Below are 115,343 nucleotides of genomic sequence, written 5' to 3' on the forward strand. Positions count from 1 at the left end.
GTTTTCCGGCAAGACCTGTTTTCAGATCAAAAAAATCCGGCGGTAAGTTACCTGCAAAAAGAAGCAACCCGGTTTTTTCACTCATACCGCATTCCCCAATCAAATCGAGAATGTCTTGCTCAGAGTGAATCAATCCACCTTCCGGCATGCATTCCAGGATTGTACGGTTGTTTCGCTCAACTATTTGATAGTCCATTTTTCTTACTTTCGGATACTACCATGTGTCATGATGAATTCGTTCAGATGGATTGATTGTCACCTGCCGGGTACGGACCGCACCATCTTTGGGATATCCTAATGCCAGCCAGCAGGGAATATCGTACGCCAAAGGGATATGGCAGTAATCTTTAATCGCCTGACGTTCCCTGTCCATCGGGATACGGGTCACCCCAAATATACCCTCTGCAGCGGCTGCCAGCAGAATATTTTCAATGACCAGCCAGATGGATGCCAATCCGTTCAGGTCAGAAAGACTCTTAGGTTTTAAAATATTGATTTCCTGCCGGTAACAGGGAATGACAAGACAGCCGCAAGTCAGCAGCATGGAAGTCTGTTTGGGGATGGCATCGATATACATATCACGCTGAGATTCGTCTTTCATCTGCCAGCGGTTCACTATGTTAATGGCACTTTTCCTGGAAACCGGTTTTATTGTTTGGGTTAATAACTCCTCTCGTTTGTTCCGGTCATTCAAAAAAATGAAATGCCAGTCGCGCATATGATTGTTTGTTGGGGCGAGAAAACCGGCCGAGATGATCTTTTGCATGATTTCTTCTGGTACAGGGCGGTCGGCAAAATCGCGGATTGTCATTCTTTTTTGAATGGCTTCGTAAACATCCATTTCCATCCCTCGGAAAAATAGAATATTAGACCTATATTATACAGACGCCTGGCCAAATAAACAAGAACAAAGATACTATACTTTGGTTTAGCGAATTGACTTTTAAATATATTAGTAATATATTAGTAATATATCAGAATCATGAACGAAAATAATCCTTCTCATTTGCTTTCATCCCAGGCATATCGGTCCATAAAGGATGATATTGTTGCCTGCATATTGACTCCCGGCCAATTTATTGCGCAGATTGATCTTGTCGAAAAATATGGAATGGGGTTAACACCCATCAGAGAGGCACTGCGTCAACTCACGCAGGAGGGATTTGTTCAACCCGTACCCCGGCTTGGGTATATTGTCAGTCCGATAACCGCCAGAGATGTTCAGGAGATTTACGAAATGCGCAGTATTCTGGAAACCTCATCTGTTCGACTGGCGGCAATGCGTGGATCTGACGAGGAATTTCAGACTTTATTGGATTCGGCAGATTTTTCTTATACGTATAAAGATCATCCCAGTTATTCCCGGTTTCTGGCACAAAACAAGGAATTTCATGTATCTATTGCCATCTTGTCTCGGAATCATCGGCTTGAACAACAAATTGCCCGCACCATGGATGAACTGACCCGTGTATTTCACCTGGGGTTAGATATCCGCGACAGCGCCGAAAAAATGCGGGATGATCATCTGGCACTATGCCGGGCTTTGATGGAGCGCGATGCCAACCAGGCTGAACGATTGATACGTCAGGAGATCTTATTATCACGTGAACGAGTGATGGAAGCCCTGAAGTCTTATTCTGGTCAGGCTATAACCCCGGAAAATTTACTCAGTTTGACAATGCTGCATACATAATTCATGAGTTTCTTTTACGGTTTGGATGAAGATAAAGGAGATGTTATGAATATCTTTAAAAATAACCCGAAACAGAATTATTCTGATGAAACCAGTAAAGCCATGAAAAACATAGATTCGGAATTTATCTCTAAATTTCCAGAGTATTTAACCACCGGAAAATTGGATTTTATCCGTGAAAAGGACTATTCCAGAATTGACACACACGGGCATGTTTATCTTGATTACACAGGGGGAGGACTCTACAGCGAAAAACAAGTTGAAACACATATGAGATTGCTGTTAGAGAATGTGTTTGGAAATCCGCATTCCACCAATCCAACTTCACTGGCAGCCACCCAATTGGTGGAGAGTGCCCGCGCCAGCGTTCTGGAATTCTTTCATGCCTCACCTGAGGAATATGTTTGCATCTTCACTCAGAATGCCAGCGGTGCTCTGAAACTGGTAGGTGAGTCGTATCCCTTTGGCTCTGGAGATACCTACCTTTTGACTTTTGATAATCACAACTCAGTTAATGGAATACGGGAATTTGCCCGGGCAAAAGGAGCCGTTATCCATTATTCACCGGTACTTCCACCTGAGATGCGTATAGATGAAGAGAAACTGGAAAATTACCTGGATTTTAAAAAGAGCGGTGGAAATAATCTGTTTGCCTATCCGGCTCAATCGAACTTTTCAGGGGTCCAGCACTCACTGGATTGGATTGAACGTGCTCATGCGAAAGGATGGGATGTACTTCTGGATGGGGCGGCATTTGTTCCGACAAACACATTGGATTTAAGCAAGGTCCATCCTGATTTTGTGAGTCTCTCTTTTTACAAAATTTTCGGTTATCCAACTGGAGTAGGCGCATTAATTGCCAGCAAGAAAGTGATGGCCAAACTTCATCGTCCCTGGTTTGCCGGTGGAACCATCACAGTGGCTTCGGTGCAGGGAGATACATACTATCTGCATAAGGGTGCCGAGGGTTTCGAAGACGGTACATTGAATTATCTCAGCCTTCCGGCAGTCGAGATTGGATTGAAACACATTGAGCAAATTGGATATGACGTAATTCATACCCGGGTGGCATGTTTAACAGCCTGGCTTTTAGAAAAACTCGATCAATTGCATCACAGTAACGGAAATCCGGTTGTAAAAATCTACGGTCCAATTGAAAATGAAAATCGTGGGGGAACCATTGCCTTAAACTTTTTTGATCAACAAGGTCATTTCATTGACCATTTACTTGTGGAATCACGTGCCAATCAACGCAACATATCCATTCGTACCGGATGTTTCTGCAATCCGGGTGGGGGAGAATTGGCACTGGGCATTTCGGCCAGCGAGCTGACGTCTTGTTTTGCTCTTCGACCGAACATGGAATATCAAGATTTCCGCCGTTGCATTGATGACAAAAGCAATGGCGCAGTAAGAATTTCAATGGGTCTTGTTTCTAATTTTCAGGATGTACAACAGTTTTATGAATTTGCCCGCGAATTTGTAGATAAAAACAGCGAGGAAATTTAGTTCATTTTACAGTTCTTTCTTATTCTGGCATCCCGGACAGATTCCATAGAGGATCAGGTGATTTGTAATGATCTGAAAATGACTTTCCTGTTCAATTTTTGAAAACAACGGATTGATCTCGTCTGCAGGAATAGTAATGATCTGATGGCAATGCTGGCAGACGAGGTGATGATGCATTCCATTACCCACAAGTTCATACACCAGAGATCCAGTTCCAATATCAGAGATAGAGACTTTTCCCTGAGAGACCAACCGATCCAATGATCGATATACCGTTGACCGATTGACAGCAGGCAAACGGGTTCTAATCTGCTCGAATATTTGTTGTGATGTGTAATGATATTGTTTTTGACCCAGTAAATCTGCAATAATTTGATCAACCGATGACGTCTTCATTTATCCTCTCTGTCCATAATTATATCCTGCATATATTCGCAAATGCAACAAATCGCGTTATAATTTGACTGCCGGCAAAACAGCGTGTTACATGAATAAATAGGAGGAAAAACAATGCTCTTCTCTGTCGTACATCCAATGCACATACCGGACGGTTTCCTTTCGGTAGCTGTATCCATCATCATGTGGATTATTTCCATTGCCATGATCGCCATTGCACTACGTAAAGTCAAGAATGAACTGGGTGATCGTGAAGTTCCATTAATGGGTGTTCTGGCAGCAGCCATCTTTGCCGGGCAGATGTTAAACTTCAGCGTTTCAGGCGGAACTTCCGGACATTTATTGGGAGCTGCCATTGCTACCATACTCCTCGGCCCGTGGACGGCCGTACTGGTGATGACATCTGTTGTTTCGGTTCAGGCTCTGTTATTCCAGGATGGTGGCGTGTTGGCTTTAGGTGCCAACATTTTTAATATGGGCGTGGTTGGTGTATTTGTTTCTTATGCTGTTTTCCAATTGTTGCAAAAAGCTTTTGGGAAACAAAAGTGGGGACTATTTGTTTCTGGAAGTCTGGCAGCCTGGACATCCATTTTTATCGCCTCTTTAGCCTGTGCTCTGGAACTTGCCATTTCTGGCACCTCACCAGCGAATATCGCTGTTCCTGCAATGGGTGCCATTCATGCCATTATTGGAATTGGTGAAGCGCTGATCACACTTGGTGCCCTGGCTTTCCTCTATGCCACTCGTAAAGATTTGTTTGAGAAATCCAGCAAGAAATTAAATGGAAATAAAGGTATTCTGATCGGTGGTGGAATCATCGCCGTGGTTCTGGCTATTCTATCTCCACTGGCTTCCAGTCATCCTGATGGATTGGAATGGGTGGCAGAACAGAAGGGATTCCTTGAAATGGCCCGGGCTGCCTTCTACAACATCATGCCTGATTATGCCTTCCCGGGGATTTCTGATCCAAATATTTCCACAATTGTTGCTGGTATACTTGGTGCAGTGATTGTTTTTGGTGTGGCATTCGGAATTGCCCGGTTGGAGAAACATTCTGCCACTCAGGAATAACCAGAGGGAATAATTTGCTGGAACAGTACCGCGATAGGAATAGTCTCATCCATACAGTTCATGCAAGGGTGAAGATCATCTTCACCCTTGTTTTCATTTTGGCTGTCAATCTCACTCCGGCTGGAACCTGGACTGGCTTCATTCTGTATTTCTCGATTCTCATATCTATCATTATGTTATCCAGGCTTGGTATCAGGTATGTTCTTAAACGATCGCTTTTTGCTCTTCCATTCATTCTTTCCGCCATTCCGCTAATATTCTGGGGGCCGGAACCTGTTAACCATATCTGGCTTCTAAATAGGGTGCAAGTCCCATTTAGCCTGGTTGGATTGGAGCGTTGTATCAGTATTACCCTGAAGGCGTGGCTGTCGGTTCAAGCTGCCATTGTGTTGACAGGAACGACACCCTTTTCCAGCATTATTGAAGGTTTCAGGCAAATCCACGTTCCATTGATACTTATTTCCATTATCGAGTTGATGTGGCGGTATCTATTTGTCATTGTAGATGAGGTTACCCGCATGATGAGAGCAAGAACCAGCCGTAGTACACAAATAGGAAAACCATATCACAGCGGCGGCTCTGTACTCTGGCGTGCGCAAGTGACTGGTAATATGGCCGGAAGTCTATTCCTTCGATCCATTGAAAGAAGCGAGCGTGTGTATGCCGCCATGCTTTCCCGGGGATATACCGGAGAACCGCTATCAGTAAGTTCGACGAATCTGTCTAAAAAAGACCAATGGATTACTGTTTTCTCCTGTATGATGATTCTGGCTGTGTTTATTTTTAGTCTATTTACTGGCAGGTAATTCTTGTGGAACCTCTGATCAAAATACAACAATTATCCTTTTCCTATCCAGATGGGAAGAATGCACTGACAGATATCAATTTATCTGTATATCCTGGTGAGAAAATTGGTATTGTCGGCGCGAATGGGGCCGGTAAGTCAACACTGCTGATGCATATCAATGGAATTTTCACCGGTGAAGGTTCCGTCATTATTGATGGTATGGAATGTGATCGCAAGCATCTTGAAAAGATACGGGCCAGGGTGGGTGTTGTCTTCCAGAATCCAGATGACCAGTTGTTTTCTATTACAGTTTATGATGACGTTGCTTATGGCCCCCGGTATCAGGGATTACCAAAAGAGGAAATTCATTCACGGGTGGAAAAAGCCCTGGCGGCTGTTCAGATGGAGGGATATGCTGATCGAAATCCATATCATCTGTCAGGCGGTGAGAAGAAAAGGATAGCCATTGCCACGGTCCTATCCATGAATCCAGACATACTTGTATTTGATGAACCGACGGCGGGATTGGACCCGAGAGCCAGACGTGAATTGTTGGAATTGCTTGGACGATTGCCGCAAACACTGCTTATCGCCACTCATGATCTTGAATTGGTGGACCAATTGACAACCCGGATGATCGTCATGAACGCCGGAAAAATTGTGGCTGATGGACCAGGGAAAGAATTATTACAGGATCAGCAACTGTTATTCAACAATGGATTAATATAGGTAATACAACCGGTGCTATTCTCTTGGAATGTCATGTAAAATCATGATCAAGAGTGTATTCATTTGTCCAAGGAATATAACGGAGGAACCATGAGTTTTACATACCACATCCCCACGAGAATTCTTTTCGGGGCCGGAACATTGAATGCATTGGAAACTGAAAACCTTCCCGGCAAAAAAGCTCTGATTGTTATTTCTGCCGGGAAATCCATGCGAAAGAATGGTTACCTCGACCGGGTCACGTCTCTACTGACGAAACAGGGTGTCAGCTATGTGGTTTTCGATAAAATCCTGCCGAATCCGATCAAGGCTCATGTGATGGAAGCTGCTGATCTGGCCAGGAAAGAAGGCTGCGATTTCATTATTGGATTGGGAGGCGGGAGCAGCATTGATTCAGCCAAGAGCATTGCTGTGATGGTCAAGAATCCGGGAGATTACTGGGATTATGTTGGTGGCGGAACCGGAAAAGGACTTCCGACCACGAATGGAGCTCTGCCCGTAGTAGCCATCACCACCACGGCCGGAACAGGAACAGAAGCTGACCCATGGACGGTCATCACTCAAGAGGAAACCCATGAAAAAATCGGCTTCGGCAATATCCATACATTTCCGGTGCTCTCTATAGTAGATCCAGAATTAATGTTGACAGTTCCACCAGAATTGACGGCGTATCAGGGGTTTGATGCCTTCTTTCATTCCGTTGAAGGCTATCTGGCCACGATTGCTACACCGGTCAGTGATGTTATGGCGTTGAAGAGTATTGAACTGGTGGCAAAATACCTGCCTGATGCCGTAAAAGATGGGAGTAATGTCGAAGCCCGAACCCAGGTCGCCCTGGCCAACACACTGGCTGGCATGGTTGAATCTATTTCCAGTTGTACGTCTGAACATTCCATGGAACATGCCTTGAGTGCATACCATCCCGAAATTGCCCACGGCGCGGGACTGATCATGCTTTCAGAGGCTTACCATAGTTTCTTTTTGGATAAAGCCCCAGAGCGTTATTTCGACATGGCGCGTGCTATGGGTGAAACGGTTGACGGCTTAAAACCAGCTGATGGTGCAAAAGCCTTTGTGAAAGGATTACTGAAACTCCAGAAGGCCTGTAATGTAGATAACCTCAAAATGTCTGCCTTTGGAGTAAAGTTGGATGAAATTCCTACTCTGGCAGAGAATACGCGGCATGCCATGGCAGGATTGTTCAAAATGGATCCGTACACATTATCTCTGGACGAAACTGAACAGATTATCAAAGCCGCATATAAATAGACTGAAGCCAAATTCCACTACAATAATAGTGCAAAATCATCCAGACCGGTGTTACGACACCGATCTGGATGATTAATTTTCTATAAAATTGATAAATAAAAACCAGATATGAAGTTAGTTAATGGTTTAATGAAATCATCTATCGGTAGATGTCGAAAGAATATGACTGAAAAGACACGATTCCGGCCATTTATACTTACCTGTCTGATCATCTTCTTAGTGATCATCTTTCATATCATCTTTATCCAATTGTCATTGGATAAAGATGTTCGAATGGTAGTCTCTGATGTAGAAGCACCTTTGGTTGGATTGGGCAGCCTGATAGCTCTTTTTCTGGCCACGAATCGCACAAAACAATATTCAAAAAAGCTTGCCAGGGCATGGTTTTTTCTGGCATTAGCTCAGTTATGCACAGTTCTTGGTGATACGATCTGGGCGGTTCTTCAATTGGGATTTCATATTTATCCCTATCCTTCTATCGCTGATCTCTTCTATCTTCTATATTACCCACTCTTTTTTGTTGCTGTTGTCCTTTTCCCTGTTCAAAAACATGGATCCAGTTATTGGATCAAGCGGACAATCGATTTTTCTGCCATTTCCATAGGATTGTTGGCAGTTTTTTGGAATTACCTGCTTGGTCCTTCGATCATAACTCATGCTGATGTCTCATTTCAGGATTGTTTCCTGGCGTATGCATACCCTATTGGCGATCTGTTGATTCTGTGGGGAATGTTGATTCTGACGTATAACCGTTTGCATGAAAGGGCTGGTGGACCACTTGTACTGATTTCAATTGGTGCAATCGTGATGGTCATAACAGATAGTGCGTTTGTTGTCCAATCCATAATTGGAACATATAAAGCAGGAGATATTCTTGATTCAGGTTGGTTACTTCAAAATATCTTGATTTGGATCGCGGCTGTCTGGCAAATTATGATCGCCCGGAAGATTACCGAAACAGATAAGATCTCATCCACTCTTTCGGATGCCGCCAATACATTATTTTCTTATTATCCGGTTATCTGGTTGCTGGTTGTAATAGGGATGATGTATCAAAGCAGCACAAAATCACTTCCAATGTCCTATCACCAACTGACTCTGGTAGCTTTATTAATCTGGGTACTGGTTGTTTTGCGGCAAATTATCTCGAATATTGAAATCCGGCGTTTGTTTAACCAGGTGGACCAATCTATACGGATGGTAAAAAAACAATCTGTCGAATTGGAGACAGCCAACCAGGTTCTTGGATTTGAGATTGCAGAAAGAAAAAAAGCCGAAGAACGCCTGGCATTTGATGCTCTTCATGATTTCCTGACCCATCTGCCCAACCGAGGGCTTTTTTTGGATCGCCTCGATATGGCGATCAACCATACGAAGAGGTATGAAAAAGATGCATTCTCTGTTCTTTTTCTCGATCTGGATCAATTTAAGCAAATTAATGATACAAAAGGGCATTCAGTCGGTGATGAATTATTAATCCAGGTCGCCCAGCGGTTGCGTGATTGTGTTCGCGTGAGTGATACTGTTGCAAGATTGGGTGGCGATGAATTTATTATCCTGTTGGAAAATGTTGATGAAAAAGAAAACGCTTTGCTCACTGCAGATCGGATCCTTCGGGAATTTCGACCAGCTTTTGAAATTTGTGGTGAAAAGATTTATATATCCGTAAGTATTGGTGTTGTGATCAGTCTGGCAGGATATGAAAATTCGAGTGATATCCTGCGAGATGCTGATATTGCCATGTATCATGCAAAAGAAGCCGGTAAATCACGCTTTGAAGTGTTCAATCCAGAAATGCGAACGCAGGCGATTCATAAGGTAATGATAGAGAATGAATTGCGTTATGCCATTGAATATAACGAATTCTATTTACAATACCAACCAATTTATTCATTAAAAACAGAAAATATCACAGGATTTGAGGCATTAATCCGCTGGAATAATCCAAGGCTGGGTGTGCTTTCACCGGGTGTATTCATTCCGGTTGCAGAAGAGACCGGTTTAATAATTGAAATTGGTTATTGGGTATTAGAAGAAGCATGTACACAATTAAAGAAATGGTTTGATCTTTTCCCGGAGTTAGGTGAACTCACCATGAATGTAAATATATCCGGACGACAATTCGCACAACCCGATTTTATACGTAGACTGATGGAAATTTTAAAAAAATCTGGCTTGAAGCCTGAATTATTGAAGCTGGAGATTACAGAAAGCGTTTTATTAGGTGAACAGCAAACTGACTCGAATACATTTGAAGAACTAAAAAAAATTGGTATTCATTTGCAGATTGATGATTTCGGAACAGGATATTCTTCGCTAAGCTATATCCAGCATATTCCTGTAGATACTATTAAGATTGACAGATCTTTCATTGCTGAAGTAGGCCATGGTCAGAAATATCTCGAATTAATACATGCCATAATTCGGATGGCTCACAGCCTGGGTATGGATACAAATGCCGAGGGAATCGAGACATTGGAACAAAAAGAAGTTTTACGATCATTTGGTTGTAATTACGGTCAGGGTTATTTATTTTCAAAACCATTAGACCGGAAACAAATTGAAAAAGATCTTCTGCCTGTTCAAGGGCAAATATTGTGAAAAAAAAAGAACTTTCAAATGAAAAAACGGGAGAGCTGGTGTGTGTGGCTCTCCCGTTTTTTTTGAGACTTATGAGTTTACCTGGGGAATCTTGCGTGTTCTATATGATTCATAATCCGGCACGAGCCGGTCGTATTCACCATCCATTAATGGAGATGAGATCATAAAATCTGCCGACGACCGGTTGCAGGCGGTAGGGATATTCCAGACCATTGCCATGCGTAACAGGGCTTTCACGTCAGGATCATGGGGAACAGGCTCGAGCGGATCCCAGAAAAAAATGAGAAAATCGATTTTGTTTTCGGTGATCTTGGCTCCAATTTGTTGGTCTCCACCGAGAGGGCCGCTCTGTAATTTATTGATTTTGAACCCGAGTTCTTTTTCGAGTAATTCTCCCGTGGTGCCCGTAGCATATACTTTATGGTGCGCCAGCAGATCGCGGTTGAATTTTGCCCATTCGAGCAAATCTTTTTTCTTGTTATCATGAGCAACAAGGGCGATCTTTTTATCGTGCTCCATGGCAACTTTTCGATAGTTCATAATGATCATCTCCCTTCTAAATCGTCAGAATTTTCAAAAAAAATTTTTTACAAATTATAAAATTTTATGAATTGAATCTTAATTAACCAACGGTTAAAACTATTGATAGCCAATTCAATTTCTTTATACTATTTATACTCTATTCTTTATTTGTTTCAGGTATTCTACTGTTAATGAAACATTCACTTTTTTCCATTACCAATTCCAGTATCACTCCAGATAGTTCACTTTCCAGAGGGAAACTATCAGAATTCTCCGGTCAGGTGGATAGGCTGCTGGATACCGGTTTCAAACGACTCCATTTTTCTGAAGAATTGGAAAACCTTTTTTTGCGGGAAACCAGTCCTTACCGACAGCAACAGGTGGCCATTTGTCTGTTGATCGCTGTGTTTATGTATGATTTTTTCCTGATTACAGACAGGACGATGTTATCTGATATTTTTACCATTGTTGCCAGCATTCGTCTCTTTGTTATTACCCCCGTTCTCTTGCTGTTGGTTTTGTTGATTTATGGTGGTGTGCAGGAAAAATTTCGGGAAATGTCTCTCCCAGTACTCACTTTTTTTATAGGAATTTCATTAATCTACTTTATGTCAATCAGCCAGAATCCGAACAAGATTTTCTATCATCCGGGTTTTCTGCTTATCGTCATCTTCGCAAACGTTGTTTTACGATGTCAATTCACCTATGCAGTGGCTTCATCTCTGGCTCTTTTCATTTCTTATACGTTTTTTTACCCATCACTGGAAGCAATGCCCCCCGAAATCAGGATGGTGGATACAACCATGCTCTTTTCATGTATTGTTCTTACACTGTATACCAATTACACACTGGAATACGAGCAGCGGATGAGTTATCTGTTTTCACTGCGGGAGCGGATCAGACAGGAAGCAGTACTTGCTCAGAACCGTCGGTTGACACGCATGGTATCCACGGATCCATTGACACGACTGGCAAATCGGCGGGAAGTTGACGATTTCATTGACAGATTGGCGGAAGAACCCCATCCCAGCCAATTGTCTGCTATTGTTTTGGATATTGACCATTTTAAGAAATATAACGATTTTTACGGTCATCTCGCCGGTGATGAATGTCTGCGGCATGTAGCTCATGAAATGCGCAGAGTAGTTCAACGGAAAGGAGATTTGATAGGACGAATTGGTGGAGAAGAATTCGTCGCTTTATTGCCCGATGCAGATTTATCGGCCGGGATGGAAATAGCAGAGAAAATCCGATCCAGTATCTATTCGAAACAAATTCCACATGCGGGTTCGGAAAATGATACATGTGTCACCATCAGTGCTGGTGTGTCTTCAGGAATTGTCTCGGGGAAGACCGATATACATACATTAATGGAAGAAGCAGATGCCGCCTTGTACAGGGCAAAAGCAGGCGGCCGAAATCGGGTTGTATCAGCTTAGAGGTGGATGATTGGACAAATTCTTTCCTTTTCCTAACAGGAAGAAAACGAAACAGGCTGATATTCTGGATGGCAATTCGTTTCAAACGAATTGTCTTCTGGCAGAAACTGTTGATGCAGAATTAAGGTCTGAGCGGAAGCATATTCAATTTCCCCCGGTTCTCGAGCAGATTTTTTATAAAGAAGTAATTGAACGTACTCGTTTATTTCTTCTAGTGGGAGGAATGATTGGTCTTTTGATTTATGACCTTTTTATCTTTTTAGATAGAAGAGTCTTGCGTGATGTTTATGATCTTGCACTCATTATTCGACTGGGAATTGTGACACCGATAGCCATTACCCTGACAATCTTGATGTTTCAAAAGATCCCCGGATGGGTACGAGAAATACTCAAATCAATCATAACAATTGGAGTATGCGTCAGTATTGTCTTTCTTGTATACACGAGTAATACACGTGAAGCTGATCTTTATTTTCCAGGAATTATGCTGATCGTGGTATTTGGCAATATCTTTATCAAGCTACAATTCTGGTACGCCTGTGCCACATCGTTAATCGTATTTATCTTGTATATCTTTTTTTATCCTGTTGATCCATTTTTCCCTCCACAGGTTCATTTCACAAATGCTTCATTTTTATTTGCCTGCATTTTTATGACATTATTGGCGAATTATCAGCTGGAACAGCGTCAAAGAAGAAGTTTTCTGATATCTTTACAGGAAAGACTGCAACGCCGTTTGTTGGCCGAGAAAAATACTCAACTATCTGAATTGTCTTCGCTGGATGCCCTGACAGGTCTGGCAAACCGCCGAGAAATTGATAAATACCTGTCGAACCTGAACCAGATCCGTCCGGATATGCTGGCGATTATCATGCTTGATATTGATTATTTTAAGCAGTTCAATGATACATATGGCCATAGTGCCGGGGATGAATGCCTAAAAGAAGTGGCCAAAATACTGGCTGCTTCAGTTCATCGAAAACGTGATCTGGCAGGCCGATATGGAGGTGAAGAATTCATCGTAATTTTGCCGGATACTTCTTTACAGGATGCCGAACGGATTGCCAAAAACATTTTGGAAGACACTTATTCAGCTGCTATTCCGCATGCAACATCGTCTACGGCACCGGTTGTTACATTAAGTGCAGGGGTGGGGTGGGGCGAATTTACTGCCAGTGTCACCACAACGGTGCTCGTCAAGGCAGCCGATGAAGCTTTATACATGGCAAAAGCATCCGGCCGGAATAATATCCAAAGCCTGCCGATCATCCCATATACGCCGGAATGATCAGGCCTTTCAACTCAGTTCTTTTTGCAACTGATCCAGACCATTCTGGATGGTTTCTCTAAGACGGCTCTTTTCATTTTCTGGCAGCAGGCAAACATCCACAGCATTCAATAGCAATTTCCGGATTTGTTTTTCATCCAATCCAAACGTTTCATTAACGTGTAGGTATTCATCCGTAAGTGTTGTATTAAACATGGCCGGATCATCCGAATTGAGGGTGATGATCAGTCCCTCTTCGAGAAGTCGGGGCAATGGATGAGCTGCCATATTGGGGACTACCTTCAGGCACACGTTGCTGGAAGGACATACCTCCAGAGGAATTTTATGCTCTCGCAAATAGACAACGAGAGAGGGATCTTCGAGGCAGCGGACTCCGTGACCAATCCGCACAGCCCGCAGGGATTTGATGGCTCCCCAGATACTTAGTGGTCCTTCTGTCTCGCCTGCATGTGGAGTGGCTGGCAGACCAGATGCCACGATGCGGTTGAATGTGGATGTGAAGACTTCCGGCGGATTGCCTACTTCGGGTCCACCCAGACCCAGTGAGACAATTCCATTATTATGGTTTCTGGCTGCCCAATCAGCCACCAGAAAGCTATTTTCAACAGGCCTCATCTCACGGGATATATCAGGCGCCATATTGATCTTAACACCGTATTTCTCTTCGCCCATGCGGCGGGCACGATTGATGGCGGCAAGTTGGTCATCCATCGAAATATGAGTCAGATGAGTATAAGGTGTAAAAATGACTTCGCTGTATTTAATATTCTGATCTGCCCGATCTTTGATAAATTCACTGGTGATCAGTTCCATATCATCGGCATTTCGAATACAGTTACAAATAGACAGATAGACTTCAACAAAATGATCAAATCCTGTAAATTGATACCAATCTTTTAGACCATCGAGGGTTTGAACAGGCAGTGTCACATTATTCCGTTCCGCCAGTTTCAATAACGTTTGAGGATGGATGGAACCTTCTAAATGTACGTGGAGTTCCACTTTTGGCATTCGGCGTATAAATTCTTTTATGTCCATGATGGGATTTCGCTTTCTTTGAAAAAATATAGTGAGGAATATCAAAAAGTAAATTCGAGGAGACGATAACGGGGAATAAAGCCGGCTTTTTCAAGGCAATGTCTCGAGGCTGTGTTTTCAATATCACATCCGGCCTGAGGCGGCCATTGATTTTGTCGACAATATTGGATCAAATGTTGAAGAATTGCACAACCATACCCCTTGTTACGAAATGCCGGAACAACCAGCATGCCAATATCTCTGGCAGGACGGCCTTCAATAATTTGCGAATAGATGCCAAAACCGATCAGATCATTTTCCTTTTCATACAGGAAAATTTGACTGGATTCTATATATTCCATCACTTCTTTCGCGGAATCAAAAACATTTTCATTAATCGAAACAATCATTGGTTCATCTGCTGGAACGGCATGTCTGATGCTGAAAGGGAATTGTGAGACTGCCTGCCGGGGTGATTGAATTTCAGGAAAGAGAATTCCGATAGCCCGGGATTTTTTTTGATATTGATAACAAGATGAAAGTAGAAATGCATCATAGCTTTTACACAGGGCTTTCCTGATGGAATATTTCTCTATCAGGTTTCCAAGTAGAACATCCTCCTGATTTGCCCATTCGGGAAGCATGAAGTATTCCAGCAAGCAGCCATCATTCGATAGGATAAAGTAACCTGTTCGTGTAGAACCAGATTTGATCAGGTACCATCGGGCTTGTTTAACCTGTAATTCAACAAAATAATCTTGTGAATGTGGTAAACCATTCAGATATAGATTCCGAAGATCTAAAAGTGACCTGGGATTGTCTACGCACTCAAATTGATAATCACTCATCCCTTTTCCGTGAAAAATGGGTTTTGTAGTACATCCAACACTATTCTTTCAAACCCGTAATTTATTGAGATTATTGTAACAGGTGGATATGGGTTTCATAAAGGCGAATAGTTGTTTATATTTTTTAAAGTTTTCGTATTGGATACTTACAGGAACTTCACAGGTTCTTCACATCTGAAAACTACCATAAGCTCAATGAAACAATATTCAGGAGCTTATATGAATACGCAAAAAGTAAATTGGTGGATTGATGCAGCAGCATTCCTCGGATTTATGGTCTCTTTTTTTACGGATATTACCGGTGTTGAGATACACCAGTGGATGGGGATTATTGTTGGTTTATTTATACTGATTCATTTCTTCCGTCATCTGGAATGGATTTCTACCGTAGTCAGCAAATTCTTCGGGAAAACCAGCCTGATTGCGAAGGTGAATTTGATTTTGGATGCATTGATTGGGCTTGGCTTTTTCAATATCCTTTTTACAGGATTGATCATCTCAACCTGGTTGAATCTGACATTTATTGATTATTCCTTCTGGAAAAACTTACATGTTGCCTTATCGGTTATCACATTATTTGCCCTGTTGTTCAAATTGATTTTGCATAGAAAATGGATCATCAGTGTAGCAGACAAGTATATCTTTCGTCGAACCAATGATGCCAGTCCGGTGGTTGTCGCTGGAACAATGTCAAAATCGACAGCACAGTCATCACGGCGTGAATTTCTCAAGTTGAGTGCTGTATTAGGTGCTGGTGCTGTGGTTGGTGTGGTGAATATTCATAAGCTGATTAGTGATGTTCTTACAGAACAAACATCCCAAAACGTATCTTCAGGAAAGCTCATAACTACAGCAGAAGGGCAGAGTGTCATTGCTTCACCATCTTCAGCAACATTTGAAATTACAGAGACTCCTGTGCCGGTAGTTCAGAAACCCAGTCCAACCGAAATTACCGAAAATAGTCAGACCTCATCTGCATGTTCAATTCTTTGTCATAAAAGTTGTTCATACCCCGGCCGATGCCGCAGATATGTAGATACCAACGGAAATGGAAAATGCGATCGCGGTGAGTGTCTGTAGTAAAAAGAGGATTGGTCAAGCAAAGCAGACCAATCCTCTTTCAATTTGTTCGCCTGAGAGATATTAATCAGAGATTCATATGGAATAAATCCGGCAGAGAACCAGCCCAGGCTTGAATTTCCTTCCAATCGCGGGCATCGCTGCTTTGCATTTTGTTCTGCGGAGTCGAGCGGTAAAGTTTTATCAATGAGTCCGGGAAACGGAGCTTTTTTAAATCAAGGGCTCCAGAGAAAATCTTTATGACTGTTGGCTTAAACCAGGGGAATTTTCCCAGATTGGTTGATAATTGTGCCTTAACCCCGCGCATCTCCTGGGGAGAATTTCCGAGAGGCCCGAGAATAAATAAAACGGTTGGAATAATTTCTATGGATTCTTTGAATTGTGTTAGAAATTTCCTGGTTTCCGAAAGAAAAGAGCCAGCGTAAATCGGTGTACCCAAAATGATCGCATCGTAACCATTCAAATTCGAGACTTCTTTTACCTTCATAAAATCAATCGTAAAATACTTTTCCTTCAGAATTCGGGCTATTGTTTCTGCCACTTCTTCTGTGGAACCATATTTTGTAGAATAGGTAACTAGAATCTTTCCTGGCATCACATTTTCTCCCTGATCGTGATCTTGATACTATTAAGTCGATTTTACCGGAAATTTGCGATTACCGAATCATTTCCATATCATGGAAGGCAATGCCAGGAAGAATAATTTGCTATCCTGTTCTGTTTATTTATACGGGTTGCTTTTCAAAAATCTTCGGAAGAGAATCAGCCCAGGCTCTTATGGCTTCCCAATCACGACCGTCGTAGGTTTTAAACAGCGGATTATCTTTACCGACAGGCATGATTTTTAACAGAGAATCGGGAAACCGGAATTTTTCAATATCCATAGCACCGGTGAAAATCTCCACAATCATGGGCTTGAACCAGGAAATACGGTTCATGATATTGTCTAATTGAACCTGGACTTCCACCATGTCTCTGGGATTCTTTTCCAGTGGTCCCAGAACGAACAGGGCGCAGGGAATTCGTTCCAGATCAGATTTGAACCGAGAGAGAAACCTGCTGGCATCGCTCAGGAATGATCCAATATATAAAGGCGATCCCAGTACAACGGCATCGTATCCGGACAACGATTTAACCTCACGGGCAGGGTAAAAGTCAATGAGAAAACCCTTTGATTGCAGTTCATCTGCAATTGCCTTCGCGACTCCCTGGGTGGAACCATATTTTGTGGCATAGGTTACTAAAATCTTTTCAGACATGAGAATTCTCCTGTGAATCGTTCGATCATCTCTTTTATGCTATATACGCAATTTGACCGGGTATCGATGCAAATACCTGTGAATAGATTATTCCCATTGACATTATTCTGAAAATGTATATAATGACTATACAGTCAATGACTACAGAGTCAATATAATGAAAAGGTCAATTCGACAAATACAAAAAGATGAAACCCGCGAAAAACTGCTGTCAGCAGCACATATTGTATTTGGACAAAAAGGAATTATGGCTGCCCGAATGTCTGACATTGCCGAAGCTGCAGGGGTATCCCATGGGACTGTTTTTGTCCATTTCAAAACCCAGGAAACATTAGTGGCAGCCGTAATCGATGATTTCGGTATTCGAATGGGGCAGCGGACGCATGATATGGCTCGAAATTCTGGATCTCTTCGAGATGTTTTGAAAGCACATCTGGAAGGAATCAGGGAAGACGAGGCATTCTACACACAACTTGTAATCGAAACTCGGTCTCTTCCACCGATTGCCCGTGAAACGATGATTTCCATTCAATCTGCGGTCTCATTTCATATCAATCAGGCAGCTCAACGAGAAATGGATGCCGGTGTGATCAAACCTATGTCGATGGCACTTCTTTTCAATACGTGGATTGGTCTGGTCCATTATTACCTGACCAACCGTGATCTGTTTTCACCGGAAAAATCCGTTATTGAAACCTGTGGTTCCATGTTGATTGATCATTTCATGCATATGATTTCTTCTGCCAATTAATGACAGAGAAGGAAAGAGGAGAAAAACGATGAGTGATACAGTAAATCCGATGGTTTATTTTAAGAACGAAGCTCCGGAAGTTGCACGGGCTTTTGACGGATTGATCCAGGCTATATCTGCACAACCTGGTATGGATGCCAAAACACGACAGATGATCTATATCGGGATTAAGGCATCGCAGGGAGATGTAGATGCCGTTGTTGCCCATGTGCCTATGTTGAAATCGGCCGGGGGCACTCGTGATGAGCTGCGAGATACTATTTTATTATCACTGACGGTCAGTGGGATAAAAGGTGTTGTTTCGTGCCTCCCTCGCGCCTTGGAGATGTTTGACAGGATTTAAAAAATGGAGCGTATCATGAAGGTGTGTATTTCTTGCGGAATGCCCATGAACTCACCCGAAGACTTTCCGCTGGGTGATGTATCAAAAGATTATTGTATACATTGTGCCCGGCCGGATGGTTCCATGCAATCCTTTGATGAAAAATTGCAAGGCACGACTGAGTTTATCATCCGCACTCAAGGATTTGATGCAAAGGTCGCAAGGGAATCTGCCCGGGCCATGTTGTCCAGACAACCAGCATGGAAATCTGTATCTCAATAAACAGAGGAAGATGATTTGCTCTTTATGGTTTTTTCTACTGGAGCAATTGTGGTTTCAAGCCGAAGAAAAGCTGCAAAGGTGAAAGCTGGCATTCAATTATAGAATACCAGCTTTTTGCAATCTTCTTGAAAATGATTATCAGATTTCCTTCTCAACTAATCAATTGACGGATAATCACCCAGATTGTAATCACAAGAGACACAAGACCCAGAATCAGTGAGATCACTGTTATAGATATCAAACCACCCTGAGATTGAATATTTTTTTCCAGCACTGATTCTGATGGCTTGCGGCGGTCATAATACGCTGTGACGATTTTCCCTACAGGATAGCGTTTGATAAATCGTTCTGCATATCCTTTTGTGCCTGAAATAGAGCCACCAGCTGTAAAGCCAATCCGTTTCCCTTCGTAATCCACACCGTTGACAGAATATTTGTAATGGATGATTGGTTCATAGGTGGTCGATCTGTCTTGATCTTCAAAACGCGATGGTGTATGTTCACCAATTTCTGAGAAGGTGATCTCTGCCGCAATTTCAGGCCAGCCCTGGCTTTCATCCACTTCCTGTTGAGCTTTCCGGTATTGGGATAGGAGGAAAAAACCTATACCACCGAAGACCAGGGTAAACATCCCCCCAAAGACCAAAGCCAGTACAATATTTTGGACCATTGTGTCCTCCTGGTTAACTATCATAATTATACGGACTGAAAGAATGAATGGATACAGTGATTTTTGAGTTAATTTGAGTTAACTGGTTTTTCGCCAGGAAAGAAATATTTTTGCAGACTGTCTGATGAAATGAACGTCCATTCCTTTTTTTATAAAAAAGGGTAATTCTTTGAGAGATAATGAATGACTACCTGATGAATCAGGTTATCATTGAAATTAATTTACAAGATCATCAGGATTGCATCGGAGAAAAAATGAAATATCATCATTTGGGAATTCCGGTAAAGACAGCTCTAAAAGATGAAAAATACCTTCCGAACCTGAAAATTGCTGTTAGCGGCTATGGTCGGAACCCTTATGGCGTGGAATGGATGCGCTATGATGATGATGCTCCCTATCCTGAACTTGTAAAAACAGTGGCGCATGTGGCATTTGAAGTGGATGACCTGGCAGAAGCGATCAGGGGGAAACATGTGATCATCGAGCCGAACAGTCCCAGTGCTGGAGTGATGGTGGCATTTATTGAAGATAATGGTGCACCCATTGAACTGTTGCAAATTGATCACAGTATTGCAGAAGAAGGGGTGTAATCAACCTTTCACCTGAAAGGATGCGACTTACCCCCAACAGGTTGAAGACCAGCTTATTGATGAACGAAGTTGACGAGGATTCAGTATGCCTCGTGAAATGAGACGCAAGAAACAATTGCGTACTGATTATAAAAAATATTTTCTAATAACATTGACATACTAAAAAATTTCCTCTACACTGAACAGGCTGGCCGGCAAATTCTTTGGAGGGATAACCATGCTGAATCCTCGTTTTGTTGATAGAGAGTCATTTGTTCTTGCAGGGGTGACATCCTGCGGACAACTGGGTGAGATTGATTATGCTGGAGTGTGGAATAAGCAATTCATGCCAGTGGCTTCCCGGCTGCATGCAATAAGCTCAGATGCAGGCAGTTATGGTGCCTCATTTGGAGAGAAGGGGAAGACAGTTTATCTGGCAGGTGTGGCTGTAACCGGCGATACGGAACTCCCGGCTGGATTCGTGAAACGAACCCTGCCAGCCGCTCATTATGCCGTTTTTGATTGCACATTGGCGACCCTGAACCTGACAGGGGAGGAAGTTTATAGTCAGTGGTTTACTGATGCCGGTATGGAATTGGATGCAGAGGCGGTGGGTTTTGAATATTACCTTCCATATAACGAGGTAGGTGATATGCTTGTTCAACTTTACATACCGGTGAAACCGAAGCAGTCTACATCGGCGGAAAAACATGGAGGAATCATGTCAGTTTTTGATGTTATTTCTGAACGGCGGAGCATCCGTAAATACAAAAATGATCCTGTTCCCGGGGAAACGTTACGGCGTATTCTTCAGGCCGGTCTGCTCGCCCCTTCAGGAGCGAACCGCCAGACCTGGAAGTTTTATGTTGTACAGGGGAAAAAGCGGGATGAGATGGTTGACGTATTGAAAAAGGCATTGGACAACCGGGAAAAGGAAGGAGAAAATGTAGCCGGTGCCCGCCATTCTTTTGAAATCATGGCACAGGCACCGGTTAATGTGTTTGTTTTCCGCCCCAACCGGAAGGCACCCTGGCTGGCGTCAACCATCAGCCAGAATTTTTCTGATATAGTGGATATCCAGTCTGTCGGAGCTGCTATTGAAAATATGCTGTTGGAAGCTCACGAATTGGGAATCGGTTCACTATGGGTCTGTGACGTATTCTCTGCCTGCAATGAAATCAGCGCATGGCTGGGTGAAGAAACCGAACTGATCGCCTCCGTCTGTCTGGGAATTGCCAATGAACATCCGGCCGCCCGCAAGCGGAAGACTTTGGATGAAGCAGTTGAATGGTTGAGTTAAGGGATTCACAATTTTAGCAACTGTAATCTCTGCCAGTCTAACAAACTGGCAGAGAAAAATAAGATGGGAAACTATTCAAGATAAATTCTTCATAAATTGTGCTTAATTTATCTTAAATAATCACATGATTCACTCTTGATATGTGCATAATTAATTCATTGCTTTTCAGGATGGAAATACCGGAATAACAAAAAAATCTGGCCAGGTAGGACAATTCAAGAATTAATGGAATTGTTGAACTCCATTTATCTGCAATACAGTTTACCGGTTATCGTGCTGTTACTGGTTACTATCCTCAATATAGTGTTGTCTGTTTATATCTGGCTGCATAAAACGCCTGAAAGAGATGCTCTGGATAAAGAGCGCCGCCTTCTGCGTACTGTTATTGATAATATCCCCGACCAGATTTTTGCCCGCGATCGTGAGTGTCGTTTCACATTGAGCAACCTGCGCGATGCGCAGATGATGGGTGTTACAGATCCAGACGAATTACTGGGTAAAAATGACCTGGACTTTTTTCCCCGCGAATTGGCCTTGCGATACATGGCCGATGATAAACGGGTAATTGAGAGCGGTGAACCGTTGATTAATATTGTTGAACCCATGATCGATGCAGCCGGAAATGCTCGTTGGATCATGACCACCAAAGTCCCTTTGCGTGATAATCAGAATCAGGTAATCGGACTGGTGGGTATTGCCCGTGATATCACTCAGCAGAGAAATGATGCCCGGGCTCTTGAAGAAGCTAAGAAACAGGCAGAAGAAGCCAACCTGGCAAAGAGTAAGTTCCTGGCGAATATGTCGCATGAGATCCGCACACCGCTGAATGCCATTCTGGGATTCTCTCAGCTCTTATTACGCGACACTGGTTTATCTCCCCAGCAGCATCACCAGTTGACCACCATTCAACACAGCGGTGAACATTTACTGGAACTCATCAATGACATTCTGGAAATATCCAAAATTGAAGCTGGACGGGCAACCGTCAACATATCGACTTTTGATATTTACCACCTGATGCATGATTTGCAGGCTATGTTTCAGGTGCGCATGGATGAAAAACAACTCGAATTTGAGGTGAGGATCGACGATGACGTTCCTCAATACATCATATCTGATGAAAGCAAACTCAGGCAGATCTTAATAAACCTGATCGGGAACGCCGTAAAGTTCACCAGGCAGGGAAAAATCGGGTGCCGGCTTTATGCAAATTCTTACGGTAATAACGAATGGCATCTGATCGCCGAGGTGGAAGATAGCGGTATTGGTATTTCCACAGAGGATCAAAAGAACCTTTTTCAGGTTTTCCAACAGGTACAGGGAAGTCAGGCTGAGGGGGGGACGGGATTGGGATTGGCTATCAGCCAGCGATTTGCCCGCATGCTTAATGGAGAAATCCATTTGACCAGCGAACCCGGGGTAGGCAGCTGTTTTAAACTGGAAATTGCCGTGCAGGCAGCTCCGAATGCTCCTCAATCGAAACAACTATCACCTCAGAAAGTGAAGAAAATCAAAGACTCTGCGTCTGAATACCGGGTATTAATCGTTGATGATGTGCAGGAAAGCCGGGAGCTGCTTTCCTCTCTGCTTGTTCAGGTTGGATTTATTACCCGGGAAGCTGCCAACGGTCAGGAATGCCTGGATGCCTGGCAAAGCTGGTCTCCAAACCTGATCATCATGGATATTCGTATGCCGGTAATGGACGGACTGGAAGCCACAACCCGTATCCGAGCGGCGGAAACCGGTTCACCTGTGCCCATCATTGCCGCCACGGCCAGTGCCTTTGAAGAAGAGAAACAGAAAATCCTCGATACAGGCATGAATGGATATCTGCGAAAACCAATTCGGGAAAAGGAATTGTTTGATATGATTGGCGATTGTCTCGGATTGGAGTTTGAATATTTCGCAGAAAATCCAGCGCCGGATCCGATACAACAGGGGAATACCATGAAATCACTGCTATCCGACGATATCCAATCCATCCCACCGGATTTGGTGAAACAGTTGATTTCCGCCTGTTCCAGCGCTGACCTGGACGTACTTCTGGAGTCTATTGAGCAAATCAAGAAGAATAACCTGTCTGTGGCCAGCGAAATCAACAAAATGGCGCTCAAACTTCAATATGACGATATCATCCATCTGCTTCAAGAAGGGAGTTGACTTTGGGTAACGAAACAGAAACGCCCTCTTCTACGGCAGATATTCTTATCGTTGACGATACACTGGCAAATATACAGGTGCTGTCGGCTATGCTGAAACAACAGGGGTATAAAGTTCGGCCCGTTCTGGAAGGAAAAGTAGCCCTGAAGGCAGCGGAAAAACAGGTGCCTGATCTGATTTTGTTAGATATTTCCATGCCTGAGATGGATGGTTATGAAGTATGCACCCGGCTTAAACAAAACCCGAACCTGAGTCAGGTGCCGGTCATCTTTATCAGCGCGCTCACCGAACCGTTGGACAAAGTGAAAGCCTTTTCCGTGGGGGGAGTGGATTACATCACCAAACCCTTCCAATTGGAAGAAGTGCGGGTGCGGGTAGAAAACCACCTGCGGTTGACCCGCCTCCAACGCCTGATGGAAGAATATAATCACAACCTGGAAGAAAAGGTTATTGAGCAGGTAAATGAAATTTCTGATTCACAACTGGCTACCATTCTGGCGCTGGCTAAACTGGCGGAGTATCGCGACAAAGATACAGGCCGTCATATAGAGCGTATCCAACATTTCTGCCGGTTACTGGTGACATACATGGCGGGAATGCCGGGTTACAGCGGTCAAATCTCACCCATTTATATTGATAATATCTCACATGCCAGTCCGCTGCATGATATCGGCAAGGTCGGTATCCCTGACCATATCCTGCTAAAACCGGGCCGGTTGACCCCTGATGAGTTTGCGATCATGAAGACTCACACCATGATCGGATATAACCTGCTGCAATCCGTCAATGAGCGGTATTCTCACAATAGTTTCATTAAAACAGGGATTGAAATCTCTCGCAGTCACCATGAAAAATGGGATGGAACAGGATACCCTGACGGGTTAAAAGGGACGGAAATCCCTCTTTCGGCGCGTATTCTGGCTGTAGCCGATGTGTATGACGCGCTGCGGTCAAAACGGCCGTATAAAGAGAGCTTTTCTCATATTGCCAGCAGCAAGATCATCCTGGAAGGCGACGGCAGTCATTTTGACCCGGATGTCATCAAGGCATTCATTGAGCTTGAGGATACCTTTGAACGGGTGTACGCCGACCTTTGTTAAGGGATGACTTATATATATGCATTGTGAAAAATTGGTCTTTTAAAGATTATGTATGTGCAGGGAGAAATGGTTTTGTCAGATGGGTTGGGTCAAGTCGGATAAGGTGATGGTGGGATCAAAGGCGATTCCACCCCTATTCGCTTCGTCCCCATATTATTTTGCGCAATTTACGGGAACCCACCGATGAAGATATGCGCCATTGCTCCTTTCTTTGCATAAACACCATCTATAGCCTGCCTTTGTATTTCCACCACCCTCCTGAACGGTGCAGGTTTCAATAATATATCTATCTTGCCATACTTTGCATCCATTATTAAAAATACCCGAGAAATTTACAGGTTCATTATTGGAATTGTTCCCACCGGGAAGAATGAGACCGGCCCAATATGACACAGCGAAAATAATCCCGACGAACAGCAGTAAATACAAGAACGCTGTGGCACATCCGCCGGATTTTCGTTTTGGAGGTTCAACAGCATTGACCTTATTCGGCCTGAAAATGGACCAATCTTGTTGTAACCTTGCCGAATTGACATTTTCAAACTGAGCCGGAGAAGCCCAACTATTAACAGCTGTTGGAGCGCCATTTTGAATTTGATAAGAATTTCCGGCAATAATTTCTTTCACCCGGTTAATTTCATTATCAATTGCGTCGGATAGGGTGGAATAGTAGCAAGAAATGGAAATGACACTTAAGATAACATAAAGGATGGAACTTAATCCACAAATGAAAAATTCTCCTTTAAACAAACTCAAAAGGGCGAACAATAAACATCCCAAAGAGATTAATGACAAGAGAAAATTCTTTTTGAATAATTTACTCTGGATTTCTTTCAGATGGGTCTTTCCGGCATATTCATTCACAAGTTTAAAAAATTTCAGCCGCTCTTTTTTAGAAATGTTCTTCAATTCCTGTAGATAATTTCGAGTTTGTTCCATCTGAAATAAATACGCCTGTTGTTTTTCGCGGCTGCAATTGATGCAGAGATAACTTGAACCATCCTGATGATTTAAACAAATTCCGGCTTTGCCGCATGCACTGCATCGGAATGTGTTTTCACGAAAATTCTGTTTTCCACAAATTGGGCATTCCATGAAATCACGGGTTTGAGTTGATTCTCCCCGTCCAAAAGATGGATCAGATTGAATATATCCGGAATTGGCAATCTGCTTAAGATTGCCGTTCACTTCAAGTATGTATTTTTTATTGCAGACCGGGCAGATGTAATTATCTGTGAAAAGATCATAATTTAATGGGCTTCCACAGGAACAAACCTTTTTATATGAATCGGGCATTGCTTATTCCTCCCTTATTTGCAAAAAATGTTGCCGTGAGATATACAAAAACTAACTAAATTATTCCTGTATGCAGATTCCCAAAGTCGATTGCCTCGCTGATTTCCAATAAATATCTTTATATAAAATCAAAAAGTAAAAAACATTTAAATCTTAGATTTGTTCATCTTTTCATGATGTTTACCCATTATTATATGAGACAGTCAAATTTGATTCAATAGAGAGTGGTCAATTCTCTTAATCTGGCCCGAAGGTAGTTGGATCAGATTAAAAAGATGTGATATTTATGTTGAATAAATACCACATCACAAAACCATGATTTATCCGTTTGATAACTTCTGGGTATGTATCCCCTAGCACTCACTATACCCGCAGGCGTAGCACTTCCTACACCCTTCCTCGTTTATCACGGCCGCCTCGCCGCACTCGGGGCACAGGTCGCCGATTTTTAACAGGGGCTGGTCTGCCACCATTGGGATGGAAATTTCGTGCACTTCAGCATGGGTATGCGGGATGCCGCTATTGGCCAGGCGTTCCTCGCGCTGTGCCAGGTATTCTTCCAGAACGTGAGCCAGACCATCAGGCATAGAGCGGATGCGGTTGGGGCCGAAGCCAAGCGACCGTCCGCCGCCAATGCCGGCCAGCTGCTTGACCACTTCTTTCAAACGTTCCTTGGGTTCGACGGTGGAACTCAGGCGCAGGATGAAGGAGATCAACCGTCCGAGTGCTTCGGAGACTGCGGCAGTCTCTGAACCGGCTTTGGCCGAGTTGATAAAGATCTCAAACGGTTGGCTGCCGCCGTTTTCGTTGATGGTGATGAAGGCTTTACCGAGCGGAGTTTCGGTCGAGAAAGTATAACCGGGCAGGGCGCGGGGACGTGGTTTGCGTACTTCACTCCACATCATCAACTGATGGGTTTCCTCGGCTTCCGCCGGGTGCTGGCTGATGCCGTATTCCGCGGCCGGGGTGGCACCATTGCCGCCCTTCTTCTTCTCGGCGGTGGCCAGAGTTTCGAGTACAACCTGTTCGCGCGAACCGGTTACGTACACCGTGATACCCTTGCAACCCAGTTTCCAGGCCAGGCGGTAGGCGGTGGAGACATCGTCCACTGTGGCGCCGGCGTTGAAGTTGATGGTCTTGGAGAGGCTGTTATCCACAAATGCCTGCATGGCTGCCTGCATGCGCACGTGCTCTTCAGCGGTGATGTCTTGCGACACCACAAAATAGTCACGCAATTCTTCGGGGACGGCGTCTACATGCTGGCAGGAACCGTCTGCCATTACCTGCTCGATCAGGGCTTTGCGTTCGTCATCATCCAGTCCGAATTCTGTCAGAGCTTTTTCAAAAAGCGGGCTGGTATACGTAAGCTGCAAATCTTTACCGTTGTCATTAACGTGGCGGATATACGCGAGGGCAAAGACGGGTTCGCAGCCATAGCCTTCACAGCCGGCTACAGTGGCAATTGTGCCGGTAGGGGCGATGGTGGTCTGAGCGGCGTTGCGAATGCCGTGAGCTTTGATACCTTCGGAAACGGAAGTCCAATCGATGGCAGGGCGCCCCCAATCATGCGTATAGGCAAAAAGTGGTTGGGGTGGCTGCCAGGTCACGTTGTCAGGGTCATAGATGGAGCCGGCAATGGCCGGGAAGGAACCGCGTTCCTTTGCCAGGTCAATACTGGTCAGCATGGCGTTATAGCGGACAAATTCAATCACCTGGGCGGCAAATTCCTGCCCTTCAATCGAACCATAGCGGATACCGGTATGGTACATCAGGTCCGCCAGACCCATGACGCCCAGCCCAATACGACGGGCACGCAGGGCGGCTTCACGGAGCTGTGGAACAGCCGGTACATACAGGTTGGCATCCACCACATCATCCAGGAAGCGAGTGGAAAGCACTACGCTCTGACGCAGGGATTCCCAGTCAACGGTATGATCGGGACCGAAATGTTCGGATAGATTAACAGAGCCAAGGCAGCAATTCTCATAAGGACCAAGCCACTGTTCACCGCACGGATTGGTGGCTTCCAGTTTATAAAGGTGCGGAACAGGATTGGTGCGATTGGCGGCATCCAGGAACAACACGCCAGGTTCACCGTTATGATGCGCCTGGGTCACGATTTTGTTGAACAGGTCGCGGGCACGAACGGTTTTATATACCCGAATGGGAATTCCGGCGGCTTCGGCTTCTTCAAGCGTACCGCTAAAGCCTTTATACTTCGGGCTGGTGACATCCGGGAAACGCAGGTCCCAATCGGTATCCTCTTCCACAGCCTGCATAAAGGCATCTGTGATACCCACAGAGATATTGAAATTGGTGATGGAATGCTCATTGGTTTTGCAGGTGACAAATTCTTCTACGTCTGGATGGTCCACCCGCAATACGGCCATGTTGGCGCCGCGGCGGCTGCCGCCCTGGGCAACCTCTCCGAAAGCATGATCATATACCCGTAGAAAACCGATGGGGCCGGTAGCCTGACCGGCTGAGGTATTGACCAGCGATCCGGCTGGACGAAGGCGTGCAAAGGAGAATCCATTGCCACCTCCGGTCTGCTGGATAAGGGCCGCATCACGCAGGGTCTGGAATATGCCGGTAGAGGCTTTGCCCATATCGTCTGTAATAGGCAGCACAAAACAGGCGGCCAGTTGCCCCAGCGGGGTTCCGGCACCGGTGAAGGTAGGGGAGTTGGGGAAGAATTTGCGGGAGGTTAAGATGTCGTAATATTTCTCGGCAAGAGCGTTAACATCCTGCCCGTAACTCTTTTCCACACGGGCAATGTTGTAGGCAACCCGCCAGAACATCTCTTCCACGGTTTCCACTGGCTTGCCGTCATCTCCGCGGCGGACATACCGGCGCACAAGCACCTGGCGGGCATTATCGGTCAATTCGACCGAACGGAGGGGCTTTTTGGGAGCCGGTGTTGAAACGGCGGTTTTTTCCGAGCTTGCCTGAGTTTGTGTTGCCATGGCGTTATCCTTCACCTTCCAATAGATGATTAATTTCGTTACGGATCTCGTGCAGGTCGTTTAACTGTAAATAGACGATGGCGTAACGGATATAGGCAATAAGGTCAAGGTTCTTCAACCGGGCGATCACCCGGTCGCCAATCACACGCGATGAAACTTCTGACCGGCCAGCCTGCTGCAAATATGCCTCTATTTCATTGACCAGTTCTTCGATCTGGGCGGCTGTTACCGGTGTTTTAGCACAGGATATCCGAATGCCGCGGGTTAATTTGTCGCGGTCAAATTCTTCGCGTGTGCCATCGCGTTTGATGATCAACGGGGTGTTGAGGATTGGACGTTCATACGTGCTGAATCGCTGTCCGCATATTTCGCATTCCCTCCGACGCCGCACCCCGCCGCGGGCGTCATGTGTAGTATCAACAACTTTCGTTTCCGCTTTCTGACAGTACGGACAGCGCATCTACCCCTCACAGATTGAAATCTCAAAAGATACCCCCATATATGGGGGCTCGTGACTTTAGACAGGTTATATATAGTACGTGTTCATTCTAGCATAGCGTTACAGGATAATCAAGGCATTTTTGAGATTCTTAACATTAGAAAATTGAAAAGCGACAAAAAAAGCCGGATTTATGTAATCCGGCTTAGTAATTCATGGAAATGAATGGAGGGATGAGAGATCAGTAGTCGTTGTGGTTGTTATTCATACGTTTCCGCATGAACGTGGGGATATCAATGTCGCCGGTATCCATAATCACGGGTTTGAAATCGGCCGGTTGAAGCTGGCGGGTTTCACCGGCAACAGAAACACGGGCGGCCGAGTTGTTGACCAGGCGTGCTGGTTCAAGCTGAGGAGAGCTAATGGAAGCAGCCGGCCTGCGGGGCATATTGCGGTTATTGTCAAATCCGGTGGCAATTACAGTGATGCGGACTTCGTCACCCAGGTTGGGATCAATTACAGCACCGAAGATCAGGTTGACATCTGGATGGGCGCCTTCCTTGATGATGGCGGCTGCCTGGTTGACCTCGAAGAGGGTCAGGTTGTTGCCGCCAGTGACATTGAACAGGATACCGCGGGCGCCGTCAATGGTGATATCCAGAAGCTGGCTGGAGATGGCCTGTTCGGCGGCAATACGGGCGCGGTCTTCGCCAGATGCCCGACCGACAGCCATAAGGGCTGCGCCGCCTTCCGACATGATGGTGCGTACATCGGCAAAATCCAGGTTAATAAGACCTGGAACTGTGATTAATTCAGAAATACCCTGAATACCCTGGCGGAGTACATCATCAGCCGTTTTAAAGGCGTCAGCGATGCTGGCGCGTTTGTCAACGATCTGCAGGAGTTTGTCATTGGGGATGACGATCAACGTATCGGCATGTTCTTTGAGTTTAGCAATGCCTTCATCCGCTGATTTGGAGCGGTGGCTGCCTTCAAAGGTGAAGGGGCGGGTGACGACACCGATGGTCAGGGCGCCGATTTCCTTGGCAATCTGAGCGATAATGGCTGCTGCTCCGGTGCCGGTGCCTCCGCCAAGGCCGGCCGTTACAAAGACCATATCGCTGCCTTTAAGAACTTCGTAGAGTTCTTCGGCTGATTCTTCGGCTGCCTTGCGGCCCATTTCCGGATTGCCGCCAGCACCCAGTCCACGGGTCACTTTCTCACCGATCCGCACGCGAGTTGGAGCTTTTGAAAGCACCAGTGCCTGCGCATCGGTATTGACAGTAATAAATTCGATGCCGCTCAAACCTTCATCTATCATTCGGTTAACGGCATTACACCCGCCTCCCCCTACCCCTATAACTTTGATACGGGCAAAGGATTCGGGTTGGTTCGTATTGGTGCGTTCCATGGTATTCTCCTCCACTCAATCCTCGATTCTTAATTTTACTTTAAGATTTAAATTTGCGCCACACTCCTCTATGTGGTGCAAAAGTTGCATTACGGTAACAATCTGGTAAAGAACGTTTTGATAGCCTCGAAGTCCACTTTGGGTAGATTGATGTTGATTCCTCCGCTGCCGCGCATCACTGACGTGGCATCATTCATGAGGATGGCCCAGTTCAACAGGCCGACACTTGTTGAAAAGGCCGGAGAATGCAGTTGATCGGTCAACCCGAGCAAGTTTTCAGGCCCGGCGATCCGAACCGGAATACCCAGCATATTGCTGGCCACCGTACGGATCCCCGGCAGCAGGCTGCTTCCGCCAGTCAGCACCATACCTGCAGGGAGTAAACCGTCATACCCGGAGCGTTTTATTTCGAGCAACAGCAGTTCAAAGATTTCTTCCACGCGTGCGTTGATGATCTCCGCGAGTTCCTTGCGACTCACTGTACTGGAGCGATCTTCACCGAATTTTCTCACGGTGAACACGTCGCTATCGGCCACATCTTCCACATTGGCGCATCCGTACAGCTTCTTGACTTCTTCTGCCTGCGAAAGAGACAGGCTCATCCCGTGGGCAATATCTGAGGTGATATGATTTCCGCCAATGGGCATCACAATGGTGTGCCAGACGTCGCCGTTGATATAAATGGCCATATCACTGGTGCCGCCGCCAATATCGCATACCACTACACCCATCTCACGTTCTGTGTCGGTCAAAACGACTTCACCTGATGCCAGCGGGTTGAGGACAAATTGAGAGACACCCACATCGGATGCCTGCACGCATTTACGCAGATTCTCGACAGCCGCAGAGGATGCGGTGATGACGTGTGCTTCCACCTCAAGCCGGTAACCATGCAAACCCACCGGCAGACGGATGCCTTCCTGACCATCAATGGAGAATCCACGCTGAATGATATGAATCACTTCACGATTGTGCGGCGGTGAAACTGCCTGAGCCTGTTCCAGGGCACGGTTTACATCCGACATTTCAATCACACGGCCTGAAATGCCCACCACACCCTTGCTGTTATACGATTCGATATTGGATCCGGCCAGACTGACCAGAGCCGAGGTGATTTCGAGACCGGATGTCCGCTGGGCTTTTTCAATAGACCGCGAGATTGCCTGGGTGGCGCTGGCAAGGTCTACGATGGTTCCCTTTCGAATGCCCTGCGATGGTTCAATTCCAACTCCGAGAATCCGCAGTGTACGTTCACCTTCTACCCGGGCTACCAGAGTACAGACTTTGGTTGTGCCAATATCGATCCCAACTACAATAGGCTCATCCATGATTAATGCCTCTCCAGACGATAGAATGGCGCATGCACATGTTCAAGGCTGATCAAACCGGGTTTGATTCCATCTTTTTGCAGTGCAATCATAATTGCGGAATACTCGTTCATTTTGATATCCAAATCGTTTAGATCCTGACCGATATAAACGGTCAAATTTTGAAGCTGATCATTCCAACCGAAGCCATACTTGCTGTTGTAGATTAACTGGGCTCCGATAGGCATCATCGTACTGAGCTGAATGGCTGTTGAAAGGACTGTCGGTTCCACCTGCTGCATACCGGCGAATGATGGTTCTTCTTTAGAGGATGAATCATTTTCAACCCTGGCCTGCGGTTTGAATTGCACACCGGCTGCCGCACGGGCTTTGATGATTTCCTTTTTATCTGAAATATCCACTACCGGAGGTGCCATATCTGAGAGGATCGTCAGAAGCTCACCGCCATCACCTTGAATGGGAATGATGATCCCATCTGTGTCAATCCAGGACTGCTGTCCGTTAAAGTCCCAGACAAGGGCAGGTTTCCGTTCGCCGAGAGTGATGGAGATGGTGGCGGGCATATCAACCGAAACCCGGATATCTTTCAATTCCGGCAGCACTTGTTGAACGCGTGCTTTGATAAGGTTGGCATCCAAAAACACCACTGAACGATTGGCCAGGTCAAGAATTGGCTGAATGCGTTCCGGATCCAGCCGGTTGAGGCCTTTCACTTCCACACTGGTTACCAGAAAAGTGGGTGCATAAATCATATAGGCCATACCGGCGATACAGGCACCCGCCAATATACCAGATACAACCCGCCAGCTTGGATTGAAAATTGGCAGGGCAGGGACCCGAATTTCAGCTCCACTGGCACCCAGGGAAAGATATAACTGCCGACGGACTTTCGTCTGTGCCTGTTTGTGGATGGGCACTCCGTATGTGCCGCGCCGGGTGACAATTGGTGTTGTATTGACAGTAGTGGAGGTTTTGAAAATTTTCGGGAGACTCAGTGAGGTAACATTAGCACGAAACGCCGCTACCCATTCTTTCAAATTCTTTGGTTTGGGAGCCGGAGTTTTAATTTCTTCTTTTACAGGTGCCGGTTTAACGAAAGTGGTGACCACAGCCTGCGAAGCAGCCTTACCGGTCAGATTGAGCTTGCCCAAGAAAGAGTTACGAGAAACCGGAGAATTAATACTGCGTACAGTACTCGGAGTGATCCGTTTGGGAACAACCACCCCACGGGCGGTATGTGTATTAATGATGGTTGCCCGCGGCGGCAGCATGGTGGTGTCTTTGGATTGGAAGATATGCATCTTCCGGAACAGACGTCTTATGCCATTTTCACCGTGCGGTTTCTCTTTTTTGATCTGGTCCTGCAAATTCTCGAGGGGTGTTTTATCGGGTTTGATCCCAAACAAACGGGAAAGACTGTCCACTCTTGATGAAGATGGGGTGGTGGGTATATCCACGCCCGCGATTGGTTTGACAACCGAATATGGCTGCACCTGCGGCTTTTTTGCGGCCTGGGAAGGTCCAAACAACGTATCCAACAGACCGCGGCGAACTTTTTTCGCTTCGCGGGGAACAGCCTGCTGAACAGAGGAAGACTTGGGTCTGGCGTTAAAAATGTCGCTGATTCCGGTCATAAGATCCTGGTTATCCTTCGTAGGTGCGAACGGTGTGGTCGCGGTCAGCTTTGCGTTCAAAAGCAAGGTCAATAAGGCGATCAATCAACTGAGGGTAAGGCAGCCCGGTGGCATCCCACATTTTGGGATACATACTTATCTTTGTAAAACCGGGCAAAGTGTTGAGTTCATTCAAGTAATATTCACCAGTTTCACGGTCCATTAAAAAGTCAACCCGGGCCATTCCGGCACAGTCAATGGCTTTATAGGCTTCCACAGCCATATTCCGCATGGCCAGAGAGACATCTTCTGGAAGATCGGCTGGAATACCCAGTTTTGAGCTGCCATCCAGATATTTAGCCGCATACGAATAGAAATCCGCTTCGGGCATGACCTCTCCGGCTACAGAAGCCTTTGGATCCTGATTCCCCAGAACACTGATTTCAATCTCCCGCGGATTAACTAAACCGCGTTCCACCAGAATACGGCGGTCATAGCGAGCAGCATCCATCAAGCCTTCCAGAAGGTCACCCCGGCTGCGACATTTGGTGATTCCCACCGATGAACCCAGGTTGGCAGGTTTGACAAAAAAGGGATACGGGGAGAGTTTTTCTGCCCGTGTAATGACTCCATCAAGGTCCGTCTCTATTTCTTTGCGTGTAACTGTAATGGATTCCACAACAGGAATTCCATGAGTTCGCATAACGTCTTTGAATAGACTCTTGTCCATTCCCACGGATGAACCAAGCACACCGGCGCCCACGTAAGCGATATCGGCCAATTCCAATAAACCCTGCAAGGTTCCATCCTCACCAAACGTCCCGTGAAGCACAGGGAAGATGATATCAAGTTGGGCAGCTAATTCGAGAACGGAGCCCGAAGATGTGTCTCGAATGGAGTACAGGGAAGCTTCACCGGGAACAGGAAGTAGAATCGCTTTTTGAAGTCCGGAAAAATCCTCTTTTTCCAGTGCTGACAGAACATCTTCACCGGTATACCAGACTCCATTTTTCGTTATTCCAATCTGGGTTATGTCATATTTCGAGGTATCCATGACCGATAAGACCGACCGGGCCGACATTAACGAAACGGCATGTTCACCCGACCGTCCCCCGAAAATAACACCGATATGTATCTTTTTCGCCATTAGTTTGATTTCCTGTTGCTTTTCATTGATTTTGAGCTGATGGAAAAGTCACCAACGAGTTCCACCTCGAGCTCAAGTGAAATGCCGAAAGCTTCAGATACTCTGGTTCTCGCCAGTTGAATGAGCGACCAGTAATCCGAAGCCGTAGCATCTTTGTCATTTATGAAGAAATTGGCGTGTTTCTCGCTAATCTGTGCGCCTCCAATGCGCGTTCCCTTTAATCCCACTGCTTCTATCAACCGGGCAGCGTAGTCACCTTCAGGATTCTTGAACATGGACCCCATACTGGCACCTTGAGGTTGGGTAGACCGGCGGCGGTTTGAATAATCTGACAGACGAGCCTGTATGGCTTCCGGCTGGTCCACAGATAACTCAAAGCGGGCGGCAAGTACGACCACCTGTCCCGGATTGCGTTTAAGCCAGCTCGAGCGGTATCCATAATCGAGTTTTTCAACAGGCCATTCCTGTTTTCCATAGGTCGGGTGCAAGATTTCGACCATTTTTAATGAAGCCGCTGTGTTTGAACCGAAGGCTCCGGCATTACCAAAAACCGCACCACCCACCGTACCGGGAACAGTGGTAGCCCATTCGAGACCGCTCAAATTACGCAGGGCAGCCTGACGAGCCATTCCGGCCAGATTGGCTCCACTTTCCGCCCAGACTGATGGAGTGACATGGTGCATATCGATCTTGATATTCCGGGCATGATTGACCACTACAATCCCATGAAAACCGGAATCGCTAACCAGAACATTGGCACCGCTGCCGAACAGGTACACCGGGCAGGCATATTGCCATAGTGTGGTGAATATATCTGCCAATTCCTGACTGGAAGCAGCCACAATGAGCCCATCTGCCGGGCCACCCACATGCGCTGTGGTGTAATTGGCCAGTCGAACATTTTCCTGTAGTCGTTCACCGAACTTCTCGCGAAGGGCAGCCATTACGGCTGGAGTGATGTCCGATAAAGGATTCATGATTTCACCACGGTGGAATTACTGGGAGAATTGGTCATGATGGATTGAGATAATGTCTGGTTTATCTGGATGGCATCTCCGGCAGAAAGAACAAGTACAACATCTCCTGATTCAAGATGATTTTCAAGATATGTTTCTGCATCATTCAATGTAGGAGCAAAGAATGCAGGAATATTCTTGATTTTGGGGATGATTTGAGCTGAGGAGAAACCGGTTGATTTTTCCCGGGCTGCGAAGACCTCTGTGATCACCAGTTGGTCAGCCTGGGAAATTTCCTTCACATAGTCCTGAAGAAGGGTTTGGGTGCGGCTGAATGTATGCGGCTGCCAGACAACCCACAGACGATGGTTGGGATAAGCCATGCGGGCAGCCTGAATGGTGGCATGAATTTCCGTCGGGTGATGCGCATAGTCATCAATCAATGTGATTCCATTGAAATTACCCAGAACATCAAAACGGCGTCCGGATCCTGAAAAAGATTCGAGAGCCAGGCTAATCACCTGTGGTTCTATACCAAGCGTTAATGCGGTAATGGCGGCGGCTGCAGCATTTTGAAGGTTATGAATCCCTGGAACGCCGGCCTTAAACGAGAGCATTTCCTTACGGACATGCAAAGCTTCTTGAGAAAAGAGTTTGAAAGAACCGTCTTCTGCCGAAAGGAGGAGATAATCGGCATTTTGCTGATTACTGTTCGGGTTTTGTTCCATCAACGAAAAAACAGAATATGTGAAAACTGGTATATTGACAGGTAACTTAAATCGGACGGACATTGCTCCTGCATGATCGGCACAGAGGATAATTAACCCTCGCGCCTGAAGATTGGCCAGGAAATTCAAGAAAGCCTGTGAGTAAACTTGAGGGGTGGGGTAGCAATCTGGATGGTCGTGCTCCACATTGGTAACCACAGCCACAAAGGGATGCAATCCGAGAAACATGGAATCATATTCATCCGCTTCTATAACGAAAAATTCACCGGTTCCAGCATGGGCGTTTGTTCCCAGATTTTTCGATACACTCCCAATAATGAATGATGGATCAAGACCCGCCTGTGTAAGTATCCAGGCAATCATTGATGTAGTGGTGGTTTTGCCATGCGTTCCAGCTATCGCAATGCAGATCTGATCACCAATAACAGATGGAAGGAAATCAACTCTTTTTTGAACTGGGATACCTTTAGCCTGTGCTGTGACAACTTCGATATTGTCATCAGGCACAGCGGAAGAACGCACAACCACGTCAACATCTTTGATGTTTTCGGCAGAATGACCGATAAAGAGCTGTACACCCAGTTTTCGTAATTCTTCAAGATACGGTGAAGAGCTCCGGTCTGAACCGCTAACGTGCCAGCCTTTTTCCACCAGCACTTTCGCAATAGCGGAAAGCCCCGTACCGCCGATTCCGATGAAATGCACGCGGTTGGTCATAGGAACACCACCAAAACCAGCGCCAGAGCCAGGGCGGCTGAAAAATAAATGGCCGGTGAAACCAACCAGTGAGGCGGCAAATATGCCAACAGAGTGATGGCAGCATCTCCCAACTCTGTTCCAGATTGCGGTGCAGAGATGATAGAGAATGGGTATCCGGCAGCATCCATGAAATACCAGAGACTGCCGAAGATGAAGAATCCGTTAATGGCACCGAGCAGAAGGCCGGCCAGATGATCTACCACAGTCGAATTGATAAACCGTACATGACCTGACAGCGCAGGCAGATTGGGAGCCTGATATCCAAAGAAAACCAGACCGACAAATACTACGGTTTGAAGCCAGAAATGGGCTGTGGGGTCTGTGAATAGTTTTCCATTCTGTGCAAAACCGGCGAAGTTTTCCAGGATAAATAAGATGAACAGACCAAGAACAGTGCTGAAAGTCACCAGGACTTCGCTGGCCCAACCGCGTACGGCACCGATAATGGCAAAGATGATAACGAGAAGCCAGAAAATTACCTGAAGACTGATCATTGAGCGGCTCCTTTATTCGCTGTTGTAAGGTTCCGCAGAGTAGAGGCTAACACTTCTGCGGCATTCGGAGTGGCCAATGAGGTCATCTTTTGCTTCAATTCCACCAGACGATCAGGAGAATGAAACAGATCTGTAACAGTGGGGAGCAAAGCGGTATTCAACTCTTCATCTTTGAGCATAACCGCTCCGCCATTTTTTACCAGATAATCGGCATTTACTTTTTGGTAACGCCAGGCATACGGGTACGGAACCAGAATGGCTGGTAATCCGAATAACGGCAATTCTCCAAGGGTAGAAGCACCCGCCCGGCAAACAGCCAGATCGGCAGCAGCAAAGGCAGCCCCCATATCTTCGTGTAGATATGGAAAGGGGTGATACTCGTCCGAATTTATCAGACTGGTTTTTACAGCCTGTGCTTCCGCAAAATGAGGTTGCCCGGTGATATGAACGACCTGGGCCAGATCAAGCAATTGGGGAAGAATTTGAAGAACGGCTTTGTTTATAGATAGTGCACCTTTGCTTCCGCCAAAAACGAGCAAAACCGGTTTATTGTTATGCAAATCAAGATGTTTGCGGGCTTTTTCTTTTTTCCATTCAGTAAATTCAGGACGGGTCGGATACCCGCTTACGACAAGATGGTGATTGAATTTGAAAAATGATCTAGATTCTTCTGCCGTCATGGCAATGCAATCTGAAAAATGGGCAATGGCTTTGATGGCCAAACCTGGCTCGATATCTGGTGTATATAGCAAGGAGGGGATTTTTACACCGGCTACTGCCATAGGAACAGCCACATATCCGCCTGTGAAGAGCAGTGCATCTGGTTTGTATTCACTCAAAATCTTACGTGAAGCAAAAACCCCGCGCAGGAGCCGGAGGATGTTCGAAGGTAAAGCGCGCAGACCGACACCGTGAATACCAGCAGCAGGTATGGTTTTATACGGAATGTTCAAGCGGGTTACCATTTCAGCTTCCATTCCACCTTCTCCACCTACCCATAAGACGGAGTCTGCATCACTTCCCAGGGTTTGTAAAACGGCCAGAGCGGGATACACTCCCCCTCCGGTCCCACCCGCGCAAATTAACAACCGCACTGGCAGGTCTCCTTTCAGGAATCACACCCGTATTTGTTCGGGCTACGTTCAAAATAATGCCAAAACTCATCAACGTTGTGGTCAGACTCGAACCGCCTGCACTGATCAATGGCAAAGCATTTCCGGCGAAGGGCAGCAGGTTAACCATAACGCCCATGTTGATGACTGCTTCCATAAAAATCCATATGGTCAGGCCTGCTGCGAGAAGTCTACCTAATGGATCTGGTGCCCTGTTGGCAATGTAAAGACCACGCCACAAAATCAAAATAAACAGACCTACGACCAGAAGAGCACCCAGAAGGCCAGTCTCTTCGATGATGACGGCAAAAATGGAATCCGTAGGTGCAACAGGCAACCCTGTAAACTTTGTGGTCGCCCGGCCGATACCCACACCGAAAAGACCACCTTTAACCACAGCTTCCAGAGAACGTTGCACATGATAAGAAGCCTGGACCGGATTTTGAAGACCATTAAGGTAATCCATCATACGCGTGCGGCCGGTTGTACTGACCAGAACAACTATGGCACCAAAGAATGCCACACCAATGATCACAAAAACGATCTTTTTCATATCGCCGCCGGCCAGATAGAAAAGAATTCCACCCAGCACAATGATTGTGGCAGCCGCACTGATATCTGGCTGCAACAAAACCAGACCGGCATTAAGACCGATCAGGATAAGCATAGGAAAGACACCCAGTGAAAAATTATTTAGAACTGGTTTGTGATTGTTCAACCAGAAGCTTAAGTAGAGTATGGTGACCACTTTTGCCAGTTCAGATGGCTGAACTGAGCCGAAAAGGATAGTGCGGTCAGCACCCAGACGGGTATCCCTCAAAATCAACACTGTGATGAGCATTCCGTAGGTAATGATCAAAGCTGGCAGCATCAATTTTCCATAACGGTGGTAATCAATCCGGCTGAGTAAAACCGCCAGGAAAGTTCCCAGTATTACCCAGACAATCTGACGAATGAACATGTAAGCAGCAGGTTGCCCTAATTGAATGGAAAACTTCCAGCTGGCAGAATAGACCATCAGCAGGCCAAACAAAACCAGAGTAATGATGGCCATTACCAATGGAATATCAATACCCATACGCAGCCAGCGTTGGGTTTTTTCAGCCAGATCCTGTGTCTGGGAAATCAGGGAAGGTTTTTGACTAGAGTCCTGAAGCACTCGCCACGCTCCTCAAAATCTTCGAATTCGTCGTAACTGGTTCCACCGGGAGAAAGTAGCACCACATCATCCGGTTCAGAACGTTCATAAGCCATTCTTACAGCCTCGTTCAGTCCGGCTGCATGATCTACTGTGAAACTGGCCGGATCGGTTTGTACTTTGGCAAGTGCATCCAGAATTTTCGGTGCCGCTTCACCAAAAACAACCACATGATCCACCCGTGTTTTTATGAGTTCTGCCAGATCTTCCCAGGGTAATTTCTTATCACGCCCACCAATCATAAGCACCAATGGTTCAGAAAAAGAACGGATGGCGGCCATTGTGCGCTCGGGGGCTGTAGCGATGGAATCGTTGTACCAGGCTGCACCATTTACAGTGGCTACATATTCCAGCCTGTGGTCTACACCGGTGAATCCTTTTATCCCGGCTTCCATGGCTTCGGCTGAAAAACCTGCAGCAGCTGTTATTGCACAGGCAGCCAGAACATTCAGTACGTTATGATCACCCCGAAGGGAAATATCTTCACGATTGAGGAGGATATGATCTTCCTTCCCATCAAAAAGTACCAGATTATCCTCTTTGATGTAAGTTCCAGGATGACGGTCCATGGGTTGATTCCATCCGAATGTATACAAATGGCTTTTAACGAATGGGACCAGGTCAAATGAACCGGCATCATCGCGGCATAGAATGGCCGTATCCTCTGGTTTCTGAAAATCCAGGATATGCCGTTTGGCTTCCCTATATGCTTCCATCGTTCCATGACGATCCAGATGGTTAGGTGTAATGTTTAATATGGCACCAAAATTGGGTGATGCTGTCATTAATTCCAATTGAAAACTGGAGAGTTCCAATACAACCAGATCGGTTGGTTTTATCTCTCCAACGTAACTGATTAGAGGAGTACCAATATTGCCGCCAACCCATATTTTTTGACCGGAGACCGCTCCAGCCAGGCAAATTCGCCCAACAAGGGTTGTCGTCGTTGTTTTTCCGGCGGAGCCGGTGATTCCAATCGTTTTACAGGGTACCGCCTCCATGAATATCTGTGCATCATTGGAAATAGGGATATTACGATTCCGGGCTTCTTTTACTATAGGAAGTTCAGGAGAAACCCCACCCGAGATACACACCAGTGTTTTACCTTCCAATGCGTCCATCGGATGGTTCCCAAAAATAAGATTGACAGGCAGTCCAGACAGGGCATCCACCGCTTTTGTCAATTGTTCCGGGGTGCGGCTGTCGTTCAATGTGACCGGGCAGCCCTGGGAACAGAAGTATTGCGATAATGCCAATCCCTGCCGGGCAGCGCCGATAATGAGAACGTTTTCTTTACGCCAATCTTTCATCTTTACACCATCGCGATGGCCACACCAATCATGGCAAACATAAGGGATACCAGCCAGAAACGTTGTACGACCTGAGTTTCACTCCATCCACATAATTCAAAATGGTGATGCAGGGGAGCCATTTTAAACAGGCGTTTCCCTTTGGTCACCTTGAAGTAAAGAATTTGTAGTACTACGCTGAGCGCTTCGCTGACAGGGATGATAGCAATGGCAGGGATCAGCAGCCATTGGCCGGTCATCAGGGCTATCACTCCCAGAGTAGCTCCTATAGAGAGACTCCCCGAATCACCCATGAATAATTCTGCCGGGTGAACATTGAACCAGAGGAAACCGAAGAGAGCACCAACCATAGTGAAGCAGAACCGGGCTATGAAATCCTGACCCTGCATCATGGCGATACCGCCATAAGTGGCAAAGGCTGTGGCAGAAATCAGACCAGCCAATCCATCGAGACCATCTGTAAAATTGATAGCATTTGAACAGGAAACAATAATAAAAACGGCTAACGGGTAATACCAGATTCCCAGATCAAAAGCATCGTAAACACCAGGCCAGAACATCTGCGGAACATGAATTACATCGCGCAGCAGAAAGGCTACTGGAATAGCAAAGACAATCTGGATGATCAGTTTTGTACGCGCGCGCATCCCCTGACCGATACGCTGACCGCGAATGCCTTCCCAATCATCAATGGCACCAAGGCATCCATAACCCATAAGCACAGCCAGAGGAACAAAAACAATGGTAGAAAAAATTTTTAGTCCAAACAGAATGGAGGCATTCATTAAAAGAGTGACGACAACCACTGGCACAATGACCATCCACCCGCCCATCGTGGGTGTCCCCATTTTGGTAATGTGACTGTTGGGACCTTCAAAACGGATCAATTTGCCGATTTTGAAATAATGAAGCATCCGGATCAACGGTCCGCCCCAAATCACGGTCATAATAAATGCCAAACCGGTTAACGTTAATGAAAGCGATGTTTCTTTCATAAAGTTGCCTCGATCTCAGTTACGATGCGGTCCATTCGCAAACCATGCGAGCCTTTAATCAAAACGACATCGCTCTCATGAAGATTTGATTTCAGAATATCAACGGCTGCGGCAGTATCATCTACACAGGTGACGGCTGTTGACGGCATACCTTTTTCGATAGCTGCTTCTGCAATAATGCGTGCCCGTTGACCGACAGTAACCAATCTGTCTGCTACATTGGCTGCTTTATATCCAACCAGTTGATGCCCTGATTTCTCATACGGACCGAGTTCCAACATATCTCCAAGAACGGCAATATGATGCCCGGGGATTTCGGATAACAGATCCAATGCTGCTGTTGTGGATTCAGGAGAAGCATTGTATGAATCATCCAACACCAGAGCCCCCTGACCGGTGTGGATACCACATAACCGTAATTGAGTAGTGCTGGATTGCAGACCGTCAATAATCTCTTCCCATGACATACCAAATGTGAAACCAGCGGCAGCAGCTCGAAGGACTGTATGAACGGAGTGTTTTCCTATGATTGGAATACATAACCGTTGTGAACAATTTTTGTAATGTAATGTAAATTCAATGCCTTTCAAACCCAATCCTTTTACATCACTGACGGTTAGATCGGCTTTTGATTCCGCACTGTACGTCAGAACTCTGGCTTTCGATCGACCGATCATCCAACGCACCCATGGGTCATCCATATTGAGAATTGCTGTCCCATCGGATGGAAGGTTCTCCACCAATTCTGCTTTTCCACGGGCGATGCTCTCCTGTGATCCAGCCCGCTCGGCATGTACCGTACCGATATTCGTCACAATGCCTACTTTGGGTAATGCAAGATCACAAAGAAATTGGATTTCTCCGGGAACATAGAATCCCATTTCAAGGATGGCTATTTGTGTAGCCCGAGTCATTCGCAACATGGTAAGAGGCAGGCCGATTTCGTTGTTGTAATTTCCTGGATTTTTGATCGTGGCAAACCGCCAGGAAAGCACTTCTGAAACCAGCTCTTTTGTTGTGGATTTTCCGACAGAACCTGTGATACCCACAACTCCCACAGAAAGCTGACGACGCCAATGTGCAGAAGCCTGTTGTAAGGCTTTGAGTGAATTTTCAACTCTCAGACAAAACGGGGGTTCTGGCAGCCTGAATCCATCTGGCAGTGGATGACGCAGGTCAATTGTGCGAAAATCATCTGATGTGTCTTTTTCCACAATGGCCGCCAACGCCCCTTTTTCGAATGCTTTTGATAAATATGCGTGCCCATCAACCCGTTCTCCGGGGATGGCTATGAAAAGCGATGAAGGCGTCACCTGACGTGAATCGATTACCGCATCTGATAGAAGCATGCGGTAAGCATCGAATTTGCGGGATGTAAGTGCGTCAAGTAAATCGGCCAGTGTATACATGTTCTGCCTACTTTTGAACCAGTCCCTGCCGGATTGTATCCGGAGGGAGTTTCAAGGATACCACTAAGCTTTGGACTACCTGGCTAAAAACAGGGGCGGCGACGATGGAGCCCCACATTGAGCTTTTTGGTTTTTCCAGCCATATATATACTACAAAACGCGGATCATCGACGGGTCCCCAACCCACAAATGAGGCATTTGTAAGGTTGCTGACGTAACCATTTGGACCAGGAATTTCTGCCGTGCCGGTTTTTCCTGCCACACGATATCCATCCACCAGAGCGTCAGATGCTTCTTCTTCAAGAGATACTGCCAGCAATTGGGAGATGGTGCGGGCTGATTTGGCAGAAATCGGGTTGCCAATCACCTGAGGAGTATTGTTGTACTGGCGGCCGTTTTCCACTACGGATTGCAGAATATGGGGAGCCATCATCTTGCCATCATTTGCCAGGGCTCCTACCGCTGTAATCATTTGAAGTGGTGTAGCTGCAACACCTTGACCGAATGAGTTTGTCCCAAGGTTGATTGGATACCAGTTATTATCGCCGGGCAGTGCCAGAGGGAAATTCACTTCGCCAGCGAGGTCAATATTCGTCTTTCGACCTATGCCAAATGCCTGCAGATACTGGTAAAACCGGGTGGGACCAAGCTGCTGGGCGACCCATGTTAAGCATACATTTAATGAGTGCTGCATACAGGTGGTCATGGTTTGAGGACCCCAGGCATTGCGGTCCCAGTTATAAATGGTATAACCACCAATTTCCACTTCACCGGTATCCAGGAAGGGCGTATCTGGCGTGACCACACCGGCATCGATAGCCGCTGCCATCGTCAGTACTTTGAAAACTGAACCCGGTTCATACGTCTGTCCGATAGCCCGATTGAATGGGGTGGGATCAGGGAATATTTCTCCATATTTCCAATATTCATTCAGGTTCAGGTTTGGCGTTGAGGCCATTGCCAGAATTTCGCCATTCTTGGGGTTCATGACCACAATCGTAACGGATGTGGCACCATTGCGTTTCATCGCATTAGCGGCGATGGATTCCATGTTGGCCTGAATGTCTTTATCGATGGTCAATACGATACTGGCACCGGGTGCCACAGTGGGTACTTCACGGACTTTGTACGGATCCCGCGGAACTTGAACAATAATGGGAGAACCAGCCAACAGATCGTTGTATTTCTCTTCAACACCAAAATAACCGCGACCTTGATCACGATCTTTATACGAATAAAAACCGATGATATTGGATGCCAGCGCATTTTCAGGATAACTTCTCTGGAGGTGAGGAGTCCACAGAACACCTTCAAGGCTGGGAAGTTTTTCCCCTTTGTTCAATGGGGTTAATCGCTTGTAATTTTCTTTTGTTTCGCTAATGGCGGTGATTTTTTCCAGGGGGACAAAATCAGAAAGAACAACATACTGAATATTGCTATTGACATAATCCTTGGTGATGCGGTTATAGATGGTGTCGTAATCCAACTCCAGGATTTCATGAGCCATCTGGGCAATTGTTTCAGGATTTTTTACATAACGAATGTCGACACCCACTTCGTAGACTTCTTTATTGCCGGCCAGAAGTCGCCCCCACCGATCAAAGATACTTCCCCTTTCAGGGTAAATCTTCCGTTCTTCATAATCATAATTTTTAATAGCATCAGCACTCAGAGACCGGGCTTCCGCGCTGTTTTGGATGCGTATCACCTGAAGAATGATTAATCCTCCGACGATTGTCAGGAGGATACCCATCACCTTCAAGCGAAAGAAGGATAATGAACTCACTGATTTGCTCCGAGACTTGGATCAGAATAGCTAAGTACTCCCTGGAAAAGCCATTCCCAGAGGGATTGTGTATATGCAGGCCGTAGAACAGGTGAGGGAATCATATCCAGACCGGGAGGGGGAGCCATGCTTGCCAATTCACGGCCGGCATAATTGGGAATGATCAAGTAAGTCGGATCGTCAATACGATTCAATTTGAACCCTAAATCTTTGGCTCTTTTTTCCATTACCTGATCAGAGGTAAGGTATGCTAATTGGTTCCGCAGGTCAGCCATACGCCGGGTAGTTTCATCTTTTTGCACCTGTAAATCCTGAATATCCAAACCGGCCGTGGCCGCTTGCGCAGAAATACTTAAATAGAGTCCCGCCACCATCACAAAGCTGATCACAACCAGCAGGAACATACCGCTCCACTGAACCTGAGTTCGCCATGGAGCCTGTTTGTAAGCCTGTTCAAGTTTTTGAGTGATTGCTGTCATGTTTACCGTCTCTTTTGTATTTGGATAATTTTGGTTTGCTTTGCAAAGGACGTGCCAGTTATAGCTTCTCAGCAATACGCAATCTGGCACTGCGTGCCCTGGGATTCTCTTTAATTTCATCGTTGGTCGGATTAACCGGCTTCCGCTGAACCAATCGGATGGATGCTTTATGTCCGCATGTGCATATTGGTTGAGAAGGAGGGCACAGGCAATCTTTGCTTTCTTTCTGAAAGAACTGTTTGACTATGCGGTCTTCCAGAGAGTGAAAAGTAATGATTGCCAGTCTGCCGCCGGGTTTCAGAATGGACAGGGCAATGGGCAGTGTGTTTTGCAGTCCTCCGAGTTCATCATTGACCGCGATCCGTATCGCCTGAAATGTCCGGGTGGCAGGGTGATGCTCTCCGCGCTGCGGACCATAAACCCGTGAGACTAAGGCAGCCAACTGGCCGGTTGTAGTGATCGGCCGGTTTTGCACGATGGCTGATGCTATGCGTCGTGATTTGGGTTCTTCGCCGTATTCCCAGAGAATACGGGATAACTCATCTTCGCGGTATGTATTGACCAGATCAGCTGCACTCAATCCGGTTGTCGGATCGAAACGCATATCAAGTGGATTATCGGTGCGAAATGAAAAACCACGTTCCGGTGTGTCCAGTTGCATCGAAGAGAGACCCAGATCCATCAGAATTCCATCAACTGAACTCCAACCAAGTTTTTCCACTTCGGTTTTCATTTGTACATAGGAGGAATGACGGAAAAAAGTTCGTCCTGAAAATTCCGAAAGTCTCTGTCTGGCTATGGATAAAGCACTTTCGTCCCTGTCAAGACCCAACAATTGGCCAGTGGGGGATGAATATTGCAAAATCCCCCGGGCATGTCCTCCTGCTCCTAAGGTTGCATCAACATAACGACCGCCATCGTGAGGTTGAAGAGCATCTATAGAAGGTTGGTAAAGTACTGGTTGGTGCGGGATCCCCGCATCCCTGCTACTATCGGACATGTCAACGTACCGATAGGTCAAATGCCGCAAAACGCCTGGAATTGGCTTCAGAATCCGAAGTGTGCTGGTTCTGATGTTCCCAATTCTCTGATGACCATATTTCGAAATAATCCCCCATGCCTACTACAACGATATTTGTTTTAAGTTGAGCACTTTCCCTCAGATAAGCGGGAATAAGCATACGACCGGCTTTGTCAATTTCAGCCTGATTTGCGCGACCGAACATCATACGTTTCAGTTCACGAACGGTAGGATCTGTCATGCTCATGCGATTTACCCGGTCTGAAATGGTAGTGAAAGCGGAAGAGGTAAGAACCATTAGATTCTGGTCAAATCCTTCGGTGATAAAGGCACCATCTGACAACAATTCACGGTATTTCGCCGGTATGGTCAGCCGTCCTTTTTCATCAATGGAGTGTTCGTACTGTCCCAGGAACATGAGTTCTACCTTTGCTTTTTAAGGGGGGATGCCGGTGTTCCCGGCATCCCACTTTCACCCACTTTGTACCATTTATACCCACATTGTACCCACTTTGGGGTTGAATTTCAAGTAGTTTTCCCCAAAAAATGGCACGAGTTTTAGAATTGGATTAAATCTTGCATAGGGGAGGCGAATCATGAAACCTCAATTGTTTGCTCTGCTTACTGCCTTAGCCTGGGGTGTCGGAGGGTACTTTGAGAAGAAAGGATTGCATCTGGGGAATCTTTCTCCTCAGGTGGGTATTACCATCCGAACAGCAGTCGCCCTTCTCATTCTGGGCGCTGTGAGTTTTCAGGAATGGAAACAGATTCCTTCCGCCGGCAGTAGAGCCCTGATCTATATGGTGATCGGTGGAGGCGTGATTGCCGGATCGGTGGGTATGTTGTGTTATTATCTGGCCATTAAGGGGGCGCCTTTGGGGAAGGTCATGCCAATTGCCTTCACATCCCCTTTGTTCGGAGCATTAATGGGCATCTGGCTGGGTGGTGAGACACTTTCTCTAAAAACCGTCATAGGAATGGTTATGACTGTTGGCGGCATCATCATTTTGACGATAGGGTAATTTCTTGACTGCATCCGATATTGAACAAAAAATACTTCAAACTTTAGACGAGATGAACATACCCTATGAACGGTTTGAACATCCGCCGGTGGCGACAGTAAAAGAAGCCGAACAATACAGTGATCTTCACCCGGGAGCACACTGCAAGAACCTTTTCCTGCGTGACAAACCCGGTCGGTTGCACTACCTCGTGGTTATGCGAGTTGAAACGGAAGTAAATTTAACCAATCTCGCGCGACATTTCAAAAGCGGACGCCTGAGTTTTGCCTCGAATGAGAGACTGTACCGTTATCTTGGAGTGCAGCCTGGTGCGGTCAGTCCCTTTGGTTTGATTTTTGATACAGACCATGTCGTACGGGTTTTACTTGACGCTTCTATCTTTAATGAAGAAACGGCCGGTTTTCACCCGAATGTAAATACTGCCACCCTGGTGGTGACAGTCAAAGACCTTCTTCGTTTTTTAGATAATACCGGGAATCCGTATCAAATATTGGATTTCAATCAAAAAGATTTTTCTTGATGGTTTCTTTCTGCCCGATCCACAATCCGGTACATTCAGGTAGAAGCGTTCCAGACTCTATGAACTGGAGCATCTCTGATCCAAAGAAAAATTCTGTCAACAAACGAGCGGATTCTGCATTATCAAACAGGTAATCGGTTCGGATCCACTGCCGGTTGAATCCAACGTTGTCCAGGAATTGAAGATAATCAATCAGATGAGGAGGGGGCTCGGGTGCGGTTTTGCCTGTCCCCAGAGTTTCTATTAAGAGAATCCGACCATCTGGTTTTAAGACCCGTAAAAATTCTTGGAGAGCAATGATCACTTCTGGTATCCAATTTTTCCGCTGCCAGCTTACCAGATAACAAACGCTCCATCCTGAGACGATCCAGTCAAATCTGGCCGATCCAACAGGCAAGTGACGATGGTCGGCTGAACCATATCCAAGAAAATGAGATCTATCCATTTCGGAAATTGTGGATGCCCTGGAAACCATGGGAACAGAAATATCGAACGCCGTTAATTCAGAAGCCAGTGGAGCCAGAATTTTCGTCACCCGTCCGGTTCCCGCACCGGATTCAAGGATGGACGAATCGGATGGGATGAGTCTTTTTATCGTGACATCCAGATTGTGCAGATAATCTTCTCTGGAAACCAGAGCATGATATGTCTCAGTCTCATTCCTGTAGACATCTTCGTGTTCTGCCATGCTCAAATTTCAGATGGTACGTTTCTGATCATGGAATTGGATGCCAGAATGAAATCAGGTATTTCTTCTGTTAATTGGTCCAGTACACTTTCGTTGAATTCATAGAACTCTACAGCCGATGGATCCAGATGGTATTGCAATCCATCGCGGCCGATGCCAATCCCCATAATCATCACGGTGTAATCAGCCAGATGAACCGCATAAGAAAGCGAACGTCCTTCACTTGATTTGGTCGGTTCATGATGATGTTGAATGGCATCCAATAAACGGGGAGGCAAATTCCATCGGCGGGCTAATTCTGCCCCCAGTTCAGCATGGTCTATCCCAAAATATTCTTCTTCAAGGTCTGAAAAGGCCTGCCCCTGCCACTCCGGCTGGGTAAGATCAACATCACGAAGAAGAGTCTCAAAAGCCAGTTTACCGATATCCGCCAGAAGTCCAGCCGTATACGCTTCTTCGGCGAGTTCATATCCTTTATTCTTGGCTATTTCGCGTGCAGCACCTGCCACTGCAATGGAGTGCTGCCAGAGGTCGCCTTTTTCGAGGCCATATCCTTCAACAGACCGGTCCATCATACCGGCAACAGTGGATGCCAGGATCACATTTCTCACCGCCTGCTGCCCGAGGACAATAACTGCCTGATTGACTGTAGATACAGGGTGGCGCAGTCCGTAATAGGCTGAATTAGCCCAACGTAATACAAGCATGGCCAGGGATTGATCAAGCGAAAGGATCTGACCAATTTCGGCCATGTTCGATTTTGGATTCCTGATTAGTGCCAGAACCTTCTGGGCAACTTCAGGCATAGAAGGTAGATCACTCAATTTGGAGAGTAAATATGGAATCGACTGCGATTTCTCCATCTGTTTCCTTCTTATTCAAATATAAATTACCGGCATCATGAGTCGGGATATACGCAAAATCAGTATAAATCAAACAGATGCGGCATTCAACAATCAGAGGGTTAAATAACTCGTTAATAAGGATTGACAAAAGTGTAAACTGTCCTATAATGAATCTACCCCCCCCCCTATGGGGGGGGGTAGGAAAGAGGATGATGAAAGAGGATATTAATCTAAGGTTGAAAAATGTAGAAGGTCATATCCGGGGTATTGAACGAATGGTTGATGATGGAGTTTATTGCATCGATATCATCCGTCAAATTCAGGCTGCCCAGGCTGCATTGAGCAAAATCAGTTCAGCCATTCTGGATAATCATCTAAATTCCTGTGTAATCACAGCCATTCGTGGTGATGACCCTTCTGAGCGTGAGCGCGTGATCAATGAAATCCACGAGTTATTTGATAAAACAAATCGAAGTTATTAATAATAAGGAGCGAGAAATGACTACAGTCAATTATTCCATTCCCAATATCAATTGCAAACATTGTGTAATGACCATAAAAAATGAATTATCAGAATTGCCAGGTGTTCAAAAAGTGGAAGGTGATCCAGAAACAAAAACAATTGAAGTTGTTTTTGATGCACCAGCTTCGGAAGACTCTATCAAATCTTTGCTGAAAGAAATTAACTATCCGGTAAAGCAGGAAAAATGACGAATAATCATCAGGTCATTCTGCCAATCACAGGAATGACATGTGCCAATTGTGTAGCAACCATTGAACGGAATTTGAAGAAGGAAACAGGCGTTTCGTTTTCTTCAGTAAACCTGTCAAGTGAACGTGCCACGATTGAATTTGATCCTGAAGTAACTACACTCCCAAAATTGATTGAACGAGTCGAAAGGGCGGGTTATGGGATAGCAGCCGGTGAAGCCAGCCTGGTTATTCAAGGATTAAGTGATTCATCAGACGCAGCGCGGTTATCGAAAAAATTGTCTGATTTGGATGGTGTGATAGATGCCAATGTTAACATAGCCACTGAAACGGCAAGAGTGAAATTTATCCCGACCATCATCAGTCAATTAGAGATAAAACAGGCGATTTCCTCCAGCGGATTCAAGGCTGTTGAAACCGGAAGTGATTTGGAAGATGTAGAAGGCCGTGCCCGCCGGATGGAAATTGAACATCAGAAAAAATTACTGATCACTGGTCTGGTTTTTTCCATTCCGTTGTTCTTCATTTCCATGGCGGCAGATCTGGGTTTCTTCCCCATGGAAATCACCCATTCAATGTGGCTCAAGATGATCATGCTGGTATTGGCCACTCCGGTTCAATTTTACGTAGGTTGGCAATACTATACCGGTGCATATAAATCACTTCGCAATGGCTCGGCAAACATGGATGTATTGGTGGCGTTGGGTTCTTCAACAGCCTATTTTTATTCGCTGCCGGTAGCTTTCGGTTTGATCAATGGTCATGTTTACTTTGAAACTGCTGCGGTTATCATCACGTTAATCCGATTGGGAAAATTCCTTGAAGCAAGAGCCAAAGGACGTACCAGTGAAGCCATTAAAAAGTTGATGAGTTTGCGTCCAAAAACGGCGCGGGTGATTCGTGATGGAAATGAGATAGAAATTGCCATCGATGATGTACGGATTGGAGATATTGTATTTGTTCGACCGGGGGAAAAACTGCCGGTCGATGGAGTCGTGGTTGAAGGGCACTCTTCTGTAGATGAATCGATGCTTACAGGCGAATCACTTCCTTCGGAGAAGGTCCCCGGTTCACAGGTTATTGGCGCAACCATAAACAAACTCGGATCATTCAAATTTCAAGCAACAAGAATCGGGAAAGATACCGCCCTGGCTCAGATCATTCGTCTTGTTGAGGATGCGCAGGGGAGCAAAGCTCCTATTCAAAAACTGGCTGACAGAGTATCTGCAATATTTGTACCGGCGGTTATTGTTCTGGCCATCATCACCTTTACCGGATGGATGATTTTCGGACCACCGCTTGCAGTCAATTCAGAGATTACACCGCTGACCAGAGCTTTGATCAACATGGTTGCTGTGTTGGTGATTGCCTGTCCATGTGCCATGGGGTTGGCCACTCCCACAGCTATCATGGTGGGTACTGGAAAAGGGGCTTCCAGTGGTGTGTTGATTAAAACCTCAGAAGCTCTGGAAAAAGCGGGTTCAGTCGATATGATTGTTCTGGATAAAACCGGTACGATTACGCAAGGACAGCCTTCAGTTACCAATATTGTGACCAGGGGAAAGATCGCTGAAGATCGGCTGCTTCAACTTGTTGCCTCTTTGGAGAAAAACAGTGAACATCCTCTTGGAGAAGCAATTGTGGCAGAAGCCGGTAACCAGAATCTCTCCTTGATAGTACCCGAATCATTTACATCGATTACCGGGCAGGGAATTAAAGGTCATGTTGATGGTTTGACTATTCTGGTTGGCAACAGACATCTGATGAATGAGCAAGAAATTTCCATCGATGAATGGGAACCAGATATCCAACGGCTTCAATCTGAAGGAAAAACCGCCATGTTGACAGCCATTAATGGTTCAATGGCAGGCATTATCTCCGTTGCCGATACGATAAAAGAAAATTCTCTCGAAGCAGTCAAATCTCTGCATGCACTGGGTTTAAGAGTTGCCATGATAACGGGAGATAACCGCCAAACGGCAGAGGCTGTTGCTAACCAGATCGGTATTGACACTGTGTTGGCAGACGTTTTACCAGGGGACAAAGCGGCAGAAATAAAGAAATTGCAGGAAAATGGTCATCGTGTTGCCATGGTTGGCGATGGGATAAATGACGCACCGGCACTGGCACAGGCAGACGTAGGGATTGCCATTGGCACAGGAACGGATATCGCAATTGCATCTGCGCCGATTGTATTAATCAGTGGTGAACTGGATGGCGTCGTCAGGGCGATCATTCTATCAAGAAAGACTCTTCACACTATCAAGCAAAACTTGTTCTGGGCTTTTTTCTATAATGTCGTGCTTATCCCGGTAGCTGGTTTAGGCTTGCTGGTACCGATTCTGGCAGCAGGGGCGATGGCCTTTAGCAGTGTATTTGTGGTTAGTAACAGTCTGAGGTTAAACAGGATAAAGCTCGGCTGACTATTCACAAGAAAATTGTAAATCTCAGTTAAATACCCGGCGTTCTCGGGTATTTAACTCAGTATGGAACAATTAATGCGTATAGAGACTTTTTTAAGGGCTGGAGTAAGAATCTTTCTCCCTGATGGTAAAATTGTGAAAACTGAAAATCGAGGTTAGCATGTCGAATACAATTCTTCAAGAACGCGCGATAAATACCATCCGATTTTTATCTGCTGATGGCGTTCAAAAAGCCAATTCTGGTCATCCCGGTCTTCCCATGGGCGCGGCTGCCATTGCTTACACTATCTGGACGAAACACCTGCGCCACAATCCAAAGAATCCTCAATGGTTTGACCGCGATCGTTTTGTTTTATCGGGCGGCCACGGCTCCATGCTTCTTTATAGTCTGCTTCACCTTACTGGTTATGACCTTCCTCTTGAGCAATTGAAACAATTCCGCCAGTGGGGTTCCATCACCCCCGGGCATCCCGAAGTCGGATTGACCCCCGGTATTGAAACCACCACCGGTCCGCTGGGACAGGGTCTTGGCAATGCCATTGGTATGGCAGTCGCTGAAGCCCACCTGGCGGCAGTCTATAACAAACCTGGACACGATGTGATCAACCACACTACATATGTCATAGTGGGGGATGGCGACATGATGGAAGGTGTGGCGTCTGAAGCTGCCAGTTTCGCGGGACACCAGAAATTAGGTAAACTGATTTGCTTCTATGATGACAATAAAATTACGATTGACGGTTCCACTGACCTGGCATTTACGGAAGACCGTGCCAAGCGGTTTGAAGCCTATGGCTGGCAGGTTCTAAGAGTGGATGATGGTAACGATGTTGCCAAAATTGACCGGGCGATCAAAAAAGCCAAAAAAGATCCTCGTCCTTCATTTATTATTTGCAAAACCATTATCGGGTATGGACTGCCTACAAAACAGGGTACGGCCAAAGCCCACGGTGAGCCTGCCGGTGAAGAAGAATTAAGGGCGGCCAAAGAAAAGATTGGCTGGCCTGTTGAGCCTTTCTATATCCCGGAAGATGCTGCTAAGGAATTCAAGAAATGTGTTTCTCGCGGCAAAAAACTGGAAGCCGACTGGAAGAAACGATTTGATGCCTATGCGGCTGAATTTCCGACTGAAGCAGCAGAGTTAAAACGGCGCATATCCGGTGAACTCCCCAAAGATTGGGAGAAAGCACTTCCTGTTTTCGATGCAGACCCCAAGGGATTGGGCAGTCGTGTAGCTTCTGGTAAGGTGATTAATGCCCTTACAGCTGCCATTCCGGAATTACTGGGCGGTTCCGCTGATCTGGCTCCAAGTAATAATACCTGGATTAACAGCAGTGTGGCTTTCCAGGCGGATCATCGTGAAGGAAAGAACTTCCATTTTGGGGTGCGCGAGCATGGCATGGCATCTATTGTCAATGGTATGAACGTTCATGGCGGTATGCGCACCTATGGCGCCACTTTTATGGTGTTTGCCGATTATTTGAGGGGTGCATTGCGTGTTTCAGCACTTTCTCACATTCCAAGCATCTGGATTTTGACTCATGACTCCATTGGTCTTGGTGAAGACGGTCCAACCCATCAACCAGTGGAGACCGTTGCTTCCCTGAGAATCATTCCGAATTTACTGGTCATCCGCCCGGCAGATGCCAATGAAACAGCCGAAGCCTGGCGTGTTGCTCTGAAAAACACCAAACGCCCCACCGCGCTGGCCTTAAGCCGTCAGAATCTACCTACTCTTGATCGAAAGACTTTAGCTCCTGCTTCCGGGTTGGAGAAAGGTGCTTATGTTTTGACCGATCTGGGTGGAAAGAAACCTGAAATTATCCTGATGGCTTCTGGTTCCGAAGTCAGCCTGGTATTGGATGCGGCCCACAAATTGGCCGCTGAAGGGAAATCTGTCAGAGTTGTCTCCTTCCCGTCCTGGGAACTCTTCAAAGAACAGTCTGCTGAGTACCGCGAATCCGTTTTCCCGTCTGATGTCAAAAAACGTGTTGCCGTAGAAGCTGGTTCCACCATGGGATGGAATCAATGGGTTGGAGATGCCGGTGTGGTCATCGGTATTGACCATTTCGGAGCATCTGCTCCCGGTAAAGTGGTGATGGAAAAATTCGGCTTTTCAGTAGATCATGTTCTGGAAGAAGCCAAAAAACTGCTGGGCTAAAATATGAATGTAGCCGTTTCCTGTGATCATGCCGGCTTTTCGTATAAAGCCCCGATCATGCAGTTAATAAAAGAGCTGGGTCATACTGTCATAGAAATGGGTGCCAGTTCGACTGAGCCAGTAGATTACCCTGATATTACAGAACCGGTTGCCCGGGCTATTCAGTCCGGGCAAGCCGATCGGGCGGTGATCATCTGTGGTTCTGGAGTGGGAATCACTTTTACAGCCAATAAATTTAAAGGCGTACGCGCATGCATCTGCCATGATTCATATTCAGCCCATCAGGGGGTGGAGCATGATGATCTTAATGTTTTATGTATAGGTGCAAAAGTCGTTGGAATAGAAGTTGCCAGAGAACTGGTAACTTCTTTTCTTGCCGCTAAATTTTCTACACTCGAACGTTATCACCGCCGGATTGAGAAGGTGGAATTGATAGAAAGAAGGATGTTCAAATGAGCAAATCTAGTTTGCAGCAATTGGTGGATGCCGGTCAATCCCCCTGGTTGGATAATATTGACCGCCGGCTTTTAAAAGATGGCGGCCTTGCCAAATTGATTGCCGATGGCGATATCACTGGTGTGACATCAAACCCGACAATTTTTAACAATGCGATTGGCGGTTCACGCATCTATGATGAAACGATCCAGCCGATGGCACTTGCCGGGAACGACCCGGAATCGATTTTCTATCAACTTGCCATTGAGGATATTCGCCAGGCAGCTGATTTGTTCCGGCCTATCTACGACCAGACAAATGGCGCTGATGGCTATGTCAGTCTGGAGGTAAGCCCCAAACTGGCACGCAGTACAAAGAAGACTGTGGAAGAAGCCAAACGGCTGTGGAAACTACTGAACCGTCCGAATGTGATGATTAAGATCCCCGCCACATTACAGGGTTTGCCGGCCATTACAGCTGTTATTGCCGAGGGTATAAACGTCAACGTTACGTTGATCTTCTCCATCGAAAGGTACCAGGCTGTAGCCGAAGCGTATATTCGCGGTCTTGAAAAAAGAGTAAAAGCCAAGAAACCAATTGACCACATCGCGTCATGTGCCTCTTTCTTTGTTTCCCGTATTGACACCAAGGTGGATGGTCAACTCAGGAAAATTGTTGAAGCCGGGGGCAGTAATTCCAAATTGGCTTCTGAATTGATGGGTAAGGCGGCTGTTTCGACGTGCAAGACAGTTTTTGGTATTTTTGAAGAAACCTTTGCTTCTGAACGGTTTCAGAAACTGGCAGCCAAGGGCGGACGGATACAACGGACGTTATGGGCTTCTACCAGCATGAAAAATCCGGCGTATCGCGATGTTTTGTATGTCGAATCTTTGATCGGTGCAAACACTATCAACACCATGCCGCCAGGAACCGTGAAAGCCTTCAAGGATCACGGGCAGGTAGGCAAGGGTGCAAATGAAGGAAAAGCAGAAGCCGCGAAAGTGCTGGCTGATTTACCCAAAGCCGGCATTGACATGATGGAGGTTTCTGCCCAATTGGAGGATGAAGGTGTTAAATCTTTTATTGCCTCCTACAAAGAATTGCTGAAGACTATCGACAAGCGTTCCAAAGAATTCCGAAAATCCATGGGCAATTTAGCTGTCCCGGTTGAAAATGCGATTAAAGCATTAAAAGAGAAAGATTTTGTTGCCCGGATGGAAAACAAGGATGCCTCTCTCTGGACGATGGATCCAGCCGGTCAAAAAGAGATCGGTATTCGATTGGGATGGCTGGCTGCACCTGCCAAAGGAGCTGCCATTATTGAATCCATCAAACCTCTTCTGGCAGAATGCAAAGAAGAAGGAATGTCACGGATTCTTCTTCTCGGTATGGGTGGCTCTTCATTGGGTGTTGAAACCATGTCATTGATCCTGGGTACCGGGGAAGCCGGTATGGAATTGAAAATTCTGGATATGACAAACCCGGATCAGGTTCTGGCGGCTGCTCATTGGGCCTCATTAAAGAAAACTCTCTTTTTTGTGGGATCAAAATCTGGCTCCACAAGTGAAAGTAATGCATTCATGGATTATTTCTGGGAAAAAGCCCAGAAAACTCTTGGAAAGAAAGCCGGACGGCACTTCATTGCCATCACAGATCCGGAAACCAGCCTGAGCAAGGTGGCAGAAGAACGCGGATTCCGAAAAGTACTCTTGAGTGATCCAGAAGTTGGCGGACGGTATTCTGCCTTGACTATGTTTGGATTGGCACCTTCTGTGTTGATGGGGCAGGATACCGACAAGCTGCTGGAAACGGCATTAAGTATGAGTGAACTTTGTTCATCCTCCACTCCCATCGAACGCAATCCGGGCATCATGCTGGGAGCATTTATCGCGGCAGGTGTTTTGAAAGGAAAAGACAAAGTCACCCTGATTACAGACCCAGAACTAGCTGCTTTTGGTCCCTGGGTTGAACAGCTCATTGCTGAAAGCTCAGGCAAAAATGGAAAAGGTATCGTTCCGGTGGATGCCGAACCAAAACTGGACTTCTATTCGACGGACCGGGTATTTGTCTATTTGCGGCTTAATGGTAAAAATGAACGCCGCGCCGCCAAAGCTCGCCGCGCCGGACATCCCTTGCTGGTGCTGCCCTGGAATTCAGGATATGACCTGGGTGGTGCGTTTGTTCAGTGGGAAGTAGCTACAACGGCGGCATGCTGTCTGATGGGTGTTAATCCATTTGATCAGCCAGACGTGCAGGAAAGCAAGGTACGCACAAAACAATTGACGGATGCCTACTTGAAAGACGGGAAACTCAACATGGGATCGCCTATATGGGAAAATGAAGTAGCTGCCATATATGGTGACCATTTGAACGGTATTGATTCTGCCAAATCTTTATCAGACGTTCTGAGTGTCTTTCTCAAACAGGTTCAGATCGGGGATTATGTAGGCGTGAATGCTTATGTGCCGCGCAACGATCGTACGATGAACGAATTTACAAAATTCCGAAGCGCCATCACAAAAAAGACCGTCACCCCAACAACTCTGGGTTACGGTCCACGCTTCCAACATTCCACCGGTCAACTTCACAAAGGCGGGGCTAATAATGGCCTGTTCATTGAAATCACGGCCGAACCTTCGGCTGATGCCGAAATCCCCGGATGGAAAATGCCTTTCAGTGTACTCGAAGCCGCACAGGCTCTGGGCGATTTTGATACCCTGCAATCGCGCAAACGCCGGGTTATTCGCATTCATTTCAAGAAACCTTTTGGACGCGGAATGCTGCCTGAAATCAAGTAGATATGTATTCGGTCTTAATTTGGGATTACGAGAGAGTATCGTAATCCCATAACAATAAAAAGAAAAAACACCTCATTTCCTGAGTAATCTATCGGAAATGAGGTGTTTTCTTTGTTATAAATGATTATGCAGAAGCAGTGGTTATGTAATAAGTTTATCTACTTCTCCATTCATAATGAAGGGCAGGTTTTGTTGGATCTTGTCATAAGACCAATTCCACCATTGAATCTTCTGCAATTTCATGATGGTGTTTTCATCAAAACGCTTTTTGATTTCCTTTGCAGGAATACCACCAACAACAGAATAAGGAGGAACGTCTTTTGTCACCACTGCCCTTGTGCCTATAATGGCACCATCGCCAATATGTACTCCTGACAGGATGACGGCTTCATATCCAATCCAGACATCATTACCAATAATGATATCGCCTTTGTTATCCCAGGCAGAAGCAACGTTTGCTTTGTCTAGATTCCATTCCTCAAAGAAAATGGGAAATGGATAAGTGGAAAGCGATTTTTGTGTATGATTAGCGCTGTTGAAAATGAATTTTGCCCCACAGGCGATTGAACAAAACTTGCCGATGATTAATCTGTCTTTATTAATTGGATAGTGATATAGAACATTGTTCTTTTCAAATTGTGTCGGATCAGATACAAAATCGTTGTACATTGTGAAATCACCGATACTGATACTTGGATCAGTAACCACACTTTTCAAGTAAATGGTTTCTGTATCATTTTTCCGTGGATACATTTTCATTTCTGGAATAGTCATAGAGTAACTCCTTGAGTTTATTTTTTTTATTCGACTATTCCAGCCATCACAATGCACCTTTGCATAATACCACCCACCTTTCTGAAAAAATGATTGGTTAACCAACCAGGGTGGTATCATACCTCAATTTTCTACTGTTGAATGGATCTTTCAGAAAAATTAAGGTTTCATACTAAATGGTAAAACCTGAACAAGATGATCCGTGATCAATCGGGTGCAGGTGAATAACCACCAACCTGGGGAAGATCCCTGTAGAAGCCGTCTGTTCCTTTAAACCGAAAATACGTGACTGCGCCAGGATTTATGGTGATATTGTAGTGATATTTTGTCTTTTCATATTCAATTTCAACTATATAATTTCCGGCTGGAAGATCACTTAATACAAGGTTTTCACCATAATATGGATCGCTGTGAACAAATTTTTCGCCGTATGTACGTACGTACAAGCCAGGTTTTTTTGCGGTCTGCCTGCATTACAGTAATTTCCTGTGATGTGTAGAAAGACCCTGATGTGTTCATAATTCTACCGACCAATACTCCCCATCCTTGAGGCGGTGCCAGCCAGAGTTCGGGATTCAGGGAAGAATTGAACATATTCTGTTTCCAGCGAACTTCAAAATGAAGGTGCGGGCCTGTTGTGGCGCCAGTATCCCCGACAATTCCAAGAACATCACCGGTGTTGACCTGCTGATTGGGTTGAACATAGACTTCGTTCATATGGGCATAGATTGTGTAGAGTTTTTCTCCCTGGAACCCAAAGGAATGTTCAAGGGTCACAGCAATGCCATAAGGGTCTTTGGATTCATTGACTCCTGCATAAACTCCATACCCGGCCCATAGAACGCGTCCGGGTGCAGCCGCTCTAACCGGGGTTCCCATGGGGGCATCGATATCTATACCGGTGTGAACAACACCTTCCCACTTCTCATTAATTCCGCCATAACGGTAGTTCCACAATGGCCAATTGATTGTGTTGGCTGAAATAGGGCGGGCGAAATAGAAATGATCATGCTCGCTCAATGCCCAGGGGATCGGGTAAAGCGGTGGACGCCAGTTTAATTCACCAGACGGTTCTGGGGTGGGAAAAGCAATCTCAAGAGGTTCTGCTTTGGCGGGGTCTGGTGTTGGAGCAACTGTAACCAGATTCATTGTTGGTGTTGCCATTTGTATTGTTGGTACAGCAACAGTCGGTTCGACTGTTGATATATCTGTGGCAGCCATTGTTTGTATTTTAGTCGGGGTAGGCCAGGCTAATTCAATTGTGGCTGTGGGTGGAACATCTTGCCCATTTGAGGCTTCTTTTTGAGCTGGATCATCAAGTGTTGGAAGCACTTTTAAAAGTGAACTTCCATTATTGGATTCAGTGGATGGATTCGATGCCTGAACTTCCGGGATGGTTAGATACGTTGAACAGGAAGATAAACTGATGGTTATCAAAAGATTCAAAAAGAATACGTGTAAGAAACTTGCATTACATTTCATTTCAATTCAGTTCTCAATTTGTTCACACACATCATTTACTTTTAACCGGCGTGGATGTTGCTTCCGGTGGAACGGCTGTGGGAAGCGGAGTGAGGGTATTTTTGACAGCCGGCTTAGAGAAATTTACACCAGGATACATTTGCGATAACGCGGTGTTTAAATCCAATCCATCGGTCATGGCGAATAATGTGAACCTTGCACCGGGATAATACGTGATCCAATTGGATAAAGCCGGGAACCTTTCCCATCCATATCTTGCTGCCCATTCCGTAAAGTCTATCCAGTAGCCTTCTGGCACGCCAATTTCTTTTCCGCCTTTTTCATAAACAGAAGGATCACCTGAATTACGGGAGGTTATGTCCCAGGCTTTATCTGTCATGGGACGTCCCTGCGAACCATCCTGGGTACGAGTTTTCAGGAAAATCCTCCAATATGTTTGTGTGCCCATATCTTCGCGTACGAGTGCCATCCAACCTGAATTCATGGGCAGGTCATTAATAGAAATTCCCCGGCCGGTGCTCAACCAGGAGTTTTGCATGCCTGGCTCTTCATTGGTATCTTTATCTGTGAAAGCAGCCTTCAGACTGTTGAGCAAATCCCATCCGACCAGATTACCAATTCGAGTGCGCAAACCGACGAAGGATTCGTCTACAGAATCTAAGAGAGCCGGTGTAGGAGCAGAAACACCGTCTAGAACCGCTAACCCATCCATACCGGCCGGTACTGGATCTTTAGCCAAAATTGGAGTCCATAACGGTTCTGCTGTCGGCGAAGGCGCTTCCGCCAAACGTGAAGAAAGAGCTTGAGGCAGACCGGCTATCTTCCAATCCATTCCCTGAATAGGACCTGGCAGACGAATTAATGGAATTCGAATCAGCCCTGTCTCTATCTCATAGGAAGCAAAGGCAGTCAGATTAGGTTGAAGAACCCGTGAGGCAATTGTCGTACCGGTTGGATCCCAGATAGGCCAATCGCCAGTACCCACTGTTTTTAATGGTTCATTGGGGTTGGTATTGTTCCAGATGACCAGTGTTTCAATTCCGTTGGTTTTCTTTGCCCAGCTCAGGAAACGCCCATCTGGTGACCAGCTTGGGTGAGTATCTTTACTTTCAGAGTCAAGGCTGATGTTGATAAAACGTTCATTGAAATTATCAAGACGGGCGATCCAGATTTCATCTTCACCAGAACGGTCGGAAACAAAAGCAATTTGACGTCCGGTTTCTCCAGGCATCCAACGAGGTGAAAAATCAGTGGATGGTTCGTTGGTCAATTCCAGTGGCGCTTTTTCAGGATGCGCAACCTCCAAAAGGTATATATCGAGATTACCTTTGGTATAAGATTCGTAGGCAATCCATTGACTGTCAGGCGACCAGGTTGGGGACCCGTCATATTCCGGGGTGGATGTCAGCTGGGAGATTTCTCCAGTCAGCAGGTCAAGTGTATACAAATCCCAATATCCGGAACGGTGAGAACTGAAGGCGATCTTTGTCCCATCCGGACTAATACTTGGATCAATATCATCATATTCACCATCTGTCAGCCGAAGCAATGGCAAATATTGAGGATGATAGGCGAACAGGTGAAAATAAGCGCCATCTGCCAGAGAAAGGATTATTACTCCTTGCTGTTGTAGTCCTGAAAAATTCGCACTGGGTTCTGTGGGAGTCAGTGTTGGAATTTCAGGCGTAGGAGAGGGTGATTCTGTTGGAATTTCGGTGGGGATTATTTCTGTCGGAGTACTGGTAGGTGTTTCTGTAATTGTAGGCGCAGGAGGTAAAGTTGGAGTGGTGAGAACACTACTTTCAAAAATCGGCCAGAGGAAGTAAATCGTTCCGGCAATATTGGCAATAATGAATAAAACCAATAGATATAGAACCACTTTGGAAACAGGTTTTGATTTCATAAGGCCGGCATTCTGGGTTGGAGGATGGTTTTCCAAACGGTCTATTTGGCCGCAAGACTTGCTTTAAATAAATCCATCGGATCAAACATCTGGAAAACACCACTTACTCGCCAGTTGCAATAGTTATGCCTGTCTTCTTCGGTAGTAATTGGGTCATAATGTCCCATATTCTTGAATGTGGCACCAGATGGACCGATGCGCATTTCAAGGTGAAGATGTGGGGCACTGGAATAACCGGAATTACCAACATAACCAATAATCTGGCCAATCTGGATGGCGTCTCCCTGTTTGAAGCCGGGAGCGGCAATCATATGTCCATAGAGGGTATACAGGGATTTACTGGATGAATTCCATTGATCTTTCGAAAGATCGGGACAGTTCAATTTATTGTTGATTACAGTTCCAATAGGCTGCGTGGGAATCTTGATGGCATGCAGAATATTTTGTGGGAGTGATTCCAACGGGGTTTCAATCATCAGTGCATACCCATATGGAGGTTTTTCCTCAGAATCAGACATTGAGACTTTACCGGAAAAAACCGACAGAATGGGATTTCCCAGAATGGACTTGTTGCCTCTGCTCCAAAATGCAAAATCTACACCATGATGCCCAGAATCTTCTCCAGGTGGAGGCATTTTAAATTCTTGTGAGATCAGTTCCTGCAAATCTCCAATATTAAAATCTTCCAGCGGGCTGCTGATGGTTAAAGTCTTCACAGCTACTGGTGAAGTATTGTTTGCCATGTTATCGGGTGTAGATTGGGTTGTCGGTTGGCGTGTTGGAGTAATAAAAGGTGTGTTGACAACATCAGGGGTTTTAATTAAACGTGCACCTGACCATTCACTATTTGCTATAGCAGCATCAATCGGTGAGATCGACGGTGTAGCGCCGGGCAAGACCACTGTAGCAGCCGGCAACTGACTTACTTCTTGATTCGTTTGAGGTAAATAAATAAAAACAAATGCTGCCGTGATCATCATTACAAAAACGAATAATTTGATGATGATCAAAGTTACGCCTGTCAGCAAAGGAATTAGGTTTGAGAAATTATCCCTATTGTTCATGAACCCCTGAATACCTGCAAGATTATGTTTTCGGTAGAAGAGAGGCTGACTTGAATTCCGTCAGCCTCTCTTCTGGAATTAGTACATTAGCGTTTTCTGGGAGCCGGTTCGGTAAACAGGTCTCCGGGCGTATCCAGATCATCCACAGGTGGAGGGGGTGGAGTTTCGCGATGGGGAGCTGTGGGAGCAGATTGTGAAGCCACTGGAGCTATGGGGGCTGGAGCTGTAGGTACAGGCATAATAGGAGTTGTTGAACTTACCGGGACTCCAAAAATAGCTGCACGAACCAGAGTTCCCAGTCCGGGGACATTCGCATTCTCAGGAGACCACGGTTCACCGTAGAAGACAGCTCTGACTCTGCCTGAATACAGGAAGATCAAAACGATGATATCCAGGAAGGTCATCAAGGAGTAACCGCAAATGGCGGCAACTGCAACTCCGGTAACAGCTCCTACATCCGGGAGCAGGCTATTAATTACCGGAATACCCGCTCCAAGAAGGAGGAACAGACCGCCTATTGATCCAAACAATGCCAGGAAAACGGCACCCATGCGGGAGCTGTTTTTCAACCGGATTAGTCCTGAACCGATGGATGCATACCATATGCAGAGGACCAGACCAAAAATCGCGCCGATTACCGGCATAAACACAGCCTGTGGATTGGTAGATGCCGTAGCCAGATTGGGGATAATAGCAAAAACGACGGTTGCTGCAGCACCGAGCAAGCAGACAACAGCCAGTAGGAAGTGGTATGATGCCACAAGAATGACACCATCCCATACTGATTTGTCGTTATTATTCATCCTTTATTCCTCCTGTATTGCAGAATCGAAGAATGGCGATTTCAGAATGGCTGTATTTTAACCTGAAATCATTCCATTCCATTTACTGTTTTATCCCATAGAGACGAATTGTCCCATCAGTGGAACCTGCTGCAAGAACCTTACCATCAGACGATAAGGCAAGTTTTGTAAGTGCACCAGGTGTTCCCGGAGTTTCTGTGAGCAAATTACCGCTCGTTATGTCGTAAAACTCAATCCCCTGACCGCCAACTGCAAGGACTTTATTGTCAGATGAAAAAACCAGCGAGTTTGATCCTTTTGTTTGGAGATTGCGCACCATTGTCCACCCGTTGGTTTCCCATATATAGGTGTTGCCGTCTTCGCTTGAGGAAGCTATTTGACTGCCATCGGGACTGAACGTAATACTTCGAACTGCGCGGGAATGTTTTTCAATAGACGCGATCAATTCACGAGTATCGAAATTCCAGATTCGAATAATGCCATCTCCACCAGCGGATGCCAGCATATTGGATCCTTTGCGGAGTGTCAGTTCTATATCACCTTTTGTAAAACCGGTGATGTTATACAAACCCGTTCCAGACGCCATTTCCCACATTTTCAGGGTTATGTCCACCCAACCGCCGGATGATGCCAGACGAGTTCCATCCGAATTGAAAGCTACCGAACGCACGCCGCCGCTGTGACCACGGAGCATATAGACTTTTTGTCCGGTTGAAATATCCCAGATAATGATGGTGTTATCTGCACCTCCAGAAGCCAGGAATCGGCCGTCGGGACTGAAATCAAGTGTGTTAACGTTGCCTACATGACCTTCGTACAAGGCTGTCTGTGTGCCAGTCTTAGGATCCCATAAAGAAATTTTGCCATCCTGATTCCCGGCAGCCAGTACGGTGGCATCTTTGTTGAAAGCCAGTGTCGTGATAGAGTTTGTAAACCCTTTAAATGGAGCTACAAGTGCATCATCCGCCGGCCGCCATAAATGCAGAGTATTCGCACCAATTGCCAACAGGGAAGAATCAGAATTGAATGAGACAGAATTAACTTCACCGGGAACTTTGCTAACAGTCTTCAATAATTTGCCTGTAGCAACATCCCATAAATTGACCGATCCATTCTGCTCACCCGAAACAAGAGAAGCACCATCCTTTGTGAAAACGAGACTGCGTACGCCTGATGTTACCGATGTCAAACGGATTTGCTTGCCGTTGGTAGTATCCCAGAGAATGAAGGTATTGTCATCACTGGCTGTGGCTACAATCTTGGAATCTGGGCTGATAACCACCGCATTGACCGGTTTATAGTGGGCTGTAATTGATATGAATCGTAAACCAGAAGCTACATTCCACATGGACAGAGTTTTGTCTTCAGATCCGGCAACCACGAGCTGACCATCTGGACTGATTTGCATTGTGCGTATGGGATTGCCTGTCCCTTCCAGTTGTTTGATCAATGATCCGTTAGAGGAATTCCAGATGGAAATGTTCCCATCAACACCCGCCCCAAGGATGGTTGTTCCATCAGGACTGTAGGCCAAACTGGTAATACGCACACCTTTTGTATCGATGTTTACTTGAGCTTCACCTGTTCCATACTTCCAGATAATGACGCTATTATCCAATCCGGCTGTAACCAGATGAGAGCCATCTGGACTGATGGCTGCACCGGAGATGCCAGTATTTAGAAATACAGGGTTTACTTCTGTGCCCGTTGATGGATCTAGATAAAAGAAACCTCCGCTGGTGGATGCAAAAAGGTAAGCATTACCAACAGACGAAGGAGCCCATAAAACCTGAGTGATTTTCCCTTTTCCCAATTGACCAACCAGCCTGAGATATGCCAGATTATCCAACCCATACGGCTGATCAGGCAATTGAATGGCTCCCTGAACGCTGACCACATTCACGTTGGCTGCCGGAGCCGGTTGCGTCGGATTTGCTGCGGCTGCCTGTGTGGGTTGAGGCTGAGCAACAGTCGGGGTGGGTTGTACCGGGGTGGGATTTTGAGGAACTGCTGTAGGCACCGGTTGTGATGGCACTGATATAGTCGGTGGTACTTCAGCCGGTTTTGTTGGAACCGGTGTAGGCACAGATGTTTTCTTCCAGAAGAGTGCCAATGGTGTCTTTATAATTTTTGTCTGAGTCGGCCGGGGAGTAACCGGCATTCTCGCTTTGCCGGAAGTTCGAGTCGTTGCGAAAACAAGCATGGCAGCGGCAGAAATGACCAGTGCAATTGAAACAAAAATTTTAATCAGTATGGCAATTGTCAGGGTATTGCTTGAAAAATCCGGACGTTGTTGCAATGATGAGTTCCTCATACGGAAGATGTAGGGAAACCAGACAATACAGAAATTTTCACGTATTGAGATTATAATAGCAGAAATTCTTTCAAGGCAAAATTACGACACTTGCCTTTCACCCCGGCATACAGTTATTCATCAGGAAATCCGTCGGGAATTTATCTGACATGAGGTTCTAGTATTATGATAACGACCTTTACATCCATGAAGGGCGGAACCGGAAAAACGACTATCACGGGGTTGCTTGCCAGCTATATGACACAATTCTACAAGAAACGTGTCATTATTGTAGATATTGATCCCCAGGGGGGAAGTACGACCCTGTTTTGCGGGGGAGAAGCTCGTACAACTATTGATGGAAAAGGCGGTCCCACCGTTTTCAATGTTCTGGAAACCGTCCGCGAAGGCGGCGAAACCCGACAGGTTGTACAGAAATCTCTAATGCGTTCCAAATACAATGAAAATGTCTTTGTAATACCTGCAGATTACCGGGTAACCAGTCTATTAAGTATGGGCGAATCACCGGATATCCTTAAGTATGCTCTTGAAGAAGCCTCTTTCTCAGAGGATCTGATCGTGCTGGTTGACACCGGAACTGCGCCATTCCTTGTTTCAATGGCTATTTCTGCGGCTACTGATAAAGTTTTTGTCCCGTTGATGCTTTCCATGCAAAACCGCAAGCCTACGGCAGATACAATTCAACTTGTTCTGCGTCAACGTAAGCAGCTGGCCGGTATAGTTCCTGTAGGCATTGGCAATGCCAAGTGGGAAGAAATGACTATCGAAAGCTGGAATGAAAGTTTGAAAAATAATCCTTTGCTTTCCAATGCCAGAATTCTTTCCGGAATTCCGTACTCAAAAACACTCGTACGCAGTGAGTGGGTTGACCAGGTTTTTCCCGACCGGCTTACGCCGGTGTTCGCTGAGCTTAGTTCCATTCTTTTGAATGGACGAGCCCATACGGATATTGAACAATAGAGTATTTCAACAGGAAAATTACACAAAACGTCGGGAGTACTCCCGACGTTTTTTTGTCATTTTGTAATTTTTCTAGCCTCGAGATAAAAACGTTTTTCCCGGGCTTCACCCATGGAAAAAGTTTTTCGGGGGAGAGCGCCGTCCAGAATGACCGTGCGGAATAATTCTCCTTTAGACATTGCTGGCAAATAAAAACCCACATGAGAAGGCTGCGCACTCAGGTTTGACAGAACATCGTCGCCATGGACGTAATCAATTTTCACTGTATTTGCAGTTTTTAACCATGAGTCCAAAAAGGCTTGCAACGTTCCCACTGGCAGGTTTGACTCCGGCTGCATGACCTCAGCCACCAGGAAGTTGTCGGCAGTCAACATCCCGAAGCATTGAGAAAAACCGCTATGTTCTTTGATTTTTGTTTTCATCGTCTGCATAGAATCCACGGTTTCTGTTTTTAACCGGGCACCATAGAACGCGTGCATTCCAGCCAATACGGTTTCAGGATTTGCCCCGGCTAGAATCCGGTGAATAGGTTCAAATACCAGAGCCGGATCATGTAAGTTTTCCAGTTCAATCAAAGCATACCGTGACGGATGGTCCATTCCAAGTTTTGCCTTATTCATTTCCCATACAGATTTTGCTGTTGCCAGAGAATGGTTCCCATCACCGACAGCATAAAGGAGGACTCCTTTTTCCGGTCCCACACGGTACTTTTTCTGGAAATTAGCCGGTTTTGCCAGGTTTTCCAATGCCGCCACCAAAGCCTCTTCTATCTGAGGATTGGTTACTTTCCATCCGCGGATATGACCGCTTTCCAACATCAAATCAAAGTCATAGACAGTTGGAGTCGATTCCACTGCTTCAATCACAGGTTCAATCACGGTTTTTTCAGGATCGTCTATCAAAACCAGAATATGCGGCAGTTCCAGTGATGCTTTTTGACGAATTTTTATCCGAGGAGGCAGCCGGTCAAGGATGGTGCCTTCGGTTGCCCGGATCATGGTTTGTGAACCGCGGTTGAAATCATATTTTTCGAGATCAAGGGCGAGGATCAGTCCTTTACGTTTGGCAGAACCCACAGTCCGTTCAACAGCAATCATTCCTTCAAAACTGGCGAATACTGATTGTTGCAGATATGCCTGCATATGGTAATAGGTTGACTCTATCCGGGATTGTTCATCTTCTTTCCCCAGGAATACTTCTGGAAGGATCAGGTTTAATGTTGAGGGAGAATCTCCCACTATTTTCTTTACTTCTTCCCAGTATTCAGGTTGAGATGTGAACTGGTCACAGGCAATAACCGCCCATTTCTGTAAGTCAATACCAGATTTCGGTATGAGAATATCCGGAATCTGTAAACCTACCGATGGGAACGTATGCATGAATGCGCCTCCAGGAAATATGTATTTTCCTGGATTGTAACAAATTTACATACCAGCCATGTAAGCAATCCCGACAGTACCTGGCCCAGTGTGAGTTCCAATTACCGGGCTAACCTCTGAAATATAGGCTTCATCTACATCACTGATTCCAAAATGATTGCGGGCTTTTTCTAACAACATGGCAGCATTTTCAGGATCATTTGCATGAATAGTCGCAAGGCGAATGGGTGTGCGTGAATCAATCCGCTTAATGGTTAATTCCAGCATTCTGTCCAGGGCTTTATTGATATTACGAACGCGTTCCACAGCGTCCACCCGCCCGTTTCGTACTTCCAGAATGGGTTTCAGGTTGAGGGCAGTGCCCAGGAAGCGGGCGGCGCCGCCAATACGGCCACCTCTATGAAGAAATTCCAGTGTGGATGCCGTAAATAAGACACCGGTGTGGTCACGAGCTTGGCCGGCTACAGCTATACATTCGTTCAATGATGCTCCCATGGCTGCAGCGCGTGCGGCTGCTAATACCTGGAAACCCATGGCCATGGCCGTCGTGGTGGAATCGAATAATTCAATCCGAGCTCCGGGCAATTGCGCTTTCGCCTGGGTGGCAGAATCTAAAGTGCCGCTTAATTTCTGGGAGATATGGATGCTTAAAACATCATAGTTCTCGCGAATAAGATCCTCATATAATGACAGGAAAGCTGCCGGTGTCACTTGTGACGTGGATGGCATCGATTTGGATGTTGACAGACGTTGATAAAAATCCTGCGTTTTGATCTCAATACCATCGAGATAACTCTTTTCGTCCCAAATGACCTGCAGCGGAGTAATAAAAACCGGGTATTTCTTAATTAACTCATGGGGAATATTGGCGGTGCTATCTGTAACGATGGCTACTTTCGACATATTACGTCTCCTTGTAATACTAAAAACATATCAATATCAATTCTCATAAAGCCATAACCCTGATGATAGGTTTTCGTTGCAAAAATAACTATTTGCAATTGAATGTAATATTTAAGGGTATACTTGTCGTTCTTTGATCTGCTACACTTGAGATTGATATGTTTGAATCGCTGACTGACCGTCTGAACCAGGTTTTCACACAGTTGCGCCGCAGAGGTAAACTCTCGGAAGCAGATGTTGATGCTGCTCTTCGCGAAGTTCGACTGGCTTTACTGGATGCGGATGTTCATTATTCTGTGGTTAAAAAATTTACCGCTGGTGTTCGTGAACGGGCTGTGGGGGCAGAAGTCTCCCGTGCCTTGAATCCGGCCCAGCAGGTTATCAAGATCGTTCATGAGGAATTGATTTCCACCCTCGGAGAACCGGAACGGTTGAATCTGACCGGCGAGAAACCCCGGGTGATCATGCTCGTGGGTTTACAGGGTTCGGGTAAAACCACCGCAGCAGCCAAACTGGCCCGGTTATTGCGTTCACAGGGTGAACGCGTATTACTGGCAGCGGCTGATCCATACCGGCCGGCTGCGGTTCAACAACTGGTAACACTCGGTGGGACAGTGGGAGTTGAAGTTTTTACCGATTCTCGATTAAACCCCCCCGAACTGGTTCAAAAGGCTTACGAACAGGGAATTAAGGGCGGATATTCGATTCTGATTGCCGATACAGCCGGCCGTTCTCAGATGGATGATACTCTAATGGATGAGTTGAAAGCCATCACCAGGAAGGTCAAACCAGCGGATATTCTGCTGGTGGTAGATTCGATGGTCGGCCAGGAAGCATTGCATATTGCAGAGGGTTTTCGAGACACCGTTACCCTCACGGGTCTGATTTTAACAAAGATGGATGGTGATGCCCGGGGAGGCGCAGCCATTTCCATTCGAAGCGTCACCGGTGTCCCTATCAAATTCCTGGGTGTGGGGGAAGGAATCGATGCGCTTGAAGTGTATGATCCCCGCCGTCTCGCCTCCCGAATCCTGGGGATGGGTGATGTCATCGGGTTGATTGAAAAGGCGGAAGCCGCTTTTGATCTGGAAGGAACACAGAATCAGGCTGCCAGGATGATGTCAGGTAAATTCTCTTTGGAGGATTTTGCCGCTCAGATGAAGCAAATTCGGAAAATGGGACCCATTTCTCAGATTTTCGATATGCTTCCGGGCAATCTTGGAAAAGTTGCCCAACAAGTGTCTCCACAAGATGCAGAAAAGCAATTAAAATTGACAGAAGCGATCATCAGTTCGATGACTCGGGAAGAACGACGGGAACCGGATATTCTGAATGCCAGCCGCCGACGGCGGATAGCCAGGGGTTCTGGTGTGGATGTGCAGGATGTCAACCGGGTAATGAAGAACTTCCGTGAAGCTCAAAAATTGATGAAAACGCTGCAAAAGACAGGTGGGAGGGGACTTCCGAAAATCTTCGGATAGGTATCTCCCCCGGGTAGCGCCCCTTCAGCGTTCCTCGCCCGGAAACGATACACCCGATCCCTGAAATTACTATTTACGTTCCGAAATAAGGAGATTTTTTCGATGGTTCGCATTCGTTTACGCCGTACAGGTCTTAAGGGCCAGGCCAGCTACCGGGTGATTGTTGCTGATAAAGAAGCACCCCGCGATGGACGTTTTATTGAAATTCTGGGTTCCTACAATCCCCGAACTGAACCCTTCACCCTGGATATCAAAGAAGATCGTGTCTATGATTGGATGAGCAAGGGTGCACAACCCAGCGAATCTGTCGTCAAGTTATTCAACAGCACCGGTCTGATGGCCCGGTTTGCCCGCTATAAAGCCGGTGAACCTGTTGAAACCCTGCTGGCCGAAGCCAAAGCAGCGGCAGAATCCCGCCATATCAGCACAAAGACCACCAGGAAAGCTGCCTAGTCTTTCTATCGGATTTCGATCCGAATCTTACTAGCCTGTCATGGGGAGACCATGAAAGAACTGATTGATTACATTGCCAAGTCGTTGGTAGATGATCCAGACCAGGTCAAGGTGACCCAGGAACGGGTGGGCGGCAAGATTCGCCTTGAGTTGCATGTCGCCAAAGATGATATGGGCAGGGTTATCGGAAAGAGCGGCCGCGTTGCCAATGCCATGCGTATATTATTGCGCGTGTCTGCTGCCCGTGAAGGCAAGCAGGCTTCATTGGATGTAATCGAGCCGCGATAACCTGGCACATGATGACCAGATTACAAAATCGGATGGGAAAATCAGGCTCGCCTGTCAAAGGTGAGCCTGACTATGTTTTGATTGGGAGACTCCAACGAGCTCATGGCGTTGCCGGAGAAATCGTTCTGGGATTGTCTACAGATTTCCCAGAACGAATAAAAAGTGGAAAAGTCATTTATCTGGGACGGGACCATTGGCCGCGGAAAATATCTGGTGCCAGACAGTTTCATGAAAATTTATTGATCACCATGGAGGGGGTGTATAACCGTGAAGAGGCATCTGAATTAACCAATATGGAAGTATTTGTCAGGACGAGCGATTTACCGTCGCTGCCTGATGGACGTTTTTACCACCATCAACTAATCGGGTTGAAAGCAATTCGAGAAGATGGCACACCTATTGGTGAAATTCGGGAAATAATGGAGACAGGTGCCAATGATGTTTATGTGGTAGTCGATACGAATGGCCATGAAACACTTCTTCCAGCTATTGATGGTGTAATTGGTCCAATTGACCTTGATAAACGAACCATGGTTGTTAACCCGCCAGAGTGGGAGTGATATTAACCGGGTATGGATGACCGGATTTTCTGGATTGGTTTCACTTATGTAAAAGGTATAGGGGCAGTCCGCTTTCGCGGGCTACTCGAGGCCTTCCAATCCATGCAAACTGCGTGGAACGCATCTGCCAGTCAATTAATGGAAGCTGGATTGAGTCAAAAAATTGTTGAGAATTTTCAACAGGTCCGCAGACAAATTGATCTGGATTTGATCTGGAAAAACATACAGAAAGACGGGATCAATGTGATCATCTGGGATGATGATCTGTATCCCAGACGATTGAAAGAAATTGACCAGCCGCCTCCCGTTCTCTATACTCTGGGTGATCTGACAGTTCAAGATGAATGGGCAGTTGCCATCGTGGGAACACGACGGATGACTGGATACGGCCGTCAGGTAACAGAAGAACTGGCTGAACTTCTGGCCAGGCACGGGGTAACGGTGGTGAGCGGACTGGCGCGGGGTGTGGATGCATCGGCACATCAAACCTGTTTGACTCACGGCGGTCGGACAATTGCCGTACTGGGTAGCGGTGTAGATCGTATTTACCCACCGGAACACCGTAAACTGGCTGAAGACATTGCTAAAAATGGTGCTGTAATTAGCGACTATCCTCCAGGTGCACCTCCAGAAAGCAATAATTTTCCACCACGTAACCGAATAATTTCCGGGCTTTCACGTGTGGTTGTTGTGATTGAAGCCGGAATCACAAGCGGCGCCCTGATCACATCCACATTTGCTGCAGAACAGGGGCGTGATGTTTTTGCGCTGCCTGGCAGCATTTATGCCAACCAATCAAAGGGAACAAACCGACTGATCCAACAGGGGGCTCGTCCTTTGATCGATGTGAAGGATGTTTTGGATGCTTTGAACATCGAACAGGTACAGGAATACCGGCAGGCCCGGCTTGAATTACCCGGCGATCCAAGAGAACAACAAATTATGGATAACCTGGGTTATGAGCCGGTTCATATTGACGACCTGGGTAATGCCACGGGCTGGGGGATGGATACATTAACCGCCACACTTACCATGATGGAATTGAAAGGTTTGGTCAGACAGGTTGGCGGAATGAACTATATTCTCGTAAAAGAAAAAAGCATACTATATCAGGTAGACAATCATGATTGATCATCTTTATGCCGTCATAATGGCTGGCGGTGGAGGGACGCGGTTATGGCCGCTATCTCGACGCAGTCATCCTAAACAAATGCTGGCGATCAGCGGAGAAAAAACCCTGTTTCAGATCGCTGTAGACAGGTTGAGCGGTTTGCTTTCACCGGAGCAGATCTATATTGTTACTGTTGAGGAACAGGCAAAAGAGCTGAGCCGGCAAAAACCAGAAATTCCATGGGAAAATTTTCTTCTAGAACCTATGCCTAAAGGGACAGCTTCGGTTGTGGCATTGGCTGCGCAGGCTATCCAACTTATAGATCCAGATGCTGTTATGGTAGTTTTAACCGCCGATCATTACATTCAGAATGTGGAACATTTCCACCGGTTAATTTCCTGTGGGAATAAAGTAGCAGAAGAAGGTTTTCTTGTAACCCTCGGAATTGAACCGCAATATCCGGCAACCGGATATGGTTATATCCAGAGGGGAAATTCTCTGGGTGAATATGACGGACTCCCGTATTATCAGGTGAAAAAGTTCAAAGAAAAACCCAATGAAGATCTTGCCCGCGAATTTATCGAACGGGGAGATCATGATTGGAATTCTGGAATGTTCTTCTGGCGAGCAGATCGGATTCTGGAAGAAATTTCCAACCTGATGCCAGAGTTGTTTTCGATCATTTCCACAATACAAAAAGCCTGGAAGACAGATAGACGAAATCTCGTATTGAAAGAATACTGGGAAAAAATTCATCCTGAAACAATTGACTATGGTATTATGGAAAAAGCTTCCCGGGTGGCCTGCATTCCGGCCCGAAATCTGGGATGGAATGATGTGGGCAGTTGGGAATCGTTGTTTGATGTTCTTCCGGTTGATGAGACGGGAAACATTAATCTGGCAAAAGATGTATTCTTAGAAGATTCTACAGGTTCATTGATTGTAAGTTCAAGTAAGGCAGACAGGTTTATCGCCGTTATTGGTATTGAAGATATTGTTGTGGTTGATACGCCTGATGCTTTACTGGTTTGTAAAAAAACTGAAACACAGAAAGTTAAACTCATTGTTGATTACCTGAAAAAGAATGGTAAACAGCAATTATTGTGAGTGGAGTTTTGTTCATTGGAAGCCTATTGCGTTCGTTGTAAAGAGAAAAGAGAAATTCAAAATCCAGAAGCTGGATTTACAGTAACTGGAACTCCCATCACGCGGGGGACATGTGCTGTATGTGGAACGAAATTAGCCCGCATGGGTGCAACTGATGCCCATACCGGGTTGGAAAAACCTGCTCCAGCTCCACGTAAACCTCGTGTTGGAAAAGCTGTCAAATCTTCTACTGGAAAAACTGCAGGGAAGAAGAGTGGAAAGACCTCAAAACTAGAAGAAACCCGCCGTGTAGGGAAGCTGGTTATTGTTGAATCACCGGCCAAAGCAAAAACAATTGGCCGATTCCTGGGAAATGGTTATACGGTTCGAGCCTCCATTGGTCACGTACGTGATCTTCTGCGTTCAAGCCTTTCTGTTGATGTGGAACATGATTTTGCCCCCAAGTACCGGGTGCCCAATGAGAAACGACAGATCGTTAAAGAATTGAAATCGCTGGCGAAGAATGCAGAAGCCATTTATCTGGCCACAGACCCTGACCGTGAAGGGGAAGCTATTGCCTGGCACCTGCTGGAATCGGCCGAAATGCAGCCAGAGATTTCTCACCGGGTTGTATTCCACGAAATCACCGAACCCGCTATTGCCGAGGCATTTGCCCATCCAAGATCGATAGATACCAGTCTAGTGGATGCTCAGCAGGCCCGGCGCATTCTGGACCGCCTCGTTGGCTATAGTCTGACACCACTTCTCTGGGAAAAGGTGCGCGGACGGTTGTCTGCTGGACGGGTGCAATCCGTTGCCCTGCGGTTGATTGTAGAACGAGAACGGGAAATCGAGGCATTCAAACCGGATGAATACTGGACGATTGGTGCCGAGTTTACTCCTGAAGGTATGCGAACAAAATATCTTTCACGGTTCTACAGGTTGGATGATGAAGAACCAGTCTTACCTAAGGAAGAAACCGTAAACGGCTTAATCCATGATATGGAAAAAGCTGATTATTCCATATCAAAAATCAAGAAAAGTGAACGCCGAAGAAAACCAGCCCCACCATTTACCACCAGCACCCTGCAACAGGAAGCCTCACGCAAGCTGGGTTTTACAGCACGGCGGACGATGGCAGTGGCACAGCAGTTATATGAAGGTGTGGCTATTGATGGAGCAGGCACGATCGGCCTCATCACGTATATGCGTACCGATTCAACCAACGTTTCTGAACTGGCACAAAATGAAGTACGCAAATTCATATCCAGTCAATATGGTGCTGACTTCCTGCCGGAAACGGCACCGCAATACAAAACACGGTCAATCGGAGCACAGGAAGCGCATGAAGCTGTCAGGCCAACTTCTGTATTACGTAGACCGGATGATGTTAAGGACCAGTTAACCCCGGAACAATTCAAACTCTATCAGTTGGTCTGGCTGCGTTTTGTGGCTTCTCAAATGGAAGAGGCCGTCTATGATACCGTCACAGTGGATATTACTGGCAAGACACCATCCCATGAATATACATTCCGTACGTCCGGGCAGACGGTAAAATTCCCCGGTTTTCTGGTGGTATATGAAGAATCCAGAAACGAAGATAGGGAACGAGACGAAGATGAGAATCAAAAGGTTCCTGCCGGATTAGAAGAGGGACAGAAGCAGCACTTGAATCGGCTGATTCCAGAACAACATTTCACCCAACCGCCTCCGCGGTATACCGAAGCGTCTCTGGTGGCAGCTCTTGAAGAAAATGGAATTGGCCGGCCTTCAACATATGCACCTACGATTTCTACTATTCAACAACGTGGATACGTAGTACGCGAAAATAAACGACTCTTTCCAACAGATACAGGGATTCTTGTGACCGATTTGCTTGTTGAACATTTTCCGGATGTCGTGGATGTTCAATTTACGGCATCCATGGAATCTGACCTGGACAAGATTGCATCACATGACATGAACTGGGTGGACGTTGTCCGTCAATTCTATGGCGGGTTTGAAGAAGAAGTGGAACGCGCCCGTAAAGAGATGCCTGAAGTTAAAACCGAACCGGAAAAAATCGACCGTCCGTGTCCGGTCTGCGGAAATGATCTTGTGATCCGCTGGGGGCGGTATGGGAAATTCATTTCCTGCAGTACATACCCGACATGCAAACATACAGAGCCATTTCTTGAGAAGATCGGTGTAACCTGCCCGGAAGATGGTGGTGACCTGGTCGAACGGAAATCCCGGAAAGGCCGGTTTTTCTATGGATGCGCTAATTATCCCAAATGTCAGTTTGTTTCCTGGAAGAAACCCGTTCCGCAGCCCTGCCCAAATTGCGGCGGTTTGCTGGTGGTAGCCAACAAACGGGAGTTTCAATGTCTGACCTGCAATGAGACCTTCCTGCAGGAGACCGTGACAGAAGGTAAATCCGACTAGGCATACTATTTGCAACCATCCGAAAGACATATCCTTGGCGATGCGAACTCTGATCGCGGAGGAAAGGATTACCAGCAACCCTCGAAGTAGGAGCGTGGACGGATGGATAAAATACTTGAGCGGCTCAAAAACCCTCTTTATGCAGGCCTCGCAGGTTTTCTTGCCGGCCTGATTGTGGGTTTGCCCATTCTTGGATGGTTGGTCTGGCCGGTGCAGTGGACGGATGCAGCCCCCCAGCATTTGCGTAAAGACCTGCAGGTAGATTATTTACGGATGACAATTGATTCCTTTAAACGGAACGAAGATGAAGGATTATTGCAGAAGCGGTGGCAGGATCTCGGTTCAGCCGGTCAAACAGCATTGAAAGCCCTGGCAGCTGACCCTGGAACTTCAAACCCTAAAGAAATTGAAGAACTGGCCTTGCTGGTTCAGGCTCCGGTTCCGGCGATTAAGGAAAACACAAAAACGCAGCCTGCCGAAACAAAAGGAAAAGCAGAAGCCCCCAAATCTTCTGAGGCTACCAAACCTGCTGCTAATGCGGAGCAACCTCTGTTACCGGAAGCCTCGAAACCTGCCGCGGCTTCATCCAGCTTGAAAGATAAACTGCCGCTGCTTCTAGGTGTCATGTGTACGTTGACACTCATCGTGGCGGGTTTACTGGTGTATCTATTGCTGAAGAGAAAGAAAACCACCGAAGGTGAAGAAGAATCGGAAGAAGCCGAAGGTTATACTGGCAGTGAGATGGAATATGTGGCTGAAGAATCGACAGGCGGTTCTATGACAGGTGCGTCGAAGAAACGTGCCAGTTCTGACCAGGAAGAACCTCCGGTTGTGCAGTTCATGACCACTTATATGCTCGGTGATGATCTGTATGATGATTCTTTCAGTATTGATGCTCCTACCGGAGAGTTCCTGGGTGAATGTGGTGTGGGTATTTCTGAAACAATCGGAGTTGGCGACCCGAAAAAGGTGACAGCATTTGAAGTCTGGTTATTTGACAAGAATGATATTCAGACTGTAACGAAAGTACTGATGTCAAATCATGCATTCAATGACCCCAACATTCGCCAGAGATTGCTGGCCAAAGGTGAACCTCAACTGGTGGAACCCGGGAAGCGTATACTTCTCGAAACGGCTTCACTTCAGATGGAAGCCCGGATCGTAGATGCCAGTTATGGCGGCGGTGCCATGCCCACCAATAGCTATTTTGACAGGTTAACACTCGAACTGGCCGTCTGGCCGAAAAACGCATGATAAATCCTGCTCTCGAAAGAAGCTGTCTGATCAATTGAATGGTCAGACAGCTTTTTTATTCATTTTAATGTTCGTCAAAAAACATCGTATTTATGTTGGATTTATTGTTTAAGCATAGTTCATTGACTAACATGGTAACGATACTATCAATATTGTTGGGAGGGTTTTATGAAGAGCAAATCAAAGAATATTCTGACAGATTCTTTACGTGGAAAACAGATGCTATTCATGCTTCTGGTGGCACTGGTTCCACTTTTGGCTGTCTGCTTGATCGTTTATTTCCAGAGTCAACAATCAATTACGGATTCAAAGACCGATGAGCTTCAAAAGCTCACCAACATTAATAAAACTACAATTCAAGATTGGTTAGTGGATCGGGAAAAGGATATTGTGGTTTTGGCAAATGATGCACGTGTGCAATCTATGGAACACGATCAGGCCAAAACGGCATTGGATGTCTATTTTAAAGAGTGGGGAAGATACGAATCGATGTCCATAATTGGTATGGATGGGAAGAGTATTGCTGAATATGATGATAGGCCAGTAGATGTTTCTGACAGGCAGTATTTTAAAGATGCGATCACAGGGAAGAATATTATTTCACAACCTGTTTTTTCTAAAGCAACCGGGAACTTAATACTGGTGATTGCTATTCCGATTAAAGTGAATGGGAATGTGGTCGGAATCGCGAACGCGACTGTGCCGACACAGTTTATTTCCACATTAATGAAAGCCTCAGCTCTCGGAAATACAGGCGAAGCCTACCTGATTAACTCTGATGGATTTTTCATAACCCCATCACGAAATGTAGATGTTCTACTCAGCCAGAAGCGTATTCAAAAACTTGCAGAACTTGAGCTGAAAATTGATACATATGGGGCAAAACAGGTTTTGGCGGGCAATGAAGGTACTTCAACTTATACCAATTACATGGGGAAAACAGTCATTGGATCGTATGCATGGCTGCCAGACCAAAAATGGGGGATTCTGGTTGAACAGGATTCAGATGAAGCTTTAGACCAGGTATATTCATTGCGAAATGTAATGATTATTTCAATTGTTCTGGCAATATTGTTAATCATTTTTGTGGCGAATTACTTCTCGAATCGCATAGCCAATCCAATTATTAAACTGACAAAAATAGCCGAAGACATGTCCAGGGGCAATATAGATCAGAATGTTGATTATTCATCGAAAGATGAAATTGGACGGCTTGCCGATTCTTTTAGAAACATGATCTTATTTCAAAATCAAATGGCCGATTCGGCTACTCAGCTAGCCAAAGGGGACCTAACTACTACTGTTACCCCGCAGTCAGAAAAAGATCGTCTCGGTATTGCATTCCAGCAGATGGTGACTAACCTTCGCGATGCCATCGGTGAGGTTGCTTCTAATACCCACAATCTTAATCAAGCTTCTTCTCAATTAGCCCAGGCTTCCAACCAGGCTGGTCAGGCAACATCACAGATTGCATCGACCATCCAACAGGTCGCCCGCGGGACTTCTCAACAGACAGAAGCTGCCACACATTCCGCTGCCTCTGTTGAACAACTACGGCGAGCCATCGATAATGTCTCAAAAGGTGCCCAGGCACAGGCTGAAGCAGTAGCCAAGATGGCTGCTTTGACAGGATCGCTCTCTGCATCCATCCAGCAGGTGGCGGGGAACGCCAATGCTGTTTCGATTGAGTCCAATAAAGCCGCGTCAGCTGCCCGTGAAGGTTCTTCAACAGTCACAGAAACAGTTCAAGGCATGGAAACTATTCGGGAAAAGGTAGGCTTTTCTGCACAGAAAGTACAGGAAATGGGCAATCGATCTGATCAGATTGGGGCCATTATTGAAACAATTGATGACATTGCTTCACAAACCAATCTGCTGGCGCTCAATGCGGCTATTGAGGCTGCCCGTGCTGGAGAGCATGGAAAAGGTTTCGCCGTTGTAGCTGATGAAGTTCGGAAATTGGCAGAACGGTCAAGTTCAGCCACAAAAGAAATTGCCTCATTAATAAAAGGCATCCAGGATACTGTCGCAGAAGCCGTAAAAGCCATGAATGAAAGTGCTGCAGAAGTCGAAACCGGCGCTGATCGCGCCTCCAAAGCCGGCTCTGCTCTTGAAAACATTCTTCAAGCTGCAGAAGCTGTAAATCAGCAAGCTCAACTGGCGGCAGACGCGGTTTCGAAGATGGGTGGTCTTTCCAATGATCTGGTGGCAGCAGCCGATGATGTCTCTGCCATTGTCGAAGAGAACACCGCCGCAACAGAAGAGATGGCAGCTGGCTCAACTGAGATTACCCAATCCATTGATAATATTGCCTCAGTAAGTGAAGAGAACTCCGCCGCTGTAGAAGAGGTATCGGCATCGGCTGAAGAGATGAGTGCACAGGTGGAAGAAGTAACGGCTTCTGCACAATCTCTATCAGAAATGGCGGATCATTTACAGGCGACTGTTGACAGGTTTAAATTGAATTGAAAAAAACATAAAAAAAGAGGCTTCCTCAAAATTTTAAAGGAAGCCTCTTCTTTTTATTCAATCGCGATAATTTTGAACTGAATTATTCCACCGGGTGTATCTGCTGTAGCAATATCACCAATGCCTTTTCCGAGCACAGCTTTCCCGATCGGTGATTCGTGGGAAATGCGATTCTTCTTTGGATCCGCCTCTTTTGGACCTACTACCTGGTATTTTTCTGCCGGGTAATTACCTTCCTGTATGGTGATATGGGCACCAATATTAACAACGGTGCGACCGGCAGACGATTCGTCAATGATCACAACATTTCGAAGGGTTCTTTCCAGGTCTTGAATTTTACCTTCCAGGAAACCCTGTTCTTCTTTTGCGCTGATGTAATCTGCATTTTCTGAAAGATCACCCTGTTGAATGGCGGCGCGAAGCCTTGCTGAAAGGGCTTCCCTTTCGGGTCCTTTCAACCGGGCTAATTCTTCCTGCATTTTCGCATAACCTTCTTCCGTTAAGTACGATACATCTTCCATCTTCAAATCTCCTATAGGGCTACAGGGACTAATTTTACCCCATGAAAAGGGGAAGATGGAAAAAATTAATATTCAGGAGTTTACTTATGGAAGACAGTTCGGATCAAACAAACGTTGATATTCATCAACAGCGAACCGGTCCGTCATTCCGGCAATGTAATCACAAACTGCTCGTTCAAGTCCACGTTCTGAAACCAGCAATTGTATATGGTTGGGAAGGACGGATGGTTCATCGACATACATATTGAATATACGGGTCAGGATATTCTCTGCTTTAACTTGCATTCGGACGACCCGGTAATGTTTATACAGATTCCTGTACAGAAAATCTTTTAATTGCCGGTTTCTTTGAATCATTTCTTCATCCAAACCCACCACGTTGTAATCGAGCCTTTGCAATTCTTCCACACTGGTTACAGCACTCTGGCGAAGTTTTTCTACTGTATGATCTACGAGTGCTGAAACTTCCATCCCGATCAGTTTACGGATCAGACGATGGCGTGTGAGATCATCCAACCGGTCGTTTTTAATCTGTAATGTGCTCAATAAGATTTCCCAGAGCTCAATCCCGGAAAGCATATCTTCGTTGATCATTCCTGAACGCAGGCCGTCATCGAGATCGTGGGCTGTGTACGCCATTTCATCAGCCGCATTGGTGATCTGGGCTTCCAATGAGCCTCGAAGTTCGGGATTAAAATCCGATGCATCTGAAAGGTCATATTCGGTTTCATGTTTGACGATCCCTTCCCGGACTTCCCAGGTGAGATTCAGGCCGTCAAAATCTGGATATCGTTTTTCGAGTTTGGTAACGATTCGAAGGGAATGCTTATTGTGGTCGAAACCGCCATGATCTTTCATTAATCTGGCCAATGTGGATTCACCGGAATGACCGAAAGGTGGATGTCCCAGATCATGGGCAAGGCAAATGGCTTCGACCAGGTCTTCGTTAGCACCAAGGGCACGAGCGATCGTTCGGCCAATCTGGGTTACTTCCAGTGTATGGGTCAGGCGTGTTCGGTAATAATCACCTTCAAAATTGAAGAAAACCTGGGTCTTATATTCCAACCGTCGGAATGCGGTTGTGTGGAGAATACGATCCCGGTCTCGTTGAAAGCAGGTTCTGTAGGGAGGTTCTTCCTGAGGGTATTGCCGTCCGCGTGAATCTTTACTACGGATGGCATACGGTGCCAGATTCCGATCTTCTTGTTCCTGTAAGATTTCGCGCGTGAATAGCATGTGCCACTCCTTCGAACTATTCTGAATGTAATAAAGTACCGGAAGGACCACCTATCAAGGCATCATACACAGAATGATCATCCAACCCACTGGTAATCGTGATTCGGGTTTTAGGCTGACGCTGCAGAACATCCATCATAATGGCAACTTTTTTTGCCATTCCGCCCGTTACATCCATGCCTACTGAACCTTGAACCGAAGCGGATGTTTCCGCATATTGCCGCGGGGTGAGTGATTCAGCCAGCTGTGTATTGGTTGGAAAATCCTGCCAGACACCTGGCTCACGTGAAGCAAGAATGATCTGATCTGGGTGTAGTTCGTCTGCCAGCAAAGAAAATATCTCTTCCGTGGAGAGGATCGTCCCACCGATTGCACGGTCAAATATTACATCTCCATTTACGACTGGAATAAGGTTATGTTGTAAAGCATTTCGTATTGGTTCTTCAAAAAAGCTGATTGGTTTTCGGTGCTGTGTGATCACCCAGGTGGAAGGGGGGAAGGCCATAACGGGCAGACCGGCATCAAGAAATGCGTGAATCACCAATTCATTGAGCTGCCGGGCATCATCCCACACTTCAGCGAATCCCAACCAATCTTTCGGTGAACTTACCCCATTCCGGGTATCATAAGTCTGGCCAGAAAAATGGCCAAAACTGCCAGACCCATGCCCCAGAACCAGATGCATATCTGGAATCTCAGAATATGCTTTGGCAATTTGTTGCACAAGATTTTCGATGTTTTTCGGTAAGGCTGTGCGTGCACGTGATTTATTGGTAATGGCCGCTCCACCCAATTTTACAAAGATCAATGGTGACGATTTCATATCCCTCCCTTATTGTCAGCCAGAGAAAAAGAAAACACTCGGACAGCGCCGATTGCGTTCAATGCCTGGCTAACGGGTTTGGTGGTTTCAGTGGTACAAAGAGCTATCATGTTTCCACCACCTCCAGCTCCGATCAATTTGGCAGCCAGAGCTCCGGCTGTGATGGCTGTTTTTACCAACCGGTCAAGCGAAAATGACGAGACTTCCATTGCCTGAAGCAGCCGGTGGTTTTCATTCATGGTCATTGCGAGAGTATTGATATCACCAATTTCGATGGCCTGGTGAGCCTTATCCACGAGATTTTCTATTGAATCGAAAATTCCCTGGTAGCGTTCTTTGTCTTGCTCATACCGTTTTCGAACACCATTTACCATTGTACTGGTGGCTGAATTAATCCCGGTATCGGCTATCACAAGATGAATTGGCGTGCCGACTTGGACCATTTTCATCGGAGTATTGCGCTTGAAGTAAATCGGTTGTTCGTAGGTGATCACCGTGTTATCCACTCCGGATGGGTTACCGTGATGAATTTTTTCCACCTCAAACGCCAGCGCATTGACAGTTTCGGCTGGCAATGCTTGACCATCAAGACAGGTTGAAAGGGCACGAATCAGGGCGCAACTTACGGCGGCTCCAGATCCCATTCCGCCACCTATTGGCAGGGCTGAGTTGATGCGGATCATCATGCCTGAAAAGGTTTTCGTTGTACACCTGTCTTTTGTCAGGTCAATGGCCAGGCGCAGTGGATTTTCAAACGGCAGGTCTTTAACGTTTTTATACAGCCTGACGACAGGTGAATCAATCCAAATTTCATTATCAGGGCAACGGAATTTTTCAATCGTCACTTCCACCCGTAGTTGGGATACCGGAATGGCGATGGCCGGTTTCCCGTAGACTACAGCATGTTCTCCCAGAAGTATGGCCTTCCCTGGAGCGGTGGCGGTGGAGAGGTATTCTGTCATTTTCTTTTTAGAAAAGATAGAAGATAGCCAGGACACAGATTCCCCAAAGAAGAATCGCGATCTGAAGTGGTCGGTCAATCAACAGAATCTCATCGGGGGCATTGCCGGTACCTTCGATTTCGACGATATAGAGATAACGTAGCAACCCATACAAGACAAATGGTATGGTCAACATCATAGCATGGTTGGTGGGAAGATTGGGAGCTGAAAAAGTATACAGGCTGTAAGAGATGATGGTCATTCCAGAGATCATCATGATTACCTGATCGAGGAAGGGTATCGTATAGCCATCAAGCACTTTCCGGTGGCTGGAGGCGGTGGCCGATAGAAGAGTCAACTCAGCCCGGCGTTTGCCAAAACCGAGATAAAGAGCCAGCAGATAAGTCACCACATACAACCATGGGGAAAAGCGTTCCACATGAATGAGACTGACTCCAGCTCCCACACGCAACACAAAGCCCATTGACAGGATTAAAACATCGACGAGCACAATATGTTTTAGCCGAATAGAGTACGCCAGATTTATGATGAAATACGCGGCTGCGACAATGCAGAAGTAAGGAGAAAGAACATAGGAAATTGGAAACGCAATGATCAAAAGAAACGCGGCAATGCCAATGGCAACAGGTATCGGCAGCTGACCAGATGCGATTGGGCGATATTTCTTTTTTGGATGCTGCCGGTCGGCTTCCACATCCATAATATCATTGATAATATAGACAGTGCTCGATAGAATACAGAAAAGAAAAAAACCGGCCAGTGTTCGTCCAAACGCGACCGGATTGGTAAGTTGACGATCAAAGACCAAAGCCGCAAAGACGATGGCATTTTTTGTCCACTGCTTGACTCTCATGGTTTTGATGATGGCGCGCAGCATAAAAAATATATTATCACAAAACTTTAGGGACAATTTGGGAAACCTGTGACAAAGAATAGATTGGATATAAAACTGGTAGAACTGGGTTTGGTGGAAAGCAGAAATCTTGCCCAGCGATTGGTCATGGCCGGTTCCGTCCGTGTGAATGGGCAGATGCTCCTCAAACCTTCACAGATGGTTTCTGACGAAGACAGACTTGAAATTGTTGAAAAGCAGAAATTTGTGTCTCGTGGAGGCGAGAAACTGGAAGCCGCTCTTGTGGCTTTCCATCTGACAGAACTCGGGGGATTTTCCTGTGCCGATATTGGAGCATCAACTGGTGGCTTTACTGATTGCCTTCTTCAACATGGTGCTGAATCTGTTATTTCAGTGGATTCTGGACACGGCGATTTTCATTGGAAATTACGTACCGATCCGCGTGTTACGTTAATGGAACATACCAATGCCCGCAGTCTGATATCCCTGCCGAAACCGGTGCAGCTTGTCTGTGTGGATGTCTCTTTTATTTCCTTGCGGATCCTGTTTCCGGTGATCAGGAACTGGATGATTGAAAAAGGCGGTACACTGGTCACCCTGATCAAACCGCAATTTGAAGCCGGACGGGAAGAAGCTGATAAAGGAAAGGGAGTGATCCGTGATCCTGAGATCCATGCCAGGGTTCTTCACGATGTTTTGTCGACTGCCCAGAATGATGGTTTTGGGATAAAAGGTCTGATCATGTCACCATTGGAAGGGCCGAAGGGGAACCGCGAATTTCTGGCACACTTTGTGTTTCCTGGTTCAACCCGCACCGACCTGGATTCTCTTATCAAAGAAGCAATGAAAGCACACCCAATTACAGAGCATGACAACAGTCCGGGAGAAATTAAATGAATAAGACATACCTTGAAAGTCTACTGGCAGAAAATGAAGCCATCCTGCTTTCTACACGGCGGCACTGGTTCCTACTTTTTAAAGACATTGCATTGGATTGTATTGTTATTCTTATCCTTCTTGTCGGGTCCGGGATTTTACTGATGTTAAATCCACTGGCCGCGATCGGATTTGTTATTGCCGCAATTCCTCTGCTGGATATGATCCGGCATATCCTCGATTGGATGAACCGGCAGTTTATTATTACCAACCGCAGAGTCATTCAGGTTTCAGGTGTAGTCAATAAGAATGTGACGGATTCATCCCTTGAGAAGGTAAATGATGTGAAACTGTCGCAATCGTTCTGGGGGCGGTTATTTGACTATGGTGATGTTGAAATCCTCACAGCCAGTGAACTGGGTACCAATCTGTTCCATTTCATTGGCAAGCCGGTATCTTTCAAGAAAATGATGATGGATGCCAAAAACCGGTTGAGTGATGAATCTGGCGATGGAGAAGGATTACAGTTTAAGAATGTGATTAAAGAACAGACCATCCCGGATTTGATTGCCGAGTTGGACGAATTGCGTATTCGTGGAATTGTGACACAGGAAGAATTCCAGGCCAAGAAGAAAGAACTTCTCAGCCGGATGTAGTCATTTTCGGATACCGCGGCGCATCAGGATCAGATATAAGCCGAAGATTATCAAGCTGATGGAGCCAGTGTTACCAATCAGGGTCATGGCGCTTCCGCGATTTCCTCCAATGGTCAATCCCCAGCCAACCATGGTAAGAATGCCGCCCGGAATGAGCGGCCACCAAAGAAAAATGGGATTGATCATCCGTGATGACAGGGTTATCATCACCCAACCCAGCCCGAAGCAGGTAATCAGAAAGCCTATTTGAACCAGTTCGTTATTGGCGGCATTGGTGACAAATCCCAGATAAAAACCGGGGCCAAGACCGGCGAGCAGGCATCCGGGAATTAATAGACCAAACAGTCTTTCGAAAAATCCCCAGGCCAGAAAAGCCACCCCTACAAGAAAACAGATCGATGCCAAAAAAATAAATACCTGCAAACGGTCAGTAATGAACGGATACGCTACACCGGTAAATACACTGGCAACCAGAAAAGCCCACCAGGCATGATGTTTGGCATACACTAAAGAAAAGAATAGAATGGCAATGAACCCCGCTGCTATTGAAAAGAGTGCCCAGCCCAACCGGATGGTGAAGGGTTTATCTTCAATCAGACTGCCAAACAGGATGACTCCGGCAGTTCCTGCTGCTCCCACCAGAACACCGGGGATGATCCATCCCATATGACGTGAATTCAACCCGGATGCCAGCAAGATCAAGCCAATTGCTGGAACAACCGTTAGACTAAGCCATTCCGTACGCAGATACTGGTCGAGCAGAATGAGAAAACCGGCCATAACCAGAATGGCGCCAAAGAAGGTGGGAGTGAATTTGGGATTATCCAAAGGCTGTTTGACGGGTGGGGTTTGAAAATTTTGTTCCATAGACTAAATTATTCCGAGTTCTTTGCTTTTTATTACAGCCTGCATACGATCGCGGGCTTCAAGTTTGTCAAAAATATTGCTCAAGTGGTTTTTCACAGTTCCTTCTGCAATCACCAGCTCTTCGGCAATTTCTTTATTGCTGGCTCCCTGCGCAACCATTTTGAGAATTTGCTTCTCCCTATCTGAGAGCGGTGATGGAATACTGGCGGGTTGGACTGGTTGACTTCGGGGAAGCCGGGAGAATTCTGCCATAACACGGGCGGTAACTGAGGGCATCAGAAAATACTCCCCACGATTGGCGGCATAGATGGCTTCAAACAGTTTCTGGGAAGCCACATCTTTCAACAGGTACCCATACGCACCGGCTCGCAAACCTTCAAAAATATATTCATCTTCATCAAAGGTTGTTAGTGCTATGACCCGGGTCATTGGATAAAGTTCATGGAGGCGGCGGGTGGCTGTTACCCCATCTAATACCGGCATACGTAAATCCATCAAGACAACATCTGGATGGTATACAGCTGCCTGACGGAGTGCTTCTTCACCATTGGCCGCCTCAGCCACTACTTCAAAATCTGGTTGTGATGAAAGAAGTATACGCAACCCTTCCCGAAAGAGAGCCTGATCGTCGACTAAGAGAATCCGAATTGGTTGTTTCATCCCGGAACCGTAATCTGAAGGGTGAACCCTTCTCCTTTCGATGTATATATCTCGCAATCTCCATCGACAAGGTTCAATCGTTCACGCAGTCCGATTAAACCAAATCCACCTTCAATTTTATCTGCACCCCGGCCATTATCCTGCAAAGTCATACGAACAAAACCAGGATCGGTATAGTCAAGAAGTACCGAAAAAAGGGTGGCGCTGGCATGTTTTCTTGTATTACTGAATCCTTCCTGAGCTGCCCGGAAGAGTGTGATGGATTTTTTACTGTCCAATTCGCGGGGTTTCCCCTGAACATTAAAGACCACCTGAATGCCTGAACCTTCACCATCTTGAAGCAGCTTCTCAATACGGTTTTGAAGGGGTGTATCATCTTCGACCGATGACCGTAATGTACTCACTGATTTACGAACTTCTTGAAGGGCTTCCTGGCTCAGGTTTTGAGCTTTTTCCAACATGGTGACGGCTGTATCCGGGTCACGGGGCATAATGGCCAGAGCAGCCTGAATTTGCATGTAAATTGTGGTCAGATAATGGCCGAGGCCATCGTGAATTTCACGCGCCATGCGGTTGCGTTCTTTGGTGATAGCCAGATCTTCAACCTGTGTGGCGAACTCACGCAACCGGGCATTCGCGGCTTCAAGATCACCAATGAGGCGGGTGACCTCATGCCGGGCTTGTTCTTCTCCAACCGCTACCTGAGTGAAAATCATGATAAAGAAAACACCGGCAATAAAGATGGGGAGAGAGGAAAGGGCAGTATTCCAATTGAGCGCATAGCCATATATGGCTATGGTGTACACAATGGCTGAAAACAAGGCAGGAATATACATCCACAGACCGGTTAATAATAGAACGCTCTGTCCGGCCAATGGTAAAAGGATTAAAAATGTGAAGCCATGCCCTTTACTCAAAAAGACAATAATTCCACCCTGGAGCATCTGACAAAGAAAATACGCTGATATTAACGATCGCGAGGGTTGGTGGGACACATATGAATAACCGTACACCCCGACACTTAAATACGATATTCCGATCAGAGTCAACCATATCAAGATTGTGATGGATTCGGGTTCGAAAGAAGAGAAGATTGACAGGTAAGATGCCATTACTACAATGGCAAAAGCGAGATTAATGCTCGATCCAGTTTGAATAGTAGGTCGGTTTATCCTGTCCACATGTTGGATTATAGCATTCGGGGGTTAACCGGCAATCAACCATAGACCTATCTTTAAGAACAGGTCATACCTGGATATAGGACTTTAAGTGTGACTTTTGACCGCTGGTAGGTTGGAAAAATCGGATTAAGGTTATGAGGTAAATAAAAAAAAAGAAAAAGATCCATTACCGCAGGAGTCCCAAATGAACGTGTTGTTGATTTACCCTGAGTTTCCCGATACATTCTGGAGTTTCAAACATGCTCTCCAGTTTGTTCATAAAAATTCTTCCAATCCGCCACTGGGTTTATTAACGATAGCTGCCATGTCACCTTCGAATTGGAACAAACGCCTGGTCGATATGAATGTTACCCGCCTTACAGACGATGATCTGAAGTGGGCGGATATGGTTTTCATCAGTGCCATGATCATTCAACGGGAATCTACGCATGAGGTAGTTAAAAGGTGTAAAACAGCCGGTAAAATGGTTGTAGCAGGCGGCCCATTGTTTACAGGCGAATGGCAGGATTTCCCGGAAATCGATCATTTTGTTTTGAATGAAGGTGAAATTACCTATCCACAATTCTTAAAAGATTTCGAAAATGGTACATTGAAGCATATCTATACCACTACAGAATATGCCGATATTCGTCAGACACCTGTTCCCATGTGGGAATTGTTGGACATGAAACGGTATGATTCAATGTGCATTCAATTTTCACGCGGGTGTCCATTTGGTTGTGAATTTTGCAACATCACAGCTATGTTAGGCCACAAACCGCGTCTGAAGTCATCTGCGCAGATCATTGCCGAATTGGATAAATTATATGAACTGGGATGGCGGAGAAATGTTTTCTTTGTCGACGATAATTTCATCGGCAATAAAAAAGCTCTGAAAGATGATGTATTACCGGCTTTAATTAATTGGCGAAAAGGAAAGGTGGGAACCAATTTCATAACAGAAGCATCCATCAATCTGGCAGACGATCCCGAATTGATGAAATTAATGACCGATGCCGGCTTTATCTCTGTCTTTGTGGGAATTGAAACACCCGACGAAACCAGTCTTACCGAATGCCACAAGAGTCAGAACAAAGGGCGCAGCCTGATGGACAGTGTAAAACGGTTGCAGCGTAATGGTTTGCAGGTGATGGGAGGGTTTATTGTCGGGTTTGATGCCGATACGCCGTCCATTTTCCAACGGCAGATAGATTTTATTCAAAACAGCGGTATTGTAACTGCCATGGTTGGTCTTCTACAGGCGCCATTCGGCACACCATTATATGAGCGCCTGAAAGCTGAAGGGCGTTTGAATATGGAAATGTCTGGTGATAATGCCGATGGAACTACCAATATCATTCCCAAAATGGATATGCATGAATTGAAGGAAGGGTACGATACCATCCTGAAGACCATCTATTCAGCAGAAGGATTTTATAAACGGGTAAAGACTTTTTTGACAGACTACCAACCTGTTAGTTCGCCGGTTCATCTGGAAATTCAGGAGGTACTTGCCTTGTTCCGAACCATCTGGAAGATTGGCATCCTCAGTTCTGATCGTGGATACTATTGGAACCTGGTATTTTGGACCCTTTTCCATGAACCGAAAAAGTTCCCACTGGCGATTACATTCACAGTGTACGGTTATCATTTCAAACGGGTAAGTGAATTGCATGTTCTGGAAGGCGCTGCGGCGTAAATTTTTGGGGATATCAGATTAGACCGGCTGAAAAAATCAGCCGGTTTTTGTTTGCGAATTTCTCCAAGCAGGTAGATAACCATCAGGCTGACGATACCATTTTTCAGGTATACTAACGGCGATTATGATTGAACGAATCCGCAATTTCTGTATTATTGCCCATATAGATCACGGTAAATCAACGCTGGCAGACCGCCTTCTGCAATTGACCGGAACTGTGTCTGACCGTGATATGACCGCTCAGATTCTGGACAGCATGGACCTGGAACGGGAAAAGGGGGTGACCATCAAAGCGTCTGCTGTACGAATGATGTATAACGCTTTGGATGGTCTGCAATATGAGTTGAACCTGATTGATACTCCGGGGCATGTTGATTTCAGTTATGAAGTCAGCCGGGCATTGGCCGCCTGCGAAGGTGCTTTGCTGGTGGTGGATGCCACCCAGGGCATTGAAGCTCAGACTCTGGCCAACCTGTATCTGGCTCTCGATTCAAACCTGGTCATTATTCCAGTGATTAACAAAATCGATCTACCGTCAGCCCGACCGGATGAAATCGCTCAAGATTTGCAGAATCTACTGGGTTTTCCGGCGGCTGATATTCCACGGATTTCAGCCAAAGATGGCACAAATGTAGATCAGGTTCTTGAAATCATTGTCAAGAAAATACCGCCGCCGAAAGGGCAGATTGAGACAACTACCCGGGCACTGATTTTTGATTCGCACTATGACAGTTATAAAGGTGTGATTGCCTATGTGCGCGTATCTGAAGGCAAGATCTCCGGGCGTGATGAGCTTCATCTTATGGCGCATAAATCCAACCTGAAACCGGTGGAAGTCGGGATTTTTGTACCAACTATGAAAGCTATCGATCTGCTCGAAGCAGGTGATGTGGGGTACATAGCCACAGGTCTAAAATCAGTCACCGAATGCCGGGTTGGCGATACGATTACCCTTACGGCCAATCCGGCAGAAGTACCGCTCGCGGGTTATCGGCACCCTAAACCGATGGTTTTTGCCGGCATATATCCTGTTGAAGGTGAAGATTATCCCGAATTGAAAGATGCCCTGGAAAAACTCCAGTTGAATGATGCTTCATTAATCTTTGAACCAGAGACGAGTCAGGCATTGAATTTCGGATTTCGATGCGGTTTCCTCGGCCTATTCCACATGGAAATAATCCAGGAACGGTTGGAGCGTGAGTATGACCTGGATATCATTGTCACAGCTCCTTCTGTTGAGTATGAAGTGCACATGCGGGATGGACAGGTTATTGTCATTGATTCACCGGTGCAATTGCCAGACGAGGGTTTGATTGAAGAGATTCGTGAACCGTGGATGAACCTTGAGATATTCAGTCCGACAGATTATTACGGTACGATCATGGATCTGGTCACCAAACGGCGTGGTGTGTTTAAAGAACAAGATTACCCGGCTCCCAACCGTGTACAGTTGGTTTTTGAAATTCCACTCTCAGAGATTATTGTTAATTTCTTTGATGAATTAAAATCGCGAACCCGCGGATATGCCTCCATGGATTATCACTTTGCCGATTATCGGGCAGGCAGCCTGGTAAAACTAGAAGTGCTGGTCAACCAGGACCCGGTGGATGCGCTGGCTTCAATTGTCCATAAAGATGAAGCCTATCATCGTGGGCAGAGCCTGGTGACCAAATTGAAGGATCTCATTCCCCGGCAGCAATTTGATGTACCCATCCAGGCATCTTCTTCAGGACGCATTATATCTCGCGCGAATATTAAGGCTGTGCGAAAAGATGTTCTCGCCAAATGTTATGGCGGAGACATTACCCGAAAGAACAAACTGCTCGACAAGCAGAAAAAAGGCAAGAAACGCATGAAGCTCATAGGTAAAGTGGAAATACCTCAAGCTGCATTCATGGCAGTTTTGCAGCTGGAGGAAGAATGACGGAAACACAGTCGACCCTGTGGGATAAAGTAAAAAAATGGCTTCCCGGGGTTATCATCAGTCTTGTTGCCCTGTATCTGGTATTAAAGGTTGCCAATTGGAAAGACCTGAGCCATGCCTTTACGCAAATAAATCCAATCTTCATTGCAGCCAGTGTCGTAATGACTGTTTTATTTTGTTTTTCCCGTGCGTTTGCGTGGCGGATTTTACTAAATAGTAAACCGGCAATCAAACAGACATTCTTTGCCATTAATGCCGGCTATCTCTTGAATAATCTTTTCCCACTGCGCGCCGGTGAAATTGGACGGGCTATTCTTGTCGGTCAATCCACCGGTCTGGGTACATTTCATGTCCTGTCCACGATCATTATCGAACGGGCTTTTGATCTGGCTTTTGCTGCACTCCTGCTTCTCAGTTCACTTCCACTGGCATTGGGATTGACCTGGGCAAAACCTGTGGCGATCACTACATTGGTGCTTGTTGTGATCGGTTTAACCATATTGTTTCTTGTTGCCAGAAATACAGCTACAGTTCACTCCTGGGTGATGAAAGGCCCGGGAAAAATTCGGTTGGTGGAAAAGTACATTCTGCCCTATCTCGATAACCTTCTTGAGGGTCTGGGAGCTCTTACCAAACCGCAGATGTTTCTGGGTGCTGTGTTTTGGATTGCCGTATCCTGGTTGATCGGGGTGGTGAATTATTACATCGTCATTCTATCGATTGTTCCCAACGCACCTTTCTGGTGGGGGGTATTAATCGATTCGGTATTGGCCATGGGGATTGCCATTCCATCAGCGCCGGCAGCCATTGGTGTTTTTGAAGCGTCGCTGGTAGGAGCACTGGCTCTGGTAGGTATTGACGCCACATTCGCTCTGGCTTATGCCGTGGTAATGCATTTCGTCCAATTCGCGGTAACTGGAATTCTTGGTATGATTGGCCTTATGAAAGAGGGTAGATCTTTAGGATCGGTGTTCAAAGCAGCTCAAACACAAAAGAACACTACCACTTTCCCTTCCGAGGAAGGTTGAAATTCGGAGAAAAAACGTGAAAACATATTTAATTACTGGCGGTGCAGGTTTCATTGGATCGAATTATGTCTCCCGGCTTCTTGGGCGGGGAGAAAAAGTTATTGTTTTCGATAATCTCTCCCGAAATGGATCAAAACGCAACATTGAATGGCTGCGTGAACAATATGGGAGAGAAGCGTTTGAACTCGTGATAGAAGATATCCGGAAAGCAGACAGACTGGCAGAAGTTGCACATGAAGCAGATGTGATTGTCCATCTGGCCGCACAGGTTGCTGTGACGACCTCTGTCACGCATCCACGTGAAGATTTTGAGATCAATGCTCTGGGCACCTTCAATGCATTAGAAGCCGCCCGAAACTCAAAAAAGAAACCGGTCTTTTTATATGCTTCCACAAACAAGGTGTATGGTGGAATGGAGCAGGTAAAAGTCCGCGAGACGGCCACCCGGTATGAATATGAAAACTATCCGTTGGGCATTTCAGAAGAAATGCCGTTGGATTTCCATTCACCTTATGGCTGCTCTAAGGGTTGCGGCGACCAGTATGTACGCGATTATGCCCGTATTTATGGACTGAAAAGCGTAGTCTTTCGTCAAAGTTGCATATATGGCACACGCCAGTTTGGCGTGGAAGATCAAGGCTGGGTTGCCTGGTTTGTCATTGCCGCCGCAGCCGGCCGCAAGATGACGATTTATGGCGATGGCAAGCAGGTGCGCGATTTATTATTTGTCGAAGACCTATTGAATGCCTATGATCTGGCAATTGCCAACATCAAGACGGCTGCCGGCAATGTTTACAATGTCGGTGGTGGAAGCAGTAATGTAATCTCTATATGGAATGAATTTGCACCCATCCTGGAAAAACACATTGGCCATCCATTAAATGTTGACCGGTCAGATTGGCGGCCGGGAGACCAGCGGATTTACGTCTCGGATATTCGTAAAGCTCAGCGCGAACTGGGTTGGAGTCCAAAAATCAGCGTGGAAGAAGGGATCCAGAAACTGTATGATTGGGTGAAAGCCAATATTCACCTGTTTCAGTAGTTCTGTTATTTTTCCATGCGAATTCTCATTGCCCTGACGTATTATCGCCCTCACACGAGCGGGTTAACAATATATGCCGAACGCATTGCCCGTGCTCTGGCAAAACGCGGTCACCGGGTAACGGTTCTAACGTCTCATTATCGCAAGGATCTTCCATATGAGGAGGTCTGTGATGGTGTTCGGATCATCCGTGTACCGGTAATGATGCGGATCAGCAAAGGTGTGATCATGCCGACATTCGGCGCTGTTGCCAGTAAGCTTGTGGCAGAAAGTGACTGGATCCAACTGCATCTTCCGCAATTTGATGCCGCCGGTATTGCCCTGCGCGGCCGAATGATGCGCAAGCCTACCGTGGTGACATATCACTGTGATCTTCATATGCCGCCCGGTTTTCTTGCCTGGGCTGCCAATCAGGGTGTTCTACTGATGAACAACCTGGCAGCACGATGTACACATAAGATTGTCACATATACACAGGATTATGCTGAAAATTCTCCCTATCTGGCTGGTTTCCTGAAGAAAGTGAGGATTATTTCACCGCCCGTGATCTTGCCAGAAACCAGCGATCAGGCTGTAGAAGCTTTTATCGGCGAATTCAATCCTGAGAGACGTTCACCGGTTATAGGCATGGCAGCCAGGTTGGCAACTGAAAAAGGTGTTGAAATTCTTCTTGGGGCCCTTCCTGAGATTCTGGAAAAATATCCTCAAACCAGAGTATTATTCGCCGGACCGCATAAAGGCATTGTTGGTGAAGAAGAATACGCGGCTCGTCTGGCTCCATTAATTCAGAATTATGAAAGCAGGGGAATCTGGAAATTTGTGGGTGAATTAAATCCGCAGGAGATGGCTGCCTACTACAAGACGATTGATGTTCTCGTTTTACCCAGCCTGAATGGGACGGAAGCTTTTGGACTTGTCCAAATTGAAGCCATGATGAACAAGGTTCCGTGTGTGGCATCCAACCTGCCGGGAGTCAGACAGCCGGTCAAACGCCATGGCATGGGAGAGATCGCTGAAATTGGAAGTTCTGAAAGCCTGGGGAAGGCTGTTTTAGATGTTCTGGCAAGACGAAATGAGTGGAAGCCGGATATGGGTTATCTTCAAAATGAATACAACCCGGATAGAATAGCAGCCTGTTACGAAGATTTATTCACTGAAATTTCCAAAGAGATCTAATACCAATGACTGATAAAAACACAGAACCAACAAAAGATTATCTCTGGTTGCAGCTCAAAGAACTCCCTTATTTTCGGGCGATATTGCGAGCTGTGGAAGCCCGCCAATATAAAGGGTTTAATTTAGAGCATCCCATCCTCGACCTGGGCTGCGGTGACGGTCATTTTGTCACCATTGCCATGGATGAAAAAGTAGATGTTGGTATTGACCCCTGGACCGGTCCGGTACGTCTGGGACAGAAAAGCGGCGGGTACAGCCTGGTTGTTCAGGGTAGTGGGTACACCCTGCCATTTCCGGATGATTATTTTTCCAGTGCCCTGAGCAATTCTGTCCTTGAACATATTCCTGATCTGGATTTGACACTCAAAGAAATGGCCAGGGTTATGAAACCGGGAGCAAAGTTTGTCTTTTGTGTTCCCAACCAGAATTTTCTTCCCAACCTGTCAGTTTCTGGTTTTTTTGACCGAATTGGTTTACATGCTCCTGCCCGATGGTACCGGAATTTTTTCAATACAATAAGCCGGCATATCCATTGTGATGATCCAGACACATGGGAGAAACGGTTGGAGGCATCCGGCTTTGAGATAGAACGCTGGTGGCACTATTTTTCGCCGCAGGCTTTACATGTATTGGAATGGGGGCATTATTTTGGCTTGCCATCTTTAATTCTGCATTTTCTTACACGGCGTTGGAATGTGGTGCAGGAAAAATGGAATTTCGTCCTGGCGAATAGGATTGTAGAATTTGCCTATAATGAACCGCAGGAACAACCTGACGGGGCTTATTCATTTTATATTGTTCGAAAGAAGACACGTTGATCGCGAAGTTTTCTCTTTAGGGTGGGGTAAAATTCACATTTGAATTACGGAGATCCCGATGACGCTTCCAGAAAAAACAGAACCGAGTGTTCTTGATTACCTTAAAGGTAAATTATTTCCCGGAAGAAATCCGGAGGTAACAATTCCTGAACCGGTTCCTGTGATTGAAGAGCCTTCAGATGTAGATATTGAAAAAACTGAACAGAATAAAACAGGTAAAAAAGAAATCCGGTACATCTGGGCATTCCTGGCGATATTGTTATTCCTGCTAATTGGTCAAAAATACCTGGAACCGCCCACACAATCTGTGTTACCTGCTTTGCTATTTTGGGGCAGTGCTCTTGTAATTATTTTCATTTGCTGGTTTCAGGGCAAATTAGTCACCGATAGATATGCATACAAGGATCAAGAACCTCAAAAAATAATCATTCAACCATTTCCTCTCGTCATTTCGATAGCCGCAGGTCTGATTGCTTTTCTGACATTTTCTCATAACACGTTCACAATAGAAAACCTGATATTCTGGGCGATTTCTATACTTTTCCTCTTCTTTGCGTTCTTGCCAGCACAAAATCCGAAATCGATTTTTGCATCAATCCGCAGCCGGATAAAGAGTTTTCATTTTTCCGGGATCCAAATCTACATTTCTCCCTGGTTTATCGCCTGCCTTTCTGCTTTTTTACTCATCTGCTTTTTTCGATTTTATCAACTGAATAAGATTCCCATTGAGATGTTCAGCGATCATGCTGAAAAACTTCTTGATGTTAATGATGTCCTGGGCGGGCAGTTCTCTATATTCTTCCCGCGGAATACCGGACGTGAAGCTTTTCAAATGTATTTATCAGCCGCTATAGCTCTGATTTTTAAAACAGGGATTTCTTTTATGACGTTGAAGCTTGGCACAGCGATCATGGGAGTCTTTACGGCTGTTTATATGTACTTTCTCGGCAAAGAGACCGGTAATAGATGGGTAGGGCTCTTTGCCTTTATCCTTTGCGGAATAGGTTACTGGCCAAACGTTATATCCCGGATTGGACTCCGTTTCACTCTATATGCTGCTTTTACAGCCCCAACTTTGTTTTATTTCATCAGGGGATTCCGCCGGAAAAGCTGGCTCGATCTTGTACTTGCCGGTATTTTCACTGGAATTGGATTGCAAGGGTACAGCCCTTTCAGGGTTGTGCCTGTTTTGCTTATCTTTGGTGTGATTTTTTATATTCTGCATTTCCATGAAACTGATAAACGTCATTTTGCTCTTATTGGACTGGTAATTACCGGGGTCGCTGCATTAATTCTCTTCCTTCCATTGTTCCGGTATGTTTTAGATCAACCGGAATCATTTGCCTACAGAGCTTTAACACGTGCCGGTACGCTTGAACGTCCCTTGCCGGGACCGGCCTGGCAGATATTCCTGACAAATCTCTGGAAGGCCATGATTATGCCGTTTTGGAATGATGGAGTTATCTGGGTTCATTCCATTCCGCTACGACCTGCGTTGGATGTGGTCACAGCTGCCCTGTATTTGTTTGGATTGATCGCCAGCCTTTTAAGATATGTTAAACAGCATGATTGGCGAATCCCATTTCTGATATTCTCTGTGCCATTTCTTATGCTGCCATCTATCATGTCATTGGCTTTTCCTGATGAGAATCCATGTTTGAACCGCACATCTGGTGCATTAGTCCCTATCTTCCTTATTGCTGCATTTGGTCTTGATACCATCCTGGAGAATATCAAAACCCAATTTCATAAGACGAGCGGTTCAATCGTTGCCTGCCTGATAGGTGGAATACTTTTGTTCATCAGTATTCTACAGAATTACAACCTTGTTTTTGTTCAATTTGCTGAGAACTTTAAGAACAATTCATTGAATACATCTCAAATGGGTGCAGTTATAAGGAATTTCGCCGATGTTTTTGGCGATCCTGATTCTGCTTATGTTGTTCCTTACCCTTATTGGGTTGATACTCGATTGGTAGGAATGAATGCCGGCTACGCGACAAAAGATTATGCCACCTGGCCGGATAAATTTAGCGAAACAACTTCCAACCATAAAGCGAAATTATTCATCGTTAATCCTGAAGATACTGCTGCGCTCGAAAGCCTGAGAAAGTTGTATCCGGGATCGTATGAGAGAATATATGAAGGTTGGACCAAGGATAAGAACTTCATCCTTTATTTTGTCCCACCTGTTGACAATACACCTGTGATCTTAGAAACGCCGGTTCCCTAAAATGAATAATCTCTCCAATCCAATCCAAGAACCCAACCTCCCGAATCCAAAACGCCAGACAAAAGATTTATCCTTACTCTGGGATATTCTGTTGTTGGTCATTATGGCTCTGGGAGCTTATTTCCGCTTTACGGGAATGAACTGGGATGAAAATCAACATCTCCATCCAGATGAACGTTTTCTCACAATGGTCGCTTCCTCCATTGAACCAGTGAAAAATATTGGTGAATATTTTGATACGTCAAAATCAAGTCTGAATCCGAACAATCGCGGGTATGGATTTTATGTATATGGAACACTACCGTTATTTTTAGTCAGGGGGATTGCTGACGCGGTAAAACAAACGGGTTATGACGAAATTTTCCTCGTGGGGCGTGCATTATCTGCCGTATTCGATTTGATGACAGTTTTACTGGTATATCTGATTGTCATCAGGTTGTATAAAAAACGTCCAATGGCGCTAATTGCTGCTGCCCTTACTGCCGGATCGGTGATGCAGATCCAGCTCTCCCATTATTTTGCCGTTGATACATTCACCACATTTTTTACCACAGGGGCAGTCTATTTCGCTGTTCGGATTCTTACGCAAAAAGAGAAATCTGTAATTCCAGATTGGATTGGTTTTGAATCTGAGGGTAATGAAAATGAGAAAAACAGCTTCTGGGATGATGTAAAGAAGTTGTTCATGAGAGATCTGGATGGGATCGGGGATGTTTTGCTGTTTGGATTTTTTACCGGTTGTGCCATGGCTTCCAAGATCAATTCTGGTCTGGTAGCGATACTGATTCCAGCGGCATATGCTGTCCGGTATCTCAACCTGGCGGATGATCAGCGGAACGAGAAATCATCAATTTACATCCGGAATATTGCGGCTGCCGCATTTATCTGCATCTTGACCTTTCGTATTTTCCAACCATATGCCTTTACCGGTCCGGGTTTCTTCGGATTGATGCCCAATGAAAAATGGATCCAGTCATTGAAGGAGCTCAGTGCCCAGAGCACCGGTGATGTAGATTTTCCACCTGCGTTGCAATGGGCGCGCCGGCCTATCTGGTTCGCTCCGGAAAATATGCTGCTGTTTGGCATGGGAATACCATTCGGCCTGGCTGCTTTTGGAAGTTTTCTGTTAATGGGCTGGAGAATGATTACAGCCAACTGGCGTAAACATATCCTGATCTGGGGATGGACTGCCGTTTTCTTTACCTGGCAGGCAACCAACTGGGTGCGGGCGATGCGGTATCAGGTACTGGATTACCCCACGTTTGCCATAATTGCTGCCTGGGGGATTTATTCCATCTGGGAAAAAGGGAAACTGATTCGTCATCCGAATCGGGCAGTTTTTTTGCGTGCATTTGCCATTGTAGGTGGAACCATAGTCGTAGCAGGAACATTGATCTACGGTTACCTTTTTACCCGTATTTATAACCGTCCGATGACTCGCGTTGCGGCCAGTGAATGGATTTATCAGAATGTTCCGGCTGCCATTAATATGAAAATCAATACCGGAGAAGAGGTGATTAATCATCCGCTGGCTTTTCGGGCGAATCGGGTGATTTCTTCCAATGAACCGGTAAACGTACCTTTTACGGCTTCCAGTACTGGCTCGCTATCTGTTATTAAATTAGATCATGTGGTGGATACTGCGAATTTACCGCAATTAAAGACATTGATGGCATCAATTACAGATGAATCTGGTTCCACATTGACAACCGGGTCGTTAGTCAATGTATTCCCTCCCGGAAATGATCCCCGAGGGGATGGAATAACCATCCCAGTCGATATGCCGCTCACATTGGAGAAGGGTAAAAATTATCATCTTCTTCTGACTGTGCCTGATCCGACTATTTCATTGCAGGCTGCCGGAGTTGTATCGCTTGGATTGGTGGATGGATCCAGAATCAACGACATGATTCTAACCGAACTTGTTGATGGTATAAGCAAGGACCGGCCATATTCCATCCAATTCACATCCTCTGCAACGGGTACCATCTCTGAAGTTAATTTCCCCAAAGTGGCGAACCTTTCTGGCGATGCGGGTCAAAAGAAATTCCAGGTGACCCTTTCAGCCACACCTGGCGGTGAACAAATCCTGGGAAGCAGCGAAGTCTTTGTCGATTTCTCTACAAATTCCCATTCATACCAGAAAGCCACAGCGAAATTCTCTGATCCTGTTAAGGTGGAAAAAGGCAAACCTTACACTCTGATCCTTACCGATGAAGGTGATACAGATCTGGCATTTTTCGGGAACAAAGAGGCGCTTGAGTCATCCTGGGATGATGCCATTCCTCTGGGAATGAATGGGATTTCGCCTTTTGATTACAACAGTGGTCCATATCGGAGTGATTTAAATTTTGAAATGTACTGGGATGATAACCAGGATAAACTCTCCCGGTTTTTAAACATCCTGCAGCAGGCAGACTATATTTTTATCACCTCCAACCGCCAGTGGGGTACGACAACTCGCGTACCTGAACGGTATCCGTTGACAACCGAATACTATCGTAACTTACTGGGATGCCCTGAAGAAAAAGATGTTGTGTGGTGTTACCGTGTTGCCCAGCCGGAAATGTTCAAAGGGAATCTTGGGTTTGACCTTGTACAGGTTTTTCAGAGTGATCCCGGTATTGGATCCTTCAAGATCAATACACAATTTGCAGAAGAAGCCTTCACAGTTTATGACCATCCAAAGGTGCTGATCTTCAAAAAACGGCCAGATTATGACCAGGAGAAAGTGGCAAAAATATTAGAAGCCGTTGACCTTACAAAAGTTGTCCATCTGCTGCCGTATCGAGCTGGTAGTTATCTGGGTGACCTGACACTTCCGAAAGACCGACTGGCCAGTCAACAAGCTGGTGGAACCTGGATGGAATTGTTTAATCCACAATTTGCCGTAAATCGGTATCCGGTGTTGGGTGTAGTTGTCTGGTATCTGTTCATCAGTCTGTTGGGGTGGATGGCATATCCTCTTGTGCGCATAGCCACTAAGGGTTTGTCCGATCATGGGTATGGAATTTCAAAGATTGTCGGAATAGTTCTACTTGCGTATTTCTCCTGGTTGGCAGGTTCTATTGGACTGGTATACAGCCGGTTGAGCATCCTTGCCGTATTAATTTGTCTGCTGATCGCTTCCAACATTCTTTTCCTGTACCAGAAAAAAGAGATTATTGACGATTGGCACGATTTGAAGAAATTGTTCCTGTGGATAGAAGGGATAAGTCTTCTGCTTTTCCTTGCCTTCCTGGGTGTTCGTTTAGGAAATCCGGATTTATGGCATCCATACAAGGGCGGGGAAAAGCCCATGGACTTTTCCTATTTCAATGCAGTCATGAAAAGTACGAGCTTCCCTCCGTATGACCCATGGTTTGCAGGCGGTTATATTAATTATTACTATTACGGTTTTGTCATCGTTGGAACACCGGTTAAATTGTTAGGGATAACTCCATCGGTTGCATATAATTTGATTTTGCCCACATTATTTAGCATGGTGGGGACTGCGGCTTTTACTATTGGATATTCGTTGATTGATTCTTTCCGACATCCGCAGATTCAAGGGATGGCAGAGAGAATCCGTCGAAAATTCCTGCGAACACGACTGGCTTCAGAAGATCCCGCAATTGTCTTACCTTCGGATATTACCGATGATGAGTATGAATCAGACCGTATTGGTTCAATAGAGACAATTGATCAGGAAGAAGAAAAGAAACAAGAAATTAAGACGGGTACTATCAATCCGGCAGCCATTTTAGGAGGCATCGGATCAACCCTGTTATTACTGATTCTGGGGAACCTGGGAACCATCCGAATGATCTGGCATGGCCTGATCAAACTTGGTTCACCCACCGGCTCATTTGAAAATTCAACCTATATTGACCGCTTTGTCTGGTCTGCCCAGGGATTCTGGCGCATGGTCGGCGGGATGCAATTGCCGTATCCATCGGGCGACTGGTATTGGATTCCAAGTCGGGCAATACCGGGCGAGCCAATCACAGAATTCCCCTTCTTTACCTTTCTCTATGCTGATCTTCATGCGCATATGATTGCCCTGCCATTAACACTGGCGATCTTAGCCTGGACTCTGTCTCTGGTCCTGCGGAACTGGGAATGGAATAGGGAAGGTGAGCGCCTTCATGCAGGAGTGCAATTGGGGATCAGTCTATTTCTTGGCGCGTTGATTGTTGGTGCACTGCGGCCAACCAACACCTGGGATATGCCTACATATCTGGTTATTGCCTGTGTAGGTCTCGTTTTTGCCGGTTTGAATTCATCTTCCACTATCTTCTTTGAATCATGGCAAACTGATGAATGGAAGAAAAAGCTGGTCGAAGTTGCGCTGACTATTCTGGGATTTGTTTTATTGACTTTTCTCTTATACAAACCATTTTCTGACTGGTTTGGTCAGGCGTATAACTCGATCGATATCTGGAAGGGTTCCCGTACTCCCTCTTGGAGTTATTTTACGCATTGGGGTGTTTTCCTCGTATTGATTGTCTCCTGGTTTGTTCAGGAAACGTATGATTGGATGGCGTCTACACCCGTCTCAGCGTTAAATCGTTTGAAACCTTACCAGAATTTGATATGGGTGATTACCGCTTTGTTGGTCATCATCCCGGTTGGTTTGATCATCTATGGTGTGGGGATAGCCTGGATGGCGTTCCCAATGGCAGCCTGGGCAGGCATTCTACTATTCCGTCCCGGGCAGAAACCAGCCAAACGTTTTGTGTTATTCCTTGTGGGTACGGCTTTACTATTAACTCTTGTTGTAGAACTGATTGTACTGGTCGGCGATATCGGCCGCATGAATACGGTATTCAAGTTTTATATGCAAGCCTGGACAATGCTTTCCATAAGTGCTGCCTTTGCATTTATCCTCGTTTTCCCGAGGCGGTTCGAATGGCCAGCCTGGTTGGATACTGTTTGGGAAATCGCTGTTTTTGTTCTGTTGTTTTGTGCTGCTCTTTTCCCATTGCTTGGCGGAACAGACAAAATCAGAGACAGGATTAGTTCAGAAGCACCGCATACTCTTGATGGTGCCGCCTATATGAGCACCTCGACGTTTAATGATAACGGCACAATCATTGACTTAAGTCAGGATTATGAAGGTATCCAATGGATGCAACAGCATGTGAAAGGTTCGCCTGTAATCGTGGAAGCCAATACCGTTGAATACCGCTGGGGAAGCCGATACACAATCTATACCGGTTTGCCGGGAGTTGTCGGTTGGAACTGGCATCAACGGCAACAACGTGCCGTGGTACCTTCGACAACAGTGACTGATCGAGTTGATGAGATAAAAGCATTTTATGAAACAACTGACAAAGATGAAACCCGATCATTTCTGGAAAAGTATAATGTCAGCTATATAATTGTCGGTCAGCTTGAAAGCCTGTATTATCCAGGCGCCGGATTGCAGAAATTCCAGGCATTGAACGGTTCCATGTGGGATGTCGTTTTCCACAATGAAACCACTACGATCTATCAGGTAAAGAAGGAAAAATAACGATGGGTGAGGAAAAGACAATCTATCATATAGTTTCCAATAACCTTTGGATCAAGAGCCTGGAACAGGGTGAATATCGCGGGGATACATTGGATACAGAGGGTTTCATTCACTTTTCACTGGTAAATCAGGTACTTGCCACTGCCAACCGGCATTATCATGGGGTGAAGGGACTTGTTTTGTTACAGGTCAATACGGAAAGGTTATCGTCAGAATTGAAATATGAAGCAGCCCCCTGGGGAGAAAGTTTCCCTCATCTTTACGGCGCGCTGAATTTGGATGCTGTCACCTGTGTGTTTGATTTTATCCCTGATGCAAACGGCGATTTTGTAAAATTGCCCTTCTAACCAATATGATCTCTTTTTTACTCTGGATTTTGACTTTATTTCTACTGGGCGCTGCCGCGTTTCCAGTCTTGTTCTGGTTTTTTCCCCACCTGGCAGATAGAGGGTATGGTGTTGCTAAACCGGCTGGACTCCTTCTATTTGGGTACTTCTACTGGATTCTCGTTACTTTTGGGATTTTGCCTAACAATTGGACAGGTGTCGCGGCTGCGTTTTTATTGGTTCTTTTTGTAGGTTTCCTGGCGATCCGGAAGGTTGGCTGGCCGGTAATTAAGAGCTGGCTTCATGAAAATCTCTGGCTGATCGCAGTTGTTGAAGTTGGATTTATTCTTTTATTCGGCTTTTTTGCCCTGATGCGGGCAGCCAGTCCGGACATTACTGGAACAGAAAAACCGATGGAACTGGCTTTTATCAATTCCATCCTGCATTCAAAAGTATTTCCTCCAGCCGATCCCTGGCTTTCGGGATATGCCATTTCGTATTATTACTTCGGATATATCATTGTCGCCGGGATAATCCGCCTGACGGGTACTATCTCTGGAGTGGGCTTCAATCTGGCCGTCTCATTGTGGTTTGCTATGGCTGCCGCAGGTTCATTCAGCCTTGTGTTAAATATCCTCTCACGGATCAAACTTCATAATGAATTGAAGGGGCAGTCTGTTTCTGTATTACAACGAGCTGGATGGGCAGTGTTAGGCCCGATAATGTTAATTTTCACTGCCAATTGGGAAGGTTTTTTTGAACTTTTGCATTCCCGCGGTCTTTTCTGGGATGCCAGTGGACATTCTGCCTTTTGGTCCTGGCTGGATTTAAAAGAATTGACGGTTGCTCCATCAGGTGTACCCGGATGGTTTCCTACGCGTCCCGGTGGAATCTGGTGGTGGCGTGCTTCCCGTGTTTTACAGGATTACGACTTTGCAGGGAGAACAGGGGAAGTCATTGATGAATTCCCGTTCTTTTCGTTGTTCCTGGCTGATCTGCACCCTCATGTTTTGTCTATTCCCTTTGTTTTATTAGCCTGCAACCTGGCATTGGAATTCTTCATCAAAGCTTCCAGCGGCAGACAATTTCGCCCCGGTTGGATGGATGTTATCACATACTGGACTGGCAGTTCACAAGCAGATAAATCTGTTCAGAATTCTTATTTTCCCGCTCTGGAGTTCTGGTTTGCAGCACTAATTTTTGGCGGACTGGCTTTCATAAATATCTGGGATTTCCCCATATATGTCGGTCTGGCCAGTGTTGGAATTGTGCTGGCGAGGTATCTTGCCTGTGGGTGGAATCGACAGAGAATCCTTGAATTTTTCGAATGTGGTCTGGCATTTGGTTTTGCAGGCTTTTTGCTGTATTTGCCTTTCTATACAGGATTCGCCTCACAGGCTGGTGGTCTGCTGCCCAGCCTCGTCTTTTTCACCAGAGGAAAGCATCTCTGGCTAATGTTTGGTGTGTTATTTATCCCCATGCTGATTGGTTTAATCTCTGTAATTCGTTTAGAAAAGATCAGTCTGGTAATCCGAAAAGGATTAGGGAAAGCGGCAGCCCTATTGGGTATTCTCTGGACTGCTATGCTGATTTTGGGATTGCTTATTACGTTCGCTCCAGCTCTGCTTGGAAAGGTAAGTCCATCGCTGGGAGAAAAAGTTACGCTTGCAGCAGGCTTGTTTATGAATACCCAGGGCGGTGGACCTGCCAAAGATATTTTGCTCGATTCTACATTGTTCCGGTTGATGGCGCCGGGAAGTTGGTTGACCCTGCTTCTGTTGACGGCGTTGATCTGGGGGATCGTTTTGGCTTTGCGAGACCGGTTCCAGCAACTTCAAGCTGCAACTATTCAAACTGATTCAACCGCGAAAAATGATGACAACGCAGTGAATACCCTGCCGTTTTTGCTTCTACTAGCCACAGTCGGTCTTGGCTTGGTCATGTTCCCGGAATTTTTCTATTTACGCGACCAATTTGGCACGCGGATGAACACGATTTTCAAGTTCTACTACCAGGCTTGGATTCTGTGGTCAGCGGCAGCATCGGTTTTTGTATTCATCTTTTGGAACAACCTCAAAGGGATAACCGGATGGGTTGCACGTCTTCTTTTTATTCTTTCAATGTTTGCCGGCTTTCTTTATCCATTTTATGCATTGGTCGACCGGTTTGATAGTTTTTCACTTGAACGCCTCAATCTGGATGGAAGTGCTTATTTCTCCATGGCATATCCGGCTGAGATGGAAGCGGTTAACTATTTGAGCCTTGCGCCTGACGGCACAGTGGCGGAAGCCGTAGGCGGAAGCTATACAGGATATGCGCGTATTTCAACCCTTAGTGGACAACCAACCGTTTTAGGTTGGCCAGGGCATGAGTCACAATGGCGAGGTGGAGCCATTGAAATTGGGACTCGCGAACCGGATATCAAAACCTTATATCAGACCAGCAATTGGGAAGAAGCCTTAAGGATCATTCAAAAATATCAAATCCGGTATATTTATATCGGATCTCTGGAAACGAATACCTATCGTGTGAATGAGGAAAAGTTTAAGACCAACCTATCACTGGTTTTCAATCGGGGATCCGTAGTAATTTATGAAGTTCCATCCCAACTATTGATTACACCAAAGAAATAATGGATCAGGAAATGAAGAAACTCTTCTCCACAAAGATGACGTTGGGATACAGCCTATTGCTATTATTGGCTGTTATTCTGCGTTTCAATCAATTAAGCAACCCGATGCTTGGCGAAAGGGAGGCAGCCATTGCATTGCAGGCAGCTGGATCCCAAACCGGATTATCTGGTGAATTACCCGGCACCAGCGGAATAACCGCTTTGCTCGGATTGGTCTTTTTTGTTCTGGGAAAAAACGAATTCACAGCCAGACTCTTGCCGGCTATCTTTGGTTCACTGTTGATTTTTGCACCTCTGCTTTTCCGTAAAGAGCTCGGAGATAAGACGGTTATTCTGCTTAGCATTCTTTTTATGTTCGATCCTGGATTTGTGGCTTTTTCACGGCATGTGGATGGTGCCATAATTACTGTTTGCGGATTTCTCTTTGCCGTTGGATTTGTTCTACACCGTAGATATGGTTTCGCTGGGATTGCAGCCGGGTTTGCATTGTTGGGAAGCTCAGTTCTCTGGCCAGGGGTTCTGGCATCTGGACTGGCATTCTGGTTGACGTACTCTATAAAAAATAGCCGAGCCTCATCTGGATCTGGCGAGACGGTGCCTCCTGTGGCCTTTGAGAAAAACGATTTGATAAATGCTGGTCTGGCTCTCATTTTGACGGTTGGATTGGTGGGGAGCCTATTCTTTACGCGCTTGATTGGTATCGCAGCACCAATACTGAATCTAACAGCCTATTTTGCCGGTTGGCTTACCTCTACAGAGATATCTCCATTTCTTATTCTGTTCTCCTTTATCCTTTATCAGCCATTTATTCTGATTGCCGGGTTGGTAGAAGGGCTGCGGACTGTCCGGTCAGGGGATCGGATGAATGCGTTCCTTATGCGCTGGTTCTATCTGGCGGTGCTCCTGATGCTTATTTATCCATCCCGGGGAATGGATTCAATTTTATTTGCTTATATTCCATTACTGGTATTGGCCGCCAGATGCATCTTGCGGATTATTGAGTCCCTGGAACAGCCGGATATCCCTGCATGGGGTCAGATGGTCCTGGTAATTTTGCTTGTGCCATTCAGTTGGATGAATATTTTGGCGATTCAATTTCCGATTGATGGTGAGGAAGAACCGCTTCGTCTTTTGGCTTCTGCCGGTGCGCTTGGGCTCTTGATCGTTGCCAGTTTCCTTATTCGCATGGGGTGGCCTCCCCGGCAGGGTAAGACTGGTTTGTGGATGGGGTTGGCTGTTTTGATTGCCATATTCACCTTTTCTACCGCCTGGAGGTCTGCCGGATTGGGTAAACATCCGGAAGCAGAACTCTGGAACTATGATGGAATCACCGATCAGATGGACCTATTGCAAAAGACAGCCGGTGACTTAAGCGAATGGAATGTAAGCAGCCGTGAGGGGATTAATATCGTTCTCCTGAATTATTCTTCCCATGCCCTTGAATGGTCTTTGAAGGACTTTACCAGCGTTAGCAAAGATTCATCTTTACCTAATCTTTCCAATCCGGCTATTGTCATTACGGCAGATGAAGATGTTCCTTCATTGGCTCAGGCGTATCGAGGACAGGATTTTGTTTTGAATAGAAAAACCAGTTGGCCGCTGATCATGCCAGAAGAGTGGATCAAATGGTATGCCTTCAGAGAGCTTCCTCAGGAGACCCATCAGGTAATCCTCTGGGCACGCACAGATTTATTCCCCGGGGCGGCAAAGACAGCTCCGGCAACTATCACTCCCATTCAGTGAGGTTTTATTGAATTCCAAAATAACAATCGCCATTGACGGTCCGGCTGCTTCGGGCAAGTCAACTGTAGGTGAGCAGGTCGCCAACCGGCTTGGATTCCTTTTTTTTGATACTGGAATTATGTACAGGGCCGTCACCCTGGCTGTTCTTCAGAGAGGTATTGACCCAAAACTAGAAGATGCTGTCTCCCAACTGGCTCAAACGGTACAGATTGATATCCTTCCTCCCCGTATTTTCGACGGTCGGAAAGCAGACGTGCTGCTTGATGGTAAGGATGTAACCTGGGATGTCCGCAGCCGTGAGGTGGAGGCGAATGTCTCTGTTGTCTCTTCATATAAGGGTGTGCGTGATGCCATGACTGAGCAACAACGACGTATTGGTATGCGCGGGAATGTTGTTATGGTCGGGCGGGACATAGGAACGGTGGTTTTTCCGAATGCTGATTTGAAAATATACCTTGAAGCCTCGGCAGAGGAACGTGCGCGGCGGCGCTATCAGGAATTGCTTCATCGTGGAGTTTCAGCTGAATATGAGCAGATTCTGGCATCCACCCGTCAAAGGGATGAAATTGATAAGAACCGGACAATTGCTCCGTTAAGACCGGCTGATGATGCTACCATACTAATGACAGATGATGTTCCTGTGGAAGAAGTTGTTGAAACAATCATGACATTGATCAGGGAAAATGGATTGGTGAAAAACCGGGGTTGATATGTGTGATACGTTCATCTTTCGGTCTGAAAATGCAACAGATAAGCGAATCTGGTTTGGAAAGAACTCAGACCGGGAACCGAATGAGGCGCATGAAGTTGTATTCCGAAAAGGTCAAAAATATACCGCTGGCACACGAGTAAAGTGCACGTATATTGAGGTTCCACAGGTTGAAAGTACGTTTGATGTCATCCTTTGCAAACCAGCCTGGATGTGGGGCGCCGAGATGGGAATCAACGCACAGGGTGTCGTCATAGGAAATGAAGCCCTTTTTACCAAAGGCAAGCCGCTAAAAGAACCGGCTCTTACTGGAATGGATCTTTTACGGCTGGCACTTGAACGATCCTGTGATGCGCAAAGCGCTCTGCAATGTATCATTCAATTATTGGAAACTTACGGACAGGGCGGAAATTGCGGATACCGCCATCCGTTTTATTACAACAACAGTTTTTTGATTGCTGATCGGAATGAAACCTGGATACTTGAAACAGTTGACAGGAACTGGGCGGCAAAAAGGTATGCTGGTTCTACGTCCATTTCAAACGGCCTGACTTTACATAACGATTGGGATAAGCGGAGTGCAGGTTTTTCTCAAATACATGATCTGGCCGGGCAGATGAGCGATCCGCTGGTCACTACATTTAGCATGGCGAAAATCAGGCGTGAATGCACGCTTGATGGAATATCTGCAATGGGAAAAAGTGAGGATATCCGGGCGGCTTTCAACCTGCTGCGTTCGCACAATGGAAAAGACAGGAGGCCGTCGGATTCTGTTATGGAGAATACCGTCTGCATGCATGCAGGCTGGGGCCCCATTCGTATAGATCAAACAACCGGATCGATGGTAGTAGATCTCTCGAAAGAACCATCCGTAATCTGGATTACCGGTACATCGGCTCCTTGCCTGAGTGTTTTTCGACCAATAATTTTTTCAGATTTTCATGAAGACACAGTTATTTCATCAGAAGCAGACTGGCAACGAAATGAAGTGTTCCATCGCAAGGCATTATTCTGCGGAGACACAATCCTTGATACTTTTTCGAGTGAACGAGACCAGTTGGAATTGGAATTTGTCAAAGAAAATGAAAAAGGATTAAGAAACCAATTACAGGTTACCCGTCGAGTGGAAGAATTTTCTTCCCGTTGGCAGGAAAAGATGGCCGCAGAAAAACCGGTGCGTGGGAGATTCTTATTGCGCGTTGCCTGGAATGTGTTTAATCGGGAAGCTGGATTCAAGATTGCCAATAAAGACAGTGATCTATAAGATGGAATGCTATAATTTAAGCATTCTAATCTTCATCCGATCATTGTGATTCTTTCATTACTTGAAACGCCCACGAAGATTAATTTACCTGATTCCATAGCTGGCTGGGTGGGATTAGGTTTATATTGTTTACTTTTTTTGATTTGCCTGATCCATTGGTGGGATGTTCCTTTAGCCTTAATCCAGAGGAGATGGCAACTTCTGATTTTCCTTTTCTTCACCATAATTCCTGCCAATCTTTTTATCGGGATTGGTGGCGGGCATATTACTGGTTTGGACGTATTAAAAAACCAACTTCCAGGAATGGTATTATCGGCTATCCCCTGGTTTCTGATTAGTGCGCTATTTGGACCTGTTCTGGGCGGTTTGGCTGGATTGATCAGCGGAATCATCCAGGCAATGCTTTCAACAAATTCGATCTTTACACCGTTTATCATCAGCCTCTGCGCATTGATCATTGGTGTTTGTTTCCGGCAGCGTTATCGCGGTGGTCTCTATGCTCTTGTTCGTCACCCTTTGGGCGCGGCTGCGATAACTTCTCTGCTTTCGTATATCCTTTCCTCCGGTGCAGCATTCTTTAATGCCAATGGTCCTCTGGCAGGCATGGTGGATGCTGGTCTATCAAACTGGCGAACGGATCTGCTATTTGCTGTTGTGCCAATTTGGATTGCGGGTTTTCTGGGAGAAGGTTTGCAGCGTAACAAGATTGGTCCCTGGCGCAAGATCACAAACCTCCTTCCATCACCAGAAGAAGGTTTTTCTGAGAGTAAATTCTGGCGGATGATTTTGCCAATTGCCTGCCTGTTTATTTTTCTTTTTGCACAAATTTCCTGGGCGATTCAAACGCGGCAGGTGAGGGATGTGTTATTAAGCAGCATTGCCAGCCATGCCGGTCTGGCAGCTCAATACTGGGCGGAAGAGAATCAATCCTATATCGAAAAAGCATATTCACTTGCTCAACCGGCCATCCTGAAAAAAGCGCCGATGGATTTCTTTGTGGAGATGCAGAAGACGTTTCCGAGTGAAAAAACTCGCATTACCGTGGTGGATGAGAAAGCTATGGTTATCCACCAATTTCCTGATAATGAGTTGTCTTCAGATTTTTCTCCAAGACTTCTGACAGCGATCAAGAGTGCGTTAATTGAAGGACATCCTGCAGTGATCAGTCAGCACACTTCTGCTGATACATTGACCATGACACTTGATTTCGTTATACCCATTTTGCAGGGTGATAAAACACCTGCAGGTGTTGTTATTTTACAACAGGGTAACTTTCCACGACCGTTGAAATCGCAATTCTGGTCAGAGGTGACTAAAATTGAGGATGCAGGTGGATTGGTCTGGCTGGTGCAGGCTGATGATAAGAATCCGATGCTAGATGATGTGCCAGCTCCGGATATTCAATCTCAGGCTTTCCCCGGTGAATTTCTCATCCAACAAGGTTGGAAGGGTTCTGCAGCCTTTGCTTTCTGGCCTTCATCAAAAGACTGGAATGTTTATATCAAAGTTCCGCCTACAGCCGCGGCGAGTGCCATTTTGTTTGATTTCAGCAAACAGATCATTTTGATGGTAGCCGGTTTTGCCCTGCTGTTGATTCTATTAAATCTCTACTGGCTTACCCTCTTCCGAGATGAACAAAAGTTGCTTCAATCATCCCGACAGATCTCCCGCGGGAATTATGATCTGACACCTGCTCTACACGAAATTTCAGAATTAACAGACCTTTCCCAGGCTATTGAACAGATTCGGGTAAATGTTAAGGCTCAGATGGATGAAGCTCAACGGTTAATTTCCATTGGGAGAGGTGTGGCTGTAAGAGAAGAGTTTGGGGTAGCTGTGGAACCCATTCTTCGGGCAGCTCTTCGTGGAGATGCATCCTGCGCCAGGGTGATTTTGATCCCTCCAAAGATTGAAAGCGTCTTACAGGTTTCCCTCAGACGCTTCGGACTGGGTGAGCGAAGTGATGCCTATGCCGTTCTGGATAATCAAGTGTTGGAAATCTGTAAGCGGGAAGGTATTTTTGTCATACGTAATACCGCCCGAAGCCGGCGTATTGATTTTAATAGTGCGGTTACTGTCCCTGCGTCCATTGTCGGTTTGCCAATCTACCTGGAAAAGGATGATTTTCTCGGCGTATTCTGGATCGGTTATGAAAAACAACAAATCTTTCCGGATGAAGAGATATCCTTGTTAAAGACACTGGCTTCAGAAATTGCTGTTGCAGCGGCAGGAGAACGCAGACTTTCTGAGACTGAACAGGGTCGGAAACAATTTGAAGCCCTGATAGGAGCGATTCAAGACCCGCTGCTTCTCCTCGATCCATCCGGCGAAGTTATTTATGCCAATGAAGCGGCTTTATCTGTGGATGGGTTAATTTTACGGGATGAAGATGGACACCGGGTGGCCGCACTGCCATCCATGCAAAAGACAATTCACAGCAATGTATCTGAGATTTCAAAGGAAGGGATTGTACGGGAAATACAATTTGCCGATGGCCGTATGTATTCTGCACGGTTCACTCCTTTTCAGACGGATGGAAAATTCGGTGGATCACTGTGTGTATTACGGGATGTCAATTCGTATGCGGAACTGCTTTCGCGCAAGGGTGAATTTGTAGAGACTGTCAGTCACGACTTGCGTCAGCCTCTAACGATGATCAGTGGTTATGCCACGATGATTCAGATGGTCGGGGAAATAAACGACCAGCAACGATCGTACCTGCAAAAAATCACCAATGGACTGGAAACCATGAATCGCATGGTGAACAACATCCTTGATCTTGGACGAATTGAAGCGGGAACCCGGCTGCGACTTGAAAAAGTGGATGTGAAGAGTTTAATTGAACAGGTTGTGGAAGAGTTTACTCCGCAGGCTGTGCAAAAGAAAATCATTCTGACCAACACCACCAATCTTGATTCTCCAATGGTGATTGAAGCAGATAATGAGCTTTTGCATCAGGCGATTTTTAACATCGTTGAAAATGCCATTAAATTTACCGGTATTGATGGTAAAGTCGACATCAAGGTCGAAAAGGAAGATGGTAAGTGTGTTATCAGCATACATGATACGGGCATCGGAATTTCTCCCATTGATCTCCCCGGACTATTCAATCGTTCAGGAAGGGGAAACATGCGCGAAGCCGGGCAAAGGGCATCGAAATTGGGGTTAACGATCGTAAAATCCATAGTGGAATTACACGGGGGTGAAGTTCACGTCGA

At 46.0% G+C, this 115,343-nt stretch carries 96 protein-coding genes and 1 pseudogene (2 of these 97 running past the window's edge); 51 read left to right on the forward strand and 46 right to left on the reverse strand.

Translation table 11 applies throughout. The features are described 5' to 3' along the window. Nucleotides 1–196 carry the 5' portion of a DUF4180 domain-containing protein gene (locus tag LTAR_RS02175; protein ID WP_081419756.1) on the reverse strand. 170 nt of this gene lie to the left of the window's left edge, so the window shows 196 of its 366 coding nt (coding positions 1–196); the start codon lies at nucleotides 194–196; its stop codon lies off the left edge, out of view. Between the two features lie 18 nt (nucleotides 197–214). Then, nucleotides 215–841, reverse strand: a complete 627-nt coding sequence (locus LTAR_RS02180) for a nitroreductase family protein (RefSeq protein WP_062420521.1) — start codon at nucleotides 839–841, stop codon at nucleotides 215–217. Nucleotides 842–982: 141 nt separating this feature from the next. Here LTAR_RS02180 and LTAR_RS02185 point away from each other — a divergent pair, with 141 nt between their 5' ends. Together LTAR_RS02185 and LTAR_RS02190 are read left to right on the forward strand one after the other, a co-directional pair. Further along, entirely contained in the window at nucleotides 983–1,693 is a 711-nt protein-coding gene (locus LTAR_RS02185) for a GntR family transcriptional regulator (protein ID WP_062420522.1), read from the forward strand. A 45-nt stretch (nucleotides 1,694–1,738) separates the two neighbouring features. Then, nucleotides 1,739–3,202 carry an aminotransferase class V-fold PLP-dependent enzyme gene (locus LTAR_RS02190; protein WP_201775926.1) on the forward strand — a complete coding sequence of 488 codons (1,464 nt, stop codon included), beginning with the start codon at nucleotides 1,739–1,741 and terminating at the stop codon, nucleotides 3,200–3,202. 6 nt (nucleotides 3,203–3,208) lie between these two features. On the opposite strand, the gene LTAR_RS02195 is transcribed toward LTAR_RS02190, so the two are convergent. Further along, nucleotides 3,209–3,598, reverse strand: coding sequence for a Fur family transcriptional regulator (locus tag LTAR_RS02195; RefSeq protein ID WP_062420523.1), 390 nt, complete (start codon nucleotides 3,596–3,598; stop codon nucleotides 3,209–3,211). Between the two features lie 114 nt (nucleotides 3,599–3,712). Between LTAR_RS02195 and LTAR_RS02200 the strand changes: the two genes are divergently transcribed. The 5 genes from LTAR_RS02200 to LTAR_RS02220 all read left to right on the forward strand — a co-directional run bounded on the left by LTAR_RS02200 (nucleotide 3,713) and on the right by LTAR_RS02220 (nucleotide 10,055). Next, the gene (locus LTAR_RS02200) at nucleotides 3,713–4,669 is read left to right on the forward strand and encodes an energy-coupling factor ABC transporter permease (protein ID WP_062420524.1); all 957 of its coding nucleotides are present in this window, start codon (nucleotides 3,713–3,715) and stop codon (nucleotides 4,667–4,669) included. A 14-nt stretch (nucleotides 4,670–4,683) separates the two neighbouring features. Further along, nucleotides 4,684–5,475, forward strand: coding sequence for a cobalt ECF transporter T component CbiQ (gene cbiQ / locus LTAR_RS02205; protein ID WP_062531960.1), 792 nt, complete (start codon nucleotides 4,684–4,686; stop codon nucleotides 5,473–5,475). 5 nt (nucleotides 5,476–5,480) lie between these two features. Continuing rightward, a complete protein-coding gene (locus tag LTAR_RS02210; protein WP_201775927.1) occupies nucleotides 5,481–6,185 on the forward strand; it encodes an energy-coupling factor ABC transporter ATP-binding protein in 705 nt (234 codons plus the stop codon). 90 nt (nucleotides 6,186–6,275) lie between these two features. Then, nucleotides 6,276–7,454, forward strand: coding sequence for an iron-containing alcohol dehydrogenase (locus LTAR_RS02215; RefSeq protein ID WP_062420526.1), 1,179 nt, complete (start codon nucleotides 6,276–6,278; stop codon nucleotides 7,452–7,454). A 162-nt stretch (nucleotides 7,455–7,616) separates the two neighbouring features. Beyond that, nucleotides 7,617–10,055 carry a putative bifunctional diguanylate cyclase/phosphodiesterase gene (locus LTAR_RS02220; RefSeq protein WP_062420527.1) on the forward strand — a complete coding sequence of 813 codons (2,439 nt, stop codon included), beginning with the start codon at nucleotides 7,617–7,619 and terminating at the stop codon, nucleotides 10,053–10,055. 69 nt (nucleotides 10,056–10,124) lie between these two features. Here the strand turns inward: LTAR_RS02220 and LTAR_RS02225 are convergent, their stop codons facing one another. Further along, nucleotides 10,125–10,595 (reverse strand): methylglyoxal synthase, encoded by a 471-nt coding sequence (locus LTAR_RS02225; RefSeq protein ID WP_062420528.1) that lies wholly within the window; start codon nucleotides 10,593–10,595, stop codon nucleotides 10,125–10,127. A gap of 173 nt (nucleotides 10,596–10,768) precedes the next feature. Here LTAR_RS02225 and LTAR_RS02230 point away from each other — a divergent pair, with 173 nt between their 5' ends. Both LTAR_RS02230 and LTAR_RS02235 read left to right on the forward strand, forming a co-directional pair. After that, nucleotides 10,769–12,016: a GGDEF domain-containing protein gene (locus tag LTAR_RS02230; RefSeq protein WP_062420529.1), complete on the forward strand. Its 1,248-nt coding sequence runs from the start codon at nucleotides 10,769–10,771 to the stop codon at nucleotides 12,014–12,016. Between the two features lie 10 nt (nucleotides 12,017–12,026). Next, the gene (locus tag LTAR_RS02235; protein WP_062420530.1) at nucleotides 12,027–13,304 is read left to right on the forward strand and encodes a GGDEF domain-containing protein; all 1,278 of its coding nucleotides are present in this window, start codon (nucleotides 12,027–12,029) and stop codon (nucleotides 13,302–13,304) included. A gap of 9 nt (nucleotides 13,305–13,313) precedes the next feature. Here LTAR_RS02235 and add read toward each other — a convergent pair whose 3' ends face one another. Both add and LTAR_RS02245 read right to left on the reverse strand, forming a co-directional pair. Further along, a complete protein-coding gene (gene add, locus LTAR_RS02240; RefSeq protein ID WP_062420531.1) occupies nucleotides 13,314–14,342 on the reverse strand; it encodes an adenosine deaminase in 1,029 nt (342 codons plus the stop codon). 41 nt (nucleotides 14,343–14,383) lie between these two features. Next, nucleotides 14,384–15,169: a GNAT family N-acetyltransferase gene (locus tag LTAR_RS02245; RefSeq protein WP_062420532.1), complete on the reverse strand. Its 786-nt coding sequence runs from the start codon at nucleotides 15,167–15,169 to the stop codon at nucleotides 14,384–14,386. 219 nt (nucleotides 15,170–15,388) lie between these two features. On the opposite strand from LTAR_RS02245, the gene LTAR_RS02250 reads away from it, so the two are divergent. Further along, complete coding sequence (locus LTAR_RS02250) at nucleotides 15,389–16,249, forward strand: twin-arginine translocation signal domain-containing protein (protein WP_062420533.1); 861 nt, start codon at nucleotides 15,389–15,391, stop codon at nucleotides 16,247–16,249. 67 nt (nucleotides 16,250–16,316) lie between these two features. On the opposite strand, the gene LTAR_RS02255 is transcribed toward LTAR_RS02250, so the two are convergent. Then, nucleotides 16,317–16,844 (reverse strand): flavodoxin domain-containing protein, encoded by a 528-nt coding sequence (locus LTAR_RS02255; protein ID WP_062420534.1) that lies wholly within the window; start codon nucleotides 16,842–16,844, stop codon nucleotides 16,317–16,319. Between the two features lie 130 nt (nucleotides 16,845–16,974). Continuing rightward, nucleotides 16,975–17,508 carry a flavodoxin domain-containing protein gene (locus LTAR_RS02260; RefSeq protein ID WP_062420535.1) on the reverse strand — a complete coding sequence of 178 codons (534 nt, stop codon included), beginning with the start codon at nucleotides 17,506–17,508 and terminating at the stop codon, nucleotides 16,975–16,977. Between the two features lie 157 nt (nucleotides 17,509–17,665). On the opposite strand from LTAR_RS02260, the gene LTAR_RS02265 reads away from it, so the two are divergent. Genes LTAR_RS02265 through LTAR_RS02275 form a run of 3 tightly spaced genes read left to right on the forward strand, consistent with a single transcriptional unit; the run spans nucleotide 17,666 to nucleotide 18,863 of the window. Further along, nucleotides 17,666–18,259, forward strand: coding sequence for a TetR/AcrR family transcriptional regulator (locus tag LTAR_RS02265; protein ID WP_062420536.1), 594 nt, complete (start codon nucleotides 17,666–17,668; stop codon nucleotides 18,257–18,259). 28 nt (nucleotides 18,260–18,287) lie between these two features. Continuing rightward, nucleotides 18,288–18,602: a carboxymuconolactone decarboxylase family protein gene (locus LTAR_RS02270; RefSeq protein ID WP_062420537.1), complete on the forward strand. Its 315-nt coding sequence runs from the start codon at nucleotides 18,288–18,290 to the stop codon at nucleotides 18,600–18,602. Between the two features lie 15 nt (nucleotides 18,603–18,617). After that, on the forward strand, nucleotides 18,618–18,863 hold the full coding sequence (locus LTAR_RS02275; RefSeq protein ID WP_062420538.1) for a zinc ribbon domain-containing protein: 246 nt from the start codon (nucleotides 18,618–18,620) through the stop codon (nucleotides 18,861–18,863). Between the two features lie 151 nt (nucleotides 18,864–19,014). On the opposite strand, the gene LTAR_RS02280 is transcribed toward LTAR_RS02275, so the two are convergent. Beyond that, nucleotides 19,015–19,533 (reverse strand): DUF3592 domain-containing protein, encoded by a 519-nt coding sequence (locus LTAR_RS02280; RefSeq protein ID WP_062420539.1) that lies wholly within the window; start codon nucleotides 19,531–19,533, stop codon nucleotides 19,015–19,017. Between the two features lie 254 nt (nucleotides 19,534–19,787). Between LTAR_RS02280 and LTAR_RS02285 the strand changes: the two genes are divergently transcribed. From LTAR_RS02285 to LTAR_RS02300, 4 genes are all read left to right on the forward strand, one after another. Then, nucleotides 19,788–20,123: a VOC family protein gene (locus tag LTAR_RS02285; protein WP_062420621.1), complete on the forward strand. Its 336-nt coding sequence runs from the start codon at nucleotides 19,788–19,790 to the stop codon at nucleotides 20,121–20,123. A gap of 217 nt (nucleotides 20,124–20,340) precedes the next feature. Then, on the forward strand, nucleotides 20,341–21,402 hold the full coding sequence (locus LTAR_RS16800) for a nitroreductase family protein (RefSeq protein WP_081419761.1): 1,062 nt from the start codon (nucleotides 20,341–20,343) through the stop codon (nucleotides 21,400–21,402). A gap of 225 nt (nucleotides 21,403–21,627) precedes the next feature. Next, nucleotides 21,628–23,562, forward strand: coding sequence for a PAS domain-containing hybrid sensor histidine kinase/response regulator (locus tag LTAR_RS02295; RefSeq protein ID WP_062420540.1), 1,935 nt, complete (start codon nucleotides 21,628–21,630; stop codon nucleotides 23,560–23,562). A 2-nt stretch (nucleotides 23,563–23,564) separates the two neighbouring features. After that, on the forward strand, nucleotides 23,565–24,662 hold the full coding sequence (locus LTAR_RS02300) for a response regulator (protein WP_062420541.1): 1,098 nt from the start codon (nucleotides 23,565–23,567) through the stop codon (nucleotides 24,660–24,662). Nucleotides 24,663–24,815: 153 nt separating this feature from the next. On the opposite strand, the gene LTAR_RS02305 is transcribed toward LTAR_RS02300, so the two are convergent. From LTAR_RS02305 to mraZ, 19 genes are all read right to left on the reverse strand, one after another. Beyond that, a complete protein-coding gene (locus tag LTAR_RS02305) occupies nucleotides 24,816–25,958 on the reverse strand; it encodes a hypothetical protein (protein WP_062420542.1) in 1,143 nt (380 codons plus the stop codon). Between the two features lie 353 nt (nucleotides 25,959–26,311). Then, nucleotides 26,312–28,924, reverse strand: coding sequence for an adenosylcobalamin-dependent ribonucleoside-diphosphate reductase (locus LTAR_RS02310; protein WP_062420543.1), 2,613 nt, complete (start codon nucleotides 28,922–28,924; stop codon nucleotides 26,312–26,314). 4 nt (nucleotides 28,925–28,928) lie between these two features. Beyond that, entirely contained in the window at nucleotides 28,929–29,384 is a 456-nt protein-coding gene (nrdR, locus tag LTAR_RS02315) for a transcriptional regulator NrdR (protein WP_062420544.1), read from the reverse strand. A 220-nt stretch (nucleotides 29,385–29,604) separates the two neighbouring features. Beyond that, nucleotides 29,605–30,774: a cell division protein FtsZ gene (gene ftsZ, locus LTAR_RS02320; protein ID WP_062420545.1), complete on the reverse strand. Its 1,170-nt coding sequence runs from the start codon at nucleotides 30,772–30,774 to the stop codon at nucleotides 29,605–29,607. Between the two features lie 89 nt (nucleotides 30,775–30,863). Beyond that, nucleotides 30,864–32,102, reverse strand: a complete 1,239-nt coding sequence (gene ftsA / locus LTAR_RS02325) for a cell division protein FtsA (protein WP_062420546.1) — start codon at nucleotides 32,100–32,102, stop codon at nucleotides 30,864–30,866. Nucleotides 32,103–32,104: 2 nt separating this feature from the next. Then, nucleotides 32,105–33,736 (reverse strand): cell division protein FtsQ/DivIB, encoded by a 1,632-nt coding sequence (locus LTAR_RS02330; protein WP_062420547.1) that lies wholly within the window; start codon nucleotides 33,734–33,736, stop codon nucleotides 32,105–32,107. A 10-nt stretch (nucleotides 33,737–33,746) separates the two neighbouring features. Beyond that, on the reverse strand, nucleotides 33,747–34,862 hold the full coding sequence (locus tag LTAR_RS02335) for a D-alanine--D-alanine ligase family protein (protein WP_062420548.1): 1,116 nt from the start codon (nucleotides 34,860–34,862) through the stop codon (nucleotides 33,747–33,749). Next, on the reverse strand, nucleotides 34,862–35,839 hold the full coding sequence (gene murB / locus LTAR_RS02340) for a UDP-N-acetylmuramate dehydrogenase (RefSeq protein ID WP_062420549.1): 978 nt from the start codon (nucleotides 35,837–35,839) through the stop codon (nucleotides 34,862–34,864). Before murB ends, LTAR_RS02335 begins: the two co-directional genes overlap by 1 nt. Further along, on the reverse strand, nucleotides 35,836–37,263 hold the full coding sequence (gene murC / locus LTAR_RS02345; RefSeq protein WP_062420550.1) for a UDP-N-acetylmuramate--L-alanine ligase: 1,428 nt from the start codon (nucleotides 37,261–37,263) through the stop codon (nucleotides 35,836–35,838). Before murC ends, murB begins: the two co-directional genes overlap by 4 nt. Then, the gene (locus LTAR_RS02350; protein ID WP_062420551.1) at nucleotides 37,260–37,799 is read right to left on the reverse strand and encodes a hypothetical protein; all 540 of its coding nucleotides are present in this window, start codon (nucleotides 37,797–37,799) and stop codon (nucleotides 37,260–37,262) included. The genes murC and LTAR_RS02350 overlap by 4 nt, the downstream gene beginning before the upstream one ends. Then, the gene (locus LTAR_RS02355; RefSeq protein WP_062420552.1) at nucleotides 37,796–38,854 is read right to left on the reverse strand and encodes a UDP-N-acetylglucosamine--N-acetylmuramyl-(pentapeptide) pyrophosphoryl-undecaprenol N-acetylglucosamine transferase; all 1,059 of its coding nucleotides are present in this window, start codon (nucleotides 38,852–38,854) and stop codon (nucleotides 37,796–37,798) included. The genes LTAR_RS02350 and LTAR_RS02355 overlap by 4 nt, the downstream gene beginning before the upstream one ends. Next, entirely contained in the window at nucleotides 38,814–40,070 is a 1,257-nt protein-coding gene (locus LTAR_RS02360; RefSeq protein WP_062420553.1) for an FtsW/RodA/SpoVE family cell cycle protein, read from the reverse strand. Before LTAR_RS02360 ends, LTAR_RS02355 begins: the two co-directional genes overlap by 41 nt. Further along, on the reverse strand, nucleotides 40,037–41,419 hold the full coding sequence (gene murD / locus LTAR_RS02365) for a UDP-N-acetylmuramoyl-L-alanine--D-glutamate ligase (protein WP_062420554.1): 1,383 nt from the start codon (nucleotides 41,417–41,419) through the stop codon (nucleotides 40,037–40,039). Before murD ends, LTAR_RS02360 begins: the two co-directional genes overlap by 34 nt. 2 nt (nucleotides 41,420–41,421) lie before the next feature. Further along, nucleotides 41,422–42,414, reverse strand: coding sequence for a phospho-N-acetylmuramoyl-pentapeptide-transferase (mraY, locus tag LTAR_RS02370; protein ID WP_062420555.1), 993 nt, complete (start codon nucleotides 42,412–42,414; stop codon nucleotides 41,422–41,424). Continuing rightward, nucleotides 42,411–43,823, reverse strand: coding sequence for a UDP-N-acetylmuramoyl-tripeptide--D-alanyl-D-alanine ligase (locus tag LTAR_RS02375; protein WP_062420556.1), 1,413 nt, complete (start codon nucleotides 43,821–43,823; stop codon nucleotides 42,411–42,413). The genes mraY and LTAR_RS02375 overlap by 4 nt, the downstream gene beginning before the upstream one ends. 7 nt (nucleotides 43,824–43,830) lie before the next feature. Beyond that, entirely contained in the window at nucleotides 43,831–45,609 is a 1,779-nt protein-coding gene (locus LTAR_RS02380; RefSeq protein ID WP_062420557.1) for a peptidoglycan D,D-transpeptidase FtsI family protein, read from the reverse strand. Then, nucleotides 45,606–46,088 (reverse strand): hypothetical protein, encoded by a 483-nt coding sequence (locus LTAR_RS02385; protein ID WP_062420558.1) that lies wholly within the window; start codon nucleotides 46,086–46,088, stop codon nucleotides 45,606–45,608. Before LTAR_RS02385 ends, LTAR_RS02380 begins: the two co-directional genes overlap by 4 nt. Before the next feature lie 58 nt (nucleotides 46,089–46,146). Continuing rightward, a complete protein-coding gene (gene rsmH / locus LTAR_RS02390) occupies nucleotides 46,147–47,088 on the reverse strand; it encodes a 16S rRNA (cytosine(1402)-N(4))-methyltransferase RsmH (RefSeq protein ID WP_062420559.1) in 942 nt (313 codons plus the stop codon). 1 nt (nucleotide 47,089) lies between these two features. Beyond that, nucleotides 47,090–47,527, reverse strand: a complete 438-nt coding sequence (gene mraZ, locus LTAR_RS02395; protein ID WP_062420560.1) for a division/cell wall cluster transcriptional repressor MraZ — start codon at nucleotides 47,525–47,527, stop codon at nucleotides 47,090–47,092. A 178-nt stretch (nucleotides 47,528–47,705) separates the two neighbouring features. Here mraZ and LTAR_RS02400 point away from each other — a divergent pair, with 178 nt between their 5' ends. After that, nucleotides 47,706–48,131: an EamA family transporter gene (locus tag LTAR_RS02400; RefSeq protein ID WP_062420561.1), complete on the forward strand. Its 426-nt coding sequence runs from the start codon at nucleotides 47,706–47,708 to the stop codon at nucleotides 48,129–48,131. A gap of 4 nt (nucleotides 48,132–48,135) precedes the next feature. Continuing rightward, complete coding sequence (locus LTAR_RS02405; protein ID WP_062420562.1) at nucleotides 48,136–48,651, forward strand: prolyl-tRNA synthetase associated domain-containing protein; 516 nt, start codon at nucleotides 48,136–48,138, stop codon at nucleotides 48,649–48,651. Here the strand turns inward: LTAR_RS02405 and LTAR_RS02410 are convergent. Continuing rightward, nucleotides 48,629–49,339, reverse strand: coding sequence for a class I SAM-dependent methyltransferase (locus LTAR_RS02410; RefSeq protein ID WP_062420563.1), 711 nt, complete (start codon nucleotides 49,337–49,339; stop codon nucleotides 48,629–48,631). The two genes, LTAR_RS02405 and LTAR_RS02410, sit on opposite strands and share 23 nt — an antisense overlap. A 2-nt stretch (nucleotides 49,340–49,341) precedes the next feature. Continuing rightward, nucleotides 49,342–50,202, reverse strand: a complete 861-nt coding sequence (locus LTAR_RS02415) for an HDOD domain-containing protein (RefSeq protein ID WP_062531962.1) — start codon at nucleotides 50,200–50,202, stop codon at nucleotides 49,342–49,344. 191 nt (nucleotides 50,203–50,393) lie between these two features. Here LTAR_RS02415 and LTAR_RS02420 point away from each other — a divergent pair, with 191 nt between their 5' ends. From LTAR_RS02420 to LTAR_RS02445, 6 genes are all read left to right on the forward strand, one after another. Beyond that, entirely contained in the window at nucleotides 50,394–50,666 is a 273-nt protein-coding gene (locus LTAR_RS02420) for a metal-sensitive transcriptional regulator (protein ID WP_062420565.1), read from the forward strand. Between the two features lie 16 nt (nucleotides 50,667–50,682). Next, nucleotides 50,683–50,895 (forward strand): heavy-metal-associated domain-containing protein, encoded by a 213-nt coding sequence (locus LTAR_RS02425; RefSeq protein ID WP_062420566.1) that lies wholly within the window; start codon nucleotides 50,683–50,685, stop codon nucleotides 50,893–50,895. Further along, a complete protein-coding gene (locus LTAR_RS02430) occupies nucleotides 50,892–53,318 on the forward strand; it encodes a heavy metal translocating P-type ATPase (protein ID WP_062420567.1) in 2,427 nt (808 codons plus the stop codon). The genes LTAR_RS02425 and LTAR_RS02430 overlap by 4 nt, the downstream gene beginning before the upstream one ends. Before the next feature lie 160 nt (nucleotides 53,319–53,478). Beyond that, complete coding sequence (gene tkt / locus LTAR_RS02435) at nucleotides 53,479–55,479, forward strand: transketolase (RefSeq protein ID WP_062420568.1); 2,001 nt, start codon at nucleotides 53,479–53,481, stop codon at nucleotides 55,477–55,479. A 3-nt stretch (nucleotides 55,480–55,482) separates the two neighbouring features. Beyond that, nucleotides 55,483–55,935: a ribose 5-phosphate isomerase B gene (gene rpiB, locus LTAR_RS02440; RefSeq protein WP_062420569.1), complete on the forward strand. Its 453-nt coding sequence runs from the start codon at nucleotides 55,483–55,485 to the stop codon at nucleotides 55,933–55,935. Continuing rightward, the gene (locus tag LTAR_RS02445) at nucleotides 55,932–58,712 is read left to right on the forward strand and encodes a bifunctional transaldolase/phosoglucose isomerase (protein ID WP_062420570.1); all 2,781 of its coding nucleotides are present in this window, start codon (nucleotides 55,932–55,934) and stop codon (nucleotides 58,710–58,712) included. The genes rpiB and LTAR_RS02445 overlap by 4 nt, the downstream gene beginning before the upstream one ends. Nucleotides 58,713–58,853: 141 nt before the next feature. Here the strand turns inward: LTAR_RS02445 and LTAR_RS02450 are convergent, their stop codons facing one another. The 6 genes from LTAR_RS02450 to LTAR_RS02475 form a co-directional block, all read right to left on the reverse strand. Beyond that, nucleotides 58,854–59,486 (reverse strand): CatB-related O-acetyltransferase, encoded by a 633-nt coding sequence (locus tag LTAR_RS02450; RefSeq protein ID WP_081419763.1) that lies wholly within the window; start codon nucleotides 59,484–59,486, stop codon nucleotides 58,854–58,856. A 390-nt stretch (nucleotides 59,487–59,876) separates the two neighbouring features. Further along, nucleotides 59,877–60,968 (reverse strand): M23 family metallopeptidase, encoded by a 1,092-nt coding sequence (locus LTAR_RS02455; protein WP_062420571.1) that lies wholly within the window; start codon nucleotides 60,966–60,968, stop codon nucleotides 59,877–59,879. Nucleotides 60,969–60,999: 31 nt separating this feature from the next. Beyond that, nucleotides 61,000–62,871 carry a TolB family protein gene (locus tag LTAR_RS02460; RefSeq protein WP_062420572.1) on the reverse strand — a complete coding sequence of 624 codons (1,872 nt, stop codon included), beginning with the start codon at nucleotides 62,869–62,871 and terminating at the stop codon, nucleotides 61,000–61,002. Between the two features lie 41 nt (nucleotides 62,872–62,912). Next, nucleotides 62,913–63,935 carry a M23 family metallopeptidase gene (locus tag LTAR_RS02465; RefSeq protein ID WP_062420573.1) on the reverse strand — a complete coding sequence of 341 codons (1,023 nt, stop codon included), beginning with the start codon at nucleotides 63,933–63,935 and terminating at the stop codon, nucleotides 62,913–62,915. 86 nt (nucleotides 63,936–64,021) lie between these two features. Further along, nucleotides 64,022–64,738, reverse strand: a complete 717-nt coding sequence (locus LTAR_RS02470) for a hypothetical protein (RefSeq protein ID WP_062420574.1) — start codon at nucleotides 64,736–64,738, stop codon at nucleotides 64,022–64,024. Between the two features lie 82 nt (nucleotides 64,739–64,820). Continuing rightward, entirely contained in the window at nucleotides 64,821–67,037 is a 2,217-nt protein-coding gene (locus LTAR_RS02475) for a WD40 domain-containing protein (protein ID WP_062420575.1), read from the reverse strand. 180 nt (nucleotides 67,038–67,217) lie between these two features. Between LTAR_RS02475 and LTAR_RS02480 the strand changes: the two genes are divergently transcribed. After that, complete coding sequence (locus LTAR_RS02480) at nucleotides 67,218–68,012, forward strand: ParA family protein (RefSeq protein ID WP_062420576.1); 795 nt, start codon at nucleotides 67,218–67,220, stop codon at nucleotides 68,010–68,012. A gap of 56 nt (nucleotides 68,013–68,068) precedes the next feature. On the opposite strand, the gene LTAR_RS02485 is transcribed toward LTAR_RS02480, so the two are convergent. After that, nucleotides 68,069–69,391: a DUF1015 domain-containing protein gene (locus tag LTAR_RS02485; protein ID WP_062420577.1), complete on the reverse strand. Its 1,323-nt coding sequence runs from the start codon at nucleotides 69,389–69,391 to the stop codon at nucleotides 68,069–68,071. A 45-nt stretch (nucleotides 69,392–69,436) separates the two neighbouring features. Then, nucleotides 69,437–70,294 carry a DegV family protein gene (locus LTAR_RS02490; protein WP_062420578.1) on the reverse strand — a complete coding sequence of 286 codons (858 nt, stop codon included), beginning with the start codon at nucleotides 70,292–70,294 and terminating at the stop codon, nucleotides 69,437–69,439. 158 nt (nucleotides 70,295–70,452) lie between these two features. On the opposite strand from LTAR_RS02490, the gene ffh reads away from it, so the two are divergent. The 9 genes and pseudogenes from ffh (at nucleotide 70,453) to LTAR_RS02535 (ending at nucleotide 81,420) form a co-directional block, all read left to right on the forward strand. Beyond that, a complete protein-coding gene (ffh, locus tag LTAR_RS02495) occupies nucleotides 70,453–71,775 on the forward strand; it encodes a signal recognition particle protein (RefSeq protein ID WP_062420579.1) in 1,323 nt (440 codons plus the stop codon). A 102-nt stretch (nucleotides 71,776–71,877) separates the two neighbouring features. Continuing rightward, nucleotides 71,878–72,135: pseudogene (gene rpsP / locus LTAR_RS02500) on the forward strand (30S ribosomal protein S16); the annotation flags it as partial. Between the two features lie 144 nt (nucleotides 72,136–72,279). Continuing rightward, nucleotides 72,280–72,516: a KH domain-containing protein gene (locus LTAR_RS02505; RefSeq protein WP_062420581.1), complete on the forward strand. Its 237-nt coding sequence runs from the start codon at nucleotides 72,280–72,282 to the stop codon at nucleotides 72,514–72,516. An 8-nt stretch (nucleotides 72,517–72,524) separates the two neighbouring features. After that, nucleotides 72,525–73,076, forward strand: a complete 552-nt coding sequence (rimM, locus tag LTAR_RS02510) for a ribosome maturation factor RimM (protein WP_062420582.1) — start codon at nucleotides 72,525–72,527, stop codon at nucleotides 73,074–73,076. 12 nt (nucleotides 73,077–73,088) lie between these two features. Then, nucleotides 73,089–74,207, forward strand: coding sequence for a DNA-processing protein DprA (gene dprA, locus LTAR_RS02515; RefSeq protein WP_062420583.1), 1,119 nt, complete (start codon nucleotides 73,089–73,091; stop codon nucleotides 74,205–74,207). Beyond that, nucleotides 74,200–75,294: a mannose-1-phosphate guanylyltransferase gene (locus LTAR_RS02520; protein WP_062420584.1), complete on the forward strand. Its 1,095-nt coding sequence runs from the start codon at nucleotides 74,200–74,202 to the stop codon at nucleotides 75,292–75,294. The genes dprA and LTAR_RS02520 overlap by 8 nt, the downstream gene beginning before the upstream one ends. Before the next feature lie 15 nt (nucleotides 75,295–75,309). Then, nucleotides 75,310–77,697, forward strand: coding sequence for a type I DNA topoisomerase (topA, locus tag LTAR_RS02525; protein ID WP_062420585.1), 2,388 nt, complete (start codon nucleotides 75,310–75,312; stop codon nucleotides 77,695–77,697). Nucleotides 77,698–77,799: 102 nt separating this feature from the next. Then, on the forward strand, nucleotides 77,800–78,951 hold the full coding sequence (locus LTAR_RS02530; RefSeq protein WP_062420586.1) for a hypothetical protein: 1,152 nt from the start codon (nucleotides 77,800–77,802) through the stop codon (nucleotides 78,949–78,951). Nucleotides 78,952–79,119: 168 nt separating this feature from the next. Continuing rightward, complete coding sequence (locus LTAR_RS02535) at nucleotides 79,120–81,420, forward strand: methyl-accepting chemotaxis protein (RefSeq protein ID WP_062420587.1); 2,301 nt, start codon at nucleotides 79,120–79,122, stop codon at nucleotides 81,418–81,420. 53 nt (nucleotides 81,421–81,473) lie between these two features. Here LTAR_RS02535 and greA read toward each other — a convergent pair whose 3' ends face one another. The 5 genes from greA to LTAR_RS02560 all read right to left on the reverse strand — a co-directional run bounded on the left by greA (nucleotide 81,474) and on the right by LTAR_RS02560 (nucleotide 85,839). Then, a complete protein-coding gene (greA, locus tag LTAR_RS02540) occupies nucleotides 81,474–81,941 on the reverse strand; it encodes a transcription elongation factor GreA (protein ID WP_062420588.1) in 468 nt (155 codons plus the stop codon). An 84-nt stretch (nucleotides 81,942–82,025) separates the two neighbouring features. After that, nucleotides 82,026–83,177: a deoxyguanosinetriphosphate triphosphohydrolase gene (locus LTAR_RS02545; RefSeq protein ID WP_062420589.1), complete on the reverse strand. Its 1,152-nt coding sequence runs from the start codon at nucleotides 83,175–83,177 to the stop codon at nucleotides 82,026–82,028. A 16-nt stretch (nucleotides 83,178–83,193) separates the two neighbouring features. After that, a complete protein-coding gene (locus LTAR_RS02550) occupies nucleotides 83,194–84,000 on the reverse strand; it encodes an isopentenyl phosphate kinase (RefSeq protein ID WP_062420590.1) in 807 nt (268 codons plus the stop codon). Then, a complete protein-coding gene (mvk, locus tag LTAR_RS02555) occupies nucleotides 83,997–84,962 on the reverse strand; it encodes a mevalonate kinase (RefSeq protein ID WP_062531964.1) in 966 nt (321 codons plus the stop codon). The genes LTAR_RS02550 and mvk overlap by 4 nt, the downstream gene beginning before the upstream one ends. A 7-nt stretch (nucleotides 84,963–84,969) precedes the next feature. Further along, nucleotides 84,970–85,839, reverse strand: a complete 870-nt coding sequence (locus tag LTAR_RS02560) for a decaprenyl-phosphate phosphoribosyltransferase (protein ID WP_062420592.1) — start codon at nucleotides 85,837–85,839, stop codon at nucleotides 84,970–84,972. Nucleotides 85,840–85,884: 45 nt separating this feature from the next. On the opposite strand from LTAR_RS02560, the gene LTAR_RS02565 reads away from it, so the two are divergent. Further along, the gene (locus tag LTAR_RS02565; RefSeq protein WP_081419765.1) at nucleotides 85,885–86,712 is read left to right on the forward strand and encodes a TlyA family RNA methyltransferase; all 828 of its coding nucleotides are present in this window, start codon (nucleotides 85,885–85,887) and stop codon (nucleotides 86,710–86,712) included. Further along, a complete protein-coding gene (locus LTAR_RS02570; RefSeq protein WP_062420593.1) occupies nucleotides 86,709–87,347 on the forward strand; it encodes a PH domain-containing protein in 639 nt (212 codons plus the stop codon). The genes LTAR_RS02565 and LTAR_RS02570 overlap by 4 nt, the downstream gene beginning before the upstream one ends. Here LTAR_RS02570 and LTAR_RS02575 read toward each other — a convergent pair whose 3' ends face one another. From LTAR_RS02575 to LTAR_RS02585, 3 genes are read right to left on the reverse strand one after another with little or no spacing between them, the layout of a single operon-like run. Continuing rightward, nucleotides 87,348–88,214, reverse strand: coding sequence for a hypothetical protein (locus LTAR_RS02575; protein ID WP_062420594.1), 867 nt, complete (start codon nucleotides 88,212–88,214; stop codon nucleotides 87,348–87,350). It abuts the gene before it with no gap. 3 nt (nucleotides 88,215–88,217) lie between these two features. Further along, on the reverse strand, nucleotides 88,218–88,874 hold the full coding sequence (locus LTAR_RS02580; RefSeq protein ID WP_062420595.1) for a response regulator: 657 nt from the start codon (nucleotides 88,872–88,874) through the stop codon (nucleotides 88,218–88,220). Beyond that, entirely contained in the window at nucleotides 88,871–90,055 is a 1,185-nt protein-coding gene (locus tag LTAR_RS02585) for a sensor histidine kinase (RefSeq protein WP_139044388.1), read from the reverse strand. The genes LTAR_RS02580 and LTAR_RS02585 overlap by 4 nt, the downstream gene beginning before the upstream one ends. Nucleotides 90,056–90,239: 184 nt before the next feature. On the opposite strand from LTAR_RS02585, the gene LTAR_RS02590 reads away from it, so the two are divergent. The 14 genes from LTAR_RS02590 to LTAR_RS02655 all read left to right on the forward strand — a co-directional run. After that, on the forward strand, nucleotides 90,240–91,733 hold the full coding sequence (locus tag LTAR_RS02590; RefSeq protein ID WP_062420597.1) for a B12-binding domain-containing radical SAM protein: 1,494 nt from the start codon (nucleotides 90,240–90,242) through the stop codon (nucleotides 91,731–91,733). A gap of 124 nt (nucleotides 91,734–91,857) precedes the next feature. Further along, nucleotides 91,858–93,657 (forward strand): translation elongation factor 4, encoded by a 1,800-nt coding sequence (gene lepA / locus LTAR_RS02595; RefSeq protein ID WP_062420598.1) that lies wholly within the window; start codon nucleotides 91,858–91,860, stop codon nucleotides 93,655–93,657. Continuing rightward, on the forward strand, nucleotides 93,654–94,685 hold the full coding sequence (locus tag LTAR_RS02600; RefSeq protein WP_062420599.1) for a lysylphosphatidylglycerol synthase transmembrane domain-containing protein: 1,032 nt from the start codon (nucleotides 93,654–93,656) through the stop codon (nucleotides 94,683–94,685). Before lepA ends, LTAR_RS02600 begins: the two co-directional genes overlap by 4 nt. A 16-nt stretch (nucleotides 94,686–94,701) precedes the next feature. Continuing rightward, nucleotides 94,702–95,727 (forward strand): GDP-mannose 4,6-dehydratase, encoded by a 1,026-nt coding sequence (locus tag LTAR_RS02605; RefSeq protein ID WP_062420600.1) that lies wholly within the window; start codon nucleotides 94,702–94,704, stop codon nucleotides 95,725–95,727. A 15-nt stretch (nucleotides 95,728–95,742) separates the two neighbouring features. Beyond that, complete coding sequence (locus LTAR_RS02610) at nucleotides 95,743–96,903, forward strand: glycosyltransferase family 4 protein (protein WP_062420601.1); 1,161 nt, start codon at nucleotides 95,743–95,745, stop codon at nucleotides 96,901–96,903. 5 nt (nucleotides 96,904–96,908) lie between these two features. Beyond that, nucleotides 96,909–97,721, forward strand: coding sequence for a class I SAM-dependent methyltransferase (locus tag LTAR_RS02615; protein ID WP_062420602.1), 813 nt, complete (start codon nucleotides 96,909–96,911; stop codon nucleotides 97,719–97,721). A 58-nt stretch (nucleotides 97,722–97,779) separates the two neighbouring features. After that, nucleotides 97,780–99,954 carry an ArnT family glycosyltransferase gene (locus LTAR_RS02620; RefSeq protein ID WP_062420603.1) on the forward strand — a complete coding sequence of 725 codons (2,175 nt, stop codon included), beginning with the start codon at nucleotides 97,780–97,782 and terminating at the stop codon, nucleotides 99,952–99,954. Between the two features lies 1 nt (nucleotide 99,955). Then, entirely contained in the window at nucleotides 99,956–105,451 is a 5,496-nt protein-coding gene (locus LTAR_RS02625; protein WP_062420604.1) for a DUF2298 domain-containing protein, read from the forward strand. Between the two features lie 2 nt (nucleotides 105,452–105,453). Further along, nucleotides 105,454–105,798 (forward strand): DUF952 domain-containing protein, encoded by a 345-nt coding sequence (locus tag LTAR_RS02630; protein WP_062420605.1) that lies wholly within the window; start codon nucleotides 105,454–105,456, stop codon nucleotides 105,796–105,798. 5 nt (nucleotides 105,799–105,803) lie between these two features. After that, nucleotides 105,804–108,410: a DUF2298 domain-containing protein gene (locus tag LTAR_RS02635; RefSeq protein WP_062420606.1), complete on the forward strand. Its 2,607-nt coding sequence runs from the start codon at nucleotides 105,804–105,806 to the stop codon at nucleotides 108,408–108,410. A gap of 11 nt (nucleotides 108,411–108,421) precedes the next feature. Continuing rightward, complete coding sequence (locus LTAR_RS02640; protein ID WP_139044389.1) at nucleotides 108,422–110,152, forward strand: hypothetical protein; 1,731 nt, start codon at nucleotides 108,422–108,424, stop codon at nucleotides 110,150–110,152. 7 nt (nucleotides 110,153–110,159) lie between these two features. After that, nucleotides 110,160–110,861 (forward strand): (d)CMP kinase, encoded by a 702-nt coding sequence (cmk, locus tag LTAR_RS02645; RefSeq protein ID WP_062420608.1) that lies wholly within the window; start codon nucleotides 110,160–110,162, stop codon nucleotides 110,859–110,861. Nucleotide 110,862: 1 nt separating this feature from the next. Then, on the forward strand, nucleotides 110,863–112,125 hold the full coding sequence (locus tag LTAR_RS02650) for a C69 family dipeptidase (RefSeq protein ID WP_062420609.1): 1,263 nt from the start codon (nucleotides 110,863–110,865) through the stop codon (nucleotides 112,123–112,125). Nucleotides 112,126–112,170: 45 nt separating this feature from the next. Continuing rightward, nucleotides 112,171–115,343, forward strand: the 5' portion of a protein-coding gene (locus LTAR_RS02655) for an ATP-binding protein (RefSeq protein ID WP_062531965.1). It continues 49 nt past the right edge of the window; the window shows 3,173 of its 3,222 coding nt (coding positions 1–3,173); its start codon is at nucleotides 112,171–112,173; the stop codon falls past the right edge of the window.

Origin of the sequence: Leptolinea tardivitalis (genome assembly GCF_001050275.1) — a bacterium.
Taxonomy (GTDB): Bacteria; Chloroflexota; Anaerolineae; order Anaerolineales; family Anaerolineaceae; genus Leptolinea; species Leptolinea tardivitalis.

What these genes read in the sequence shown, in the direction of transcription:
- LTAR_RS02180 (WP_062420521.1), bottom strand. Translation starts at nt 841, where the DNA reads ATGGATGTTTACGAAGCCATTCAAAAAAGAATGACAATCCGCGATTTT.
- LTAR_RS02185 (WP_062420522.1), top strand. Translation starts at nt 983, where the DNA reads ATGAACGAAAATAATCCTTCTCATTTGCTTTCATCCCAGGCATATCGG.
- LTAR_RS02190 (WP_201775926.1), top strand. Translation starts at nt 1,739, where the DNA reads ATGAATATCTTTAAAAATAACCCGAAACAGAATTATTCTGATGAAACC.
- LTAR_RS02195 (WP_062420523.1), bottom strand. Translation starts at nt 3,598, where the DNA reads ATGAAGACGTCATCGGTTGATCAAATTATTGCAGATTTACTGGGTCAA.
- LTAR_RS02200 (WP_062420524.1), top strand. Translation starts at nt 3,713, where the DNA reads ATGCTCTTCTCTGTCGTACATCCAATGCACATACCGGACGGTTTCCTT.
- LTAR_RS02215 (WP_062420526.1), top strand. Translation starts at nt 6,276, where the DNA reads ATGAGTTTTACATACCACATCCCCACGAGAATTCTTTTCGGGGCCGGA.
- LTAR_RS02220 (WP_062420527.1), top strand. Translation starts at nt 7,617, where the DNA reads ATGACTGAAAAGACACGATTCCGGCCATTTATACTTACCTGTCTGATC.
- LTAR_RS02225 (WP_062420528.1), bottom strand. Translation starts at nt 10,595, where the DNA reads ATGAACTATCGAAAAGTTGCCATGGAGCACGATAAAAAGATCGCCCTT.
- LTAR_RS02230 (WP_062420529.1), top strand. Translation starts at nt 10,769, where the DNA reads ATGAAACATTCACTTTTTTCCATTACCAATTCCAGTATCACTCCAGAT.
- add (WP_062420531.1), bottom strand. Translation starts at nt 14,342, where the DNA reads ATGGACATAAAAGAATTTATACGCCGAATGCCAAAAGTGGAACTCCAC.
- LTAR_RS02245 (WP_062420532.1), bottom strand. Translation starts at nt 15,169, where the DNA reads ATGAGTGATTATCAATTTGAGTGCGTAGACAATCCCAGGTCACTTTTA.
- LTAR_RS02250 (WP_062420533.1), top strand. Translation starts at nt 15,389, where the DNA reads ATGAATACGCAAAAAGTAAATTGGTGGATTGATGCAGCAGCATTCCTC.
- LTAR_RS02255 (WP_062420534.1), bottom strand. Translation starts at nt 16,844, where the DNA reads ATGCCAGGAAAGATTCTAGTTACCTATTCTACAAAATATGGTTCCACA.
- LTAR_RS02260 (WP_062420535.1), bottom strand. Translation starts at nt 17,508, where the DNA reads ATGTCTGAAAAGATTTTAGTAACCTATGCCACAAAATATGGTTCCACC.
- LTAR_RS02265 (WP_062420536.1), top strand. Translation starts at nt 17,666, where the DNA reads ATGAAAAGGTCAATTCGACAAATACAAAAAGATGAAACCCGCGAAAAA.
- LTAR_RS02270 (WP_062420537.1), top strand. Translation starts at nt 18,288, where the DNA reads ATGAGTGATACAGTAAATCCGATGGTTTATTTTAAGAACGAAGCTCCG.
- LTAR_RS02275 (WP_062420538.1), top strand. Translation starts at nt 18,618, where the DNA reads ATGAAGGTGTGTATTTCTTGCGGAATGCCCATGAACTCACCCGAAGAC.
- LTAR_RS02280 (WP_062420539.1), bottom strand. Translation starts at nt 19,533, where the DNA reads ATGGTCCAAAATATTGTACTGGCTTTGGTCTTTGGGGGGATGTTTACC.
- LTAR_RS02285 (WP_062420621.1), top strand. Translation starts at nt 19,788, where the DNA reads ATGAAATATCATCATTTGGGAATTCCGGTAAAGACAGCTCTAAAAGAT.
- LTAR_RS16800 (WP_081419761.1), top strand. Translation starts at nt 20,341, where the DNA reads ATGCTGAATCCTCGTTTTGTTGATAGAGAGTCATTTGTTCTTGCAGGG.
- LTAR_RS02295 (WP_062420540.1), top strand. Translation starts at nt 21,628, where the DNA reads ATGGAATTGTTGAACTCCATTTATCTGCAATACAGTTTACCGGTTATC.
- LTAR_RS02305 (WP_062420542.1), bottom strand. Translation starts at nt 25,958, where the DNA reads ATGCCCGATTCATATAAAAAGGTTTGTTCCTGTGGAAGCCCATTAAAT.
- LTAR_RS02310 (WP_062420543.1), bottom strand. Translation starts at nt 28,924, where the DNA reads ATGGCAACACAAACTCAGGCAAGCTCGGAAAAAACCGCCGTTTCAACA.
- nrdR (WP_062420544.1), bottom strand. Translation starts at nt 29,384, where the DNA reads ATGCGCTGTCCGTACTGTCAGAAAGCGGAAACGAAAGTTGTTGATACT.
- ftsZ (WP_062420545.1), bottom strand. Translation starts at nt 30,774, where the DNA reads ATGGAACGCACCAATACGAACCAACCCGAATCCTTTGCCCGTATCAAA.
- ftsA (WP_062420546.1), bottom strand. Translation starts at nt 32,102, where the DNA reads ATGGATGAGCCTATTGTAGTTGGGATCGATATTGGCACAACCAAAGTC.
- LTAR_RS02330 (WP_062420547.1), bottom strand. Translation starts at nt 33,736, where the DNA reads ATGACCGGAATCAGCGACATTTTTAACGCCAGACCCAAGTCTTCCTCT.
- LTAR_RS02335 (WP_062420548.1), bottom strand. Translation starts at nt 34,862, where the DNA reads ATGGCGAAAAAGATACATATCGGTGTTATTTTCGGGGGACGGTCGGGT.
- murB (WP_062420549.1), bottom strand. Translation starts at nt 35,839, where the DNA reads ATGAATCCTTTATCGGACATCACTCCAGCCGTAATGGCTGCCCTTCGC.
- murC (WP_062420550.1), bottom strand. Translation starts at nt 37,263, where the DNA reads ATGACCAACCGCGTGCATTTCATCGGAATCGGCGGTACGGGGCTTTCC.
- LTAR_RS02350 (WP_062420551.1), bottom strand. Translation starts at nt 37,799, where the DNA reads ATGATCAGTCTTCAGGTAATTTTCTGGCTTCTCGTTATCATCTTTGCC.
- murD (WP_062420554.1), bottom strand. Translation starts at nt 41,419, where the DNA reads ATGAAAGATTGGCGTAAAGAAAACGTTCTCATTATCGGCGCTGCCCGG.
- mraY (WP_062420555.1), bottom strand. Translation starts at nt 42,414, where the DNA reads ATGAAAGAAACATCGCTTTCATTAACGTTAACCGGTTTGGCATTTATT.
- LTAR_RS02375 (WP_062420556.1), bottom strand. Translation starts at nt 43,823, where the DNA reads ATGTATACACTGGCCGATTTACTTGACGCACTTACATCCCGCAAATTC.
- LTAR_RS02385 (WP_062420558.1), bottom strand. Translation starts at nt 46,088, where the DNA reads ATGACAGCAATCACTCAAAAACTTGAACAGGCTTACAAACAGGCTCCA.
- rsmH (WP_062420559.1), bottom strand. Translation starts at nt 47,088, where the DNA reads ATGTCCGATAGTAGCAGGGATGCGGGGATCCCGCACCAACCAGTACTT.
- mraZ (WP_062420560.1), bottom strand. Translation starts at nt 47,527, where the DNA reads ATGTTCCTGGGACAGTACGAACACTCCATTGATGAAAAAGGACGGCTG.
- LTAR_RS02400 (WP_062420561.1), top strand. Translation starts at nt 47,706, where the DNA reads ATGAAACCTCAATTGTTTGCTCTGCTTACTGCCTTAGCCTGGGGTGTC.
- LTAR_RS02410 (WP_062420563.1), bottom strand. Translation starts at nt 49,339, where the DNA reads ATGGCAGAACACGAAGATGTCTACAGGAATGAGACTGAGACATATCAT.
- LTAR_RS02415 (WP_062531962.1), bottom strand. Translation starts at nt 50,202, where the DNA reads ATGGAGAAATCGCAGTCGATTCCATATTTACTCTCCAAATTGAGTGAT.
- LTAR_RS02420 (WP_062420565.1), top strand. Translation starts at nt 50,394, where the DNA reads ATGATGAAAGAGGATATTAATCTAAGGTTGAAAAATGTAGAAGGTCAT.
- LTAR_RS02425 (WP_062420566.1), top strand. Translation starts at nt 50,683, where the DNA reads ATGACTACAGTCAATTATTCCATTCCCAATATCAATTGCAAACATTGT.
- LTAR_RS02430 (WP_062420567.1), top strand. Translation starts at nt 50,892, where the DNA reads ATGACGAATAATCATCAGGTCATTCTGCCAATCACAGGAATGACATGT.
- tkt (WP_062420568.1), top strand. Translation starts at nt 53,479, where the DNA reads ATGTCGAATACAATTCTTCAAGAACGCGCGATAAATACCATCCGATTT.
- rpiB (WP_062420569.1), top strand. Translation starts at nt 55,483, where the DNA reads ATGAATGTAGCCGTTTCCTGTGATCATGCCGGCTTTTCGTATAAAGCC.
- LTAR_RS02445 (WP_062420570.1), top strand. Translation starts at nt 55,932, where the DNA reads ATGAGCAAATCTAGTTTGCAGCAATTGGTGGATGCCGGTCAATCCCCC.
- LTAR_RS02450 (WP_081419763.1), bottom strand. Translation starts at nt 59,486, where the DNA reads ATGACTATTCCAGAAATGAAAATGTATCCACGGAAAAATGATACAGAA.
- LTAR_RS02455 (WP_062420571.1), bottom strand. Translation starts at nt 60,968, where the DNA reads ATGAAATGTAATGCAAGTTTCTTACACGTATTCTTTTTGAATCTTTTG.
- LTAR_RS02460 (WP_062420572.1), bottom strand. Translation starts at nt 62,871, where the DNA reads ATGAAATCAAAACCTGTTTCCAAAGTGGTTCTATATCTATTGGTTTTA.
- LTAR_RS02465 (WP_062420573.1), bottom strand. Translation starts at nt 63,935, where the DNA reads ATGAACAATAGGGATAATTTCTCAAACCTAATTCCTTTGCTGACAGGC.
- LTAR_RS02470 (WP_062420574.1), bottom strand. Translation starts at nt 64,738, where the DNA reads ATGAATAATAACGACAAATCAGTATGGGATGGTGTCATTCTTGTGGCA.
- LTAR_RS02480 (WP_062420576.1), top strand. Translation starts at nt 67,218, where the DNA reads ATGATAACGACCTTTACATCCATGAAGGGCGGAACCGGAAAAACGACT.
- LTAR_RS02485 (WP_062420577.1), bottom strand. Translation starts at nt 69,391, where the DNA reads ATGCATACGTTCCCATCGGTAGGTTTACAGATTCCGGATATTCTCATA.
- LTAR_RS02490 (WP_062420578.1), bottom strand. Translation starts at nt 70,294, where the DNA reads ATGTCGAAAGTAGCCATCGTTACAGATAGCACCGCCAATATTCCCCAT.
- ffh (WP_062420579.1), top strand. Translation starts at nt 70,453, where the DNA reads ATGTTTGAATCGCTGACTGACCGTCTGAACCAGGTTTTCACACAGTTG.
- LTAR_RS02505 (WP_062420581.1), top strand. Translation starts at nt 72,280, where the DNA reads ATGAAAGAACTGATTGATTACATTGCCAAGTCGTTGGTAGATGATCCA.
- rimM (WP_062420582.1), top strand. Translation starts at nt 72,525, where the DNA reads ATGATGACCAGATTACAAAATCGGATGGGAAAATCAGGCTCGCCTGTC.
- dprA (WP_062420583.1), top strand. Translation starts at nt 73,089, where the DNA reads ATGGATGACCGGATTTTCTGGATTGGTTTCACTTATGTAAAAGGTATA.
- LTAR_RS02520 (WP_062420584.1), top strand. Translation starts at nt 74,200, where the DNA reads ATGATTGATCATCTTTATGCCGTCATAATGGCTGGCGGTGGAGGGACG.
- LTAR_RS02530 (WP_062420586.1), top strand. Translation starts at nt 77,800, where the DNA reads ATGGATAAAATACTTGAGCGGCTCAAAAACCCTCTTTATGCAGGCCTC.
- LTAR_RS02535 (WP_062420587.1), top strand. Translation starts at nt 79,120, where the DNA reads ATGAAGAGCAAATCAAAGAATATTCTGACAGATTCTTTACGTGGAAAA.
- greA (WP_062420588.1), bottom strand. Translation starts at nt 81,941, where the DNA reads ATGGAAGATGTATCGTACTTAACGGAAGAAGGTTATGCGAAAATGCAG.
- LTAR_RS02545 (WP_062420589.1), bottom strand. Translation starts at nt 83,177, where the DNA reads ATGCTATTCACGCGCGAAATCTTACAGGAACAAGAAGATCGGAATCTG.
- LTAR_RS02550 (WP_062420590.1), bottom strand. Translation starts at nt 84,000, where the DNA reads ATGAAATCGTCACCATTGATCTTTGTAAAATTGGGTGGAGCGGCCATT.
- mvk (WP_062531964.1), bottom strand. Translation starts at nt 84,962, where the DNA reads ATGACAGAATACCTCTCCACCGCCACCGCTCCAGGGAAGGCCATACTT.
- LTAR_RS02560 (WP_062420592.1), bottom strand. Translation starts at nt 85,839, where the DNA reads ATGCTGCGCGCCATCATCAAAACCATGAGAGTCAAGCAGTGGACAAAA.
- LTAR_RS02570 (WP_062420593.1), top strand. Translation starts at nt 86,709, where the DNA reads ATGAATAAGACATACCTTGAAAGTCTACTGGCAGAAAATGAAGCCATC.
- LTAR_RS02575 (WP_062420594.1), bottom strand. Translation starts at nt 88,214, where the DNA reads ATGGAACAAAATTTTCAAACCCCACCCGTCAAACAGCCTTTGGATAAT.
- LTAR_RS02580 (WP_062420595.1), bottom strand. Translation starts at nt 88,874, where the DNA reads ATGAAACAACCAATTCGGATTCTCTTAGTCGACGATCAGGCTCTCTTT.
- LTAR_RS02590 (WP_062420597.1), top strand. Translation starts at nt 90,240, where the DNA reads ATGAACGTGTTGTTGATTTACCCTGAGTTTCCCGATACATTCTGGAGT.
- lepA (WP_062420598.1), top strand. Translation starts at nt 91,858, where the DNA reads ATGATTGAACGAATCCGCAATTTCTGTATTATTGCCCATATAGATCAC.
- LTAR_RS02600 (WP_062420599.1), top strand. Translation starts at nt 93,654, where the DNA reads ATGACGGAAACACAGTCGACCCTGTGGGATAAAGTAAAAAAATGGCTT.
- LTAR_RS02610 (WP_062420601.1), top strand. Translation starts at nt 95,743, where the DNA reads ATGCGAATTCTCATTGCCCTGACGTATTATCGCCCTCACACGAGCGGG.
- LTAR_RS02615 (WP_062420602.1), top strand. Translation starts at nt 96,909, where the DNA reads ATGACTGATAAAAACACAGAACCAACAAAAGATTATCTCTGGTTGCAG.
- LTAR_RS02620 (WP_062420603.1), top strand. Translation starts at nt 97,780, where the DNA reads ATGACGCTTCCAGAAAAAACAGAACCGAGTGTTCTTGATTACCTTAAA.
- LTAR_RS02625 (WP_062420604.1), top strand. Translation starts at nt 99,956, where the DNA reads ATGAATAATCTCTCCAATCCAATCCAAGAACCCAACCTCCCGAATCCA.
- LTAR_RS02630 (WP_062420605.1), top strand. Translation starts at nt 105,454, where the DNA reads ATGGGTGAGGAAAAGACAATCTATCATATAGTTTCCAATAACCTTTGG.
- LTAR_RS02635 (WP_062420606.1), top strand. Translation starts at nt 105,804, where the DNA reads ATGATCTCTTTTTTACTCTGGATTTTGACTTTATTTCTACTGGGCGCT.
- LTAR_RS02640 (WP_139044389.1), top strand. Translation starts at nt 108,422, where the DNA reads ATGAAGAAACTCTTCTCCACAAAGATGACGTTGGGATACAGCCTATTG.
- LTAR_RS02650 (WP_062420609.1), top strand. Translation starts at nt 110,863, where the DNA reads ATGTGTGATACGTTCATCTTTCGGTCTGAAAATGCAACAGATAAGCGA.